Annotated in this window: 92 protein-coding genes and 1 tRNA gene (2 of these 93 only partly in view); 39 read left to right on the top strand and 54 right to left on the bottom strand. The window is 71.8% G+C overall.

Features of this window, described 5'->3' with window-relative positions:
- Both ACFYUV_RS07205 and ACFYUV_RS07200 read left to right on the top strand, forming a co-directional pair.
- Positions 1–125, top strand: partial view of a DUF305 domain-containing protein gene (locus tag ACFYUV_RS07205; RefSeq protein ID WP_387665961.1) — the end only. It extends 529 nt beyond the left edge of the window; 125 of the gene's 654 nt are visible here — the last part of the coding sequence; the start codon falls outside the window, past its left edge; it ends in the stop codon at positions 123–125.
- A gap of 58 nt (positions 126–183) precedes the next feature.
- Positions 184–1,605 carry a phytoene desaturase family protein gene (locus ACFYUV_RS07200; RefSeq protein WP_387665958.1) on the top strand — a complete coding sequence of 474 codons (1,422 nt, stop codon included), beginning with the start codon at positions 184–186 and terminating at the stop codon, positions 1,603–1,605.
- 7 nt (positions 1,606–1,612) lie between these two features.
- Here ACFYUV_RS07200 and ACFYUV_RS07195 read toward each other — a convergent pair whose 3' ends face one another.
- The 6 genes from ACFYUV_RS07195 to ACFYUV_RS07170 all read right to left on the bottom strand — a co-directional run bounded on the left by ACFYUV_RS07195 (position 1,613) and on the right by ACFYUV_RS07170 (position 9,339).
- Positions 1,613–2,662 (bottom strand): low specificity L-threonine aldolase, encoded by a 1,050-nt coding sequence (locus tag ACFYUV_RS07195; RefSeq protein WP_352353523.1) that lies wholly within the window; start codon positions 2,660–2,662, stop codon positions 1,613–1,615.
- Positions 2,659–3,288 carry an SDR family NAD(P)-dependent oxidoreductase gene (locus ACFYUV_RS07190; RefSeq protein ID WP_357986948.1) on the bottom strand — a complete coding sequence of 210 codons (630 nt, stop codon included), beginning with the start codon at positions 3,286–3,288 and terminating at the stop codon, positions 2,659–2,661. The genes ACFYUV_RS07195 and ACFYUV_RS07190 overlap by 4 nt, the downstream gene beginning before the upstream one ends.
- Positions 3,285–5,348 carry a DUF6421 family protein gene (locus ACFYUV_RS07185; RefSeq protein ID WP_387665953.1) on the bottom strand — a complete coding sequence of 688 codons (2,064 nt, stop codon included), beginning with the start codon at positions 5,346–5,348 and terminating at the stop codon, positions 3,285–3,287. The genes ACFYUV_RS07190 and ACFYUV_RS07185 overlap by 4 nt, the downstream gene beginning before the upstream one ends.
- 70 nt (positions 5,349–5,418) lie before the next feature.
- On the bottom strand, positions 5,419–6,075 hold the full coding sequence (locus tag ACFYUV_RS07180; RefSeq protein WP_125630960.1) for a response regulator transcription factor: 657 nt from the start codon (positions 6,073–6,075) through the stop codon (positions 5,419–5,421).
- Positions 6,076–6,145: 70 nt separating this feature from the next.
- Positions 6,146–7,864 carry a serine/threonine protein kinase gene (locus ACFYUV_RS07175; protein WP_387667461.1) on the bottom strand — a complete coding sequence of 573 codons (1,719 nt, stop codon included), beginning with the start codon at positions 7,862–7,864 and terminating at the stop codon, positions 6,146–6,148.
- Positions 7,864–9,339 carry a hypothetical protein gene (locus tag ACFYUV_RS07170; protein ID WP_387665950.1) on the bottom strand — a complete coding sequence of 492 codons (1,476 nt, stop codon included), beginning with the start codon at positions 9,337–9,339 and terminating at the stop codon, positions 7,864–7,866. The genes ACFYUV_RS07175 and ACFYUV_RS07170 overlap by 1 nt, the downstream gene beginning before the upstream one ends.
- 102 nt (positions 9,340–9,441) lie before the next feature.
- Between ACFYUV_RS07170 and ACFYUV_RS07165 the strand changes: the two genes are divergently transcribed.
- Both ACFYUV_RS07165 and ACFYUV_RS07160 read left to right on the top strand, forming a co-directional pair.
- Entirely contained in the window at positions 9,442–11,451 is a 2,010-nt protein-coding gene (locus tag ACFYUV_RS07165) for a hydantoinase/oxoprolinase family protein (protein ID WP_387665948.1), read from the top strand.
- Positions 11,448–13,148: a hydantoinase B/oxoprolinase family protein gene (locus ACFYUV_RS07160; RefSeq protein ID WP_387665945.1), complete on the top strand. Its 1,701-nt coding sequence runs from the start codon at positions 11,448–11,450 to the stop codon at positions 13,146–13,148. The genes ACFYUV_RS07165 and ACFYUV_RS07160 overlap by 4 nt, the downstream gene beginning before the upstream one ends.
- Here ACFYUV_RS07160 and ACFYUV_RS07155 read toward each other — a convergent pair.
- From ACFYUV_RS07155 to ACFYUV_RS07110, 10 genes are all read right to left on the bottom strand, one after another.
- The gene (locus ACFYUV_RS07155) at positions 13,091–13,723 is read right to left on the bottom strand and encodes a Uma2 family endonuclease (RefSeq protein WP_387665943.1); all 633 of its coding nucleotides are present in this window, start codon (positions 13,721–13,723) and stop codon (positions 13,091–13,093) included. The two genes, ACFYUV_RS07160 and ACFYUV_RS07155, sit on opposite strands and share 58 nt — an antisense overlap.
- A 21-nt stretch (positions 13,724–13,744) precedes the next feature.
- The gene (locus tag ACFYUV_RS07150; RefSeq protein WP_364332063.1) at positions 13,745–14,383 is read right to left on the bottom strand and encodes an adenosylcobinamide amidohydrolase; all 639 of its coding nucleotides are present in this window, start codon (positions 14,381–14,383) and stop codon (positions 13,745–13,747) included.
- The gene (locus tag ACFYUV_RS07145; RefSeq protein WP_387665940.1) at positions 14,380–15,156 is read right to left on the bottom strand and encodes an ABC transporter ATP-binding protein; all 777 of its coding nucleotides are present in this window, start codon (positions 15,154–15,156) and stop codon (positions 14,380–14,382) included. Before ACFYUV_RS07145 ends, ACFYUV_RS07150 begins: the two co-directional genes overlap by 4 nt.
- Complete coding sequence (locus tag ACFYUV_RS07140; protein WP_387665937.1) at positions 15,153–16,226, bottom strand: FecCD family ABC transporter permease; 1,074 nt, start codon at positions 16,224–16,226, stop codon at positions 15,153–15,155. The genes ACFYUV_RS07145 and ACFYUV_RS07140 overlap by 4 nt, the downstream gene beginning before the upstream one ends.
- A 2-nt stretch (positions 16,227–16,228) precedes the next feature.
- On the bottom strand, positions 16,229–17,206 hold the full coding sequence (locus ACFYUV_RS07135; RefSeq protein WP_387665934.1) for an ABC transporter substrate-binding protein: 978 nt from the start codon (positions 17,204–17,206) through the stop codon (positions 16,229–16,231).
- Positions 17,207–17,421: 215 nt separating this feature from the next.
- Positions 17,422–18,279, bottom strand: a complete 858-nt coding sequence (locus tag ACFYUV_RS07130) for a Gfo/Idh/MocA family protein (protein ID WP_387665931.1) — start codon at positions 18,277–18,279, stop codon at positions 17,422–17,424.
- A gap of 72 nt (positions 18,280–18,351) precedes the next feature.
- Positions 18,352–19,164 (bottom strand): SDR family NAD(P)-dependent oxidoreductase, encoded by an 813-nt coding sequence (locus ACFYUV_RS07125; protein WP_387665929.1) that lies wholly within the window; start codon positions 19,162–19,164, stop codon positions 18,352–18,354.
- A complete protein-coding gene (locus tag ACFYUV_RS07120; RefSeq protein WP_387665926.1) occupies positions 19,161–20,378 on the bottom strand; it encodes a cytochrome P450 in 1,218 nt (405 codons plus the stop codon). The genes ACFYUV_RS07125 and ACFYUV_RS07120 overlap by 4 nt, the downstream gene beginning before the upstream one ends.
- Entirely contained in the window at positions 20,375–21,331 is a 957-nt protein-coding gene (locus ACFYUV_RS07115) for a phosphotriesterase-related protein (protein WP_358302417.1), read from the bottom strand. Before ACFYUV_RS07115 ends, ACFYUV_RS07120 begins: the two co-directional genes overlap by 4 nt.
- Complete coding sequence (locus tag ACFYUV_RS07110) at positions 21,316–22,083, bottom strand: phytanoyl-CoA dioxygenase family protein (protein WP_387665923.1); 768 nt, start codon at positions 22,081–22,083, stop codon at positions 21,316–21,318. The genes ACFYUV_RS07115 and ACFYUV_RS07110 overlap by 16 nt, the downstream gene beginning before the upstream one ends.
- Before the next feature lie 59 nt (positions 22,084–22,142).
- On the opposite strand from ACFYUV_RS07110, the gene ACFYUV_RS07105 reads away from it, so the two are divergent.
- Complete coding sequence (locus ACFYUV_RS07105; protein WP_387665920.1) at positions 22,143–23,069, top strand: TIGR03621 family F420-dependent LLM class oxidoreductase; 927 nt, start codon at positions 22,143–22,145, stop codon at positions 23,067–23,069.
- A complete protein-coding gene (locus ACFYUV_RS07100; protein WP_352323671.1) occupies positions 23,062–23,646 on the top strand; it encodes a histidine phosphatase family protein in 585 nt (194 codons plus the stop codon). Before ACFYUV_RS07105 ends, ACFYUV_RS07100 begins: the two co-directional genes overlap by 8 nt.
- 35 nt (positions 23,647–23,681) lie before the next feature.
- Here ACFYUV_RS07100 and ACFYUV_RS07095 read toward each other — a convergent pair whose 3' ends face one another.
- The 5 genes from ACFYUV_RS07095 to ACFYUV_RS07075 all read right to left on the bottom strand — a co-directional run bounded on the left by ACFYUV_RS07095 (position 23,682) and on the right by ACFYUV_RS07075 (position 26,645).
- The gene (locus tag ACFYUV_RS07095; protein WP_387665917.1) at positions 23,682–24,425 is read right to left on the bottom strand and encodes a maleylpyruvate isomerase family mycothiol-dependent enzyme; all 744 of its coding nucleotides are present in this window, start codon (positions 24,423–24,425) and stop codon (positions 23,682–23,684) included.
- Between the two features lie 20 nt (positions 24,426–24,445).
- Positions 24,446–25,204 carry a hypothetical protein gene (locus ACFYUV_RS07090; RefSeq protein WP_387665915.1) on the bottom strand — a complete coding sequence of 253 codons (759 nt, stop codon included), beginning with the start codon at positions 25,202–25,204 and terminating at the stop codon, positions 24,446–24,448.
- A gap of 43 nt (positions 25,205–25,247) precedes the next feature.
- Positions 25,248–25,499 carry a hypothetical protein gene (locus tag ACFYUV_RS07085; protein ID WP_358302432.1) on the bottom strand — a complete coding sequence of 84 codons (252 nt, stop codon included), beginning with the start codon at positions 25,497–25,499 and terminating at the stop codon, positions 25,248–25,250.
- Between the two features lie 87 nt (positions 25,500–25,586).
- Positions 25,587–25,823, bottom strand: a complete 237-nt coding sequence (locus tag ACFYUV_RS07080; RefSeq protein WP_352323675.1) for a DUF397 domain-containing protein — start codon at positions 25,821–25,823, stop codon at positions 25,587–25,589.
- The gene (locus ACFYUV_RS07075) at positions 25,824–26,645 is read right to left on the bottom strand and encodes a helix-turn-helix transcriptional regulator (RefSeq protein ID WP_352323686.1); all 822 of its coding nucleotides are present in this window, start codon (positions 26,643–26,645) and stop codon (positions 25,824–25,826) included.
- Positions 26,646–26,877: 232 nt separating this feature from the next.
- Here ACFYUV_RS07075 and ACFYUV_RS07070 point away from each other — a divergent pair, with 232 nt between their 5' ends.
- Both ACFYUV_RS07070 and ACFYUV_RS07065 read left to right on the top strand, forming a co-directional pair.
- The gene (locus tag ACFYUV_RS07070) at positions 26,878–27,372 is read left to right on the top strand and encodes an ATP-binding protein (RefSeq protein ID WP_387665912.1); all 495 of its coding nucleotides are present in this window, start codon (positions 26,878–26,880) and stop codon (positions 27,370–27,372) included.
- A gap of 77 nt (positions 27,373–27,449) precedes the next feature.
- On the top strand, positions 27,450–29,867 hold the full coding sequence (locus ACFYUV_RS07065) for a helicase-associated domain-containing protein (RefSeq protein ID WP_387665909.1): 2,418 nt from the start codon (positions 27,450–27,452) through the stop codon (positions 29,865–29,867).
- Here ACFYUV_RS07065 and ACFYUV_RS07060 read toward each other — a convergent pair.
- Entirely contained in the window at positions 29,861–30,874 is a 1,014-nt protein-coding gene (locus ACFYUV_RS07060) for an ABC transporter substrate-binding protein (RefSeq protein ID WP_387665907.1), read from the bottom strand. The two genes, ACFYUV_RS07065 and ACFYUV_RS07060, sit on opposite strands and share 7 nt — an antisense overlap.
- A gap of 223 nt (positions 30,875–31,097) precedes the next feature.
- On the opposite strand from ACFYUV_RS07060, the gene ACFYUV_RS07055 reads away from it, so the two are divergent.
- Genes ACFYUV_RS07055 through ACFYUV_RS07045 form a run of 3 tightly spaced genes read left to right on the top strand, consistent with a single transcriptional unit; the run spans position 31,098 to position 33,885 of the window.
- The gene (locus ACFYUV_RS07055) at positions 31,098–32,078 is read left to right on the top strand and encodes a FecCD family ABC transporter permease (RefSeq protein WP_387665904.1); all 981 of its coding nucleotides are present in this window, start codon (positions 31,098–31,100) and stop codon (positions 32,076–32,078) included.
- Positions 32,075–33,082, top strand: a complete 1,008-nt coding sequence (locus tag ACFYUV_RS07050; RefSeq protein WP_387665902.1) for a FecCD family ABC transporter permease — start codon at positions 32,075–32,077, stop codon at positions 33,080–33,082. Before ACFYUV_RS07055 ends, ACFYUV_RS07050 begins: the two co-directional genes overlap by 4 nt.
- A complete protein-coding gene (locus ACFYUV_RS07045) occupies positions 33,082–33,885 on the top strand; it encodes an ABC transporter ATP-binding protein (protein WP_364332118.1) in 804 nt (267 codons plus the stop codon). Before ACFYUV_RS07050 ends, ACFYUV_RS07045 begins: the two co-directional genes overlap by 1 nt.
- Positions 33,886–33,900: 15 nt before the next feature.
- Here ACFYUV_RS07045 and ACFYUV_RS07040 read toward each other — a convergent pair whose 3' ends face one another.
- The gene (locus tag ACFYUV_RS07040; protein WP_387665899.1) at positions 33,901–34,539 is read right to left on the bottom strand and encodes a TetR/AcrR family transcriptional regulator; all 639 of its coding nucleotides are present in this window, start codon (positions 34,537–34,539) and stop codon (positions 33,901–33,903) included.
- Positions 34,540–34,576: 37 nt separating this feature from the next.
- On the opposite strand from ACFYUV_RS07040, the gene ACFYUV_RS07035 reads away from it, so the two are divergent.
- Positions 34,577–34,894 carry a rhodanese-like domain-containing protein gene (locus tag ACFYUV_RS07035; RefSeq protein WP_387665897.1) on the top strand — a complete coding sequence of 106 codons (318 nt, stop codon included), beginning with the start codon at positions 34,577–34,579 and terminating at the stop codon, positions 34,892–34,894.
- Between the two features lie 19 nt (positions 34,895–34,913).
- On the opposite strand, the gene ACFYUV_RS07030 is transcribed toward ACFYUV_RS07035, so the two are convergent.
- The gene (locus ACFYUV_RS07030; protein ID WP_387665895.1) at positions 34,914–36,167 is read right to left on the bottom strand and encodes an ArgE/DapE family deacylase; all 1,254 of its coding nucleotides are present in this window, start codon (positions 36,165–36,167) and stop codon (positions 34,914–34,916) included.
- A 76-nt stretch (positions 36,168–36,243) separates the two neighbouring features.
- Between ACFYUV_RS07030 and ACFYUV_RS07025 the strand changes: the two genes are divergently transcribed.
- Positions 36,244–37,155 (top strand): endonuclease/exonuclease/phosphatase family protein, encoded by a 912-nt coding sequence (locus ACFYUV_RS07025; RefSeq protein WP_387665893.1) that lies wholly within the window; start codon positions 36,244–36,246, stop codon positions 37,153–37,155.
- A 75-nt stretch (positions 37,156–37,230) separates the two neighbouring features.
- Complete coding sequence (locus tag ACFYUV_RS07020; RefSeq protein WP_357700902.1) at positions 37,231–37,551, top strand: co-chaperone GroES; 321 nt, start codon at positions 37,231–37,233, stop codon at positions 37,549–37,551.
- Here ACFYUV_RS07020 and ACFYUV_RS07015 read toward each other — a convergent pair.
- Both ACFYUV_RS07015 and ACFYUV_RS07010 read right to left on the bottom strand, forming a co-directional pair.
- Positions 37,546–38,475, bottom strand: coding sequence for a hypothetical protein (locus tag ACFYUV_RS07015; protein WP_387665890.1), 930 nt, complete (start codon positions 38,473–38,475; stop codon positions 37,546–37,548). The genes ACFYUV_RS07020 and ACFYUV_RS07015 overlap by 6 nt on opposite strands.
- 72 nt (positions 38,476–38,547) lie before the next feature.
- On the bottom strand, positions 38,548–39,003 hold the full coding sequence (locus tag ACFYUV_RS07010; RefSeq protein WP_352327238.1) for a TIGR02611 family protein: 456 nt from the start codon (positions 39,001–39,003) through the stop codon (positions 38,548–38,550).
- Between the two features lie 149 nt (positions 39,004–39,152).
- On the opposite strand from ACFYUV_RS07010, the gene ACFYUV_RS07005 reads away from it, so the two are divergent.
- The 3 genes from ACFYUV_RS07005 to ACFYUV_RS06995 all read left to right on the top strand — a co-directional run bounded on the left by ACFYUV_RS07005 (position 39,153) and on the right by ACFYUV_RS06995 (position 42,350).
- Positions 39,153–40,058, top strand: a complete 906-nt coding sequence (locus tag ACFYUV_RS07005; RefSeq protein ID WP_358302470.1) for an aryldialkylphosphatase — start codon at positions 39,153–39,155, stop codon at positions 40,056–40,058.
- A gap of 253 nt (positions 40,059–40,311) precedes the next feature.
- Entirely contained in the window at positions 40,312–41,583 is a 1,272-nt protein-coding gene (locus ACFYUV_RS07000) for a sensor histidine kinase (RefSeq protein ID WP_387665887.1), read from the top strand.
- Positions 41,584–41,699: 116 nt separating this feature from the next.
- A complete protein-coding gene (locus tag ACFYUV_RS06995; RefSeq protein ID WP_352353595.1) occupies positions 41,700–42,350 on the top strand; it encodes a response regulator transcription factor in 651 nt (216 codons plus the stop codon).
- 48 nt (positions 42,351–42,398) lie between these two features.
- Here ACFYUV_RS06995 and secY read toward each other — a convergent pair whose 3' ends face one another.
- The gene (secY, locus tag ACFYUV_RS06990) at positions 42,399–43,688 is read right to left on the bottom strand and encodes a preprotein translocase subunit SecY (RefSeq protein ID WP_352353596.1); all 1,290 of its coding nucleotides are present in this window, start codon (positions 43,686–43,688) and stop codon (positions 42,399–42,401) included.
- 85 nt (positions 43,689–43,773) lie between these two features.
- Here secY and ACFYUV_RS06985 point away from each other — a divergent pair, with 85 nt between their 5' ends.
- Complete coding sequence (locus tag ACFYUV_RS06985) at positions 43,774–44,418, top strand: AAA family ATPase (protein WP_387665883.1); 645 nt, start codon at positions 43,774–43,776, stop codon at positions 44,416–44,418.
- On the opposite strand, the gene ACFYUV_RS06980 is transcribed toward ACFYUV_RS06985, so the two are convergent.
- The gene (locus ACFYUV_RS06980; protein ID WP_387665880.1) at positions 44,343–44,963 is read right to left on the bottom strand and encodes a TetR/AcrR family transcriptional regulator; all 621 of its coding nucleotides are present in this window, start codon (positions 44,961–44,963) and stop codon (positions 44,343–44,345) included. The genes ACFYUV_RS06985 and ACFYUV_RS06980 overlap by 76 nt on opposite strands.
- Before the next feature lie 52 nt (positions 44,964–45,015).
- On the opposite strand from ACFYUV_RS06980, the gene ACFYUV_RS06975 reads away from it, so the two are divergent.
- On the top strand, positions 45,016–47,289 hold the full coding sequence (locus ACFYUV_RS06975) for an excinuclease ABC subunit UvrA (RefSeq protein ID WP_387665878.1): 2,274 nt from the start codon (positions 45,016–45,018) through the stop codon (positions 47,287–47,289).
- Here ACFYUV_RS06975 and ACFYUV_RS06970 read toward each other — a convergent pair.
- On the bottom strand, positions 47,198–47,977 hold the full coding sequence (locus ACFYUV_RS06970; protein WP_387665876.1) for a putative hydro-lyase: 780 nt from the start codon (positions 47,975–47,977) through the stop codon (positions 47,198–47,200). The genes ACFYUV_RS06975 and ACFYUV_RS06970 overlap by 92 nt on opposite strands.
- A gap of 143 nt (positions 47,978–48,120) precedes the next feature.
- On the opposite strand from ACFYUV_RS06970, the gene ACFYUV_RS06965 reads away from it, so the two are divergent.
- Both ACFYUV_RS06965 and ACFYUV_RS06960 read left to right on the top strand, forming a co-directional pair.
- Entirely contained in the window at positions 48,121–49,752 is a 1,632-nt protein-coding gene (locus ACFYUV_RS06965) for a sodium:solute symporter family protein (protein ID WP_387665873.1), read from the top strand.
- On the top strand, positions 49,749–49,916 hold the full coding sequence (locus ACFYUV_RS06960; RefSeq protein ID WP_352353608.1) for a hypothetical protein: 168 nt from the start codon (positions 49,749–49,751) through the stop codon (positions 49,914–49,916). The genes ACFYUV_RS06965 and ACFYUV_RS06960 overlap by 4 nt, the downstream gene beginning before the upstream one ends.
- A 103-nt stretch (positions 49,917–50,019) precedes the next feature.
- On the opposite strand, the gene ACFYUV_RS06955 is transcribed toward ACFYUV_RS06960, so the two are convergent.
- Entirely contained in the window at positions 50,020–50,259 is a 240-nt protein-coding gene (locus ACFYUV_RS06955) for a hypothetical protein (RefSeq protein WP_387665871.1), read from the bottom strand.
- Positions 50,259–50,474 (bottom strand): DUF6158 family protein, encoded by a 216-nt coding sequence (locus ACFYUV_RS06950; RefSeq protein WP_260477503.1) that lies wholly within the window; start codon positions 50,472–50,474, stop codon positions 50,259–50,261. Before ACFYUV_RS06950 ends, ACFYUV_RS06955 begins: the two co-directional genes overlap by 1 nt.
- Positions 50,475–50,579: 105 nt before the next feature.
- Between ACFYUV_RS06950 and ACFYUV_RS06945 the strand changes: the two genes are divergently transcribed.
- Complete coding sequence (locus ACFYUV_RS06945; RefSeq protein ID WP_352327067.1) at positions 50,580–51,512, top strand: LysR family transcriptional regulator; 933 nt, start codon at positions 50,580–50,582, stop codon at positions 51,510–51,512.
- 206 nt (positions 51,513–51,718) lie between these two features.
- Here the strand turns inward: ACFYUV_RS06945 and ACFYUV_RS06940 are convergent, their stop codons facing one another.
- Positions 51,719–52,246 carry a histidine phosphatase family protein gene (locus tag ACFYUV_RS06940; protein ID WP_387665868.1) on the bottom strand — a complete coding sequence of 176 codons (528 nt, stop codon included), beginning with the start codon at positions 52,244–52,246 and terminating at the stop codon, positions 51,719–51,721.
- 239 nt (positions 52,247–52,485) lie between these two features.
- Between ACFYUV_RS06940 and ACFYUV_RS06935 the strand changes: the two genes are divergently transcribed.
- Positions 52,486–52,559, top strand: a tRNA-Ile gene (locus tag ACFYUV_RS06935).
- A gap of 423 nt (positions 52,560–52,982) precedes the next feature.
- Here the strand turns inward: ACFYUV_RS06935 and xerC are convergent.
- The 3 genes from xerC to ACFYUV_RS06920 all read right to left on the bottom strand — a co-directional run bounded on the left by xerC (position 52,983) and on the right by ACFYUV_RS06920 (position 56,633).
- The gene (xerC, locus tag ACFYUV_RS06930) at positions 52,983–54,602 is read right to left on the bottom strand and encodes a tyrosine recombinase XerC (RefSeq protein ID WP_387665865.1); all 1,620 of its coding nucleotides are present in this window, start codon (positions 54,600–54,602) and stop codon (positions 52,983–52,985) included.
- A 765-nt stretch (positions 54,603–55,367) separates the two neighbouring features.
- A complete protein-coding gene (locus ACFYUV_RS06925; RefSeq protein WP_387665862.1) occupies positions 55,368–55,715 on the bottom strand; it encodes a hypothetical protein in 348 nt (115 codons plus the stop codon).
- Positions 55,716–56,633, bottom strand: a complete 918-nt coding sequence (locus tag ACFYUV_RS06920) for a LysR family transcriptional regulator (RefSeq protein ID WP_387665860.1) — start codon at positions 56,631–56,633, stop codon at positions 55,716–55,718. It abuts the gene before it with no gap.
- Positions 56,634–56,728: 95 nt separating this feature from the next.
- On the opposite strand from ACFYUV_RS06920, the gene ACFYUV_RS06915 reads away from it, so the two are divergent.
- From ACFYUV_RS06915 to ACFYUV_RS06905, 3 genes are all read left to right on the top strand, one after another.
- Positions 56,729–57,481: an alpha/beta fold hydrolase gene (locus tag ACFYUV_RS06915; RefSeq protein ID WP_387665857.1), complete on the top strand. Its 753-nt coding sequence runs from the start codon at positions 56,729–56,731 to the stop codon at positions 57,479–57,481.
- 70 nt (positions 57,482–57,551) lie between these two features.
- Positions 57,552–58,424 (top strand): oxidoreductase, encoded by an 873-nt coding sequence (locus tag ACFYUV_RS06910; RefSeq protein ID WP_387665855.1) that lies wholly within the window; start codon positions 57,552–57,554, stop codon positions 58,422–58,424.
- 534 nt (positions 58,425–58,958) lie between these two features.
- The gene (locus tag ACFYUV_RS06905) at positions 58,959–62,309 is read left to right on the top strand and encodes a S8 family serine peptidase (protein ID WP_387665852.1); all 3,351 of its coding nucleotides are present in this window, start codon (positions 58,959–58,961) and stop codon (positions 62,307–62,309) included.
- 68 nt (positions 62,310–62,377) lie between these two features.
- Here the strand turns inward: ACFYUV_RS06905 and ACFYUV_RS06900 are convergent, their stop codons facing one another.
- The 13 genes from ACFYUV_RS06900 to ACFYUV_RS06840 form a co-directional block, all read right to left on the bottom strand.
- Positions 62,378–67,729, bottom strand: coding sequence for an amino acid adenylation domain-containing protein (locus tag ACFYUV_RS06900; RefSeq protein WP_387665850.1), 5,352 nt, complete (start codon positions 67,727–67,729; stop codon positions 62,378–62,380).
- Positions 67,726–67,896, bottom strand: coding sequence for an MbtH family protein (locus tag ACFYUV_RS06895; RefSeq protein ID WP_387665847.1), 171 nt, complete (start codon positions 67,894–67,896; stop codon positions 67,726–67,728). The genes ACFYUV_RS06900 and ACFYUV_RS06895 overlap by 4 nt, the downstream gene beginning before the upstream one ends.
- The gene (locus ACFYUV_RS06890; RefSeq protein ID WP_387665844.1) at positions 67,893–74,291 is read right to left on the bottom strand and encodes an amino acid adenylation domain-containing protein; all 6,399 of its coding nucleotides are present in this window, start codon (positions 74,289–74,291) and stop codon (positions 67,893–67,895) included. The genes ACFYUV_RS06895 and ACFYUV_RS06890 overlap by 4 nt, the downstream gene beginning before the upstream one ends.
- Positions 74,281–75,870: a condensation domain-containing protein gene (locus tag ACFYUV_RS06885; protein ID WP_387665841.1), complete on the bottom strand. Its 1,590-nt coding sequence runs from the start codon at positions 75,868–75,870 to the stop codon at positions 74,281–74,283. The genes ACFYUV_RS06890 and ACFYUV_RS06885 overlap by 11 nt, the downstream gene beginning before the upstream one ends.
- Entirely contained in the window at positions 75,867–76,841 is a 975-nt protein-coding gene (locus ACFYUV_RS06880; protein ID WP_387665838.1) for a hypothetical protein, read from the bottom strand. Before ACFYUV_RS06880 ends, ACFYUV_RS06885 begins: the two co-directional genes overlap by 4 nt.
- Before the next feature lie 3 nt (positions 76,842–76,844).
- A complete protein-coding gene (locus ACFYUV_RS06875) occupies positions 76,845–79,913 on the bottom strand; it encodes an amino acid adenylation domain-containing protein (protein ID WP_387665836.1) in 3,069 nt (1,022 codons plus the stop codon).
- Positions 79,914–79,975: 62 nt separating this feature from the next.
- Positions 79,976–82,483, bottom strand: coding sequence for an AMP-binding protein (locus ACFYUV_RS06870; RefSeq protein WP_387665829.1), 2,508 nt, complete (start codon positions 82,481–82,483; stop codon positions 79,976–79,978).
- Between the two features lie 25 nt (positions 82,484–82,508).
- Positions 82,509–83,549, bottom strand: a complete 1,041-nt coding sequence (locus ACFYUV_RS06865) for a LacI family DNA-binding transcriptional regulator (RefSeq protein WP_026214586.1) — start codon at positions 83,547–83,549, stop codon at positions 82,509–82,511.
- Positions 83,543–85,114 (bottom strand): alpha-amylase family glycosyl hydrolase, encoded by a 1,572-nt coding sequence (locus ACFYUV_RS06860; RefSeq protein ID WP_020544419.1) that lies wholly within the window; start codon positions 85,112–85,114, stop codon positions 83,543–83,545. The genes ACFYUV_RS06865 and ACFYUV_RS06860 overlap by 7 nt, the downstream gene beginning before the upstream one ends.
- A 55-nt stretch (positions 85,115–85,169) precedes the next feature.
- Positions 85,170–86,036: a sugar ABC transporter permease gene (locus ACFYUV_RS06855; protein WP_020544420.1), complete on the bottom strand. Its 867-nt coding sequence runs from the start codon at positions 86,034–86,036 to the stop codon at positions 85,170–85,172.
- Positions 86,033–87,013 (bottom strand): carbohydrate ABC transporter permease, encoded by a 981-nt coding sequence (locus tag ACFYUV_RS06850; RefSeq protein WP_246649785.1) that lies wholly within the window; start codon positions 87,011–87,013, stop codon positions 86,033–86,035. The genes ACFYUV_RS06855 and ACFYUV_RS06850 overlap by 4 nt, the downstream gene beginning before the upstream one ends.
- Before the next feature lie 23 nt (positions 87,014–87,036).
- Positions 87,037–88,332 (bottom strand): extracellular solute-binding protein, encoded by a 1,296-nt coding sequence (locus ACFYUV_RS06845; protein WP_026214588.1) that lies wholly within the window; start codon positions 88,330–88,332, stop codon positions 87,037–87,039.
- A 338-nt stretch (positions 88,333–88,670) separates the two neighbouring features.
- Positions 88,671–89,696, bottom strand: coding sequence for a LacI family DNA-binding transcriptional regulator (locus ACFYUV_RS06840; RefSeq protein WP_387665823.1), 1,026 nt, complete (start codon positions 89,694–89,696; stop codon positions 88,671–88,673).
- Between the two features lie 389 nt (positions 89,697–90,085).
- On the opposite strand from ACFYUV_RS06840, the gene ACFYUV_RS06835 reads away from it, so the two are divergent.
- From ACFYUV_RS06835 to ACFYUV_RS06785, 11 genes are all read left to right on the top strand, one after another.
- Positions 90,086–93,424 carry an alpha-amylase family glycosyl hydrolase gene (locus ACFYUV_RS06835; RefSeq protein ID WP_387665821.1) on the top strand — a complete coding sequence of 1,113 codons (3,339 nt, stop codon included), beginning with the start codon at positions 90,086–90,088 and terminating at the stop codon, positions 93,422–93,424.
- A 404-nt stretch (positions 93,425–93,828) separates the two neighbouring features.
- Complete coding sequence (locus tag ACFYUV_RS06830) at positions 93,829–94,548, top strand: hypothetical protein (RefSeq protein ID WP_387665819.1); 720 nt, start codon at positions 93,829–93,831, stop codon at positions 94,546–94,548.
- Positions 94,549–94,606: 58 nt separating this feature from the next.
- Positions 94,607–95,395, top strand: coding sequence for a glycosyltransferase family 2 protein (locus ACFYUV_RS06825; protein WP_387665816.1), 789 nt, complete (start codon positions 94,607–94,609; stop codon positions 95,393–95,395).
- Positions 95,392–96,657: a 2-phospho-L-lactate transferase CofD family protein gene (locus ACFYUV_RS06820; RefSeq protein WP_387665813.1), complete on the top strand. Its 1,266-nt coding sequence runs from the start codon at positions 95,392–95,394 to the stop codon at positions 96,655–96,657. Before ACFYUV_RS06825 ends, ACFYUV_RS06820 begins: the two co-directional genes overlap by 4 nt.
- Complete coding sequence (locus tag ACFYUV_RS06815; protein ID WP_387665811.1) at positions 96,654–97,355, top strand: HAD family hydrolase; 702 nt, start codon at positions 96,654–96,656, stop codon at positions 97,353–97,355. Before ACFYUV_RS06820 ends, ACFYUV_RS06815 begins: the two co-directional genes overlap by 4 nt.
- A complete protein-coding gene (locus tag ACFYUV_RS06810) occupies positions 97,348–98,124 on the top strand; it encodes an NTP transferase domain-containing protein (RefSeq protein WP_387665809.1) in 777 nt (258 codons plus the stop codon). Before ACFYUV_RS06815 ends, ACFYUV_RS06810 begins: the two co-directional genes overlap by 8 nt.
- A complete protein-coding gene (locus ACFYUV_RS06805) occupies positions 98,124–99,386 on the top strand; it encodes a glycosyltransferase family 4 protein (RefSeq protein WP_387665806.1) in 1,263 nt (420 codons plus the stop codon). Before ACFYUV_RS06810 ends, ACFYUV_RS06805 begins: the two co-directional genes overlap by 1 nt.
- Entirely contained in the window at positions 99,383–100,687 is a 1,305-nt protein-coding gene (locus ACFYUV_RS06800) for a lipopolysaccharide biosynthesis protein (RefSeq protein WP_387665803.1), read from the top strand. The genes ACFYUV_RS06805 and ACFYUV_RS06800 overlap by 4 nt, the downstream gene beginning before the upstream one ends.
- Positions 100,684–101,934 (top strand): glycosyltransferase family 4 protein, encoded by a 1,251-nt coding sequence (locus tag ACFYUV_RS06795; RefSeq protein WP_387665800.1) that lies wholly within the window; start codon positions 100,684–100,686, stop codon positions 101,932–101,934. Before ACFYUV_RS06800 ends, ACFYUV_RS06795 begins: the two co-directional genes overlap by 4 nt.
- A 639-nt stretch (positions 101,935–102,573) precedes the next feature.
- Positions 102,574–104,571 (top strand): carbohydrate binding domain-containing protein, encoded by a 1,998-nt coding sequence (locus ACFYUV_RS06790; protein WP_387665798.1) that lies wholly within the window; start codon positions 102,574–102,576, stop codon positions 104,569–104,571.
- A 128-nt stretch (positions 104,572–104,699) separates the two neighbouring features.
- Positions 104,700–107,594 (top strand): carbohydrate binding domain-containing protein, encoded by a 2,895-nt coding sequence (locus ACFYUV_RS06785; RefSeq protein WP_387665795.1) that lies wholly within the window; start codon positions 104,700–104,702, stop codon positions 107,592–107,594.
- Here the strand turns inward: ACFYUV_RS06785 and ACFYUV_RS06780 are convergent.
- Genes ACFYUV_RS06780 through ACFYUV_RS06765 form a run of 4 tightly spaced genes read right to left on the bottom strand, consistent with a single transcriptional unit; the run spans position 107,587 to position 112,002 of the window.
- Complete coding sequence (locus ACFYUV_RS06780; RefSeq protein WP_387665793.1) at positions 107,587–108,285, bottom strand: TetR family transcriptional regulator; 699 nt, start codon at positions 108,283–108,285, stop codon at positions 107,587–107,589. The genes ACFYUV_RS06785 and ACFYUV_RS06780 overlap by 8 nt on opposite strands.
- Complete coding sequence (locus ACFYUV_RS06775) at positions 108,282–110,552, bottom strand: xanthine dehydrogenase family protein molybdopterin-binding subunit (protein ID WP_387665791.1); 2,271 nt, start codon at positions 110,550–110,552, stop codon at positions 108,282–108,284. Before ACFYUV_RS06775 ends, ACFYUV_RS06780 begins: the two co-directional genes overlap by 4 nt.
- Entirely contained in the window at positions 110,549–111,538 is a 990-nt protein-coding gene (locus tag ACFYUV_RS06770) for an FAD binding domain-containing protein (protein ID WP_387665789.1), read from the bottom strand. Before ACFYUV_RS06770 ends, ACFYUV_RS06775 begins: the two co-directional genes overlap by 4 nt.
- Positions 111,535–112,002, bottom strand: a complete 468-nt coding sequence (locus tag ACFYUV_RS06765) for a (2Fe-2S)-binding protein (RefSeq protein ID WP_387667458.1) — start codon at positions 112,000–112,002, stop codon at positions 111,535–111,537. Before ACFYUV_RS06765 ends, ACFYUV_RS06770 begins: the two co-directional genes overlap by 4 nt.
- 110 nt (positions 112,003–112,112) lie before the next feature.
- On the opposite strand from ACFYUV_RS06765, the gene ACFYUV_RS06760 reads away from it, so the two are divergent.
- Complete coding sequence (locus ACFYUV_RS06760) at positions 112,113–112,934, top strand: TetR/AcrR family transcriptional regulator (RefSeq protein WP_387665786.1); 822 nt, start codon at positions 112,113–112,115, stop codon at positions 112,932–112,934.
- A gap of 31 nt (positions 112,935–112,965) precedes the next feature.
- Positions 112,966–114,168, top strand: coding sequence for a cytochrome P450 (locus ACFYUV_RS06755; protein WP_387665784.1), 1,203 nt, complete (start codon positions 112,966–112,968; stop codon positions 114,166–114,168).
- 277 nt (positions 114,169–114,445) lie between these two features.
- Here ACFYUV_RS06755 and ACFYUV_RS06750 read toward each other — a convergent pair whose 3' ends face one another.
- Positions 114,446–114,661, bottom strand: a complete 216-nt coding sequence (locus ACFYUV_RS06750; protein ID WP_033411412.1) for a DUF397 domain-containing protein — start codon at positions 114,659–114,661, stop codon at positions 114,446–114,448.
- A protein-coding gene (locus tag ACFYUV_RS06745) for a helix-turn-helix domain-containing protein (protein ID WP_387665781.1) crosses the window boundary here: on the bottom strand, positions 114,649–115,343 show its 3' portion. It continues 136 nt past the right edge of the window; 695 of the gene's 831 nt are visible here — the last part of the coding sequence; the start codon falls outside the window, past its right edge — the gene reads right to left on this strand; it ends in the stop codon at positions 114,649–114,651. The genes ACFYUV_RS06750 and ACFYUV_RS06745 overlap by 13 nt, the downstream gene beginning before the upstream one ends.

Genomic DNA, 115,343 nt, shown 5'->3' with positions numbered 1-115,343 from the left:
AGCGGGACGAGGTGGCCGGCATGGCCCAGAAGATCGTCCAGGGGCAGAGCGGTGAGATCAAGCTGATGACCGACCTGCTCAAGCAGCGGGGCGCGCAGCCGTACCCGTCGATCCTGGCCTCCTGAACCCCCGCCCGGGGCGGCGTGAGAGGCTGGAGCCCCGGAGCGCGGAAGGGCGGGCGCCATGGTCACGGCAAGGGCTGAGACGGTCGTCGTGGGGTCGGGCCCCAACGGGCTGATCGCCGCGGTCATGCTGGCCCGCGCCGGGCGCGAGGTGCTGCTGCTGGAGGCGGCCGACCGGTTCGGCGGCGGGCTGCGCTCCGGCGAGCTGACGCTGCCCGGCCGGGTGCACGACCTGGGCGCCACCGTGATGGCTATGGCGCTGGCCTCGCCGGCGATGCGGGCGCTCGGCCTCAAGGGGGTCGAGTTCGCCCATCCGCCGGTGGCCGCGGCCCATCCGCTCGACGACCGTCCGGCCGTGCTGCTGCACCGCGACGCGGCCCGTACGGCCGAAGGTCTCGGCAGGGACGGCCGGGTCTGGCAGGCGACCGCGGGGGCGGCGGCGCGGGCCGGGTTCCCGCTCATGGAGGTGCTGCTCAGCCCGCTCGGGCCGTGGCGGGCCGGGCCGCGCACGTTCGCGCGGGCGGCCGGGTTCGGGGCCGCGGCCGCGCTGCCGGCCACGACGTTCGGCCGAGGGGCGCTGCGCACCGTCGAGGGGCGGGCGCTGCTGGCCGGGCTGGCCGCGCACTCCATGCTGGACCTGCGCTCCCCGGTCAGCGCCGGTTACGGGCTGGTGCTCGGGGCGCTGGCCCACCTGGTGGGCTGGCCGGTCGTGCGCGGCGGCTCGCAGGTGCTGGCCGACGCGCTGGTGGCCGAGCTGCGGTCGCTGGGCGGCGAGGCGGTGACCGGCCACCGGGTCGAGCGGCTCGACGAGCTCGACGCCCGGACGGTGGTGCTCGACGTGACGCCCCGGCAGTTCCTCGCGATGGCCGACCTGCCCGCCGGTTACCGCCGCGGCCTGCGCCGCTACCGGTACGGGCCCGGCGTCTTCAAGCTGGACTGGGCGCTCGACGGCCCGGTGCCCTGGCGTGACCCGGAGGTCGCGCGGGCCGGGACCGTGCACCTGGGCGGGACGCTGGAGGAGATCGCGCTCGCCGAGGCGGAGGTCGCCGCCGGACGGCACTCGCCCCGCCCGTACGTGCTGGTCGTGCAGCCGTACGCGGCCGATCCGACCAGGGGCGGGCACACGCTGTGGGCCTACTGCCACGTCCCCAACGGCTCGGCGGCGGACATGACGGACGCCGTCGAGGCCCAGGTCGAGCGGTACGCGCCCGGCTTCCGCGACCGGGTGCTGGCCAGGCACGCGACCGGCCCCGCCGCCCTGGAGGCGGGCAACCCCAACCTGGTCGGCGGCGACATCGGCGGCGGGCTGAACGACCTGGTCCAGCTCGTGCGGCGGCCGGTCTGGTCGGCCGCGCCGTGGCGCACCCCGCTGCCGGGGGTGTTCCTCTGCTCGTCCTCGACGCCGCCGGGTCCCGGCGTGCACGGGATGGGCGGCTGGCAGGCCGCCCGCCTGGCCACGCAGGCGGAGCGGCACGCCTCCTGACCGCCGGTCAGGCCCGCATCTCCTCGGCGACCGCCGCCGCGAACGCGTCGACGTCCGCCTCGGTGGTGTCGAAGGCGCACATCCAGCGCACCTCGCCGGTCGCCTCGTTCCAGGTGTAGAACCGGAAGCGCTTCTGCAGCCGCTCGGTGACGTCCGCCGGCAGGATCGCGAAGACAGCGTTGGCCTCCACGGGCCGGGGCAGCGTGACGCCCGGGATGCGCCCCACGGCCTCGGCCAGCCGCCGCCCCATGGCGTTGGCCTGCCGCGCGTTGCGCAGCCACAGGTCGCCCGAGAGCAGCGCCTCGAACTGCGCCGAGACGAACCGCATCTTGGACGACAGCTGCATGAACGTCTTGCGGATGTAGTCGACGCCGGTGGCCGCCGACGGGTTGAGCACCACGACGGCCTCGCCGTACAGCAGGCCGATCTTGGTGCCGCCGAAGGAGAGCACGTCCACGCCCGCGTCGGTGGTCAGGGCCCGCATCGGCACGTCGAGCGCGGCGGCGGCGTTGGTCAGCCGCGAGCCGTCGAGGTGGACGAGCAGGCCGAGCTCGTGCGCGTGGGCGCAGATCGCGGCGATCTCCTCGGGCGTGTAGACGGTGCCCCACTCGGTGGTGTTGGAGATGGACACCACCTTGGGCTGGGCCCGGTGCACGTCGCCGAAGCCCCACGCCTGGCGGTCGATCAGCTCGGGGGTGAGCTTGCCGTCGGGCGTGGGCACGGTGAGCAGCTTGATGCCGCCCGCCACCTCGGGTGCGCCGCCCTCGTCGGTGTGGATGTGGGCGCTCTCGGCGCAGATGACCGCCTCCCAGTGGGCGGTCATCGCGCGCAGCGAGACCACGTTGGCCGCCGTGCCGTTGAAGACCGGCCAGGCCCGCGCCCCGTCGCCGAAGTGCCGCTGGAAGACCTGCTGCAGCGCCTCGGTGTAGACGTCGTCGCCGTAGGCGATCTGGTGACCGCCGTTGGCCTGGACGATGGCCTGGAGGATCTCCGGGTGCACGCCGGCGTAGTTGTCGCTGGCGAACGCCTTGAGCTGGGGGTCGTGCCGGGGGATCAAGAAGTGAGGTCCAATCGGGTGCCGTTGATGTCTGCGGCGGGGCGGTCGTAGAGGCCGGCGATCGCCTCCGCCAGGTCGCCGACGTCGGTGAAGCCGGGGAACTTCGCCTCCGGCTTCGCGGCCCTCATCGCGTCGTTGACCAGGGCCTTCACCACCAGTATGACCGCTGCCGCGTTCGTGCCGGACAGCGCGTCGGCCAGGGAGAGCGTCCACGCCTCCGAGGCCGCCTTGGCCGCCGCGTAGGCCGCGCCGCCCGCCGTGGGGCGCTGGGCGGCCTTGGCGGAGATGATCACGAACCGGCCGTTGTCGCTCTTGCGCAGCAGCGGCTCGAAGGCCAGCGACACGTGCTGGAGCGTGCGGATCAGCAGGTCGTGCAGGGCGTCCCAGTCCTCCAGGCGGGTGTCGGCGAACGTGCGCGAGCCGCGCCAGCCGCCGACCAGGTGGACCACGCCGTCGACCCGGCCGTGCTCGGCGTCGATCCGGGCGGCGAGGTCCTGGACGGCCGCGCGGTCGAGCAGGTCGACGTCGTCCTTGTCGACCCCGATCACGGTGTGCCCCTGCTTGCGGAAGTGCTCGGAAACGGCTTCCCCGGTGGGGCCGCCGGCCCCCGTCACCAGGATGATCATGCGCGGATCCCCTTAGTCGACTCGACCACGTCTGTCAGCTTACGGCGCAGGGCCTCGTAGAACATGCTGAGCGGGAACTCGTCCGGCAGCACCGCGTCCACCTTGGCCTTCTGCTCCTCGGGCAGGGCCTGGACGCCCTTGGCCCACACCGAGCCGGGGGCCGGCGGCACGTACGCGCTGACCAGCTCGTGCGCGGCCAGCCAGTGGGCCAGCTTGGACCGGTCGATGCTGTCGCGGTACAACTTCTCGACCTCGCCTCGCAGGTCGGCCACGCCGTCCGCGACCCGCTCCCAGTCGATCGTGAGCCGGTTGTCGGTCCAGCGGACGATGTCGTTGCGGTGCAGGTACGCGAAGAGCAGCTGGCCGCCGAGCCCGTCGTAGTTGCGCACCCGGTCACCGGTGACCGGGAACCTGAACAGCCGGTCGAACAGGATGGCGAGCTGCACGTACCGGGCGTGCGGCACGCCCTTGCCCTCCAGCTCCACGGCCTCGCCGAACGCCGTCAGGTCGCAGCGCAGCTCCTCCAGCGAGTACAGCCAGTACGGCATCCGCTGCTTGATCATGAACGGGTCGAACGGCAGGTCGCCGTGGCTGTGCGTGCGGTCGTGGATCAGGTCCCACAGCACGAACGTGTCCTGGGCGAGCTGCTGGGAGTCCAGCAGGCGGGCGGCGTCCGGCGGCAGGTCGAGCCGGAGCGTGGCGGCGGCCGCCGCCGAGACCCGGCGGAACCGGGCGGACTCGCGGTCGGCGAAGATGCCGCCCCAGGTGAAGCGGGCCGGGGCCTGGCGCACCGCGACCGTCTCGGGGAACAGCACGGCCGAGTGGGTGTCGTAGCCGGAGGTGAAGTCCTCGAAGGCGATCGGCACGAACATCGGGTTGTCGTAGCCGCCGGCCTCCAGCCGGGCCAGCCAGTCGGGCCAGATGGTGCGGATCCAGACGGCTTCGAGGTTGCGGCTGAGGTTGCCGTTCTGGGTGTACATGGGGAACACCACGACGTGCTCCAGGCCGTCCACGCGCTGGGTGTCGGGGTGGAAGAGGTCCAGGGCGCGCAGGAAGTCGGGCACGCCGAGGTCCTGCTCGGCCCAGGCGGCCAGGTCGTCCTGGACGGCCTGGAGGTACGCGGCGTCATGGGGGAAATAAGGCGAGATTTCGCCCACGCGGCGGCCGATCTCGGCGACCAGCGCCTTGGCCCGCTCCTTCTCCTCCGGCACCGAGCCGTCCTTGACCTGCAGCGGGCGCAGCTCCTCCACGGCCTCCTTGAGCCGGGTGAACAGCGCGGCCTTGGCCTCGTCCCGGGATCCGGCGGCCTCGTCGCCGCCGGGGACGCGGGCGGCCCAGGTGATCACGTTGCCCCAGAGCCTGCGGTGGTCGTAGTCCTCGATCGAGTCGTCGCCGAACAGGTCGGAGTCGGCGAACACGACGACGCGGCCCTTGCCGTGCCGCAGGGCGACGGCCAGCGGCGCGCCCGCCGGGTCGGCGGTGGCCGAGGTGGCGAACAGCACCGTGGCCCCCTCGGGGGCGGTCAGGACGCCCGAGCGGTAGAAGCAGGCCCGCTGGACGCCGGCCAGCACGCCGTCGCCCGTGGCGCGCTCGGCGAGCACCCAGGTGGCGACCTCGCGGTGGGCGTTCCTCGGGTCGCGCACGGTCGTGTGACCGACGCCGACGCCGAAGCGGCCGAGCAGCTCGGCGACGTTGTTGCCGTACTTGTCCTGCTCCTCCTCGGCCAGCACCACGAGCCCGCCGCCCTCGGCCACGAACGACTCGACGGCGTCCAGCTCGTCGGCGGCGAAGACGGGGCTGCCGTGGCCGGTGGTGCGCTCCCACCGGTCGCCGGACGGGTGGGCGATCACCAGGACGTCCTGGCCGGACAGCGCCCCGGCCGTCAGGGCGCCCTCGGTGTGGGCGAGCACGTCGTGCCCCAGATGGCGCAGCGCGGCTGCCGCGCGCGCGTAGCTGTTGTCGTCGGGATGGGCGGGATTGATGGTCTCGGCGACCTCGCGGCGGATGGTCCACGACTCGCTGTGGGCCTCGTCGAACAGCACCCGGGGGAACGATGGCATGAAATATCTCCTGTTGCTACCGCCTTCTCACGGAAAATATACACATACGTACCCCCCTGTCCGTCAAACCTCAGGCCGCACCAGGGCGCACAACCCCTGATTCGTAGGCGAAGACGACCGCCTGGGCCCGGTCCCGCAGGCACAGTTTCATCAGCACCCTGGCCACGTGCGTCTTGACCGTGGCCTCGCCGACGTACAGGTCCCTGGCGATCTCGGCGTTCGTCAGCCCCCTGGCCAGCAGCCGCAGCACCTCCAGCTCGCGCGGCGTCAGCTCGGCCAGCATCGGCGAGGGCGTGGGGTCGGCGCGCCCGGCGAAGGTGGCGATGACCCGGCTGGTCACGGCCGGGTCGAGCAGCGCGTCGCCGGCGTGCACCACCCTGATCGCCTCCAGCAGCTGCTCGGGCGGCGACACCTTGAGCAGGAACCCGCTGGTGCCGGCGCGCAGCGCGGCGTACAGGTTCTCGTCGGTGTCGAACGTCGTGAGCGTGATGACCTTGGGCGGCGAGGGCGTGTCCAGCAGCTCCTTGGCCGCGGCCAGCCCGTCGAGCCGGGGCATGGAGATGTCCATCAGGACGATGTCGGGTCTGGTGCGGCGGGCCACCGCGATGGCCTCGCGTCCGTCGCCGGCCTCACCGACGACCTCCATGCCGGGGTCGCTCTCGACGACCATGCGCAACCCGGCCCTGACCATCGCCTGGTCGTCGGCGATGACGATTCGTATGCCCACAGGCGGAGGGTAGACGGCCGATGCCCGGCTTGGACACCCAGGTCAAGCCGGGCACAAGTCAGTTACAAGTCTACGAAGGGCGCACGCTCTGCCTGATGCGCGTCTGGACGGCGTCGTCGCAGGTGTTCTTGGCGCAGAAGTACATCACGAGCATGGTCTTGGGCTGACGGTCGATGACGTAGCTGACGAATCCCAGCCGGGTGCCGCCGGCCGGGTCGTGCAGGACGCCGTCGAAGCGGGTGGCCGGGCTGCTGCCCGCCTGGTCCTGGACCGGCTTGCCGAGGTCCACCTGGCCGGGCAGCAGGTTGTCCATCTTGCTCTTCATCTGCTCGGAGTCGCCGCCCGCGTCGAGGGTGTCGGAGACCTGGACGTACACGCCCACGGCGCTGTCGGGGTCGTCGGCGACGATCTGGGAGATCGCCGACCAGTCGGCGCCCGGACCGGCCACGAACAGCGACTCGAACTCGGTGGCGTGCGGCGAGGCCACGGCGAACAGGTCCTGGTGGGTGCGCGCGGTCCAGTCGCCGGGGTACTCGAAGGCCAGCGGCGCGGCGGCGCTGGCGGCGTAGCGCGACCAGGTGTCGCCGCGGTGGTTGAAGATGATCATTGCGACCAGCGTCAGCGCGGCCACGGCGGCCACCAGGGTGACCGCCACGATCGGCAGCCGCCCCGGCCGCCTGGCCGGAGCGGTGGGATGGGTGGGGGCCGCCCGCCGGGAATGGTCCTCATGCGGCCCCGAGGGCTGCCCCAGGCCGTGCGGGCCCGTGCCGGGCACCGCGTACGGGCTCTGCTGCGGTCCTGTCTGTGGGACGGCCTGAGGCCCCGTACGAGGGCCTGTCTGTGGACCCGCCGCCGCTCCCGGGACCGGAGCCGCGTGCGGGCCGGTGCGCGGGACGGCGTGCGGGACCGGATGAGGCCCCGACGGGTGCCGGCCGCCCGGCTCGGCCTCCTGGCCGCTGATCGCGTCGCGCAGCGCGGTCACGAACTCGACGCAGGTGGCGTAGCGCTGCTCGGGCGCCTTGGCCAGCGCGCGCGCCATCACGACGTCCACCTGCGGCGGCAGCTCGGGACGCAGCTGCGACAGCGGCGCGGGCTGCTCGGCCAGGTGCGCCCACAGCAGCGCGATGTCGTTCTCCCGCTGGAACGGCAGCCGCGCGCTCAGCGCCTCGTAGACCACGCAGGCCAGCGCGTACTGGTCGCACCGGCCGTCGATGTGCTCCTTGTTGATCTGCTCGGGCGACATGTACCGGGGTGTGCCGATGAACTGGTCGGTCTGGGTCAGGCCGGAGATCGACGAACGGTGCTTGGTGATGCCGAAGTCGGTCAGGTAGACGTGGTCGCCGGCCAGCAGGATGTTGGCCGGTTTCACGTCGCGGTGGATCAGGTCGTGGGCGTGCGCGGCGTCGAGCGCGGCGGCCGTCTGGGCGAAGATCTGGCTGGCCTGGGCGAGCGGCAGCGGCCCCCGGTCGTAGATGAGCCGGCGCAGGTCGAGGCCGTCCACGTAGCGCATGGCGATGTAGAGCACGCCGTCGGCGTCGGCGTTGGCCTCGTAGATGGGGATGATGTTGGGGTGCTCGATGCTGGCGACCGTCCTGGACTCCAGGATGAAGCGCTGGCGGAACCTGTCGTCCACGGAGAGCACCGGGTTGAGGATCTTCAACGCCACGCGGCGGCTGAGCCGGGGGTCGAGCGCCAGGTAGACGACGGCCATGCCGCCCTTGCCGACGATGTCCTCGATGTAGTACCCGGCCACCTCCTGGCCGATGAGCGATCTGTCGTTCAATTGCATCACGTCTCGATGGGATGGCCGCAGTAGCCGCAGAAACGATGGGCCGGGCCGAGCCTCATGCCGCACGAGGTGCAGTACTTGACCGGCGGCGAGTCGGGGGCGGTCATCACCTGCTGCTGCTGCGGGACCGCCTGGAACGGCTGCGAGCGGCGCACGACGACGGTCTGGCTCGCGCCCTCGTCGAAGGGCGAGGGCGCCGGCAGGGTCTCCGGCAGCTCGACCGGTCTCTCCGGGGCCCGCCGCCGCCACAGCAGGAACACCAGGCCGGCCCCGGCGATGAGCAGCAGCCCGCCCGCCACCAGGAACGGCCACAGCGGCGTGGAGCGCGACGGGGGCGCCGCCGCCTGCTTGGTGCCCTGGTCCTCGGGACCGCCGCGCTTGGCCAGCGACGTCTTGAGCAGCGTGGCGGCCACCACGTTGCCGGGGTAGAGCTCCAGGACGCGCTGGAAGCCCGGCGCCGCCTCGGTGTAGTACCTGGTGTGGTAGCGGGTCAGCGCGGCCTCGAAGGCGGTGTCGATCGCGCCCCTGCGCGGCGCGACCTTGGCCGCGGCCAGGGTGGCGGTGATCTCCCTGACGCCCAGCATGCCGGCCGTCTTGCCGCCGCCGATGAGCATGCCGATGACGTGCCCGTCCTTGTCGCCGATCACCGGCGCACCGGCCAGGCCCTGGTCGACCAGGGCGCCCAGCTTGACCGGCTCGTCCACCTTCTTCTCCGGGTCGGCGAACGGCCTGCCGGACACGCCTGCCTGCCCGCCCTTGGCCAGGTGGGCGATCTGCACGGTCTCCTGGACGCCGGGCCCCGGCCGGCCGAGGAAGCCGGCCACGTTGGTCGGCGAGCCCTCCTGCTCGGGCACCTTGTCGGCGAGCGGCGCGGTCGGCATGCCGACGCTGCCGGCGGCGGGCGTGAGCGGGACCAGCACGGCGGGGGTGTCGGGGGTCTTGCCGGCCTTGATGCACTTGTACTTCAGGCCCTGGCCGGGCGGCGAGACGTTGGTGAACACCGTGATGTCGGTGGTCACGTCGATGATGCAGGTGGCGGTGCTGGTCTTGGGCGGGTAGCACTCCTGCAGGTGGTGGTCGAGCAGGTCGTCCTTGAGCTTGTGCTTCTGGTAGTCGAGCGGGATCTTGACCTTGTGGTGCTCGGCGAAGATCTTGTTGGCGGCGTAGACGGCGACGTCATCGGGGTTGACGGCGTTGCGCCTGAGCGTGACGACGTCGCCCTCGGGGTTGACGACGGTCCCCGTGCCCGAGGCGAACGGGATGTCGTAGGAGCGCTCCACGTGTTTCAGCTCGCCGATGTGGTCGAGCAGGGTGATCTCCACATGGGACACCGCCTCCACCCGCACCACGGCCGGCGTCACCAGATCGGTGATCCCGCTGGGATGGTTGTGGGCCGCGGCGGGGGGAGCGGCGGGGATCGCGAGCAGCACGAGCACCGCCGCCACGCCGCCCGCCAGAGCTGTGATGCGCGCCATCTTGGCTCCAAACACTGAATAGATCCAGGTTCCCAATCAGATGCCGTAAGTCAAGGGATCGATACATAGACAAGCGCTTGCTCGGGGAACTACCGTACCGGGATGGGGTTCGCGATCGGCGTCGACGTCGGCGGCACCTTCACCGACGTGGTCCTGAGCGGCCCCGACGGGGTCACCGCCGTGGCCAAGTGTCTGAGCACCCACGACGACCCCATCGCGGGCATACTCACCGGCGTTACTCGCGCGCTCGGATCCGTGGACCCCGCCCGGGTCACCCGGGTCGTGCACGCCACCACGCTGGCGACCAACGCGGTGCTCGAACGCACCGGCGCGCGGGTGGCGTTCGTGACCACCCGGGGCTTCCGCGCCGCCGTCCCGCTCGGCCGTCACGCCCGCGTGGAGGAGGACCGGTACGACCTGCGCTTCACGCCGCCCCCTCCCCCGGTCGCGCCCGGCGACTGCTTCGAGGTGGACGAGCGCGTCTCGGCCCGCGGCGCCGTGCTCACCCCCCTTGACCCCGGCTCGGTACGGCGGGCCGCCGCGGAGATCGCCCGGCGCGGTATCACCTCGGCGGCCGTCTGCCTGCTGCACTCCTACGCCGAGCCCGCCCACGAACGGCGGGCCGCGGCGATCCTGCGCGAGCACGTGCCGCACGTGGTGGCCTCCTGCGAGATCTGGCCCGAGATCCGCGAGTACGAGCGCGCCACCACCACCATCATGTCCGCCTACATCGGCCCGCTGATGACCTCCTACCTCTCGCGCCTGCGCGAGCGCCTGGCCGCGATCGGGATCGACGCGCCCGTGCACGTCATGGAGTCCGGCGGCGGGGTCGTCTCGGCCGAGCTGGCGGCCCGGCGCGCGGTGTCCACCATCGAGTCGGGCCCGGCCGCCGGGGTGCTGGCGGCGGCCGCCACCGGGCTGCCGGACGTGATCTCGTTCGACATGGGCGGCACGACGGCCAAGGCGTGCGTGGTGCGCGGGGGACGTCCGGAGATCACCCACGAGTTCCACGTGGGCGGCAAGGGCAGCTTCGGCGGGCGGCGGGCGGGCACCGGCGTGCCGATCAAGACGCCGGCCATCGACCTGGCCGAGGTCGGCGCGGGCGGGGGCAGCATCGCGTGGCTGGACCCGGCTGGCGCGCTGCGCGTCGGGCCCCGGTCGGCGGGCTCCTCCCCCGGTCCCGCGTGCTACGGGCTCGGCGGCGGCGAGCCGACGGTCACCGACGCCGACCTCGTGCTCGGCTATCTCTCCTCGGCCTCGATGCCGCTGTCGGCGCCGCTCGCGGCCAAGGCCGTGGACCGGCTGGCCGGGCCGCTCGGGGTGTCCCGGGAGGAGGCCGCGCACGCCGTGCACGAGATCGTCAACGCCTCGATGGCCGCGGCCGTGCACGTGGTGACGGTCCAGCGCGGGATCGACCCGCGGGGGTTCGCGCTGGTGGCGTTCGGCGGCGCGGGGCCGATGCACGCGGCCGGGGTGGCGCGGCGGTTCGGGATCGCGACGGTGGTGGTGCCCGCGTACTGCGGGGTGGCCTCGGCGGCCGGGCTGCTGGCGGGGGCGCTCTCGACGGACCGGGTGCTGTCGCGGCTGGACGCGGGCGACCCGGCGGAGGTCTTCGCCGCGCTGGCCGCCGACGCCGCCGCCGACCTGGGCGTCGCCCGGGTGCGGGTGGCCCGGTCGGTGGACGTGCGGTTCAAGGGCCAGTCGCACGACCTGACCGTGGACTGGGCGGAGTCGCGGGAGGAGCTGGCGGCGCGGTTCTTCGCGAAATATGCGCAGGTGTATGGGATTGTCCAGCAAGGGGAGATCGAGCTGGTCAGCTACCGCGTCCGCGTCACCGACGCCGCCACGCCCACCACGCCCACCACGCCCGCCACGCCTGCCACTCCCGCCGCACCTGGGGCTGGTGGGGGTGCGGCGGGCCGCAGGAGGGCGTACTTCCCCGAGGCCGGCGGGTGGCTCGACGTCCCCGTGCACACCCGGCGGACGCTGGACCGGGTGCGCGGCCCGGCGATCGTCGAGGACGCCGAGTCCACGATCGTCGTCCCGCCCGGCTGGCGGGCGGCGGCCGGCCCGTCGGGCGCGGTGCTCCTGACCCTGGAGGGCGCCGCGTGAACGACGCCCTGACCGCCGAGGTGCTGAGGAACGCGCTGGTCGTGGCCGCCGAGGAGGCCAGCATCGTGGTGGTGCGGTCGGCGTACTCGACGTTCATCGTGGAGGGCTCCGACGCCTCGGCGGCGATCCTGGACGCCGGAGGCCGCCTGGTCGCGCAGTCCATGGCGACCACGCTGATGAACAGCATGGCGCTGAAGGTCGCGCTGCCCGAGCTGCTGAAGGACGTCCCGCCGCACACCATGCGGCCCGGCGAGGCGTACGCGCTCAACGACGCCTACCGGGGCGGCGTGCACACCAACGACCTGCTGGTCTACCGGCCGGTGTTCGCCGGCGGGGTCCCGGCGTACTTCACCGCCACCATGATCCACGTCTCCGACCTGGGCGGGCTGTCGGCCGGCGGGATGGCGCCGCTGGCCACCGACATCTTCCTCGAAGGGCTCCAGCTCCCGCCGGTCCGCCTGGCCACCCGGGACGGCCTCGAACCGGCCGTGGAGGCCGTCCTGCGGGCCAACAGCCGCACGCCCGACAAGGTCATGGGCGACGTGCGGGCGCTGGTGGCCGGGACGGCGGTGGCCGCCGCCCGCGTCGAGGCCCTGATGGCCGAGTACGGCGTGGCGGGCCTGGCCGCGGGCGTCGAGGACTACCTGGACCACACCGAGACCAGGACCCGCGCGGCGCTGGCGGAGCTACCCCGGGGGCGGTTCGAGGCGTCGTACCCGATCGACGACGACGGGGTGCGGCCGGGGGTGGCGCACCACGTACGGGTCGCCGTCACGCTCGGCGGGGACGCGGCCGTCCTCGACTTCACCGGCACCGGGCCGCAGGTGCCCGCCGCGATCAACGCCTCGGCGTCGCAGTCGCTGGCGGCGGCCGTCTTCGCGGTGCGCTGTTTCCTGGACCCGACGATCCCGATGAACGACGGCTGCCTGCGCGCGATCGAGGTCGTCCTGCCGGAGGGCTCCCTGCTGAACGCCCGTTCGCCGTATCCGTGCGGCGGCCGGTACGTCCCCATCTACGCCGCCATGGAAGCGGTGTTCCAGGCGATGTCGGACGCGATGCCGGACCGCGCGATCGCGGCCAGCGGGATCCTCCAGCCGTTCTCGATCGCGGCGGTGGGGGCGCCGTACTGGATCCACCTGTCCTACGACTTCGGCGGGGTGGGCGCCCGGCAGGGGCTGGACGGGCCGGACGCGACGGGCGTGCACTTCGGCATCGGCCGCAACTCGGTGCCGCAGGCCGAGCCGGTGGAGAGCCGCTGCCCGCTGATCGTGGAGTCGGTCGAGACGATCGCCGACTCCGGCGGCCCCGGCCGCTTCCGGGGCGGGCTCGGCTCGCGTACCGTCTACCGCTTCCTGGCCGACTGCCACGTCACCACCCGCGGCGACCGCCTGCGCCTCCCGCCCCCGGGCCGGGACGGCGGCCTGCCCGGCAGGGTGGGCGGCTTCCACAAGCGCCACCTGGACGGGCGGGTGGAACGCCTGGCCTCGAAGGTCAACAACGTGCGGTTCGCGGCGGGCGAGGCGTTCGTCGTGGAGACCACGGGCGGCGGCGGCCTCGGCCCCCCGTCGGAGAGGGACCCGGCGGCGATCCTGGCCGACCTGGAGTCCGGCCACATCACCCCCGAAGGCGCCGCGACCGACTACGGCTTCGAACCCCGCGGGGCGACCAGAACGGCCGGATCGAAGCTCACCGGATAGGGCGCCGAGAGACTGACAGTGGTGCCCGCCTCATACGCGACGGGCCCCTTGTAGGAGTCGTCGTCGAGCTCGTAGACATAGAGCGTCGGCCCTTCGTCGGGCTCCACGCGCCAGTAGACGGGGATTCCGGCTGCCGCGTAGGCCGCCGCCTTGGTGTTCCTGTCGAAGGCCCGGGTGCCGGGGCTGACCACCTCCACTGCCAGCAGCAGGTCGCTGGGGGCGAACATGAGCGGCACCGACTCACTCGCCTTCTCCGGCACGACGACGAGGTCGGGGATGTAGAAGTCCTTCTCTCCAGGACGGACGTTGACGGTCGACAAGGGCTCCAGCCCCGGAGGGGCCGCTTCGTCGAGGATGCACTGCAGCCGGAAGATCACTCGCTGGTGCAGGGGGGTGGGGGCAGGGCTCACTACTAGGCTTCCGTTGAAGAGCTCGTAACGGTTCCCGTCGTCGGGGAACCTGAGCAGGTCGTCGACTGTGAACGGCGCCGTGCCAGGAGAAACGGTGCGCCTCGTTGTCGGTTCGATCGCCAATGCGGTCACCCACTCAGTATCGGGAGTCACGCCCTTGTCCACATGCTACTTCCCCCAAAATCGTCACCTGTAGTCACCAGGCCGCCACGCCTCGGCGCCGCGGCGGACGGCGGTGTGGACGGCGCGGGCCGCGCGGGCGCCCCACTCCGAGCGGGGGCCGCCGAAGAGCTGCTCGGGGCCGTCCTGCGGCACCACCACGCAGACGGCGTCCGAGGCGGTGCCCGTGCAGGGGTAGCCGGCCTCGATCAGCGCCTGGGTCTTGGCCTCGGTGACCGTCATGACCAGGTTCACCAGGGCGGCGTCGGTCATGGCGACGGGCAGGACGGTGACGATGTTGACGGTGCCCGCCCGCATGGGGGCGAGCTCGGGGTCGGCGGCGCCCTCGGGGGCGGCGGCCCAGGTGGGGACGCGCAGCCCGACGGTGGCCACGGCCTCCGCTCCCCCGTCGGCGGCCCGCACGTACCGGTCGACGGAGGCGGCGGTCAGCATGCCGACGCCGGGGCCGGACGGGCCCAGCTCGACCAGGTGGTCCACCGGGTCCATCCGCGCGTAACCGGCCACGACCTGGGCGTTCAGCACCCATTCGCGGGGGCCGATGCCGCCGCCGAGCATGGCCGAGGAGATCATCCGGAAGCCGGGCCCGAACTCCCACAGCAGGGACCCCAGCCGGGTCCCCTCCTCCACGCGATAGGTCAGCTTCACGTCCCACCTCGCACCAGGTGCACCACGGGCCGCCCGTCGGGGCCCGGCTCGATCTTGACACGGGCGTCGAAGTGCCGTCCGATCAGCGCCTCGGTGAGCACCTGTTCGGGGCGGCCCGTGGCGGCGGCGTGGCCGTCGGCCAGCAGCATCAGGGAGTCGGCGTACAGGCCGGCGACGGTCAGGTCGTGCAGGGTGGTGACGACGGTCAGGCCGTCGGCGCGGCGCAGGCGGTCGACCAGTTCCAGCACCTGCTGCTGATGGCCGAGGTCGAGAGCGGTGGTGGGCTCGTCGAGCAGCAGCACGGGGGCCTGCTGGGCCAGCGCCCTGGCCAGCACGACGCGCTGGCGCTCGCCGCCGGACAGCTCGCCGACGCGGCGTCCGGCGAAGGAGGTCAGGTCCAGCCGGTCCAGCACGGACCCGGTCACCTCGCGGTCGTGCCGGCTCTCCCGTCCCAGGTAGGGGATGTACGGCGTGCGCCCCAGCAGGGCGTAGTCGAAGACTGTCATGTCGGGCGGCAGGGCGGGCGTCTGCGGGGCGTAGGCCAGCAGCCTGGCGCGCTCGCGGGGCTTGAGCGCGGCGAGCGGGCGCTCGTCGAGCACGATCTCTCCCTGGTGCGGGACGATCGCGCCCATGACGGTCTTGAGCAGCGTGGACTTGCCCGCGCCGTTGGGCCCGATGATCGCCAGCCACTCGCCGCGCCGCACGTGCGCGTCGACGCCGGTCAGCACGTCGCGCTCGCCCAGGCGCACCGACAGGGCCCGTACGCCGATCACGTGGCCACCCGCCTGGTCATGCGCAGGACGCCGACGAAGAACGGCGCCCCGACGAACATCGTGACGACCCCGATGGGCAGCTCGGCCGGCGCGATCACGGTACGGGCGATGAGGTCGGCCGCCACGAGGAAGGCCGCGCCGCCGATCAGCGACAGCGGCAGCACGATCCGGTACGAGCCGCCCGCCAGCCGCCGGACGACGTGCGGCACGACCACGCCGACGAACCCGATGAGCCCGCTGACCGCCACGGCCGACGCGGTGGCCAGCGAGGCGGCCACGAGGACGGTCAGGCGCACCCGCCCGGCCCGTACGCCGAGGCTGCCGGCCTCCTCGTCGCCGACGCTGAGCACGTCCAGCATCCGGCCGTGCAGCAGGAGCAGGACGGAGGAGACCGCGGCGTACGGCAGCACCAGCAGGAGCTGGTCCCATCCGCCGCCGACGTCGCCGAGGATCCAGGAGTAGATGCGCTCCAGCTCCTCGACCTTGAGCTGCTGGACGAACGTCTGGATCGCGGTCAGGAACGACGTGACCGCCACCCCGGCCAGCACCAATGTCGCAGTGCCGCCACCGGTGCCGCCACCGGTGCCGCCGCCGGAGCCGCCACCGGAGCGGCCGGCCGCGTTGCCCAGCGTGTACGCCAGGAACACCCCGCCCACCGCCCCGGCGAAGGCCGCGACGGGGATGCTCGCGCTCGAACCGGGCAGCAGCACGATGGCCAGCGTCGTGGCCAGCCCGGCGCCGGAGGCGGCCCCCAGCAGGTACGGGTCGGCCAGCGGGTTGCGGAACACGCCCTGGTACCCGGCGCCGGCCATGGCCAGCAGGCCGCCCACGACCGCGGCGACGAGCACCCTGGGCAGGCGCAGCTCGTACAGCAGGCCCTGCTCGACCGGCGCGAGGCCCGAGTCGGCCGAGACGAACGGCAACCAGTCCGCCACCTGGAGGACCACCTGCCACGGCGAGATGTCCGCCGCGCCGCCGAGCAGCCCGGCGACCATCGTGAGGGCCAGCACGGCGAGGGCGCCCGCCACCCAGACGGGACGCGCCCTCGACGGCTGCGCCTTGCCTGTCACGCTCAGCCCGCGCCGCCGGCCTTGGCCACGGCCGCGCCGATCGCCTGGGCCAGGTCCACGACGCGCGGGCCCCAGCGGGAGGCGAGGTCGTCGTCGAGCTGGATCACCTGGTCGTTCTTGACGGCCGAGAGGTTCTTCCAGCCGGGCCGCTTGACCAGCGTCTCCTTGCTCTGCTGGCAGCACTTGACGTCGGCCAGGAAGATCAGCGCGGGGTCGGCCTGGGCGACGAACTCGGCCGACAGCTTGGGGTAGCCGCCCGCCGCGTCCGGGGCCTGGTCGGCGATGTTGGTCAGCCCGAACATGCCGTAGACCTGGCCGATGAACGTCTTGGACGTGGCGGCGTACGGCGTCTGGTCCAGCTCGTGGTAGTAGGTGAGCTTCTTGTCCTTGGGGGCGTCGGCGGCCAGCTTGGCCATGGCCGCCTTCATGCCGGAGACGACCTCGTCGGCCTTGGCCTTGTTGCCGGTGGCCGCGCCGATCTCGCTGATCTCCTCGTACGCCTCCTCCAGCCCGGTGGCGGCCGGTTCGAGCAGGACGGGGACGTTCACCTTGGCCAGCTCGGCGACGATCTTGTCCTGGTCGTTGGAGAGGATGACCAGGTCGGGCTTCTTGGCGATGATCGCCTCGACGTTCGGCTTGAAGCCGGACAGGTCGCTCTTGGGCGCCTCCGGCGGGTAGTTCGACTGGTCGTCCACCGCGACGACCTGGGGGCCGGCGCCGACCGCGAACAGCGTCTCGGTGTGGGTGGCCGAGAGCGAGACGATGCGTTCGGGCTTCTTGGCGAGGGTGACCTTGCCGTTGCCCGCCTCGACGGTGACCGGGAAGTCCCCGGTGCTCGCCGCCGCGGTCGCGGCAGGGGGGCCGGTGGGGGAATCGGTGGGGGAGTTCGAGGGGGCGACATTGGCGCCGGTCTGGCCGCATCCGGCCAGGACGAGCGTTCCCAGCAGCGCGCCCGCGAAGGCCGTGCGTACGGGCCTCACGAGTAGTCCTTTCACACTGTCGGAACCGAGAGACCCGCGATGAGCGACGGATCACCCTTTTCCACGAGGGTTGATGACGTCGGCGCAGAGGCAGGCGACCTGGCTATGACAGTTGCGGGACAGCGCCGGAATCGCACCGGACTTCGCTGCAGCACTGCGCGTCGGACAAACGTTATCAATGCCCCAGACGTCCTCGACGTCAAGGGGTCTCGGGGTCAGGCGTCGAGTTGCGCCTCCGCGGCGGCGATGATCTCCTGCAGGCGCAGGCCGTGCGCCGCGTCCAGCGGGTGGCCGCCGCCGCGCCGGACGGTCTGGGCGAACTCCTCGGCCACGACCTCGAAGGGGTCCTCGTCGCCGGGCAGCAGGACGGCGTTGCCGGTCCTGCCGTACACCTCGAAGGTCGAGGGCGGCAGATCGCCGACGGCCGCCATGCACAGGGACGCCTCGCTGACCGCGCCGCCCTCGTGCTCCAGCAGCAGGCCGGTCCAGCCGAGCGGGTTGCCGTGCGCGCGCACGCCGACGACCCGGCCGAGCGCGGCGTCGAGCAGGTCGATCACGTGCGGGCCGACGTCCAGCAGGGCGCCGCGCTCCAGCCGCCACGGGGTGGCGAACGGGTTGCCGCCGAGCAGCGCGCCGGAGATGTTGGCGGCGTGCCCGCCGAACGGCTGGATCTCGGCGCAGCGGGCCAGGAACGTGCGGGTCGGGGTGGCGTAGCGCATGGTGAGCATCATCTGCGAGGGCACGCCCGTCTCCGCCACGGCCTCGGCCACCCGCATGGCCCCCTCGACGGAGTCGGCGAGCGGCTTCTCCAGCAGCAGCGCCTTGCCCGCGTGGGCGGCGCGGACGGCCAGCTCGGCCTGCACGCCGGGCGGCACGCAGAACGCCACGGCCTCGCAGGCGTCGAACAGCTCCTCGACCCGCTCGTACACGGGGGCGCCGAGCCTGGCGGCCTGCTCGGGGCGGCGGGCCCAGACGCCGGCGAGCCGGGTGTGGGGGCCTTTGGCCAGCATCGGCGCGTGCGCCATCTCCGCCCAGGGCCCTGCCCCGATCAGCCCGACCGCGACCGGCTCCATCCGTCCCCCTTAGTCCGCTTTTCTCCAGACCTTAGATCCTCTGTCCGGGCTCCCGCCCACCGGCCCCTGCGGTCAGGCGCGGGAGCGGTGGATGGCGTGTTCCGGGCGGTGGACGAGGGTGCCGCCGTCGAGGGCGATGGTCTGGCCGGTGATGCAGCGGGACTCGGCCGAGGCCAGGAAGCCGACCAGGTCGGCGACGTCCTCGGGGGCGCAGGGCCAGGGCAGGAGGCGTTCGGCGGCCTTGTCGGCGAGCTGCCCGGGGGTGAGGGCGCGCTCGGCGGCGGCGGTCATGACCAGGGCGGGGGCGACGGCGTTGCAGCGGATGCCGCGGGCGCCGTACATGGTGGCGACGTAGCGGGTGAAGCCGACCAGGGCCGCCTTCGAGGTGCCGTACGCGGCGTGGTCCACGTCGCCGGTCAGGCCCGACACCGAGGAGGTCAGGACGATCGCGCCGCCGTCGCGCATCACCGGGACGACGTGCTTGACCAGCAGCATCGCGCCACGCAGGTTGACCTCCATCGTGCGGTCCCAGACGGCGGCGTCCATGGCGGTCAGGTCGCGGTCGCGGCCGTAGACGTCGCGGTCGAGGCAGGCGGCGTTGGAGTGCAGCACGTCCACCCGGCCGAAGGCGGCCACCAGCGCGGCCACCGACTCCGCCACCTGCTTCTCGTCGGACACGTCGCAGGTCAGTGCCATGGCGGCGCCGCCCCGGGCGCGTACGGCGGCGGCGGTGGCCCGGGCCGGGGCGGCGCGCAGGTCGAGCACGCCCACCCGGGCGCCCTCGGCGGCCAGCCGGGCCGCGCACGCCGCGCCGATGCCGGACCCCGCCCCCGTCACCAGCGCCACCCGCCCGCCGAACCGCCCGTTCGGGGGATCCGCGGTCACCACTCCACCTCCAGCGCGCTCAGCCCCCGCCCCACCAGCGACCTGCGGTAGGCGACGGGCGCGTCCGGGGCGAGCCGCAGGCCGGGCAGGCGGCGCCCGAGGACGTCGAGCGCGGTGCGCAGCTGCAGGCGGCCGAGCGCCGCCCCGACGCAGAAGTGGATGCCGTACCCGAAGACCAGGTGGTCGGCGGCGTTGGGACGGTCGATCACGAACCGTTCCGGGTCGGGGAAGACGGTCTCGTCGTGCCCGGCGGAGTCGGTGGAGAGCAGGACGAGCGAGCCCGCCGGGATCGTCACGCCGTGCAGGACGACGTCCTGGACGGCGTGCCGGAAGGAGCCGAGGGAGGCGCCGTCGATCCGCATGCACTCCTCGACCGCCCCCGGGATCAGGGCCGGCGGCACCGGCCAGGCGTCCTCGCGCAGCAGCCGCAGGACGCTGTTGCCGAGCTGGTTGGGGACGGTGTCGTTGCCGCCGAGCAGGATCGTGGAGATCAGCTCGACGACCTCCCGATGGCTCAGCTCGTCGCCGATCAGCGAGGTCATCAGTGACGTGAAGTCGTCCTGCGGGTCCTTGGCGCGGGCGGCCACCAGGCGGTCGACGTAGTCGAGGTAGGCCAGGAAGCTGTCGGCCAGCTCAAGCTGGCGGGCCGGCGGCTGCGGCGACAGGAACAGCATGAACCAGTCCTTGACGTGCGCCTGCACGAACGCCTCGTCGGCCGCGGGCACGCCGATGAAGCGGGCGGTCAGCTTGACCGACGGCTCGTGCCCGATCTCGGCGACGAAGTCGGCCCGGCCCCTCGGCGCGACCCGGTCGAGGACGTCCTCGTTCAGCCGCCGGAAGCGCTCCTCCATGGCGGCGACGGCCCGCGGCGTGAAGGCCCGGGAGACCGAGCGGCGCAGGCGGGTGTGGTCGGGCGGGTCCACGTTGGCCACGAAGCTGGACAGGAACGAGCCGTGCTCGCCCAGCTTGGCGCGGGTCTGCGGGGTGAGGCTGCGGGAGATCGTCAGCGACCCCTCGGAGGAGAAGCGGGCCGGGTCGCCGTACGCGGCGCGCACGTCGGCGTGGCGGGTCAGCACGTACGCGCCCAGGTGCTCGCTGCGGAACACCGGCCGTCCGGCGCGCAGGCGGCGCAGGAAGTCGTACGGCGCGGCGACGTGCCAGTCGGCGGCGACGTCGAAGTCCTGCGCCGAGGCGGGGGTCGTCGCAGAGGTCATCGCAGGATCCTCCTGGGGTTGTCGACGAGCATCTGGTGGAGCTGGTCGCCGGTGACGCCGCGGCTGCGCAGTTCGGGCACGACGTCGCGGGAGATGTGCAGGAGGTGGTAGTTCGGGTGGCGACGCCGTACGACGTCGGGGTCGAACCGGTCATTGAAACAGTACGAATCATGACCTAGAACCATTTTTCCGGCGTGGCCGCGCTCGCACATCGCCGCCACCACCGCCACCCGGTCCTCGAACGAGCTGATCGTCTCGATGCCGAACCGGTCCATGCCCAGGTAGGAGCCGCCCGCCACCAGCTCCTCCAGGTACGCCAGGTCCGTCGAGTCGCCCGCGTGCCCGATCACCACCCGTTCCAGGTCCACGCCGAGCGAGCCGAGCAGCCGCTGCTGCTCCAGCCCGCCCCTGGAGGCGCTGTGCGAGTGCGTGGTGATCGGCGCGCCGGTGGCCAGGTGGGCCTCGGCCACGGCCCGGAACACCCGCTCGCACCCCTTGGTCATGCCGAGGTGGTCGGAGGCGCATTTCAGCATGGCCGCCTTCACCCCGGTCCGCCCGATCCCCTCGGCGAGGTCGCGGACGAAGAACTCGGCCAGCCGGTCCGGGCCGCCGAACAGCGACCCCGGCCCCCGGTTGCCGAAGTACGGCGGCAGCGCGTCGTAGGTGTAGAGCCCGGTGGCGGCCACGATGTTCACCGACGTCAGCTCGGCCACCCGCTGGACCGCCGGGACGTACCGGCCGAGCCCGACGACGGTCAGGTCGACGATCGTGTCGATGCCCTCGGCCTTGAGCGCGTCGAGCTTGGCCGCCGCCTCCCGCGCCCGCCGCTCCAGGTCCCAGCCCTCCGGGACGTCCGGCCAGTTCCACAGGATCTCCGGGCTGAGCCCGAACACGTGCTCGTGCATCAGCGTCGCCCCGAGGTCGGCGACCGGCCCCCTCACGGTCTCAGGCACGGGAACCTCTCGTGCTCGAAGGGCCGGTTGACCTCCAGGCCGAGCCCGTCGGTCTGCCGGTACGGCAGCCCGGTGTAGAGGGCGTCGGCGTCGAAGTAGGTGACGGTGAACGACAGGCGGGCGGCGTCGCGCCGGTTGGCGGGCGCGCCGTGCACGGTGAGCGCGTGGTGCACGGTGGCGTCCCCGGCCCGCAGGTCGAGCGGCGGCGACAGCTCCAGCTCGGCGAGCCAGGGATGCTGGCTGAGCTGGTCGTCCCCGGCGCGGGTGAAGCTGCGCCCGAGCAGGCCGCAGCGGTGGGAGCCGCTGTAGAAGCGCAGCGACCCCATGTCGGCGGGCACGTCGGCCAGCGCCAGCCACACGGTCAGCATGGCCGAGCGGTCCATGGGCATCCACGGGAAGTCCTGGTGGAACTCGGTGGCGCCGTGCTCGCCCGGCTCCTTGACCAGCAGGTTGGTGACCTGCACGCGCACGGCCCGCACCCCGCCCAGCAGCCGCACGGCGTTGCGGCCCATGGCCGGGCTGGTGCTCAGCGCGCCGAACAGCTCGTCCTCGGCGGCGACGTCGCGGGACTGCCCGAAGGCCCGGTCGACCGGCGTGTCCCCGGCCCGGCTGCGCGACCGCAGGCGCTCGCGGGCCCGTTCGCGCAGCTCGCCGACCGTGTCCGGGGCGACCAGCCGGTCCAGGCGGACCCAGCCGTGCTCGCCGAAGAACGCCACCTCGTCGTCCGTCGCCTGGCGTACCGGGATCTCCATGGCCACCAGTGTGCCACTCCAAGCAAGCGCTTGGTAAGATCCGGGTCGAGGAGGATGCCGTGCGACAGTTCAGGTTCGGTGCGGTGCTGCGCGGGGCGCGGTCCGGCAAGGAGTGGGCCGAGCGGGCCAGGCGGCTGGAGGCGTCCGGCTTCGACGTGCTGCTGGTGCCCGACCATCTGGTCGGCCCGCGCTTCGCGCCCGTCGCGGCGCTGACGGCGGCGGCCTGCGCCACCACCCGGCTGCGCGTCGGCACGCTGGTGTTCGCCAACGACTTCCGGCACCCGGCCGTGCTGGCCAAGGAGGCCGCCACCCTGGACCTGCTCTCCGGCGGACGCCTGGAGCTCGGCCTCGGCACCGGCTGGATGGCCGACGAGTACGACCGGGCCGGGCTGCGGCTGGACCCGCCCGGCGTGCGCCTCGACCGGCTGCGCGAGGCCCTGGAGGTGATCAAGGGCCTGTGGGACGGCGGCCCGCTGACGTACAAGGGCGCGCACTACCGCCTGGCCGGGCTGGAGCAGGAGCCGCGGCCGGTGCAGCGCCCGCGCCCGCCGATCCTGCTGGGCGGCGGCGGCCCCCGCATGCTGGCCCTGGCCTCCGAGCACGCCGACATCGTCAACCTCGGCACCCGCGTCAAGGCGGACGGCACCGGCCCCGACCCGCGCGACGCCGGACCGGAGGCGTTCCTCGCCAAGCTGGCGCTGCTGCGGCGGAGCCCCCGCCACCACCTGCTGGAGATCGGCACCAGCGTGATGCAGGTGGGCGAGCGCAAGCCGGAGGAGTCGTGGAGCGCCGCCGACAGCTCCCGGCTCGGCGACACGCCGCAGGTGCTGCTCGGCACCCGCCGCGACATCGCGGACAAGCTGCGCCACTGGCGCGACGCGCACGGCGTCACCTACTTCGTGCTGCACCACGAGCGTGACCTGGCCGCCTTCACCCCTGTCGTCGAGGAGCTGGCGGCTCTGCCGGATGATGGACCTCATGGATGAGATGTTGTTGCTGAGGCACGGAGCCACCGAATGGAGCACGGCCGGCCGGCACACCGGCCGTACCGACCTGCCCTTGACGCCCGAGGGGGAGGATCAGGCCAGGGCGCTGGCGCCGCTGGTCAAGGCGTCCGCGTTCGGGCTGGCGCTGGTCTCCCCCGCGCAGCGGGCCCGCCGTACGGCGGAGCTGGCCGGTTTGACGGACTACGAGGTCGACCCCGACCTGTGGGAGTGGGACTACGGCGGCTACGAGGGCATCACCACGCCGGACATCAGGAAGACCCGGCCCGGCTGGTACCTGTGGCGTGACGGCGTGATCCCCGGCGACGCCGAGCATCCCGGCGAGAGCGCCGCCGAGGTGGCCGCGCGCGCCGACCGGGTGATCGAGCGGGCCCGCGGGGCCGAGGGGCGGGTCGTGCTGGTGGCGCACGGCCATTTCCTGCGCGTGCTGGCCGCCCGCTGGCTCGGCCTCGACCCGGCGGACGGCCGTTTGCTGCGGCTCGACACCGGCACCTACTCCCGGCTCGGCTTCGAGCACGCCGAACCGGTGCTGCTGAGCTGGAACTCGCCGGTCGCCTGAGCCGGAACGCCGGGGTCGCGGCCCCTTGAGACCCGTCAGTCGCAGCCGAGGGTGGCGGCGGCGCGGATCAGGTCGCGGGTGAGCTCTTGGTCGCCCTCCGACGCGTGCGGGAAGGCCTCCGGGGGCCACCGGCCGGCCACCAGCCGGCAGAAGTCCACCGCGCCGGCCGAGATCAGCCCGGCGTCCCGGCCCGGGGTGCGCGAGAGCGGGACCGTCCACGTGCCGCCCCCTGGCCCGGTCAGCACGACGGTGACCGAGACGTCGCGGCGCGACCCCCGCAGCGCCCGGGGCAGCAGCGCCAGGCCGAACTCGGCGACCAGGCGCACGTGCCCGGCGTGCGGCGGCGCGGGCGGGCGGCCGGTCGCGGCCCTGATGTCGTCGGCGTGCGTCCAGGTCTCGAACGTGCGCTGGACCAGGGCCTGGCGCAGCGGCGCGCGGGCCGGGCGCACCCCCGCCAGCGCCACCTCCACCCCGAGCAGCACCTCCCCGGCCCTGGAGAGCCGTTCCAGCAGGGCCCCGGCCTGCTCCCGCCAGCGCCGGTGCTCCGAGGCCGCGCCCGCGCCGGGCAGGCCCATGAAGAAGGCCACGGTGGCGTCGTTGGCGGCCAGGTGCCGGACCAGGTCGCGGACCGTGCCGTGCCGGGCGATCGGCGCGTCCCACTGGGCCGGGCTCAGCTCGGCGAGCAGGTCGTCCATGAGCGCCACCTGCTCGGCGTACGGCACGGTCACGGACGCCACGCCCCCGGCCTCGCCCACGCCGTAGAGGTACGGGTCCGTCATGGCTGCCTCCGCAGCCGACGCTAGCCCGGCCGCGGTTCCCGCGCCAGACGGCTGCCGGGGAACGGCGCGAGCAGGGTCTCGCGCCAGGGGCCTTCGAGGTAGCCGCGGGCCCGCCTGCCCCAGTCGAGCAGCCGGGAATCGGGCGGGACCTCGTCGTCGAGCCCGAGCGCGGCGTCGCGGGCGCGCTGGGTGGCCAGGTGGTCGTCCAGCGAGACGGCCCACATGGTGACGGCCTCGGTGTCGCAGAACAGCACCTCGTACAGGCCGGTCAGGGTGTGGCCGTGCTCGGCCAGCAGCGGGGCGCGCTCGGTGCGGACGGCGTCCAGGTAGTCCAGCGCGACCCCGGGGCGGACGCGGGCGCTCTCGAAGAGGTAGAACTCGGCGGCGGGGGCGTCGGCGAGCGGCGGGCAGCCCGGCGCGGCCCCGAGCGGTCTGGAGAAGGCGGAGAAGCGCAGGTCGTCGATGTCGGACAGGAACAGGCGCTCGTCCACGCCCTGGTAGATGTCCATCATCTGGCGCCAGCCGCCGTCCCACCCGCCGTGGCAGTCCCACAGTGTGACGGCCTTGAACTGGGGGTGGCCGGTGATGCCCACGGCGTAGAAGGCGCCGACGAGGTCGATCTCGCGCGACCTGATGGACATGCCGGTGGTCAGGGCGGGCTCGGCGCGGCTCTCGTCCTCGCGTTTGTAGCGGGTCAGCCAGGTCAGGTACTCCAGCGGCCGCCTGGAGTTCATCGGCCGGAAGTCGACCTCTTCGAGCAGGTGGATCGCGCGCCGCACCACGCCTCCTCTACCAAGCATTTGCTTGGCACGAGGATAGCGATCAGGTCAGCGCCTGGGAAGGCCGCGGCCCCCTGCCGGTCAGCCACTCCAGCACCCGGCGGTGCCCGGAGGCGGCGTCCTCGAAGTGGCCCCAGTGCCAGTAGCGCGGCTGGTCGCGCAGGCCGGTCACCCAGGTGCGGTAGGAGATGGCGGCGCCCGCGGGCGCCACGCCGTACGTGCGGACCACGACCTTGCCGCCCGGCGCGAGCAGCACGTCGTCGGCGATCGGGTACAGGTTCATCCGGTCGAGCATGTCGCCATCCTGACCTGCGGAAATTCCCCGCCGGTTACGCCACCGGCGCGCCCCCGTTAAGGGAGCGCGCCGGAGGTGAACAGGCTGTTACACGAGGAGGCCGTCGAACTCGCCGTCCTTCGCGCCGAGCACCAGGGCCCGGATCTCGTCGCGGGTATAGATGAGAGCAGGACCGTCGGGGAAGCGCGAGTTGCGGACCGCGATCCCTCCGTCGGGAAGCTCCGCGAGCTCCACGCAGTTGCCCTGCGAGTTGCTGTAGCGGCTCTTGCGCCAGGCGACCTGGGTGAGGTCGGCCGCGGGCATGCCGTTGTAGGTGTGGTTCATCTACATCTTTCTGAGAAGACCGCCGATGAGCTCGACGGTGCCCCCTGGCGTGGTGCTTTCCACGCACAGTTGCTCCATGGCGGTGAGGTACGGGTCGATGTCCTCACGTTTGTCCAGGTACAGGGCACCCCAGAGCTGCTCGACGTAGACAACGTCCGACAAATCGGACTCGGGAAACCGCAAGATGCTGAACGCGCCCCCCTCGGCGGCGTGCTTGCCGAACCTGAAGGGCATCACCTGGAGGGTGATGTTGGGCAGGGCGGCGACTTCCAGCAGATGCTGGAGCTGCTCGGACATGACCTCTCGCCCGCCGATGGTCCGCTTGAGCGCCGCCTCGTCTATGACGGCCCACAGCTTGGGGCCGTCCTTCTGGGTGAAGCGCTCCTGGCGCTGCATGCGCATGTGCACGCGGCGCTCGATCTTGTCCGGACTCGCGTCGGGATTGCCGAGCTGGAAGACCGATCGCGCGTACGAGGCCGTCTGCAGCAGGCCGGGCACGAACTGCACCTCATAGGTACGGATCACGCTCGCGGCCTCCTCCAGGCCCACGTACGTCGTGAACCACGAGGGCAGCTCGGCGGAGTACTTGTGCCACCACCCGGGGGTGTTGGCCTCGCGGACCATCTCCAGCAGGGCACGGCGTTCGGCATCGTCGACGACGCCGTACAGGGTGAGCAGGTCCTCCACGTCACGTGTCTTGAACCCGACACGCCCGAGCTCCATGCGGCTGATCTTGGATTCGGACGCCCGGATGTGGAACCCGGCCTGGCCGCGGTCGAGCCCAGAGGCCTCGCGCAGGCGCCTGAGGCTCGCACCCAGCATGATGCGCCGAACGGTCGAGCCGGAGCCGGGCGGATCAATGGACACGTGCTGCTCCTTGTGTCGTTTCCTTGAAGACACAGTCTGTCACTTGGCGGCCGAAAGATCATGGGCCGCGGACAAGATCCCCTTTCCCCCATATTGACCATCTGAGGAGAACCGTAGCGGTTGCACGAGTTGTCTGCACGTGCATTCGCTCTTGCACCTGCACGAGAGATTGCCGCAGAATGATCACGTGCAATCCACCACGGCGTCCGGCCAGTGGACCACGTTCGACTGGTGGCCGCCCGTCGGCTGGTGGCCGGAGGCGGCTCGCGATCTCCTGGTGACCGGCCCGTCCGCGAGCGCCACGTACGTGCTCCCGCCCACCGCCTCCTCGGTCCACTCCGCGCGCAGCTTCACCACGGGGACCCTGTCCGGCTGGGGGCTCGGTGAGCTGGCCGAGAACATGGAACTGGTGGTCTCCGAGCTCGCCACCAACGCCCTGCGCCACGGTCTGCGTCTCGACGAGCCCCATTGCCAGCGCCCGGTCCACATGTCCCTGGTGCGCCGCGGCTCGCTCGTCACCAGCGCGTTCACCGATCCCGGCACCTCGGTGCCCGTGCTGCGATACCCTGGCCCCCTTGACACCGGCGGCCTGGGTCTCCACATCGTCGAATCACTCAGCCTCCGCTGGGGGTGGTCGGCACTCGCGCCCCACGGCAAGATCGTCTGGGCAGTCCTCTCCTGAGAGAGGGGTGCTCTGCACTACCGTGGATGGTCATGGCTCACGGTGAGTCCCACGCGACCCCATGAGAGTGCTGACAGATGGAAGATCACCTGCTCGGCTGGCTGCGCACACTAGACGAAAACCGGCTTGCCCGCATCCTGGCCAACAGGCCCGACGCCATCGCGCCGCCCTGGCCCCGCAGGCTCGACACGCTGGCCCAGCGCCTGGGCAACGGCTTCGCCGTCATGGAGGCCATGCGGGGGCTGCCGCTGCCCGCCCTGCAACTGGCCGAGGCGGGCCTGACCATGAGCCGGCCGACGCCCGAGGGGCTGGCCGCCTTCCTCGGCGTCCCGGGCCGGACGGTGGCCCCCTGGCTCGACCATCTGTACGACCACGCGCTGGCCTGGCCCGACGCCGACGGCGTGATCCATCTGGCCGAGGGCGTGGCGCGCTGGTGGGCGGCGCCGCTCGGCCTGGGCGAGCCCCTGGAGCACTACCTCAACTCCTGGACGATCAGCAACGACGCCCTGCGCGCTCTGGCCCGCGTGCTCGGCCTGCCCGCCCACGGCAACAAGCGGCGCACGATCGCCCGCGTCATCGAGCTGCTGTCCGACCCCGGCCGCCTCGACCGGCTGACGGCCACCGCCCCCGACGGCACCCTCGCGCTGCTCGGCCGCCTCGCCTGGGACGGCCCCGCCCGCGACGTCGACGGCGGCCGGTTCGTCACCCCCGGCACGCCGGAGAAGTGGTGCGCCGACCACGGCCTGCTGTTCCGCCCGAGCTGGCACGTCGCCGAGATCCCCCGCGAGGTGGCGCTGTGCCTGCGCGGCCCCGGCTACCATCCGCCGTTCCAGCCCGAGGCGCCCGAGGTGGCCTCGATCCCGGTCGACCCCGAGGAGGTCGACCACCTGATGACGCTGGCCGCCCCGCACGTGGTCGAGCGCTGCGCGGCCCTGCTCGACAACACCTCCAAGACCCCGCTGCCGCTGCTCAAGACCGGCGGCGTGGGCGTGCGCGAGGTCCGCAGGGTGGCCAAGGAGACCGGCTGCGACGAGGACGAGACCCGCCTGCTGCTGGAGGTCTGCGCGGTGGCCAGGCTGCTGGCCTGGGACGAGCAGTCGGGCGGCATGATCCCCACCGAGCGCTTCGACCGCTGGCGGCTCGACGAGGGCTCGGCCCGGCTGCGGGTGCTGCTGTCGGCGTGGTGGCGGATGGAACGCTCGTCCCTGCGCAAGGTCGACGGCAAGTACGCCACCGTGCTCGGCGACGACCCCTCGGGCAGCGCGGTGGCCAGGGTGCGCAGGGCCGTGCTGGCGGCGCTGGCCCATCTGCCGGCCGGCACCGCCTTCGCCGACCGCGACAGCCTCGTGCGCAACGTCCACTGGCACGCCCCGCTGCTCGACCAGGCGCTGCTGGCCGAGTGCGCGCCGGCCGTGCTGGAGGAGGCCACGCTGCTCGGCCTGCTGGCCAACGGCGCGCTCACCGACCTCGGCCGCGCCCTGGCCGGGCTGACCGCCGACCCCGGCGACGAGAACGACGACGCCGTCCCCCAGGTCGAGCACGATCCGGTGCTGGCCGAGGCGTCCACCAGGGCGCTGGCCAGCGTGCGCAGGAGCGCGCTGTTCGGCCCCGACCTCACCGCGGTGGTGACCGGGCCGCCGTCGGCAGAGCTGGCCGCGCTGCTCGACCGGGTGGCCGAGCGCGAGTCGCGCGGCGCGGCCTCGGTGTGGCGCTTCACCACCGAGAGCGTGCGCGGCGCGCTCGACCACGGCTACGACGCCGACGAGCTGCTCGACGAGCTGGCCACGGTCGGCACGATCCCGCAGCCCCTTGAGTACCTGGTGCGCGACACCGCGCGCCGGCACGGCGAGGTGACGGTCTCCACGGTCGGCTGCGTGGTGCAGGCGGGCGACACCGCGCTGCTCGCCGAGATCGCCGGGCACCGGCGGCTGGCCCGGCTGGGCCTGCGGCTGCTGGCTCCCACGGTGCTGATCAGCGCGGCCCCGGCCGAGCGCACGCTGGCCGCCCTGCGCGAGAACGGCTACTCCCCCGTGCCCGTCTCCGACACCGGGGAGATCACCATCCACCGGGCCAGGGCCGAGGAGCCGCACAACGGCAAGCTGATCCTGCTGCCCGGCGGGCAGGTGGCCGAGCTGTCGGAGTTCACGCCCGGCTCGCAGCCGCACGCGCCGTACGTGATCGCCGAGCCCGCCCCCGACCCGCACGAGCACGCCCGCCGCCTGGTCGCGGCCGGCCGGGACGACTCCGGCAAGCACGGCCGCACCTGGGCGGTCATCGGCAGGATGGCGACCAGGCTGCCGACCGCCCAGCAGTCGCTGCTCGGCTTCGTCGTCGACCGTGGGGTGCGGGCGGCCATCACGCTGGCCGACGGCCTCACGGCCACGATCAGCCACGGCGAGCTGCGCGCCGGGGCGCTCGACGCCTGGTGCGAGGAGGCCGGCGACTACCTGGAGTTCCCGCTCGCCGAGATCGTCGAGGTGCGCGGGGCCTACTGAAGCTTCTTGGCCTTCTTCAGGTTCGCCACCAGCTCCTCCAGGAACGTGGCGTAGCCCTGGTAGCTGAAGGGGGCCTCGGCCCGCCACGGGTAGAACTGGCCCGCCTTGACCGCCGGGAGCTTGGCGAAGGTGGGCTTCTTCAGCATCTCCTCGGGCTTGAGCGACTGGGTGCGGGTGTCGTAGAGGATCACGTCGGCGTCGTAGGTGTCGGCGTTCTCCCAGCTCAGGGTCTGGAAGAAGCCGCCGTCGTCCACCTTCGCGGGCTTGACGACGTCCAGGCCGTTCTCGGTGAGATGCACGATGTCGGGGTACTCGGGCGGGTTGACGACCCACATGGCGTCGGCGCCGCCGGACATCATGAGGATCTTGAGGTCCTTGAAGGCGGCCAGTTCCTTGGTCGCGGCCTCCATGCGGGCCTTGGCCTCGGGCACGCCCTGGAGGTCGGCGCCGAGTGACCTGGCCAGCTCCTCGTACTTGCCGATCACCTGGGTGGCGCTGCGGCCGGTGAGCATGACGCCGGCGGTGGGGGCGACCTGCTCGATGGTCTCCTTCGACTTCGCCGGCACGTACCAGAGGTCGCCCTTGACGTACATGCTGCTGACCAGCAGGTCGGGCTGGAGGGAGATGTACTTCTCGACGTTGAACTCGTCCCAGACGTTGCCCAGGCCCTCGACCTTGGCGATGTCGACGTTGCCGACCTGCGGGTCCCTGGATCCGTCGGCGAGCTTGTGCGGGCCGAAGACGGCGACCGGGCGCACGCCGAAGTCCCACAGCGCGGCGGCGGCGCCCACCTGGGCCACCACCCGGGACGGGCGCTTGGGCAGGTCCAGCTTCTTGTCGCGGTCGTCGGTGAACGTCCAGCCCTGCGCGGCGGGCGCGGCCGAGGCGGTGGCGCCGCCGTCGCCCGCCGCCCGGGTGCCGCCGCCGCAGGCCGACAGTGCCAGGGCCGCCGCGAGCCCTGCCGTGGCGGCCAGGAAGCCTCTGCGCGCGAATACCGGTCCCGACATGTCCAGCTCCTAAGGTTAGGCTTGCCTTCTTACGGAGACATTAGATTAGCCTTGCCTAAGTTTGACCGCTACGAGAGGGGGTCGGGTGCGCCCGGCTGAGGACACGGCTGAGGACACGGCTGAGCCCGCCGGCGGGCGTCCGGCGGGGACCGTGGAACACCGATCCGGTTCCGCGGCGGTGACCGGGGAGGGGCCGCGGCCGCGCCGGTCAGCGTCCGTGCTGGTGAGCGGGCTGGTCGTGACCGCGGGGGTGCTGGCGCTGGTGGCGATGGCGAGCGTGGCGCTCGGGGCGCGGTCGGTGCCGTTCTCGACGGTGATCGACGCGCTGCTCGCCCCCGACGGCTCCAGCGACCACGTCGTCATCCGCGAACTGCGCATCCCGCGCACGCTGCTCGGCATCGGCGTCGGCGCGACGCTGGGCCTGGCGGGGGCGCTCATCCAGAGCCTGACCCGCAACCCGCTGGCCGACCCGGGGCTGCTCGGCATCAACGAGGGCGCCGCGCTCGGCGTCACGCTCGCGCTCGGCCTGTTCGGCCTCTCCGACCCCGCCGTGTACGTTTGGTTCGCCTTCGGCGGCGCCGCGGTGGCCTCCGTCGTCGTCTACGCGCTGGCCGCGGCCGGCCGCTCCGGCGCCGGACCGGTACGCCTGGCGCTGGCCGGGGTCGCGCTCGGCATGGTGTTCACGGCCGTCGCCTCGGCGATCCTGCGCATGGACGCGCAGACCTTCGACCGGATGCGGTTCTGGCTGACCGGCTCGCTGGCCGGGCAGGACGCGGACACGCTGGTGCGGCTGGCCCCGTTCATGGTGGCGGGGCTGGCGCTCGGGCTGACGCTGGCCAGGCCGCTCAACATGCTCTCGCTCGGCGACGACGCCGGGCGCTCGCTGGGCGTCGCGGTCGGCAGGACGCGCGTCCTCACCGGCGTGGCCGTCACGCTGCTGTGCGGGGCCGCGACCGCCGCCGCCGGGCCGCTGTGGTTCGTCGGGCTGGTCGTGCCGCACGCCGTGCGCGCGCTGGTGGGCGGCGACCAGCGGTGGGTGCTGCCGTACTCGGCGCTGGCCGCGCCGGTGCTGCTGCTGGGCGCCGACGTCGTCGGGCGGCTGATCGCGCGTCCGGGAGAGGTGCAGGTGGGCATCGTGTGGGCGGTGATCGGCGCGCCGATCTTCATCCTGCTGGCCCGGCGCAGGCGGGTGGCGGCGCTGTGACCGTACGTCTCGGCCCCTGGTCCGTCCGGCTCGCGCCCCGGTCCCTGCTCGTCTGCGCCGCCCTCGTGGCGGTCGGCTGCGGGGTGGGCGTGGCGGCGATCGCCACCGGCGAGTTCACCGTCTCCGTGCCCGACATCCTGGACGCCCTGTTCGGCCAGGGCACGCCGGTCGCCGAGCTGATCGTGAGCAGGCTGCGGGCGCCGCGCGTGGTCACCGGGCTGCTGGTGGGGGCGGCGTTCGGGGCGGGCGGCGCGATCTTCCAGAGCCTGACCAAGAACCCGCTGGGCAGCCCCGACTTCATCGGCTTCACCGCCGGCGCCTCGACGGGCGGCATCCTCGCCGTCGTCGCGGGCGGCTCGGCCATGACGATCGCGGGCGGCGCGCTGGCCGGCTGCGTGGTCACCGCCGTCCTGGTCTACGCGCTGGCCTTCCGCCGCGGCGTGCAGGGCTACCGGCTGGTGCTGGTCGGCATCGGCGCCAACACGCTGCTGCTGGCGGTCAACAACTACCTGCTGACCAGGGCCAACATCAACGACGCGGCCACCGCGGGCGCGTGGCTGACCGGCAGCCTCGGCGGGCGCGGGTGGGACCACGCGATCCCGGTCGCGGTGGCGCTGGCCGTCCTGCTGCCGGTGTGCGCGCTGGTGGCGCGGCCGATGCGGATGATCGAGATGGGCGACGACGCGGCCCGGGCCATGGGCGTCAAGGTCGAGGCCGTACGGGCCGCGGCCATCACCGCCGGGGTGCTGCTGACCGGCGTGGCCACCGCGGCGGCCGGGCCCGTCGTCTTCGTCGCGCTGGCCGCGCCGCAGATCGCCCGCCGGCTGACCCGCTCACCCGGCGTCACGATGGGTGCCTCTGCGCTCATGGGCGCGGTGCTGCTGACCGCCTCCGACCTGGTCGCCCAGCGGCTGCTCGCGCCGACCCAGCTTCCCGTCGGGGTGGTCACCGCCGCCGTCGGCGGCACGTACCTCGCCCTGCTCCTGCGAAAGGACCGTCACTGATGGTTGACCACCGCCTGTCGGGCACCGGCCTCACCCTCGCCTACGACCAGCGCGTCGTGGCCACCGAGCTCAGCGTGGCCATCCCGGACGAGTCCTTCACCGTGATCATCGGCCCGAACGCGTGCGGCAAGTCCACGCTGCTGCGCGCGCTGGCCAGGATGCTCAGGCCCAGGAAGGGCGCCGTGCACCTGGACGGCAGCGTGATCACCGCGCTGCCGTCGAAGGAGGTGGCGCGGCGGCTGGGCCTGCTGCCGCAGAGCTCGATCGTGCCCGACGGGATCAGCGTGGCCGACCTGGTGGCCCGCGGCCGCTACCCGCACCAGCGGCTCATGCGCCAGTGGTCGAGGGCCGACGAGGCGGCCGTGGCCGAGGCCATGCGCGCGACCGACGTCGCCGGGCTCGCCGACCGGATCGTGGACGAGCTGTCCGGCGGGCAGCGGCAGCGGGTGTGGCTGGCCATGGCGCTGGCCCAGGAGACGCCGATCCTGCTGCTGGACGAGCCCACCACGTTCCTGGACATCTCCCATCAGATCGAGGTGCTCGACCTCTGCGCCGACCTGCACGAGGCCGGCCGGACCATGGTCGCCGTGCTGCACGACCTCAACCAGGCGTGCCGGTACGCCACCCACCTGATCGTCATGCGGGCCGGCGAGGTCGTGGCCGAGGGCGTGCCGGCCGAGATCGTCACGCCCGAGCTGGTCCACCGGGTGTTCGAGCTGCGGTGCGAGATCATCCAGGACCCGCAGTCGGGCACGCCGATGATCGTGCCCGAGGCGCGGCGGCGGGTGGCCGCCCCCGCCTGAGCCAGACCGCTTGAGCTAGACCGGCTGCGCGAGGGCGGCGGCCAGGGCCGTGATGCCCGCGGTCGCGCGCTCGCGGCCGTACTCCTCGCGCAGCACCCCGGCCGCCTCCGCGCCCATCGCGGCCAGCAGGGTGTGGGCGAGCACGTCGGCGTCGGCGCCGGGCCGGGCCTCGGCCAGCAGGATCGCGACGTGGCGGTGCCAGAAGCGGTAGGCGCCGATGCGGTAGCGGGCCCCCGGGCTGGCCGTCTCGGACATCCGCACCAGGTCCAGGTGGGCGTAGAGGTAGTCGAGGTAGGCGGCCGTGAAGGCGGTCAGGCGCTCGGCGGCCGGAGCGCCGGGGCCGACGGGCGGCGGCCCCGACAGCACGCGCTCTTGCAGGTCGCGTTCCCGGGCGTCCAGCAGCGCCACCGCCAGCCCCGACTTGTCGCCGAACCGGCGGAACAGCGTGCCCTTGCCGACGCCCGCCTCGGCGGCGACCGCGTCCATCGACACGGCCTCCACGCCCTTCTCGGCGAACAGCCGCGCGGCGGCCGCGAGCACCTTCTCCCTGTTGCGGGCCGCGTCCGCGCGTTCCCTGACCGGTTTGCCGGTCAGCAGCTCCAGCGGCTCGCTTGACGAACCGGACTGCGGTCCGTTAGGTTCCTGGCCATTCACACATCCGGACTCTAGTCCATTTCGCTCGGAGGCCACAATGACCATCGCCCGCGAGGAGCTGCACGCCCGTCTGGGCAGCGTGACCGTGCTCGACACGCTCGGCGGCTCCTACTACGCCCAGCAGCACCTGCCCGGGGCCGTCGCCCTGGTGGAGGGCGAGGTCGCCGAGCGCGCCGCCGAGCTGCTGCCCGACAAGGACGCCACCATCGTCACCTACTGCTCCAACCCCGCCTGCGGCAACAGCAAGGCCGTGGCCAACCGGCTGACCGCGCTCGGCTACACCGACGTGCGCCGGTACGTCGAGGGCATCGAGGACTGGGTCGGGGCCGGCCTGCCGGTCGAGTCGTCCCTGTGACCGTCGTACCGGGAACTGCTCACAGGACGCCGCAGCGGCGCACCGCGAGCAGCGCCAGCGCGCGGGTGACCTCGCGCAGCTCGGCCAGCTCGACCTGCTCCCTGGGCGCGTGCGCGAACCGGACGTCCCCCGGGCCGTAGTGCAGGGTCGGGACGCCGCCCGCCGCGTACAGGCGCAGGTCGCTCCCGTACGGCGCGGCGGCCTCGGCCGGACGGCGGCCCGCGACGTCGGCGACGGCCTGGTTGACCGCGCCGAGCAGCTCGTGCCCGGCGGGCAGCCGGCCGCTGGCGAACTGGCCGCCCGGCCAGGTCACCGCAGGCGGGTTGTCCCGCAGCCACGGATGGCCGGTGGAGGCGACGGCCTCCTCGAAGGCCGCCCGCGCCGCGGCCGGGTCCTCGTCCAGGCGCACGCCGAGGCGTCCCTCGGCGACCAGCAGGTCCGGCACGGTGCTCGCCCAGTCGCCCGCCCGCACGGTGCCGACCTCGATGGGGTACGGCATGGGGTTGGCGCCGAAGAGCTCCGGCACGTCCCGGTTGCGTTCGGCCTCCAGGTGCCTGATCGCCTCGAACACCGGCCAGAAGACCTCGATCGCGTTGACGCCCTCGTACCGCGTGGCGCCGTGCGCGGCGCGGCCGGCGATCTCCAGCCGGAAGGTCTGCGCGCCGGCGTTGGCGGTGATGACCGCGCCGCTGGTGGGCTCGGTGATCACCGCGGCCTCCGCCGTGTGGCCCCTGGCCAGGGTGGCGAACGCGCCGAGGCCGCCGTCCTCCTCGCTGATCACGCAGTGCACCGCGAGGGGCCTGGCCAGGCGCACCCCCGCCCGCTTCAGCGCCCGCACGACGGCCAGGTTGGCCACCAGGCCGGCCTTCATGTCGCAGGCGCCCCTGCCGTGCAGCACGTCGCCGGTGATCCGGGCGGCGAACGGGTCGCTGCCCTCCCACTTGGCCAGGTCGCCGGTCGGGACGACGTCCACGTGGCCCTGGAGGGCCAGCGCCGGCACGCCCTCGCCCTCCGTCACGGCGACGACGCCGTAGCCCTCCTGCCTGGGGGCCTCGGTGCCGGGGAAACCGGCGCGCGCGGTGAGGTCGGCGAGGTCGAGTTTCCAGACGTCCACGTCCAGGCCGGCCTCGGTGAGCAGGCGGGCGAAGCGGTGCTGGAGGTCGGACTCGGCGTCGGTGCCCGTGACGCTCGGGACGCGCACCGTCTCGGCCAGCAGGCCGACGGTCTCCGCCTCGTCGATGGCGTTCAGGACCCGGGCTTCCACGTCGCGCATGCAGCACACTTTCTCACGCCGTGAACGCCTTTCACGACATATGGCGATACAGAACGTGCGTAGCTGGACGAGTTGGATGAGCTGGATCGCGGTGACGCCGTTCGCCGTCTGGGCGGCGGTGCGCCTGAGCGGGTTCGAGCCGGACTGGCCGTGGGTGCCGGTGGTCGCGTTCACGCCGCACGCGGCGGTGGGGGCGGCACTGGGCCTGGTACTCGCCGGGCTGCTGCGGCGGTGGGCGGCGGGGGCGGTCGCGCTGGTCACGGTGCTGGCGCTGGGCGTCGCGGTGCTGCCCCGCGCGCTGCCCGACCCCGCGCCGGACGCCCGCGGCGCGCCGCTGCGCGTGCTGGCCGCCAACCTGCTGGTCGGCACGGCCGACGCGGCCGAGCTGACCGCGCAGGTCAGGTCGCTGCGGCCGGACGTGCTGACGTTGCAGGAGTTCACGCCCCTCGCCGAGCGGCGGCTGGCGGCGGCCGGGCTGCGCGAGCTGCTGCCGTACGCGGCGACGTGGCCCGCCAAGGGCGTGGGCGGCTCGGCCGTGTACGCCCGCCATCCCCTCACCGCCGGCGAGCTGATCGAGGAGGGCGGGTTCGGCCAGGCCACGGCCGTGCTGACGCACCCCGGCGGAGCCCGGGTGGAGATCGTCTCGGTGCATCCGTGCGCCCCCAAGCGGACGGGGAGGCAGCCGTGCTGGCTGGCGGGGCTGGAGCGCCTGCCGCGCGGCGGCGGACGGCTGCGCGTGCTGGCCGGCGACTTCAACGCCACCCTCGACCACCTCCCGCTCCGCGAGCTGCTGGCCGCCGGCTACCGCGACGCGGCCGACGCCATGGGCCGCGGCCTGTCCACGACGTGGGGCGGATGGGGGCCGCTGCCCGGCGTGACGATCGACCACGTGCTGGCCGGCGACCGCATGGCGGTGCGGGACTTCCGGGTGCTCGCGCCGGTCGGCAGCGACCACCGTCCGGTGTACGCCGAGCTCCTGCTGCCGTGACCCCATCCCCGGGGAAGGCGGGACCAGGGACGATCGCGGGATTGCGGAGCTGCGGCGGCTCGTAAACTGTGACCCGTGGAAGCGCCCAAGTTCGAGATTCAGATGCTGCACGACCGGGTGATGATCCGGCTGGAGCAGGAGGCCGAGGAGCGGCGCAGCGGCTCCGGGATCGTCATCCCCGCGACGGTCAAGATGGCCAACCGGCTGTCGTGGGGCGAGGTCTGCGGCGTCGGCACGAACGTGCGCGCGGTCAAGGTGGGCGACAAGGTGCTGTTCAACCCGGAAGACCAGTTCGAGGTCGAGGTGCACGCGCGGGTCTACCTCGTCATGCGCGAGCGCGACCTGCACGCGGTGGCCACCCAGGAGACCGACCACGGCACCGGCCTGTACCTATGACACCCGGGTCCTGGCGAAGTTGACCCACAGCTCGGCGGCCCAGGTGGCGGCGGGCACGTCCGCGAGCACCCGCGTCGTCCGGCCGGTCAGGTCGAGCACCGACAGGCGGCGGCCCTTCCCGGCCGTCGTGACGGCGATCAGATGGGTGTCGTCCCACCAGCCGAACAGGGCCGCCGGCTTGACGGCCACGCGCTGGGCGATCGTGCCGGTGGCCAGGTCGACCAGGCACACCTGCTCCTTGAACCGCGAGGGGCACCACGTCGTCAGGCGTTTGCCCGAGGGCGCGTAGGAGTCCTCGGGGCCGGTCGGCAGGCCCACGTCCGCGTACGTGCGCAGCACCGCGCCGTCCGTGGGGCGGTAGACGCGCAGGCCGGTGCCGTACATGCTGACGAGGTTGCCGTCGGGGCTCCACCAGAACCCGGCCTTCCGGGCCAGGCCCGCGACGCGGACCGTGCTCGCGGTGCCCGCGCGCACGTCCACCACCGTGAAGCCGAGCACCCGCCACGTCCCGCCGCTCTTCTGCTCGACGGTGAGCGCGAGCTTCCTGCCGTCCCTGGACCAGGAGGCGTAGGCGGCCGTCATGGGCTTCTTGACGGTACGGATCCGCGCGGTCTTGCCGGTGGCCCGGTCGGTGACGACCACGGAGTCGTAGCCCGCCCGGTAGGACGACGGCACCCCGGCCGTCAGGCGGCCGTCGGGCGAGACCGCCACCTCCGACAGACCCTTCTGCCGGGTGAAGGCGTCGCCGGTGGCGGCGCGCAGGTACGTGCGGCCGGTGCCGAGGCCGTACGCGCTGAGCCGTACCGGGTCGCCCGATTTCTCGTGATATTTCATGCCGCCGGTTTCCGGCAACGTCAGGTCGGCCCGAGCGGCGGCCGGGGCGAGGAACGTCAGCGACAGCGCGACGGCGAGGTGAGCGAGCACGCCCGCAGAATAGGCAGGGAAAGGCGGCGATTCCGGGAACGATAACGACCCGGTCTGAAAGCCCCCGCGGAACTAGACGAAACGCTGGGCGATCTCCAGCAGGTCGATGCCGAGCGTCAGCATGCCGAAATAGACGATCACCGCGGCGGCGGCCACGGTCACCAGCAGCACGAGGATGCGCACCGTCCAGCCCTGCCGCTTGTACCACTGCGTCCAGGCGTGCAGCGTCTGCTTGCCGAACTCCAGCACCCGGTGGGCCCAGTGGAACTCGGTGGCCAGCACCGCCAGCCCGGCGAACACCACGAGCCAGCCGGGCCCGGGGAACGGCACCATGATCAGGCCGCCGACCACCATCACCGCGCCGATGACGCCGACCACGATCTTCAGCGTGAGCGCGCCCGCGCGGGTGGACCGTATGCCGTCGAGCCGGCCCTTCAGACCGCCGCGGCGGGCGGGCATGGCGGAGCGGTCGGCGGCCTCGTCCTTCATCACGTCGGCGTCGCCCGTCTCGGAGTTCTGGATCGGCACGTCTCCCCCGTGTCGTCGGCTGCCTCTCAGGATACGGCCCACATTGGCAGGAACACTTGCAGACCACTAGCAGGCCGCCAAACAGGACGAAGAGTAAAATTTCCCGCCAGAAGTAAGGGGATTCCGGCAACTATCGGTTAATGTCGGCTATGCCCGAGGTCATCCTTCGCACCGTCACCGGCCCGATCCGCGCGGCAGCGGTGAACGGCGCCGTACTCCCCCACGAGCACCTGCGCAACGACATGCGCTGGGCGGTCGGCATCGACTCCGACCCCCACCGCTGGCTCGACGAGGAGACCACTGTCACCGCGGAGCTCCGCGAGCTGCGCCAGTCCGACGAGCTCAACCTGGTGGTCGAGCTCACCTGTCTCGGCATGGGCCGCGACGCCGCCGCCCTGGCCCGCATCGCGGCGGGCAGCCGGGTGCCGGTGATCGCCTCGACCGGCTTCTTCGCCCAGCCGTTCACCGACGTCGGCGACGAGGACGTCGAGCAGCTCACCCGGCGCCTGATGACCGAGATCTCCAGCGGCGTGGACGGCACGGGTGTCTTCCCCGGCGTGATCGGCGAGGTCGGCAGCTGGGGCGCCGAGCCCACCGCCCGCGAGGAGCGCTGCCTGCGCGCCGCCGCCCGCGCCTCCCGGCAGTCGCGCCTGCCCGTCGCCACCCACGGCCAGAACGCCCCGGCGCTGCTGGAGATCCTGCTCGGCGAGAACCTGCCCGGCTCCCGCGTGGCCGCCGGCTACTCCGGCGACCTGGGCGGCGCCCGCAAGATCGCCGAGGCGGGCGCGTACGTCAGCCTCAGCGTCCTGGCGCTCGGCCCCGACCAGGCGGCCAGGATCGCGCTCGGCCTCATCGAGGACGGCCACGCCGACCGCCTGCTCCTCAGCACCGGCCTGAGCCGCGTGGCCCAGGTCCAGCGGTACGGCGGCTGCGGCTACGCCCACCTGTTCCACAGCCTGCTCCCCCGCCTGCGCGAGGCCGGCACCGGCGAGGACGTCATCCGCCTGATCACCCACGACAACCCCCTACGCTGGCTCACCGACGGCATGCGCTGACCCGGGACCCCGCCCCGACACCGGCTGACCGACCGGACGCGCTGACTCCGACCGCCACCCCGGCAACGGCTGACCGGCCGGGTGCTGAGCCCGACCGGCGGGCAGTCCCTCGTCGAGGGGCGTGTGCAGGCCCGAGGGGCTGATCCGGGCCCTGTCGTCAAGATCGTCTCGGGGCGGCCGGGCGGGCGGTGATCGGACCGTGCCGCCCAGAACTCGCTAGGATCGGGGCGACACGAGCCTGGCCGGGTGGGGGATGGTGAGCGAGCACACGCAACGCGGCGGGCGCCTGCGCAGGTCGGTCGCGGCGCTGTCGCGCCTGAGCCGGGCGGGTGACGTCCCGGTCGTCGTCATGCTGGCCTGGGCCGGGTGGCTGGCCGTCCCGTGGTCGTTCAGCGGCCTCGCGCAGGCCAGGGCCGCGGCAGCGGCGGCCGCCGCCGACACCGAGCCCCCGCCCTCGTCCCACGCCTCCGACACCGCCCCACCGCAGTCCGCACTCGCCCCCCACAGCACGCCGCTGTCCGCGCTCGCCTCGCACACCGCGTCGTCGTCCGCGCTCGCTTCCCATTCCTCGTCGCCGTCCGCGTTCGTCCCGGGTGTGCCCGTTGGTGGGGGCGGGGCGCTGTGCGGTCTGGGGGCCGGGGAGGCGGCTTCGGGGCGCGGGGCCTGGCCGGTGGGTGCGGCGTGGGGGATCCCGGCGCCCGCGGTCGCCCATCCCGCCGCCACCGTTCGTCCCGCCCGGCCCGCCGCCGCCGACGATGCCTCGGCGACCGCCACCCCGCACACGCCGGACGCCGTCCCGCACACAGCGGAGACCGTCCGGCACACGGCGGGGGCCGTCCCGCACACGGCGGACGCCATCCCGCAGACCGTCCCGCACGCGGCGGAAATCGTGTTCGGGCAGGCGGACGCCGTGCTCGGGCGGTCGGGGGCCTTCCTCGGCAAGGCCGACGTGGTGGCGGCCGAGCGGGCGCGGATCGCCGGGGAGGTGCACGACGCCGCCGGTCACGGGCTCGCCGCCATCGCCATGCAGGCGGGGCTCGCGCTCGTCGTCCTCGACGACGACCCCGAGCAGGCACGGGCCTCGCTCCGGGCGATCAGGGAGACCAGCACCACCGCCCTGGCCCACCTGCGCGCCGCGCTCGACGGCATCGATCCGCCGGCCGCCGACCTGTCCGGCCTCATCGCCGGCGTACGCGCCGCGGGCCTGCCGGTCGACGTCGAGCCCGCCGATCCCGCCGTGCCCGCCCACCTCAAGGACGCCGTCTACCGGGTGGTCCGCGAATCCCTCACGAACGTGCTCCGGCACGCCGGCCCGACCAGGGCCTCGGTGCGCCTGGCCGACGGCCCGTGCGCGTTCGTCCTGGAGGTGGCCGACCGCGGCGCGGGCTGGAACGGCGCCGCCGAGGGCCGCGGGCTGGCCGGGATGCGCGCCCACGTCACCGAGGCGGGCGGCCGGCTCATCGCCGGGCCCCGCGAGGGCGGCGGCTTCCAGGTGACCGCCCGCTTCCCCCGGTACGAGGCATGACCGCCCCCGGCCCAGGCCCCCACCCCCCAGGCCCGGACACGCACACCCCCGTCCAGACAGGCCCGGACGCGCCCGCCCCCGGCACAGCCCTGCCCGGTACGGGCGCCGGGGGCCGCGTGATCAGGGTGGCGGTCGCCGACGATCAGGCCGTCGTGCGGATGGGGCTGCGGGCGCTGCTGGAGCGGGAGCCCGGCATGGAGTGCGTGGGCGAGGCGGCCGACGGCGCGGCGGCGCTCGACCTGATCCGCCGCACCCGTCCCGACGTGCTGCTGCTCGACATCCGCATGCCCGGCACCGACGGCCTGTCCGCGTTGCGCGCCGTGGCCGCCGATCCCACGCTGGCCGGCACCCGGATCGTCGTGGTGACCACGTTCGCCGTCGACGAGTACGTCTTCGCCGCCCTCCAGGCCGGGGCGAGCGGCTTCGTGCTCAAGGACAGCGCGCCCGACGAGCTGGTCAACGCCGTGCGCGTGGTGGCGGCGGGCGAGGCGCTGCTGTCGCCGTCCATCACCAGGAAGGTCATCGGGCTGTTCGGCCGCGGCGGCGCCGAGCCCGTCGAGGGTCTGGGCACGCTCACCCCGCGTGAGCGCGAGCTGGTGGCGTGGGTGGCGACGGGCCGGTCCAACGACGAGATCGCCAGGGAGCTGGTGATCAGCCCCGACACCGTGCGCACGCACGTCAGCCGGGCCATGGTCAAGCTGCGTGCCCGCGACCGGGCCCAGCTCGTGGTGTTCGCCATGCGGGCCGGGCTCGCGCCGCCGGTCTGAGCCGGGCACGCGGCCTGCCCGGGGAAGCCCTCGTGCCCGGCTCGCGGCCTACCGCAGGAAGCCCTCGTAGTTGCGCTGCTGGAGCTGGGCCTCGATCTGCTTGACCGTGTCCAGCCCGACGCCGACCATGATGAGCACGCTGGTCCCGCCGAACGGGAAGTTCTGCTGCGTGCCGGGGTCGCGCAGGATCGCGAACGCCACCAGCGGCAGCAGCGCCAGCACGCCGAGGTAGACGGCTCCCGGCGCGGTCAGCCGCGACAACACGTACGCCAGGTAGCGGGCCGTCGGCGCGCCCGGCCGGATCCCCGGCACGAACCCCCCGAACCGCCGCATGTTGTCGGCCACCTCGACGGGATTGAAGGTGATCGCGACGTAGAAGTAGGCGAAGGAGACGATCAGCAGCACGTACACGCTCATGTAGAGCGGATGGGTGCCGGCGGTCAGGTTGCGCGAGACCCAGGCGCCCGCCTCCGCGCCGAGCAGCGGCGCGGCCAGCGTCGGCACGTAGAGCAGCGACGAGGTGAAGATCACCGGTACGATCCCCGCCTGGTTGACCTTGAGCGGGATGTACGTGCTGCTCCCCCCGTACATGCGCCGCCCCACCATGCGCTTGGCGTACTGGACGGGCACCCGCCGCTGGGCCTGCTCGACGAACACCACCGCCGCCACCAGGCACAGCCCGGCCGCCAGCATCACCGCGAACCCGAACGGCGTGAGCACGAAGATCTTCGCCATGTACCCCGGGAACACCGCCACGACCTGCGTGAACATCAGGATCGACATGCCGTTGCCGATCCCCCGGTCGGTGATCAGCTCGCCCATCCACATGACCACGCAGGTGCCCGCGACCATCGTCGCCACGATCACCGACACCGCGAGCAGCCCCTGGTCGCGCAGCAGCGGACGGGCGCAGCCGGGCAGCAGGTTCCCCGAGCGGGCCAGGGTGACGACGGTCGTGGCGTTCAGGACGGCGAGGCCGACGGTCAGGTAACGGGTGTACTGGGTGATCCGCGCCTGCCCGTTGGACCCCTCCTTCCTGAGCGTGTCGAGCCGCGGCACCACGACGGCGGACAGCTGCAGGATGATGCTGGCCGTGATGTACGGCATGACGCCCAGCGCGAACACCGACAGCTGGAGCATCGCGCCGCCGCTGAGCATCTGCATCATGTCGAAGACGCCGCCGCTCGCCGAGCCCACGCACTGCCGCACGGCCACGACGTCCACGCCGGGCGCGGGCATGATCTGGCCGAGGCGGAACAGCACGATCAGCCCCAAGGTGAACAGCAGTTTCCTGCGCAGCTCCGGCACCCGGAACGCTCTGGCGAAGACGGTCAGCATGAGCAGGAAGTCTGTCCGCGGGCGCGCCGGACGTCGTCCGCCCAGGCGAGGCACCCGCGTACGCAGATCCGCGTAGGTTGGGCGCATGACGACCGTGTGGGTGATCAGCGGGCCGCCGGGGGCGGGCAAGTCCACCGTGGCGGCCGAGCTGCTGGCCCGCCTGTCGCCGGTGCCCGCCCTGCTCGACAAGGACACCGTCTACGGCGACCTCGTCGCGGAGGTCCTGCGGGCCCACGGCCGCGACCAGGGCGAGCGCGAGGGCCCCTGGTACGACCGGCACGTCAAGCAGCACGAGTACACCGGCCTGACCAGGATCGCCGCGCAGATCCGGGGTCACGGCTGCCCGGTGCTGCTCGACGGCCCGTTCACCGCGCAGGTGCACGACGCGGCGCGCTGGGCGCGGTGGGTGGCGGAGCTGGGCGGCCCGCCCGTGCGCCTGCTGTGGGTGCGTTCGGACGGGCCGACGCTGCGCGCCCGGCTGGAGGCGCGCGGCCTGGCCAGGGACGCGGGCAAGCTGGCGGCCTTCGCCGACTACCTGCGGAACATCCGGGTGGACGAGCCGCCCGTCGTGCCGCACCTGGAGATCGACAACCGGCGGGGCGCGCCGCCGGTCGGCGACCAGCTCACGGCTGCGGGTACACCGCCGCGGCCAGCTCACGGCGGCGGGTACACCGCCGCGAACACGGCCGGCAGCCGGGGGACGAGCCGGGTGAACCGCCCCTCCTCGTAGGAGGCGCCCGGCTCGTTGCTGAGCTGCTGGGACACGGGCCCGGCGATCAGGCTCGCGGCCAGGGCCAGCCCCTCCTCGCCCGCGGCGTCGGGATGCAGCTCACCGCGCCCGACGGCGGCCCTGATCAGCTCGGCGAAGTGCTCGTGGACGGCCAGCGCGGGCGCGTACGCCTCGGGCGAGGGCGTGAACCCCGGCACCGGCCGCCAGAACATCAACTGGGCCAGCACCTGGTTCTCCATGATCCACCGCGCTCCGGCCTCCAGGGACGGCCCCATGGCGGCCAGCCCCGGCTCATGCGGCTCGGCCCCCCGCCGCACGGCCGCCAGGTAGCCCTCCTGCCCGCGCCTGAACAGGGCGTCGTAGACCGCGTGCCGGGACGGGAAGTACTTGTACAGCGACGGCGGCTGGATGCCGAGCCGCCTGGCCACGGTCGCCAGGCTCAGCCCGGCGACGCCCTCCTCCGCCATCACGTCGAGGGCGATGCCGAGGATCTCGGCCTGCGTCTCGGCTCGCCGTCGTGCTCGCCGGTCGGGAATGTCAGCCACATGAATTAGCTTAGGCTATAGGTAGTAGCCAAAGCTATTGGGGGTGTGGCACGTGTCGCGCGACATCGAGCTGATCGGCCTGCGGCAGAACAATCTCAAGGACGTCTCGCTGCGGCTGCCCAAGGAGCGGCTGACGGTGTTCACCGGCGTGTCGGGGTCGGGCAAGTCCTCGATCGTGTTCGGCACCATCGCCACGGAGTCGCAGCGGCAGCTCAACGAGACCTTCAGCGCGTTCGTCAGGAACCGGCTGCCCAAGCACGAGCGCCCGCGCGCCGAGCGCATGTCCGGCCTGACCGCCGCCGTGATCGTGGACCAGAAGCCGGTCGGCGGCGGCGCCCGCTCGACCGTGGGCACCATGACCGAGGTGCACGCGATCCTGCGGGTGCTGTTCTCGCGGCGCGGCGAGCCGTCGGCGGGGCCCGCGACGGCGTACTCGTTCAACGACCCGCAGGGCATGTGCCCGGTCTGCGACGGTCTGGGGAAGAAGGTGGAGGCCGACGTCGGCAAGCTGCTCGACGAGGACCTCTCCCTGAACGAGGGCGCGATCCGCATGGCACCGCCCGGGTCGTACGTGTGGCAGCTCTACGCCAGGTCGGGGCTGTTCGACCCGGACAAGCCGTTGCGCGGCTTCACGCCGCAGGAGCGCGACCTGCTGCTGTACGGCGGCGGCTTCAAGGTCAGCCGCGGCGAGTACACCAACACCTACGAGGGGCTGGTCACCCGGTTCGAGCGGATCCACCTCAAGCGCGACCTCGACCAGCTCGACAAGGCGGCGGCGCCGTACGTGCGGCAGGCCACGTGCCCGGAGTGCGGCGGCCGGCGGCTCAACGCGGCCGCGCTGGCCTCGCGCATCGACGGGCGGTCCATCGCCGACCACTGCGCGATGGAGGTGACCGACCTCATCGGCGTGCTGGAGAGCCTGGGCGACCCGGTGGCGGAGGCGGCGGTGGAGTCCTTGCGCCGGATCGACGCCATCGGTCTCGGCTACCTCAGCCTCGACCGCGGGACGCCGACGTTGTCGGGCGGCGAGGCGCAGCGGCTCAAGACCGTGCGGAACCTGGGCAGCAGCCTCACCGGCATGACGTACATCTTCGACGAGCCCAGCGTGGGGCTGCACCCGCGTGACGTCCACCGGCTCGGCGACCTGCTGGTGGAGCTGCGCGACAAGGGCAACACGGTGCTGGTCGTCGAGCACGACCGCGACCTGATCGAGCTGGCCGACCACGTGGTGGACATGGGGCCGGGCGCGGGCGCGCGGGGCGGCCGGGTCGTGTTCGAGGGCACGGTGGCGGCGCTGACGTCCGGCGGCACGCTGACCGGCCGCATGCTGCGGCGGGTCACCGGGCTCAAGGACGCCGTGCGCGCCCCGGCCGGCTGGCTGACCGTCGAGGGCGCGAACGCCCACAACCTCAAGGACGTCACCGTACGCGTGCCGCTCGGCGTGCTCACCGCGGTCACCGGGGTGGCCGGGTCGGGCAAGAGCACGCTGATGCGCCAGGAGCTGGTCGCCCGGCACCCGCACGTGGTGCTCATCGACCAGTCGGCCATCGGCGGCTCGCCGCGCTCGACCCCGGCGACGTACCTCGACGCCATGGACCCGCTGCGCAAGCTGTTCGCCGACGCCAACGGGGTGCGGCCGGGGCTGTTCAGCTTCAACTCGGCGGGGGCGTGCCCGGTGTGCAAGGGGCGCGGCGAGATCAGAACGGACCTGGCGTTCATGGACCCGGTGACCCGGGTGTGCGACGCGTGCGGAGGCAGCCGGTACAGCCCGGAGGCGCTGTCGTACACGGTGGAGGGCCGCACGATCGCGGACGTGCTGGCGATGACGGCCGAGGAGGCCGCGGGCCTGTTCGACCTGCCGGGCATCGGCGGGCTCGGCGAGCTGGGGCTCGGCTACCTGACCCTCGGGCAGCCGCTCAGCACGTTGTCCGGCGGGGAGCGGCAGCGGCTCAAGCTGGCGCACCGGATGCGCGAGCGCGGCCAGGTGTACGTCTTCGACGAGCCGACGACCGGGCTGCACATGGCCGACGTGGACACGCTGCTGGCCCTGCTCGACCGGCTGGTGGACGGCGGCGACACGGTCATCGTCGTCGAGCACGACCTCGACGTGGTCAAGCACGCCGACTGGGTCATCGACCTCGGCCCCGAGGCCGGCCGGCACGGCGGCGAGGTGATCTTCGAAGGCACCCCGGCCGAACTGACCGAAGCATCCACCTATACCGCGAAATATCTGGTCAAGTCACTCGATAGTCGTCGTCCCGGACGTCCAGCACGGCCATGTGACCGGGCAGATGACCGATCGCGTACTCCACGCCGCTCGCCATGACCGCCGCCTGCGGCGTCACCCCGCAGGCCCAGAACAGCGGCACGTCCCCCGGCCGCAGCTCCACCGGGTCACCGAAGTCGGGGCGCCCCAGGTCGAGCACGCCGATCGCGGCCGGGTCGCCCACGTGCACCGGCGCGCCGTGCACCCGCGGATACCTGCCGCTCACCTCGACGGCCCGCCGCACCAGTTCCTCCGGGACCGGCCGCATCGAGACGACCAGCGGCCCCGACAGCGAGGCGGTGGACTCGCACGGCACGTTCGTGCGGTACATCGGCACGTTCCTGCCCTGCTCCAGGTGCCGTACCGGGACGCCGGCGGCCAGCAGCGCCGCCTCGAAGGTGAAGCTGCAGCCGATGAGGAACGGCACGAGGTCGGCCCGCCACTGCCCGGTCACCTCGTCCAGGTCGGCCACGGGCTCGCCGTCGCGGTAGAGGCGGTAGCCGGGCAGGTCGGTGCGCAGGTCGCCGGGGAACAGGGTGGTCGACCAGGCGCCCGGCTCGCCCACGTCGAGCACGGGGCACGCCCGGGGGTTGCGGTGGGCGAACAGCAGCAGCTCGTACCGCAGGGCGGCGGGCACGGCGATCAGGTTGGCCTGCGTCCAGCCGCGGCACCAGCCCGCGGTGGGCACCCGTTCGCCGACCCGGAAGCGGGCCCGCGCCTGCGCGGGGGTCAAGGTGGCGACGTCCACCTCTCGACACTATGGCGACCGCCGCACGCGGTCCACAACGCACCCCACCACAGCGACCACCGCACGCCGCCGTTCACCCCGGCAACCCTCGCACCCCACCCGCAGTGCGGCTATCGCGGTGTTTTCCGGGTAGCGGGCCGGTTGTGCGATTAGACGTCAACCTCCTCGACTACCTGCTCATCGCGGTCTACTTCGCCACCGTGCTCGCCATCGGGTTCGCCGCCCGCCGCCGGATCAGCTCCAGCCTCGACTTCTTCCTCGCGGGCCGCGGACTGCCCGCCTGGATCACCGGTCTGGCGTTCGTGTCGGCCAACCTGGGCGCCATCGAGATCCTCGGCATGGCGGCCAACGGCGCCCAGTACGGCGCGATGACCGTGCACTACTACTGGATCGGCGCCGTCCCCGCGATGGTGTTCCTCGGCATCGTGATGATGCCCTTCTACTACCGCTCGAAGGTGCGCAGCGTCCCGGAGTTCCTGCGCAGGCGCTTCAACGGCGCCACCCAGCTGCTGAACGCGCTCATGTTCGCGGTCGCGCAGATCCTCATCGCCGGGGTGAACCTGTACGCGCTCGCCCTGGTCATGGAGGCCCTGCTGGGCTGGCCGCTGCTGGTGTCGGTGGTGGTCTCGGCGCTCATCGTGCTCTCCTACATCACGCTCGGCGGCCTGTCCTCGGCCATCTACAACGAGGTGCTGCAGTTCTTCGTGATCCTCGCCGGGCTGATCCCGCTGACCGTGCTCGGCCTGGTCAAGGTCGGCGGCGTGGCCGGGCTGTCCGACAGGGTACGGCAGAGCGCGCTCGGCGAGGGCGGCCTGCACACCTGGGCCGGGACCGCCGGCTCCAACCCTATGCAGGCCCATTGGATCGGGATCGTCTTCGGGCTGGGGTTCGTGCTCTCCTTCGGCTACTGGACGACGAACTTCGCCGAGGTGCAGCGCGCCCTGTCGGCCAGGAACACCAACGCGGCCCGGATGACGCCGATCATCGCGGCCTTCCCCAAGCTGTTGATCCCGCTGGTCACGGTGCTGCCGGGGATGATCGCGCTGGTCCTCTTCGGCGACCTGGGCAAGGGCCAGGACTACAACGACGCGATCCCGCTGCTCATGCGCGACCTGCTGCCGAACGGCGTGCTCGGCGTCGCGGTGACCGGGCTGCTGGCCTCGTTCATGGCGGGCATGGCGGCCAACATCAGCGGGTTCAACACGGTGTTCACCAACGACATCTGGCAGGCGCACGTACGGCCCGACCGCCCGGACGGCCACTACCTGAACGTCGGACGCGTCGCCACCGTCGCCGGCGTGGCGCTCGGCGTGGGCACGGCGTTCATCGCGGCCGGCTACTCCAACATCATGAACTACCTGCAGGCGCTGTTCAGCTTCTTCAACGCGCCGCTGTTCGCGACGTTCGTCGTCGGGCTGTTCTGGCGGCGGATGACGCCGTGGGCCGGGTTCTGGGGGCTGCTGGCGGGGACGCTGAGCGCCTTCGCGTCGTACTTCGCCTACAAGGCCGGCGTGGTGGACTTCGGCACCGAGCTGAACGCCAGCTTCTGGGGCGCGGGCATCGCCTTCGCCGTGGACGTGCTGGTGTCGGTGATCGTCACGCTGGTCACCACGCCCAAGCCGGAGCGGGAGCTGCGCGGCCTGGTGTACGGCCTGAGCGCCGCGGACCTGGAGGACGACGCCCTCGCCGGCGACACACGCTGGTACCGCTCGCCGGTGCTGCTCGGCACCGGCGCCGTGATCCTGGCCGCCCTGTTGTACGGAGTGATCCTGTGAGCGACATCCGGATGGTGATCGGCGGGCTGTTCCTGCTGTACGGCGTGATCCTCGTCGTGGCCGGCCTGCTGGGGGACGCGGTGAACCTGTGGACGGGCCTGCCGATGGCCGTCTTCGGCGCCGCCTTCGTCCTGTGGGCCCGCCTCCGCCCCCTCAAGCCCTAGCGCACCGCCCTCGACCCGCCCTACGGCCCACAGGCCGTGCGCCCGGCCTGTGGGCTCCGCGCCGGCGCCGCTGCGGCGGCGGCGCGGAGCCGTCCGCGCCCGTTCAGTACTCGACCTCGAAGGTGTGGGGACCGAGGCCGTACCCGTCGCCCCGCGGGACGACGTACCCCTGGTTCACGAGGGCGGCCAGGCTGTCGCGCACCTCGTCGTCCTCCAGGCCGGTCGCCCGGATCACCGCCTCCAGGCCGGCCACGCCGCCGGACCCGACCGCCTGCGAGGCCACCGCCTCGTAGACGTGGATGTCGACGTCCGACAGCTCCTGCACGTCATGCCCCTCGGACATCAACGTTGCCTCGCCCCCTCCCTCAGCCTGGCCGGATCGACCTCGCGGTCGGGGAACCTGCGAAGGTATTCCGCCTCTAGCTCATTGGTACGGGAAGTGTGACGTGCCAGAGCATCGTCTGATCCATGGAAGAATGTGTCACTACGAGTGGCATGGAGTTGCCGCAGCTCGCGTACCACATCCTCGTCGCTGAGCTGGGCCGGATCTATTCCCATCGTCGTCATGGGTTCCCCCTACCCCAGACACCCCCGACAATATCTGTCACAATTCCTGACATATAGCCATTGTTTGGGAGCGATTCGTCGCCTTACCTTCCCGGTATGGACCTCGAGCTCAGGCACCTCAGGATCGTCCGCGCGGTAGCGGACGCGGGAAGTGTGAGCAAGGCCGCGTCCCTGCTCGGGCTGGCACAGCCGGCCCTCACCGCCCAGCTCAAACGGATCGAGAGGGTGCTCGGCGGCGCCCTGTTCGAACGTGACCGCCACGGGGCGCGGCCCACGCGACTCGGCGAGCTGGTGCTCGCCCGGGCGCGCGTGCTGCTCCCCGCGGCCAAGGAATTGCAGGACGAGGCCGTACGATTCGCCCACACCCCCTCCCCCGGCTTCCGCATCGGCGCCACCAACGGCCCGATACTCGGCGGCCTGGTCGACCGGCTGGCCGCGGAGCGCACGGTCACCACGTTCACGTCGTGGTCAACGCACGAGCTGATCAACATGGTCGAGCTCGGCCGCCTCGACTACGTGCTGACCGGCGCCTGCGGCGACTCCGGCACCCCCACAGGAACGCTCCTGTGGGAGACGATCAGCGTCGACCCGGTCTTCGCCCTCGTCGGCGAGGACCATCCGCTCGCCAAGGAGAAGGAGGTGGAGCTGGCCGACCTGGCCGGCGAACAATGGGCCGTCACCCCCGGCGACGGCTGCTTCGCCGACTGCTTCGCCATGGCGTGCGCCCGAGCCGGCTTCACCCCCGGAACGATCTACGAGACGGACGTCCCGACCTGCACCCACCTCGCCCAGGTGGGCCGCGCCGTGGTGCTCTGCCAGGCGACCCACCAGGCCCTGCCGGGGCTGGCCATGGTCCCGCTCTCCGGCGCGCCGCTGCGCTGGCGGCAGCTCCTCGGCCGCCACCCCACCGCCCCCGACGCCACCTGGGTGGTCGCCCAGGCCAAACAGGCGCACACCGAGGCCGTACGCCGCAGTCCGGTCTACTCCGATTGGCTCGCACGCAACCCGGCGTACGGCACCGCGCCATAACACCCTGATAGGAGTGAAGTAAGAACTCCTCGCCCCGTGGGCCCGCCGTTACCGTGACGGCACCCCCAGCGGCGGGAGACAACCCAGCTCCACCCGCCGGCGCTGATCGCGGACGCGATCGGCGCATCAGCCATGTCCGGCTCCCTGGGCCGCGACCATTCACGTCCAACCCCACCCTGAACCGGCCCCCGCCTCCGGGCAAGGCGCTACGCCACCTCGTACTCCCAGCCGGGCCGCCACTCGAACGGCGCGTCCACCAGGTCCTCAAGCGGAGTGCCGTCCAGCAGGTGCTGCAACGCCCACCGATTGGCCGAATGGGACACCACCAGCACCGTGGCCCCCTGCCACTCCTCCCGCAGGTCGTCGAGGAACGCGGCCGTCGCCGCCACGACCTGCCGATAGCTCTGCCCGCCCGGCCACGGCGTGTCGATGTGCCGCCTGCGCAGGGCCGCCACCTCGCTCACCGGCCGTCCGTTGTAGCTGCCGTAGTCGCACTCCCTGAGCCGCGCGTCGAGCCGGACCTCCTTCCCGCCCCCGAACGCCACCTCCACCGTCTCGACCGTTCTGCGCAGATCCGAGCAGTAGACGACGTCCACCCCCCGCCTCCGCACCCCGAGCTCGGCGGCCAGCTCCCGCCCCCGCTCGGACAACTCCCCGGGCAGCCACCCGGTGGCGACGCCGATCTCGTTGTCCACAGTGATGGAGTGGGTCTCGTACACCACCTTGATCGCCATATCGGCACCGTACCTCCCCTCCCAACCCCTCCCATTCCGCCCACAGCAAACACAACCCCCAACCGAGACCCGAATATGATCGACACGACTCCACCAACCTTGCCCGGCATGGAATGATGTCCGCGGGACCCCGTCCCCATCCGGCCGTGCGGCACACCCGGATCCGATGCTCTAGCCTTGACATGCGCGAGCCTCACCAAGATCCATACGCCGCACACCGCATGTCACAACTGAATCCAGGGGCGGTAGCTCAGCCGGTCAGAGCATCGGACTCATAATCCGTGGGTCGTGGGTTCAAGTCCCACCCGCCCTACTCACCAATACCGCGTTCGACCTGGGGTTTCTCCGTTTTCGCCACCCTCGGATCTTGCCGTTGATCATGGTCGGTTGCTCCATGGTTGCTCTTGTGTACGGACCGTGTACGGCGGTAGATCATTTAGTCCGCCATCGTCAGCTCAGACCTCGCCGACGACCAACAGAAGACCAAGCAAGAAGGCCCGTACGGCGTCCTCGGTCAGCGACGCCCTCGTGAGCGGTCAAGCCTTAGCCAAACTGCTTCGTTGTGCTCGCCAGGCGTTTCTGACCAGCAGATAAAAGATCCCCTGCTTCATGCGGAAGTCCGCTCGCCCCTTCGCAGCCGAAATTAGATACCGATCGGCTCCACAGTTCGACACCGTCATGGAGGGCAAACAAGCAGGCCCGCCGGGGAATCGGCGGGCCTGCTGGGTTCGGTAGCTCAGGTAGTGGCGTGGTCGATGTGGTTCGGCAGTGTGATCAACCGGGCAGTCTGCGCGCCGCTGGCTGCGGTGTTGATGAGGGCGGCGGCGGATTCGGCGGCGGCGCGGGCCACCTCGGGGTAGACGCTGGTGTAGGTGTCGCGCGTGAAGGTGGATGACACATGCCCCAATGTCTCCTGTACGACCTTCAGATCGACACCTGCGGCCAGCATGATCGAAGCCGCCCCATGCCGCAGGTCATGCAGCCGCACCGGCGGCAACCCCGTCTGGAAGGACAGCAGGTAGAACTGATCGCTGACCTGCTGCGGATGCAACGCCCGGCCGATCTCGTCGGTGAAGACGAACCCGCTGTCCGTCCACGCCTCCCCCGCCGCCAGCCGCTCAGCGGCTTGGCGCTTGCGGTGCGCGCGTAGCGCGGTGACGGTATCGGCGTCCAACGCGATGGTGCGGTCGCTGGCCTCGGTCTTCGGCCGGCCCTGCACCGGCTCCCACCCCAGCTGAGTGATCTGCCAATGCACCCCTGCCGTCCCGGCGGCCAGGTCGACATCCTTCCAGCGCAGCCCGACCGCCTCACCCCGGCGCAGCCCACGCAACGCGATCAGTCGGTACAGCGCGAACAGCCGATGGGTGGCCGCCTGGGCGAGGAAGGCGAAGGTGTGGGAGGGCGTCCACACCATCACCGGAGACGGCCGCGGCACGGACGCGTACACGTTGATCATGGCGGCGCGGCTCAGCCGCGCCCCGCACCGTCGCCGCTGCTCAACATCGAGCCGCTCCTGCAAGTCGCGGTTCCAGGCGGCCACCCGCTCCTCGGTCCACACCAGCGCCTTGGGAGATACGGCGTCGGGGAGTTCGACCACCGCCGCCGGGTTGAAGTCGATCAGCCGGTCCTGCTTGATCGCGATGTTCAGCGCGTGCCGGAGAGTCGCCCGGATGCGGTGCATGGTTGCCGGACCGACCGGCCGCCGATACCGCACCGTCGCCCGCTGCTCCGGATCGGCGCTGGCGCGGGCGGCGGTGATGACGTCGTTGAACTCCTCGATCGCATCGAACATCCCCGCCACATCCGACACCCGCAACCGGTCCAACCGGATGTCGCCGAGGTAGGGGGTGAAGTACAGGCGGATGTGCGCCTCGTACGAGCGACGGGTGGTGGCATCGATCTTCCGCTTACGCCGCAGAAACTCCTGCATCCATTCAGCGACGGTGACGGTGGGGTTGAGGTCCTGCCGTGTGCGGACCTTGCGCCGCACCTCCTCCACAGGCGGCAGCGTCTTGGTGTCCTTGAGCACCGACAGCATCAGCTCGGTGATCTTCCGCTGCACGTGTGGGTCCTCATCCAGCGCCAGCAGTGCACGGGCGTGCTCCAGTTCAGCCTCGGCCTCCTCCAGTGTGGCGAAGCCGCGCCGTCGCAGGGGGTTGCGCCGCCGCCCATCGGCGTGCGCGGGCAACTCGAGCTGGTAGGCCCAGCGGCCGTGGGTGCTGCTCCACCTCTCCCCTGCGCCGCCGGGGCGGCGCAGCTTGGCGCAGGCCTTGCCCAGTCTCTTGCCGGTCGCCTCGTCGCGGCAGGAACATGTCTTGAAGGTGGTTCCGTTCATCTGCGTCGTCGTGCCCTTCATGTCCTGATCGGCTGCTGACCGCGTCGTCGCTGCTCGACGACGCCTTTCCTTCGCACCCCTACGACCGGCTGGACACGCCATCGCCCCTGGGCGATGGGTCCCTGCACGACCCGACCGGCGGGGTTGCCCGCAGCGTCGCGCGGGACGCGGTCATGCCGTCAGGCACCCCACGCATGGGCAGCGGCGTCCAGGGCCCGGATTGCAGCCGTCCCATGGCACGCACACGGCCGGGGTGGCCGTTGTGGAACGCCCACGGCGGCCGCTGGTCGGGGGCGGTGGTATCGACGCCCACCTTCACCGCCCGCGTCAAGCGATATCCCCTGGTCACGTTCCCCGGGACACACATGATCCGGCCGGGCAAGCCGCCGGCGTGGCGTCCCGGGCAGCGGCTGGCCGCAGATTGTCCCGCTTGCACGCATAACCGCCTTCTGGCCGTAATGGCGGGAGAAGGCAGAAAAGCTCGACTGAACGAAAAGAATGTCCTGTCAGCATCATCGTCCCGATCCAGCGGGCGAGCATTGCCCGGTCACTATCCAAATACCGGCTCGAAGAGCCGAATTAGGACAGCGCGGTAGGCCAGACCTTGGTCAAATCGAAGTAAGCACCCGCTCCGATCGCCTCGAGCACCACACGCCACACGCGATCTCAGCGCCCCGGCCAGGAACAGCACATCATGCCCACGGCAGCACCAACATCAGGAAACGCCTGGCCATGGGGCGACGAGTCGGCAGGCGAACTCGGCGTATGCGTGTCGAATATTGGGCCTCATTCGCTCTGCGAGTACTCATGCGGGTCAGCCGCCGCCAAGAGCGCCCGTTCGACCTCGTCGAGAGCGAGCCGCACCGCCCCCAGGGCGACCGACCGGCTGCCGAGGGTGGAGGCCTCCACCCGGATGGGGAACAGGCACAGTTCGGCCAGCTCCTCGCGCAGTGGTGGCTTGGCGAGCAGTTTCGCGCGGCTCTGGGGCTCCTCCCGCTCTCCGATGACCTGGGAAACAGGTTCGGCGGCTTCCTCGCCGGTCTGCTGATCTCCACGATCACCGTGCTCGCCGGAGCCTCCGGTGCCGACACGGCGGTCCTTTCCGTCGTGGCATCGCGCCCGGGAACCCTCCACTCAGCGGGCGGGAGGGGCCGGAACACTGGTGATGGGACCGACCAGGAGGTCCTTCGCGGATCGTACGAACTCCGTGACGAGTGGGTTCGTGTCCGCGGTCCGTGCGGCCACGACGATCTGGCAAGGCTCGATCCCGTCGAGCGCGACGGTGACCAGGCCGGGGCGCAGGGTGTAGCGCCGGTCGCCGGCCGGGACGACGGCGATGGCGGTGCCGTCGGCGATGGCCTCGAGTTTGTCCTCGTAGGTCTCGGCCAAGGTAGGACCCACCGGGGCGGGTGCGGTGTCCGATCGGGGTTCGAGCCGCCAGAAGGCGGTCCATTCGACGCCCATCCCGGTACAGCCCACGAGTGGTTCCGCGGCGAGGTCGTCGGCCGTGACCGCCCCCTTCCCCGCGAGGCGGTGCGACGCGGGCACGAGCAGCACCCGGGCCTCGGAGTACAGGACCGTCACCTCCAGATCCTCGGCCGGGATCGGCAGCGGCGTACGGGTGACCAGGACATCGACCTGCCGCTCCAGCAGCATGGAGGCGTCCTGCGAACCGAGGTGACGAGTACGGACGTGGGCGTCGGGAAATCGATGGCGCAGGTCGCGCACGGCGGGTGTGATGACGAGATCGTCGACGTACCCGACGGTGACGGTGAGCGCCGGCGCCGCGGCCAGGGCGGTCTGGACCGCCTGGTGGGCGCCGTGCAGCAGTTGCTGTGCCTGGGGCAGGAAGGCCGCGCCCGCGGCGGTGAGGCGGCTGCCCTGGGTGGTGCGTTCCAGCAGACGCACGCCGAGAGTGTTCTCCAGGCGCTGGATCTGACGGCTCAGGGAAGGCTGGGCGACCCGCAGTTCCTCGGCCGCTCGGGCGAAGTTCAGCTGCTCGGCGACGACCGTGAAGTACCGGACCAGCCGCAGGTCCAGATCGGGAGGCATGCCGCAAGACTAGCCCTCCGTTATGCACTTCTTGCATCACGGGGTGCAACACAGGTCTTGGACGCCTGTGCCGGTCCGATGCTGTCATACCTGGCATGACCATTGTCTTTGTCCACGGCGTACCCGTGACCTCCGCAGTCTGGACCCCTCTGATCAGCGAGTTGCCCGCGTCCCAGCAGCAGGAGGTGGTCCGGCTCTCACCTCCGGGCTTCGGCGCCGCGCTTCCCGCAGGCTTCGGCGCCACGTTCCTGGACTACCGGGATTGGCTCGTCGACGAGCTGTCGCGGCTCAGGACCCCGGTGGACCTGGTCGGCCACGACTTCGGCGGCGGTTACGTGCTGGAGGTCGCGATGGCCCGTCCCGACCTGGTGCGCAGCTGGACCAGCGACACCATCGGCGGGTACGAACCGGACTTCACCTGGCATGAGATCGCCAAGATCTGGCAGACGCCGGGAGATGGGGAACGCCACGTCGAGGAGACCTTCTCGGGAGACGTCGCGGAACGTACGCGGCGCATGATCTCGTGGGGCATCCCGGAGCCGGCGGCCGGCGAGGTGGCGCTCGGGCAGGGCCCGGAGATGAGCAGGGCCATCCTGTCGCTGTACCGCTCAGTGCCCGAGAACACGCTGGCCGAACGCGGGCGCGATCTGCCGGCGGCAGCAACCCGGCCCGGTCTGGTTCCCGTGGCCGCCGACGACCTCACCGCCGGCAGCGTCGCCCTCCGCCACCGCGCCGCCCAGCGCGCCGGCGCCCGTGCCGTCGACCTCGACGGGCTCGGTCACTGGTGGATGCTTCAGGACCCGGCCCGGTCCGCCCGCATGCTGTCGGACTTCTGGGACGGCCTGTGAAGCGGCGCATCCGTAAGCCATCGATCTTGAACACCGCGCGACACGATCACGGAAAGACCGCCGTCACCTCATGACCATGCACATCCCCGACCAGACCGGCCGGACCGTCATCATCACCGGCGGCAGCAGCGGCATCGGCAAGGCCGCCGCCGCCGCACTGGCCGCCAAGGGCGCACGGGTCATCCTCGCCGTGCGCGACCAGACCCGCGGCCGCGCGGCCGCCGCCGAGATGGGCGGCCTCACCGAGTCACGCCCGCTCGACCTCGGGTCGCTGGCCTCCGTACGTGAGTTCGCCCGCACGGTGAACGGCCCCGTCGACTATCTGATCAACAACGCCGGCACCATGACCAACACCCTGCAGCACACCACCGACGGCTTCGAGAGCCAGCTCGGCGTCAACCATCTCGGACACTTCGCCTTGACGAATCTGCTCCTGAGCCGGATCGCCAGGCGGGTGATCACCGTGTCCTCCACCAATTACCGCAACGCCCACATCAACTTCGAGGACCTGCAGTGGCAACGACGGCCCTACCGGCCGTTCGGCGCCTACGGACAGACCAAACTGGCCAACCTGCTGTTCACCCGAGAACTGCAGCGCCGCCTGAACAGAGCCGGCTCACCGATCCTGGCCACGGCAGCGCATCCCGGCTGGGCGGCCACCGGATTCACCATGACCACCGGCCGGCCGATCCTTGACCACGCCCTCGCACTGGGAACGCGGCTACTGGCCCAAAGCCCCGAAGGCGGGGCCCGGCCGACCCTTCTGGCCACCATCGGCGACGTCCCCGGCGCCAGCTTCTCCGGCCCCAGCCGGTTCGGGGTACGCGGCCCCGCCGCCCTCGAAGAACTGTCCGGCGAAGCACTCGACGACGCCGCCGCGCAAAGGCTCTGGGAGGTCTCCGAACACCTCACACATGTCAAGTTTCCCCTGCCCACCGCCTAAGCAGTAGATCGCGCCCCGGCAGCCCCGCTCACGACCGCCTGCCCCGGGGGCCATTGCCGGGTGCAACGAAGCGGCTGACCAAGGCGGCTTCCCCGCCGACGACCCCCGCGGCGCCGGCTTTACGACCGGCGCTTCTCTTTGTCCGTCGGCGGCACCTTGCCCGCCGCCGTTGCTTGAGGACGGGCATGCGCAGGGCTTCCTGGAGAGACTTGCAGGAAATTTCTGGAAGCATTCAGGCGTCTTCAGCGCCCTGCTTGAGCGAAATATCCTGTTTTAAGCGCATACGTCCCGTCCGTCATCCCTGGCTATGCCGACCCTCCATACGGTTGGAGATCGCTGGGCTCTATATTCGATCTCGTCAGCGTCGAAATTTGCTGAAACCTTCCAAGCATCTCCCTGGTACTAGGAGAATCGATGCGTAGATCGTTAGCCGCGCTGCTCAGCCTTGCGCTTGCCGTAGCGCCGACCCCGGCGGTCGCCGCCGCCGCTCCACCACCTGCACTCCAAGCAGGGCCGAACTCCCAACGCATTACGTTGATCACCGGAGACGTCGTCACGGTGGCCGACGGTCGTGACGGCCTGCAGTTGCTGGCCTTCGAGCCGGGCTCCGGCCGCGAGGGGATCGGCTACCGAGTCACCAAGGGCCGCGACGGCGCCCTGTCGGTCGTCCCGGGTGACGCCCTCGACCTGCTCGCCAACGGGCGACTGGACCCGCGTCTGTTCGACCTTGACCGCCTGATCGACGATCACTATGGCGACGACAAGAGCAAGGCGTTGGCCGTACTCGTGCAGGGCCCCAAGGGGCGCTCGACCGCCGGAGCCCAGCAGGTGATGAAGGACGCCAGGCTCCGAAAGTCGCTGCCACGGCTCGGGATGAGCTCCTTCGCCGTGGACAAGACGAAGACCACCGCACAGTGGAAGGCGCTGGTGGGCGGCAAGCGCTCACCGCGCGCCTTCGTCGGTGAGGTGGGCAAGCTGTGGCTGGACGGCCGGGTCAAGGCCACGCTGACCGAGAGTGTGCCGCAGATCGGCGCTCCGCAGGTCTGGCAGTCGGGTCACACCGGTGAGGGTGTGAAGGTGGCGGTGCTCGACACCGGCTACGACACCGACCATCCGGATCTGGCGGGCAAGGTGATCGACTCGCAGGACTTCACCGGCCAGGGCGTGGAAGACGTGGCCGGACACGGCACGCACGTCGCCGCCACGATCGCCGGGACCGGGGCGACCACGAGCGGGGCGGGCAAGGGCGTGGCGCCAGGGGCCGACCTGGTCGTCGGCAAGGTGCTCGGCAACGACGGCTCCGGCGTCGAATCCGACATCATCGCGGGGATGGAGTGGGCCACGACGACCGCCGGCGCGAAGGTCGTCAACATGAGCCTCGGCGGGCCGGACACCGCGGGTGTCGACCCGATGGAGCAGGCGGTGAACGACCTGTCCGCGCAGACGGGCGCGTTGTTCGTCATCTCCGCGGGCAACGAGGGGCCTCGCTCGCAGACCATCGGCTCTCCTGGCTCGGCGGACGCCGCGATCACCGTGGGGGCGGTCGACAAGCAGAACGTGCTGGCCGATTTCTCCAGCAGCGGGCCGCGCGTGGGGGACCTCGCCGTCAAGCCCGACATCACCGCGCCGGGAGTGGACATCGTCGCCGCGAAAGCGGGCGGTGGCCTGCGCTCGGCGTCGGGGACGTCGATGGCGGCGCCGCACGTGGCCGGCTCGGCGGCGCTCTTGGCGGAGTTGCACCCGGATTGGCCGGCTACCCGGCTGAAGGCGGCTCTGACCAGCAGCGCCGTTCCCACCCCTGGGCTGACCGCCTTCCAGCAGGGCACCGGCCGGGTTGATGTGAACGCCGCAGCGACAGCAACAGTGATCGCTGAGGGAGCCCCGGTCTTCGGTCCGGTGTCCTCGATCGTGAACGCACCGGTCACGCGTACCGTCAGCTATCGCAACCTCAGCAGCACGCCTGTCACCCTGACCCTGGAGGTGAGTGCGGCCGGGGCTCCGGCCGGCCTGTTCACGGTGAGCGCGACCAACGTGACCGTTCCCGCCAGCGGGACCGCGGACGTCACCGTGACCGTCGACGGCCACGGCCAGCCGGTCGGCTCCTATTCCGGGCAGCTCACGGCCACCACCGGCAGCGAGGTCATTCGCACGGCCATCGGCGCCTACGTCCAGCCCGAGCAGCACACGCTGAACCTCGTCGTCAAGGACCGCCTGGGCGCACCCGCGAACACCACGGTGTGGGTCTTCTCCCGCCAGTCGGACACCGAGACGCCGGTCGCGATCGCCAACGGCAGTGGCACGATCGACCTGCCGGCAGGCTCCTACTACCTCGGCGCTCTCATCAAGACCGACGACACGTGGACGATGGCGGTCGTGCCCGCGAACATGTCGCAGGACCGGACGATCACCCTCGACTCGCAGCAGGCCAAGAAGGCCACGGTCACGGTGGGCGAGCCGACCGCCCGGCAGATCCTGCGCGAGACGTACGTGAACTTCCACTACGGCGTCGAGGACGGGCTCTACACCGGGTTCAGTATGGCGGATTACGTCCTCCCGGTCAGCGACCAAGGCATCACCTACACCGCCATCGCCTACTTCGACAAGGAAGGTTCCTCGGCGACCAGTCCCAGCCCGTACTTCTACCGCATCGTCGACCAGCGCAGCGGAGTGCCCAGCGAGCCGACCTTCCAGGGAACGCCGGCCAACCTGACGAAGGTCGACGTCACCTACCGCGGCACGGCGTCGTACGCGAGCTTGCTCGTCCAGCCCGAGTTCGACACGGGACTCAGCTCTCCGGCGGCCCTGATCTACTCGCCGGTCAAGATGCCGTCCGTGGTGACCGAGTACCGGACGCCGGGACGCTGGCGCGGCCTGCTCCGGTTCGACGGAAAGCAGGTCCTCTCCGATCCCCGGGAGTTCGGCTCCGGCCTGGACAACACGGAGACGTGGAACGGCGCGGTCATCGGGCCCGCCCTCCCCGCGAAGAATGGCTATTGGAGTGGTACGGCTTGGCGTGACAACAACGAGATGGTGTTCAACTACATCAAGCTCCACTCCGACTCCGAAGCCGGTCACAGCGGCGAGAACGCCAACATCGAGGGATCGATGCGGCTGTTCCGCGACGGCCAGCAGATCTGGTCCAACTTCGTGAAGCCGCGTACCTGGCTCGTCCCGGTGACGGTTCCGGAGGCCGGCTCGCAGTACAAGCTCACGGCTTCGGCCACCAACAGAAATGACGCCACGTCCACCCAGATCGATACGGAATGGACCTTCAGCTCCGATGCCACGGCGAACGGGCCGCTCCCGCTGATGGTGGTGCGGTACCGGCCGGACGGACTGGACGAGTTGAACCGCGCGGCGGCCGGAACGGTGACCCCCGTGGTCACAAGCGTCCAGCGGGAGCCGGGCCAGGCCGTCACGTCCCTGACCTCCTGCCTGATCGAGTCCTCCGTCGACGATGGCTCCACCTGGACGACGGTGGCCCAAGGGTCGACGTGCGGAACCCCGCAGATCACCAACCCGGCCGGCCCCGGCTACGTGTCCCTGCGCGCGACGCTGGCCGATCAGGCGGGCAACACCGCCAAGCAGACGATCATCCGGGCGTACCAGGTGAAGGAGGCGCCGGGGTCGACGCGCATCCGCGTGCAGAAGGACGCGGGGGCGGGCAACAGGATCACGATCCGCGGCAACGTCAGCCCGCTCACCTGGTCTGCCGGTCGTGACTGCGTGAAGGTCTCGACCGCTGTGTGGGACTGCTGGGTGCCGGGCATCCCGGCCGGCCAGGCGTTCGAGTACAAGCCGTTGATCAACGACTCTGTGTGGTCGATCGGGAGCAACTACCACGGTGTGGGAGGAACCACCCAGGAGATCACGCCCACCTTCTGACCGAGACCGGACCGGGCTTCCCGCGGGACGGGAAGCCCGGTCTTCTCAGCGTCGAGTGTCCCCACGCGTCAGGTTCGGCGGCGTGCCGCGACGGTCTCGTAGCCGATCAGGTCGTCGGGCACCGCGTCGGGGACGATCTCGTCGAATCTCGCCAGCACCCGGACCCGCATGGCGGCCAGCGCGATGACGGCGATCGCGGCGGCGAAGCAGACGTACATGAAGCCGATGCCGCGTCCGGCGCCGACGCCGATGACGGCGCCAACGGTGCCCGCAAGCGGTCCGCCTGGGGCCAGCAGCGGTTCGAACAGCGCCGCGCCGTACGGTGCCACCAGACCGAAGCCGATCGGGAGCGTGGACCAGGCGACCAGGGTGTTGAGCGCGATGACCCGGCCGTGGTACCGCTGCGGCACCTTGACCTGAATGATCGTGGTGTAGACCCCGTTGACGAGCGTGAGGCACAGCGACATGCCGAACGCGCCCACGGCGATCGTCTGCACGTTCCCCTGCAGCCCGGTGACCAGGCAGGCGAGCGACAGGGCGAGGGTGGCGAGCAGCACGCCGCGCAGCCGCCGCCGGCGAGGGCCGCCCCACACGGCCATCGCCAGGCCGCCCGCGAGCGTGCCGAGGCCCCCGGCGAACGACACCTGCGCCACGTCCGGCAGACCCGCGAACGCCAGCACCAGCGGCGAGATCATCAGGAAGAGCGGCGAGAGGAAGACGTTCAGCACCGCAAAGAAGCCGAGCATGCCGCGGAAACCCCGGTTGCCCCAGGAGTAACGCAGCCCATTCAGCATCTCGGTGACGATCGGTTCCCTGCGCGTGGCGGCCATCGTCCGGGGGAAACGCGTCACGATCACCGCGGCGATCGCCACGACGTAGCTCGCCACGTCGATGGCGAGGATGCCCTCGACGCCGATGGCGGCCATCAGCCCGGCCGCGACGAGGGGCACGACAAGCTGCGCCGAGCCCGTCGCCATCTGCACGACGCCGTTGGCGTGACCGAGGAAGCGTTTGGGCACGAGCTGCGGTATCGCCGACGTGTACGCCAGACGCTGGAACGTCAGGGCGACCGACAGGCAGGCCAGCAGCGGGTAGACGTGCCAGGTCGTCAGTCCCCCGGTCCAGAGCAGTGCACCGAAGATGAGCTGGGTGGACATCGCCGCCGCGTCGGCGGCGAGCAGCACCCTGCGCCGGTCGAAGCGGTCCACCACGGCCCCGGCGAGCGGCGCGATCAGGATGCCCGGCACGAGTCCGAGCACCGCGAGGAGCGCGAAGCTCACCAGGGATCCCGTCGTGGTGTAGATCCAGATGGGGATCGCGAACTCGGTCAGCGCAGCGCCGATCATCGACACGAGCTGACCTGCCGCGATGACGCCGAAGCGACGCATGCTCGGCCTCGGTCCGCGCTGCTCGGGCGGCGGGTCGGCCGCCGCGGACGCGCCCTGCAGCCACCAGGTGGAGGTCTCGGTGCGGCCGAGCCGGTCGGGCTCGCCCTCGGCAAGGGCGACGTGCGTCCGGGTGACGATCTCGGCGAGTTCGGCGGCGCGGTAGCGCAGGAAGAAGTGACCCGCCTCGTCCAGCACGGCCACGGCCGTAGTGGCACTCAGCAGGTGCCATTCGCGGAAGCGTTCCTGGTAGAACTCGGTCGCCGGGTCGCGCTCGCCCACGACCGAGATGATGGGGGCGCGTAGCGGCCGTCCGTCATGTTCGAACAGCCGGGTGAAGTAGCGCTCCGCCTCCCGGGTGCCCTTTCTGCGGTTGTCGATGACCAGTTTGAGCTGGTCGCGTCCCAGCTCGTCCACCTCCAGCCCGGCCGCCCGCAGCGCGTTGGCCCACAGCTGGTCGCTGCGCAGGCGTTCCAGCGCCTCGGTGACCCCCGTCCACCGGGTTCTCGCGAAGGGGAAGATGCCGCCCAGGTAGACGGCGTCCACCTCGCGTCCGGCCGCCTCCAGCCGGCGGGCGATCTCGACCGTCAGCATGACGCCGAGCCCGCAGTGGCCGTACAGGACGAGCGGGCCCGCCACCTTCGCCAGGATCTCCTCGGCACACGCGGCCGCGACCTCGTCGAGCGGCCTGGACTCCTCCCCCAGCTCGTGGCCGGGGACCGCGATCGAGTACAGGGCCCAGCCGGCGGGCAGCGCGTCGGCCAGCGGCTTGTAGATGACGGCGCTGCCGCCGCCGTACGGGGCGCACACGATGGTCCCGGTCGTCTGCCGGGCGGGGGTGAGCCGGTGCAGCAGCGCGCGTGGCCCGTCCTCGCCGCGTTCCAGGAGCCCGGCCAGTTCGCGGACGGTGGGATGACGGAACAGGTCCATGATGGTGACCAGCCGATCCGGGGCGACGGCGCGCAGCCGGGCGACGACCTGCATCGCGAGCAGGGAGTGCCCGCCGAGGTCGAAGAAGTCGTCGAGCGCGCCGACCTCGTCCACGCCGAGCACGGCCGACCAGACGGCGGCCACCGCCTGCTCCGTCGGCGTGGCGGCCGGTTCCCACTCGGTCTCGCGGTCGAGGCCGGGCTCGGGCAGCGCGTCCCGGTCGACCTTGCCGTGCGCCTTCAGCGGCAGGGTGTCCAGCCAGACGTACCGGCTGGGGATCATGTAGTCGGGCAGCAGCGCCCGCAGGGCCTCGCGGAGGTCCGCCGCGCCGGGCCGGAGACCGGCCTCCGGTCCGGCCAGGTAGGCGACGAGCCGGTCCGACCGGAGTTCCGTCACCGCCTGGGAGACGCCCGGCAGCGTGGTGAGCACCGACTCGATCTCGCCGAGCTCGACCCGGTAGCCGCGGATCTTCACCTGGTGGTCGGTCCTGCCGAGGAACTGCAGGTTTCCGTCGGGCAGCCAGCGGCCGAGGTCGCCGGTGCGGTACAGCCGCGCCCCCGGCGGGCCGTACGGGTCGGGGACGAACCGATCGGCGGTCAGGCCGGGCCTGCCGAGGTATCCGCGGGCCAGCCGGTCGCCGCCCAGGTGGATCTCGCCGGGGACGCCCACGCCGACGGGACGCAGGTGCTCGTCCAGGACGCGTACGACCGCCCCGGGCAGCGGCCTGCCGATCGGCAGGGTCGCGCCGCCATGGGCGCCGGCCGGGTCGACGGCAAAGGTGGTCATGCCCACGGTGGCCTCGGTGGGACCGTAGTGGTTGACGACCGCGCACCGTCCGGCCGCCACCACCTCGTCCGCGAGCGCCTGACCGGCCGCCTCTCCCCCGAGGATCAGCAGCCGCTTGGGCAGCAGCTCCGCAGCGGGTGCGTCGGCCAGCAGCGCCGCCAGGTGCGACGGGGTGATCTTCATGTAGTCCGGGCCGATGCCGGCGAGCCTCCTGGCCAGTTCGGGGGCCGAGGTGCGGGCGGGCACCAGGTGCAACGTCCCGCCCGTCGCCAGTGACAGGTAGAACACCGTCACGCCGAAGTCGAAGGCCAGCGACTGGAGCAGCACGAACACGCCCCCGGGCACGACGCCCAGCCGCTCGCGGACGCCGAGGAGGTAGGTGACGGCCTCGCGGTGCTGGACCGCGACCCCCTTGGGGGTGCCGGTGGTCCCGGAGGTGTAGATCACGTACGCGAGGTCCCCGGGCCGCACGTCCGCGTCCACCGGACCGTCCTCCTCGCCATCGGTGTCGTCCAGGGTGAACGTGGGCAGGCCGGGAGGCAGCCGGTCCCGCGTCTCCTCGGTGACGACGGCGGCCAGGGCGCCCGAGTCGGACACGGCGTGGGAGAGACGGGCGGCCGGGTGCTCGGGATCGAGCGGCACGTACGCGCCGCCCGCCTTGAGCACGCCGAGGACGGCGACCGCCACGTCGGCCGACTGCTCCATGCACACCGCCACCCGCGTGTCCCTGCCGACGCCGCGCCGTCGCAGGAACCGGGCCAGCCGGTTGGCCCTGCGGTCCAGCTCGGCGTACGTGAGGGTGACGTCTCCGCAGGCCACCGCCGTGGCGGACGGGTGGCCGCCGGTCAGCTCGTGGAGCAGCCGCCGCTCGGGCCGTGGGAGGGAGGGCGCGGTGCCGAACGCCAGCACCTCCGCCCGTTCGGCGGCGTCGAGCAGGTTCAGCTCGGAGATCCGGGTGGACGGCTCGGCGGCGACGGCACCGAGCAGGGTCACGAACCGGGCGGCCAGGCGCTCCATCGTCTCGGGCAGGAAGAGCGCCGTGTTGTAGACGATGTGGCCGTCCAGCCCGTCGCCGGTCTGCCGCAGGTAGAGGGTGAGGTCGAAGCGTGTGGTGGCGGCGTCCACGCGGTACTCGGCCATGCGCAGCCCGGTCTCCCACCGGGCGGGGGCCTGGAAGTTCTGCAGGGCGAACATGGCCTGGAACACCGGCGAGCGGCTGACGTCACGCTTCAGGTTCAGTTCGCCGACGAGCCGGTCGAAGGGCAACCCCTGGTGGGCGAAGTCGTCGAGCGTGGCGTCGCGCACCCGGTCGAGCAACTCGGTGAAGGGCGGGTCTCCGCTGAGGTCCGCCCGCATGGCCAGCGTGTTCACGAAGACGCCCACGGTGCGTTCCAGCTCCGGCGTCTCCCGGCCGCTGACGGGCGAGCCGACCGCGAAGTCCCGCTGGCCGGAGTGGCGGAACAGCAGCACCTGGAAGGCGGCCAGCAGGGTCATGTACAGGGACGCCCCTCGGCCGCGTGCCAGGTCGGCGACGCGTCCGGCTGTCTCCTGCCCGACCTTGAAGCGCAGCCCGGCGCCGGCGAACGTCTGCTCGGCCGGCCTGGGCCAGTCGGTGGGCAGGTCGAGTGCCGGCACGCCGGACAGCCGCCGCGTCCAGTACGCCGGCTCCTGCTGCCTTTCTTCCTGGGCCCGCTGCCAGAGGGCGTAGTCGCCGTACTGCACCGGGGGCTCCTCCAGCGGGGACGGCTCACCGGCCCGGAAGGCGTCGTGCAGGGTGAGCGCCTCGCTGAGCACCAGGTCGTACGACCAGCCGTCGATGACCGCGTGGTGGGCGGTCAGCAGCAGCACGTGCTCCTCCGGGCCGAGCCGGACGAGCAGGGCGCGCAGGAGCGGCCCCGACGCCAGGTCGAACGGCCGGGCGAGCTGGGCGGCGCACAGCTCCGCCGCGCCTGCCTCGTCGGACTCGGCGACGGTGAACTCCACCGCGGGCTCGTCCTCGATCACGACCGCGGGCCGCCCCTCGCCGTCGGTGACGAAGCGCGTGCGCAGGCTCTCGTGGCGGGCCGCGACCTCCCGCAGCGCTCGGGCCAGCGCCTCGGCGTCGAGGTCGCCGGAGAGCCTGGTGCCGAGCGGCACGGTGTAGGCGGCGGTCCCCGGCGCGTACTGCTCCATGAACCACAGGCGTTCCTGGGCGTGCGACAGCGGCGGCGTCCGGCCCTCAGGGCGCCTCGGGACGGACAAGGAGGCGGCGCGGCGGCGCAGCAGCCCGGACAGCACCGCCTGCTTGGCCGGGGACAGCCCGTCGTCGAGTGTGGTCATCGGGCGCTCAGCGGACGCATGTCCGTCCAGACCTGGTCGATGTGGGCCAGGCAGTCCTCCCTGCGGCCGGTGAAACCGGTCCGCCGCCAGCCCTCGGGGACCGTCCGGTCGCCGGGCCAGAGGGAGTACTGCTCCTCGTCGTTGATCACTACGTGGTACGTCGTCACTGATCCTCGTCTTTCTGGTCGAGCAGGCGCAGCGCCTCCTCGTCGGACAGCCCGGCGAGCGAGTCGAGGAGCAGTGCCTCGACCGCGCCGGCGAACTCCGCCACCGTGCGCCGGGTGAACAGCGTCCGGATCGGCACCTCGACGCCGATCACCGCCCTGAGCCTGGCCGCGATGCGGACGGCGAGCAGCGAGTGCCCGCCGAGGTGGAAGAAGTCGTCATACGCTCCGACGGCGGCGACGCCGAGCAGGTCCGCCCAGACCTTGGCGACCAGCGCCTCGGCGTCGGTGCGCGGCGCGACGAAGGAACGTTCCCTGGCGGGCTCGGGATCTGGCAGCGCCGCGCGGTCGACCTTGCCGTTCCCGGTGAGCGGAAGCCGGTCCAGGAGCACCCAAGCCCCCGGCACCAGGTGCGCGGGGAGCCGTTCTTCCGCGTGGCGGCGCAGTTCCTCCGCTGTGGCCCGGCCCACCACGTACGCGACCAGCAGGTCGCCGCGGGCGGCGACGGCGGCCTGCCCCACATCCGGATGGGCGAGCAGGCACGCCTCGACCTCGCCCGGTTCGATCCGGTAGCCGCGCACCTTGACCTGGGAGTCGAGCCGTCCGAGGAACTCCAGGGTGCCGTCGCGCCGCCACCTGGCCCGGTCGCCGGTGCGGTAGAGCCTTCCGCCGCCCGGTGCGAACGGGTCGGGCGTGAACGACGCCGCCGTCGTCGCGGGACGTCCCGCGTAGCCGCGCGCCACCCCCGCGCCACCTACGCACAGCTCGCCGGGGGCGCCCGGCGGCACCGGTTCGCCGCCCTCGCCGAGCAGCCACACCGTGGTCTCCCCCACCGGCCGGCCGATCGCCGGGCGCAGGCCGTCGTCCATCAGGTCGGCGGACGTGGCGATGACCGTCGCCTCGGTCGGGCCGTAGGTGTTGACCAGCCGGACGCCGGGGAAGCGGCGCTTCCACCGCGACACCGCGGGGGCGTCCGCCTGCTCCCCGCCGAGGATGACCAGGCGGAGCGACGGCGGCCAGTCCACCTCGTCCACGACGTCGACCAGGTGGTGCCAGTAGGCCGTGGGCAGGTCGAGCACGGTGACGTCCCTGCCCTCGGGGGAGGCGAGCAGGTCGGGCAGGGCGGCGCCGCCGTCCGGCAGGAGGAGCAGCGTGGCTCCCGAGACCAGCGTCGGGTACACCTCTTCGACGTGGGCGTCGAAGCCGAGCGAGGCGAACTGCACGACGACGTCGCCGGGTCCCAGCTCGTACGCGGCGGCCATCCAGCGGATGCGAGCCGCCAGCGCGGCGTGCTCGACCACCACGCCCTTGGGGAGGCCGGTCGAGCCGGAGGTGTAGATGACGTACGCGGCATCATGCGGGCGCGGCTCCGGCTGCACGAGCGCTTGCCCGGTCAGGGTCCGCAGGTCGCCAGGGGTGAGCACGGCCGTGGCGCCGCTGTCGGAGACCAGCCGCTCCCGCCTGGGGGCGGGGTCGGCGGGGTCGAGCGGCAGGTAGGCGGCGCCGGCCCGGAGCACGCCGAGCAGCGCGACGACGGCGTCCATGCCACGCGGCAGCGCCACTCCGACGACGTGCCCGCGGCCGACGCCGCTCCGGTGAAGGGTGGCGGCCAGCGCGTCGGCCCGCGTCACAAGCTGTCGGTAGGACAGCAGGTCGCCGCCGCACCGCAGGGCGACGGCGTCAGGAGTGTGCTCGGCGCTCCGGGCGACGAGCGCGGGCACCAGCCCTGCGGCGAGGACGGGTGCGGGACCGGCGGTGACGGGTGCGGGGCCTGTGGCCAGGGCGCGCAGCTCGGCGTCGTCGGCGGGCGTCAGCAGGGGCAGCGAGCTCATCCGGCGGCCGGGGTCGGCGACGATCCCCTGGCAGAGGGTGTGGAACCGCTCGGCCAGCCGCTCCACCGTCGTCGCGTCGAACAGATCGGCGTCGTAGGTGAGGACGAGCGACAGACCGCCGGGCTCGCGCCACACGTCGAGCGCCAGGTCGAGCTTGGCCTGGGCGTGGCCGTCCTCGAACAACTCCGCCTCCAGGCCGCCGAAGCGGGCGCCGGGCGCGTGCGGGCCGGTGTCCTGGCTGTGCAGGATCATCATCGTCTGGAACAGCGGTGTCCGGCCGAGGTCGCGCCCGATGCCGATCTCGTCGACGAGCAGCTCGTACGGCACCTCCCGGCCGGCCAGGTCCTCCATGACGGTCCGCCGGGCGGCGGCCAGGAGGTCGCGGAACGACGGGTCGCCCCGCAGGTCGGCGCGCAGGGCGACGGTGTGGGTGAGGTTGCCGAACACCGGCTCCAGCTCGACCCGGTCCCGTCCGGCGGTCACCGAGCCCACCACGACGTCGTCCTGACCGCAATGCCGCGCCAGCAGCACCTGGTACGCGATCAGCAGGACCATGAACAGGGTGGCGTCGTGCTCCCTTGCCACCCGTTCCAGCCCGGCCACCGTCTCCTCCGGCAGGTGGGCACGGACGCGGCCCCCACGCCGCATGCCGGCGGACGTCCGGGGCCGGTCGGTGGGCAGGTCGAGCACCGGCGGGTCGGCGAGCCTGCGCCGCCAGTACGCCAACGGCGCCGACAGGTCCCTGCCGCGCTGCCAGGCGGCCACGTCCCCGTGCTGCAGGACGGGCTCGGTGAGCTGGCGGCCCGCGTACAGCCCGGCCAGGTCGTCCATGAGGACGTTGAGCGACCAGCCGTCGCCCAGGATGTGGTGGACCACCCAGCACAGGACGTGGTCGTCGTCGGCGAGCCGGACGAGGGTGAGGCGGTGCGGCGGCGCGGCGGCCAGGTCGAACGGCGCGTTGACGCGGGCGGCCACAAGCCGGCGGGCCTCGTCCTCGTCACGGGCGGCGAGATCCTCCCACTCGTCCTTGTCGCGGGCGGCGAGGTCCGCCCATTCGTCCTCGTCGGAGGCGACGAGGTCCTCCCATTCCGGTCCCGCCGATGGGTGGACGACGGCGATCGGCACGCCGTCCGCCTCGGGGAAGCTGGTGCGCAGCGACTCGTGCCGCGCGCGGGCCCCCGCGACCGCGCGGGCGAGCGCCGCCCGATCGAGCGGCCCCCGCAACCGCCGGACCAGGTACATGTTGGCGGAGCCGTCGTCGGGATTGAGCCGCTGCAGGAACCAGAGCCGCTCCTGGGCTGCCGACAGCGGCGGCGGTGTGCCCGGCGGGCGCGGGACGACCCGTACGTCGCCTCCCGGCCGAGCCGCGGTGCCGTCCCCGGTGTCGAGCTCCGCGGCGAGCGCCGCGACCGTGGGGTGGTCGAACAGAGCCCGTACCGCCACCTCGGTCCCGAGCGCACGCGTGAGGCGGGCGGCGGCGCGGGAGGCGAGCAGCGAGTGGCCGCCCAAGTCGAAGAAGCCGTCGTCGGCGCCCACGGCGTCGAGGCCGAGCACCTCGGCGAAGACCTCCGCCACCAGGCGCTCGGCCGGCGTCGCGGGCGGCCGGTCACCGCGTACGACGTCCGGGTCGGGCAGCGCGGCCCGGTCCACCTTGCCGTTGGGGGTGAGCGGCAGCGCGGGCACCGGCACGAACGCGGCGGGCACCATGGACGCCGGCAGCATCGCACGGGCGTGCGCGGCCAGCGCCCGCGGAATCGCCTCGCCATGCCCCTCCGGTGCGGAGGACTCGCCGGAGCTGTCCGGCCCGGAGAGGGCGCCTGGCCTGTCCTGCCCCGAGAGCGCGCCGGACCCTTCCGGCGCGAAGGGTGTGCCGGAGCTGTCCGGAGGTGAGGGGGCGCTCGTGGGCACGACGTAGGCGACGAGCCGGTCGCCGCGCACCACGACCGCGGCCTGCGCGACCGAGGGGTGCTCCATCAGCCGCGCCTCCACCTCGCCCGGCTCGATGCGGTGGCCGCGCAGCTTCACCTGCTCGTCGGTCCTGCCCAGGCATTCGACCTCGTCACCGCGCCACCTGGCCAGATCGCCCGTGCGGTACATACGGGTGCCCGGCGGCCCGTAGGGGTCAGGGAGGAAGCGCTCGGCCGTGAGCCCCGGCCGGCCGGGGTATCCGCGGGCCAGGCCGTCACCGGCGATGAACAGTTCGCCGGTCGAGCCGTCGGGCACCGGCTCCAGCCGGCGGTCCAGCACGTACAGGCGGGTGTTGGCGATGGGACGGCCGACGCGGACGCCGCCGGTGACGCCGGCCGGCACCTCCCAGCAGGACGACCAGATGGTGGTCTCGGTGGGTCCGTACACGTTCCAGAGTCGCACGACGCGGGGGCGCAGTTCGGCGGCGAGCGGCGCCGGCAGCGCCTCCCCGCCCGTGAGCGCGACGGCGCCGGGCCGGTGGAAACCGGCGTCGAGCAGCATGCGCCATCCTGACGGCGTGGCCTGCAGATGAGTGACGCCGGAGGCCGCGGCCAGGGCCGCGAGCCGGGAGCCGTCGCGGATGTCCTCGTCGGAGGCGATCACGACGGTACCGCCGGTGATCAGCGGCAGGTACAGTTCCAGGGCCGAGATGTCGAACGACAGCGACGTGGAGGCCAGCCACACGTCGTCCGGGCCGGCTTCGAGCTGGTCGCGGAACGACAGCAGCAGGTTCGCCAGGGCTCCGTGGCTGATGGCGACGCCCTTGGGCCTGCCGGTGGAGCCGGAGGTGTAGATCACGTACGCGAGGTCGGAGGCGACAGCCGGTTCGCCGGGCTCGTCTTCCGGCTCCTCCCCGTACGGCTCGTCGAGGAGCAGCGACGGCAGTTCGCCCGGCAGGCGCGTGCTCAGGCCACGCTGCGTGAGCAGCAGCTGCGCGCCCGAGTCGGCCAGCACGTACGCCAGCCGCTCGGCAGGGTGTCCAGGGTCGAGCGGGAGGTAGGCGGCCCCGGCCCGGACCACCGCGAGGAGCCCGGTGAGCAGATCGATCGAGCGCGGCGCGCAGATCGCGACGAGTGTGCCCCGCCCGGCGCCGGCGGCGCGCAGCCGCCGGGCCAGCGCGCGGCTGCGGGCGTCGAGTTCGGCGTAGGTGACCCGCTCGTCCCCGCAGATCGCCGCGACCGCGCCGGGCTTGCCTCCGAGCAGGTCGGCGAGCGTGACGCCGGGGTAGGACGTCTCGGGACCGCCCGCCCTGGCGAGGATCGCCGCCCGCTCTCCGGGGGCGAGCAGGTCGAGCCGCGCCAGCGGGGTGTCGGGATGGGCGACGACCTGGCCGAGCAGCGCCTCGAACCGGACCGCCACGCGTTCGACGGTGCCGTGGTCGAACAGCCCGGCGTCGTAGACGAACCTCGCGGTCAGCCCGCCCGCCGACGGATGGACCTCCAGGGAGAGATCGGCCTGGGCGTGGGCCGTGTCCACGGTGAACGGTTCGGCCACGAGACCATGGAGGGCCGGCCGGACGGTGTTCTCGTGGTGCAGGCCGAACTGGGCGCGCAGCAGCGGGTTCCGGCCTCCGTGGCGGCCGGGGGCGACTTCCTCGGCCACGCGGGAGAACGGCACGTCCCGCCGGGACAGCGCTCCCAGCACGGCGCTCCTGGTACGGGTGAGAAGCTCGGCGAAGGACGGGTCACCGGTCAGATCGCCCCTGAGGACGACGGTGTTGATGAGCGGGCCGACGACCTCCTCCAGCTCCGGCCGGTCCCGCGTGGAAACGGCCGAGCCGACGCAGACGTCGTCCTGGCCGGTCTGCCGGGCCAGCAAGAGCTGGTAGGCGGCGAGCAACGCCATGAAGGGGGTGCATCGTCGGCTTCTGGCCAGCTCGGCGACACCGCGACTGAGCCCGGCGGGCAAGCACAGCACGACCGTGCCCGCACCGGACGCGGCGGACCCGCCGGACGCACGGGACGCGCCATCGCGGCGAGGGCGGTCGGTCGGCAGGTCCAGGACCGGGGCCCCCTTCAGCCGTTCGCGCCAGTAGGCGAGCGCGGCCACGTCCACGGCGCGTGCGCGCTCGTCCGCGGCGTGCAGGGCGTGGCCGCGCGGGGGCGGGAGGTCGGCGGGCACGCCGGTGACGAACTCCGTGTAGAGCGACGCCAGCTCCGAGGTGAGCAGTCCGATCGACCAGCCGTCGGCCGCGATGTGGTGCACGGCCAGGTGCAGCACGTGGTCGCGCTCCCCGAGCCGGATCAGCGCGGCCCGCAGGACCGGTCCCTCGGCCACGTCGAACGGCGTCCGGGTGCGCTCGGCCACAGCGTCGGCCGCCCGGCGCTCCCGCTCGCCCTCGGGGTGGGAGGTGAGGTCGAGGCGGTCCAGCGGGGGGATCGGTCCCGGCACCGCGACCGGTTCACCGTCGCGGGCCGGGTAGCGCGTACGCAGCGTCTCGTGTCGCGACACCAGCGCGGCCAGGGCCCGTTCCAGCGCGTCCGCGTCGAGTTGGCCGCGAAGCCTTTCGGAGATGAACAGGTTCGAGGAGGAGTCGGCGGGGTCGTACCGCTGCAGGAACCACAACCGTTCCTGAACGTAGGAGACGTCAGCCCGCATGGCGCACCGCGAGCGGAGGAAGGACATGACCGGGGCGGTCGGCGGCGGCGCGGGCGCACCGGAGGAAGGCGTCGGCCAGTTCGGCCGCGGTCTCGGGGTCATAGCCGTGGTGGTTGTAGACGACAGCGCAGTGCATGGAGCCGTCCCGCTGCTCCTCGACGATGAGCTCGGGGGCGCTCAGGTCCAGCCCGCCGGGGTTGGCCGACCATTCCAGCGCCTCCTGCTCGCGCGGGAACGGGAACGGCTCGGACGCCAGGCCGGGGAAGTGCGGCGCGCCGAAGCTCTCGTAGTGGATGCGCGACGGGAACGGCACGCGCAGCCGGGCGTCCTGGTACGCGTGGAGCTGGTGGGCCACGGCGCCCACGGCGACGTCCCGCACCCGGTCGAGCAGCTCGGCGTAGCCGGGGCGGCCGGAGACGTCGAAGCGCAGGATCAGCGACTGCACCAGGCAGCCGACCAGGGTCTCGTGCTCGGGCAGCGTCCTGCCTGGCACGGGCGACATCACGACGATGTCAGTACGGCCGGTCCACTCGGCCAGCAGCCACGTCCAGCAGGCGGCGACCGCCATGAACGTGGTGGCGCCGCGCTCGCGCGCGATCTCGGCCAGCCGGTCGCGCAGCGCGGGCTCGACCTCGAAGGCGTGCCGGCGCCGGGAGAACCGGCTCGTCTCCCTGCGCCCCGGGAACGGGCTCAGGTCCGTGGGAGCGCCCTCCAGCACCCGATCCCAGTACGACTGGTTGACCGGCCACTGCTCGCGGGCGAAGCGGCAGTAGTCGGTGTAGGTGATCGGCAGGGGCCGCAGCGGGTCGGGGTGTCCCGTGGACAGCGCGGAGTAGAGGAGGGCGAGCTCCCTCAGCAGCACGCCGAAGGAGAACCCGTCGAACGCGAAGTGGTGCACGGCCAGGACGAGGACGTGGTCGTCCGCGTCGTCGTCCTGGCCGATGTGGACGACGAGGGCTCGCACCAGCGGGCCGGCGATGACGTCGTCGAGGCGCATGCGCTCGTGCCACACGATGCGGACGGCCTCGGCCTCGTCCGCCGCCCGTGCCTCGGCGACCTGCGGCGGAAGGTCGGCGACGATCTCCACCGTCCCGTCGGGCCGGACCACGGTGCGCAGCGCCTCGTGGCGGGCCACGAGCGCGTTCAGCGCACGGGTGAGCAGCGGCACGTCCAGTTCGTCCCTGATCCTGATCGCGGTGCAGCAGGAGCCGATGTCGCGTACGTCCTGGGAGCCGTGCAGCCGGGGCTCGAACATCCAGTACAGGAAGTCCTCCTGCTGGGTGCTGAGCGGGACGGCCGACGGCGGGGCCTGCGGCAGCGGGGTGAGGGGTGCGTCACCGGCCCGCGCGCCGTCGATCCAGCGGGCCTGCCCGGCGAGTTCGGGCCGGTCGAAGGCGAGCGCGGCGGTGGCGGCCACGCCGAACCGCTCGCCGACCAGCGCGGCGAGCCTGGTGGCGCGGAAGGAGTCGCCGCCCAGGGCGAAGAAGTTGTCCTCAGGGGAGACACGCGAGAGGCGCAACACCTCGCGCCAGATCGCCCCGAGCGCGTCGAGCGTTGGCGGCGCGGCCGCTGCGGTCATCGCTTCCTCCAGTCGAGCAGGCTGGGGCCGTCGGCCTCCAGATCGCGCCGGGTCCTGCGGATCAGCTCCGCGCACTCCCCCAGCCCAGGCGCGGACATCAGCAGGTCGTAGGTGTCGGGGAACGTCCACAGCAGGTCTTCCAGCAGGTAGCGCCAGTAGGCGGGGCGCAGTTCGGGGTGGTCGCGCAGGATCCGCTTGTGGTGCCAGGTGTGGTGGAAGAGCCCGGCGTGCGGGGGGCCGTCCCACCGTTCCGCCTCGACGATCCAGAACCTGCCGGTCACGGGGCGCAGGTCGATGCCGAGCGCCCGCGCCACCGCCGGGGCGAGGCGCTGCTCGGCGAACGTCTGCCGGACGAGCGGGTCTACCTCCGACGGGGCGGCGTTGCCCGTCATGAACTCCATCGACGCGGCCGCGTACGCGGCCCGGTGCTCGTCGTTCAGGAACACCGAGATCGCCATGTTCGCGGCGGGGGTGTCGAAGACCCAGCGCGACAGGTCGGCGCCGCCCTGGTTGGGCACCTCGGCGACCGGCGGGTAGACGGCGTTGCCGGTCGACTCCCAGTGGGCGAAGACGAAGCCGCCGCGGTCCAGCCCTTCGATGGGACTGCGCAGGTAGAGATCGGTGTCGATGACGGCGAACGGGGCCCGGCGGAGCGTCGCCAGATGGCTCTTGCCCGCGGCGAAGTAGAACAGCGGGTCGATGTCGAGCTCGTCCAGGGCGTCGAGGGCGGTGTCGACGCGGTCGTAGAGCACGTCCAGGCCCTGCTCGGCGGCGTACTTGGCGCCCAGTGTGTCGGTCACCAGCTCGACCCCGCCGTGGAAGGCCCGCCACGACCGGATCCCGTGCACGCAGGTGAGGATCTCCTCGACGGGCATCGCGTAGGGCCCGTTCTCCAGCGCCCTGTCGCGGTGCCTGCGCAGCCCCGCCCGGTGGGGGCCCGTCCAGGCGACGTGCGCCGCGGTCAACGCCATCGGTCAGCCCTCCCCGCGCGACCGCTCGACGGCGGCGGCGATGCCCGCGATCGTGGGGTCGTCGTAGTAGAGGTGCAGCGGCAGGTCGGCGCCGAGCCGGGAGCGTACCCGCGCGGCGATCTGCGTGATCGTCAGCGAGTGGCCGCCCAGGTCGAACAGGTCGTCGTGCGGGCCGACCCGGTCCACGCCGAGCACGTCGCACCAGATCTCGTGCACCACGGCCGCGGCGCCGGTGAGCTGCGCGACGGGCGCGTCCGTCTCGGGCGGCGGCGCGTCCCTGGCCGGTGGCTCGGGGAGCGCGCCGCGGTCCACCTTGCCGTTGGGGGTGAGCGGCAGCGCGTCCAGCTCCACGAACTCGGCCGGCACCATGTACGGCGGGAGCGTCCTCGCGCAGTGCTCCCGCAGACCGGCGGGAAGGCCGGGCGTGCCGGTGGCAGGCACGGCGTAGGCGACGAGCCTGTCGCCGCGCACCGCCACCGCCACGTGCGCGATCGACGGGTGCTCGGCCAGCCTGGCCTCGATCTCTCCTGGCTCGATACGGTGGCCGCGCAGCTTGACCTGGTCGTCGAGGCGTCCGAGGAATTCCAGCATGCCGTCCTCGCGCCAACGCGCGAGGTCCCCGGTGCGGTACATGAGGCCCTTGCCGAAGGGGTCGGCGACGAACCGTTCGGCGGTCAGCTCCGGCCTGCCGCGGTAGCCGTCCGCGACGCCGTCGCCGGCGACGCACAGCTCGCCGGGCACGCCGACCGGCCGCAGCCGGAGCCGGTCGTCTAGGACGTACACCCGCGTGTTGGCCAGGGGCGTCCCGATGGGCACGCCCGCCCCCGCCTGAGTCACCTCGGCGCTGGTCGACCAGATCGTGGTCTCCGTCGGTCCGTACACGTTGATCAGCCGGCCGGTCCTGGCCAGCAGCTCGGCGGCCAGCGGGACGGTCAGCCGCTCGCCGCCCGCGAGCGCGGTCACCGCCGGGCGGTCGAACCCTCCGTCGAGCAGCATCCGCCACCCGGAGGGCGTGGCCTGGACGTGGGTGACGCCGTACGTGTCGGCCAGTGCGGCGAGCGCGCGCCCGTCCCTCGTCAGGGCGTCGGGCGCCAGGACGACGCTCCCTCCGGTGATCAGCGGCAGGTACAGCTCCAGGGCGGAGATGTCGAAGGCCAGGGACGTGGCGGCGAGCCAGACGTCGCCGCTCCTTGAGCCGAGGCGGTCGCGCATCGCCCACAGCAGGTTGGCCAGCGCCCGATGCGGGATCTCGACCCCCTTCGGGCGGCCGGTGGAGCCCGAGGTGTACATGACGTAGGCGAGGCTGTCGGGCTCCGGCCAGGGCCCCGCGTCTCCCGCGGCGGGCTCCAGGGTGTCGGAGAGGAGGACCGTCGTGGCACTGCCGCAGGGCAGCCGCTCGCGCAGAGCTTCGGAGACCACGACGACCTTGGCGCCGGAGTCGTCCAGGATGAAGGCGAGCCGGTCCGCCGGGTGCTCGGGATCGAGCGGCAGGTACGCGCCACCCGCCCTGAGCACGGCGAGCAGGACGGCCAGGGTACGCGGCGATCGTTCGGCGAGGACGGCCACGAGCGTGCCCGGTCCTACTCCGGCCTCGCGCAGCCGCACGGCCAGGCCCTCCACCTCGGCGGCCAGTTCCGCGTACGTCGTCGCGCCGGGTCCGTGGCGGACCGCCACCGCCTCGGGGGCGTGCCGCGCCTGCCGGACGACCAGCTCGGGCAGCGTGGCCGACGGATAGGCGACGGACGTGTCGATCCAGGTCCCGAGCAGCAGCTCGGTCTCGTCGGCGCCGAGCAGCTCCGCCTCCGACAGCCGCGTGTCGGGGTCAGCGGTCACCTCGGTGAGCAGGCGCAGCCAGTGGGCGGCGACCCGCTGCGCGCTCTCACGGCGCATCGTGGCGGGGTCGTACTGGAGGATGACGCCGCACTTGTCGGGCCCGTCCACGACGTGTACGCGCAGGGCGCCGCGCACGGTGTGGTTGAACAGCGCCCACGTGACGTCGGCGCGCACCCCTTCGAAGGAGGGCGCAGCCCCCCGCCTGCGGTAGCCGAGCGACACGGGGGCGAGCGCCACCCCGGGCCGCACGTCGCGCACGGCGCGTGACAGCGGCACCTCACGGACGCGGAACAGACCCGGCAGATCGGAGCGCAGCCCGTGGGCGAACCGCTGGTCCTGCAGGAACCTGCGGAAGCTCCACGAGCCGTCGAGCCGGGCGGTCACCGGTAACTCGTTGACGAAGGCGCCAATGTGTTGGCGGGTGTCAGCGGTGCGGGTGCCGAGGTCGACGGCGACGGTCGGCTCCGCGTTGCCGTACCGGTGAAGCAGGGCGTGCAGCGTGGCGAGCAGGATCTCGAACCGGCTCGCGCCGGTGTCCCGGCCCAGGCGGTCGAGCGCCGACGACAGCTCGCCGGTCAGCGTGAACTCCACGGACTCGCCGCTCGCCGCCGTCGCCGTTTCCCCGGTGAGGCCGGGCAGCACCGCCTCCGTCCGCTCCCGGTGGCGCGCCGCCCAGTAGTCGCGGGCCTGCGCCAGTGTGGCCGTGACGCGGGCGTCCTCCCTCTCCGCCAGCCCGTCGTACGGGACCTCGGGCAGGTCCGCCGCCCGGCCGGTGACCTCGGCGCGGTAGAGCTCGGCCAGGTCGTCGAGGAAGACGGAGGTGGACTCACCGTCGAAGACCAGGTGGTGGGCCACGACGAGGAACAGGGCCCGTTCCGGCCCTTCGACGAGGAGCGTCAGCCGTACCAGCGGGCCGGTGCGCAGGTCGAACGGGCGCAGGAGCTCGGCGCGAACGAGATCGTCCGGCTCGCGCCCGGCGGCCTCCACGACCGCGAGCCGGGGCGGCCGTCCCGCCTCGACGAGGTACGGTTCCCCTCTGTCCTCGGCGACGACGGCGGCCAGTAAGGGATGCCTGCGGACCAGCGCCGCGCAGGCGGCGTCGAGCGCCGCCACGTCGAGCGGCCCGGTGAAGCGGACCGAGAACGGCATGGAGTAGACGGTTCCGAGGCCGCCGAGGCGCTCGTTGAACCAGATGCCCTGCTGGGCGAGGGAGGCCCGGATGCGCGGATGATCGGTCATCGTGGGAATGGCCATCGCGGAGGTTCACTTCCGATCACGAGGTGCGGTGTTTCAGAGGGTGTTCACGAGAGGAGCAGGCCCAGGTGGTGGGTGAAGGACTCGGCCGCCCGCGCCGCCGAACGCCCTTCGCAGTGGCCGGACAGGCTCCCGTCGGGCTGCGCGGTCAAGGTGAGCCGGGGTGGTCCGTGCGGAGGCGTGGGCACGGGGAGCGGCAGCGGCTCGGTCCGCAGTCCGGGCAGGTCAGGCTCGGGCCGCAGTCCTTCGAAGGCGAACCGACCGGCGTACGCGGGCACGGGCCGGAACCTGTGAGCCTCGGCATCCTCGATTACCTGCTCAGGAAGGCCGGGGAAGTCCACGACCAAGGGACCGACCAGCCCTGCGGCGCCCGGGGCGGTACGGCCGGGCGAGCGGACGAGAACGCGCGCGGAGCCATGCTTGTCGACGAGCGCGGACGCCCACGCCACGAGCGCCAGGCTGCCCGGAGCAGTGCCCCTGGTTCGGGCGGCGCGCCGCAGCCTGCCGACCGTCCCGGCGGCGATCACCACGGGAACCCGCTCCGTCGGGCCGGGGTCGAAGGCCGGGCCCGGCCGGGTGACGGGCGTCGGAGCGCCCGACCGGGCGTGGGCGGCGGTGACGAAGCCGGCGTACGTCGTCTCCACCGGCGGCAGGCCGGCCGGCCTGCCGTGGTACGCGGCGCCGTACAGGATTCCGAGCTCCTGGACGAGCAGGTCGAGTGACCAGGCGTCGCACACCAGGGGATGCGCGGCGAGCCCGAGCAGGCGCCCGCCGTCCGGCGTCTCGGCGACCACGGCGCGCAGCAGCGGCCCGCGCCCTACGTCGAAGGCGGCTCGGAGCGCTCCGGTGAGGGCCGCCGTCCCTCCCTCCACCCGTTCCAGGTCAGGGGCGAGACCGTCGGCGATCTCGGCGACGCCCCCACCGGGGAACGTCATGCGCAAGGCGTCGTGCCGGGCGGCGAGATCGGCTAGCGCGCGGCGGAGCGCGGCCAGGTCGAGGGGATCGTGCACGCGCAGCGCCGACTCGTGCGGCGACGGGTCGCCGGCCAGGTCGGCGAGTTGCGCCGCCGTCAACGGCACCCGCGTGGAAGCGCCGGTGAACAGGGCGCGCACGGCCGGTTTGAGCACCTTGCCCGCCTCGTTGCGCGCGAAGTCGTCCACCACCGCGATCCTGGTCGGCAGCTCGTGCCTGGCCAGGCGCGTGGTGAGGAAGTCGCGCAGCTCCTCCAGCCGTACGTGCCCCCGAAGCCGTACGGCCGCCGACGGGACCTCGCCCATCACGGGATGGGGAACCCCGACGGCCGCCGCCTCCGCCACGAGCGGGTGCTCGTGCAGAGCGGCCTCGACACGCAGCGTCGAGACCTTGAGCGCGCCCGACTTGATGACGTCGCCCGCGCGGTCGGCGAGATAGAGGTATCCGGCGTCGTCCAGGTGGCCGACGTCCCCCATGCGCACCCAGCCGTCCCTGAACACGGCGGCGCTGCCGCCGGGGTCTGCGAAGTACGAGCGCGGCGGCGCCGGGCAGCGCAGCCAGACCTCGCCCACCTCGCCCGGCGGCAGGACACGCCCGCCGGAGTCGCGGATCACGAGGTCGCCCGGGTCGCTCGCCCTGCCCAGCGACCCCGGCCGCTCGGGGTCCAGGACCATCGTGGTCCCGGCCGGCATCGCCTCGGTGGAGGTGTAGGTGTTGACCAGGACGGCGCCGGGGAAGGCCGCGGCCAGGTCCTGCGCCAGAGCGGGCGGCAGGGCGGCGGCCGAGGAGCCGACGAGCACGACGCTCGACAGGTCCTGGCGTCGCCTGGCGGCCGAGCCGAGCAGCTCGATCGCCATGGACGGCACCAGGAACACGGTCCCCACCCGGTACGCCTCGACGAGCCGGCAGAACTCCGCGGCGTCGAACCGCGGCAGCGCCAGCGCCGCCGGGTACGCGGTGAGGGCGTCCATCAGCATCATCTGGGCCGCGTTCGTGCCGATGGGGAAGGCGTGCAGGAAGTGCCGGGAGTGCGCGTACGCGCGGCGGCGCGGCATCGGGTGGCGCCCGTACGTGAGGTTGGCGTGGCTGGCGGCCACGCCCTTGGGGTCTCCGGTCGTCCCCGACGTGTAGACGATCTGCGCGAGCCGGGAGGGACTGACCTCGATGCCGGGCGGCGTGTCGTCGGCGGACTCGACCTCCTCGATCGTGGCCGCCCATCGGCCCGGCCCGGCCGCACAGCCGGTGTCCTCCTGCAGCACGCCGACGGCGTCGCACCGGTCGAGGATGTCGTCCGTGACGCGTACGGGTTGCGCCGCGGCCAGGGGGACGGCGACTCCGCCCGCCTTCTGAACCCCGCAGTAGGCCACGGCGTAGTCGATCCACCGTGCTCCCCCGAAGCGCAGCCCCACCCGATCGCCGGGCCGCAGCCCCCGGTCCAGCAGGCCGTGCGCCACCGCGTTGGAGCGCGACGCCCATGCGCCGAAGGTCAGCTCGCCCCGGCCGTCCACGACGATGGCCGCTCTGTCCGGCTCGGCCTCGGCGCGGGCCTGTAACAGGCCGGGGATGGTCAGCTCGGCCTCCACACCCTCGCCTCCCTTCTTCCTTCGGTCAACGGATGATGTTGGGCCCTGAGCCGGTCGAGGAGCGGACGATGAGCTCCGGCCGGAACATCAGTTCCTGGTGCCGGTAGGGTCCACCGGCGACCAGTTCCAGGAGCGCGTCGACCGCCGCGGTCGCCATGACCTGCACCGGCTGGCGCATCGTCGTCAGGGGCGGGTCGGTGTAGGCGATGAGCGTGGAGTCGTCGTAGCCGACCACCGACACGTCGCGCGGCACGTCGAGCCCGCGCTCCTTGCAGGCCCTGATCGCACCGATCGCCATGAGGTCGCTCGCGCAGACCAGTCCTGTGCAGCCGCGGTCCAGGAGCTGGGACGCGGCCGCCTGCCCGCCTTCGACGGAGAAGAGCGAGTGGGCGATCAGCGACTCGTCGGCCCCGCCGAGTCCGAGTGTCGCCATGGCCTGCCGGTAGCCCTCGACCTTCCTGACCACGGGCACGAACCTGGCCTGGCCGACGGCCAGCCCGATCCGCACGTGCCCGAGGTCGTGCAGGTGCTGGACGGCGAGCCGGGCCGCTAATCGGTCGTCGGTGGACAGGAATGTCGCCTCGACGTCGGCGGCGTACCCGTTCAGCAGGACGATCGGCACGCTCTGCGCCACCAGCCTGGTGTAGCGGTCGGCACGCGCGGTCGTGTCCGCGTGCAGCCCCGACACGAAGATCATTCCGTTGACGCCGCATTCGAGGAGCAATTCGGTGAACTCGTCCTCGGGGGCGCCGCCGGGCAGCTGCGTGCACAGCACCGGCGTGTAACCGTGCTGGGTGAGCGCCTTCTCGATCGCCTGCCCGAAGGCCGGGAAGATCGGGTTGTCCAGCTCGGGCGTCACCAGGCCCACGAGCCCGCGGCTGCGCTGCTTGATCCGCGCCGGCCGCTCGTACCCCGCGAGGTCGAGCGCGGTCAGCACGGACCGCCGGGTCTGGTCCGACACTCCTGGCCGGCCGTTCAGCACCCGGCTGACCGTCGCCTCGCTCACCCCCGCGAGCGCGGCGATGTCGATGAGCCGGGGCGTCCCGTTCCCGGCCGCGGCTACCACGAGGGCCGCCTCCACCAGGCGGCCGAGTCGGGCGGGAGCGCGCCGTCGATCAGCGGGGCGCTGGCCAGCAGCAGCTCGCCCTCGACGCGTGGCTCCACCTCGTGGTCGTTGAGGTTGACGACGCAGGTGAATCCGTCGCCGCGGGTGAAGGCGAGCGTCCCGAACGGCGCGTCGAGCCAGGTGAGGTCGCCGTCACCGAGCTCGGCGCACTCGCGACGCAGCCGCAGCGCCGTCCGGTACAGCTCCAGGGTCGAGCCGGGGTCGTCCCGCTGGGCCTCGACGCTCAGCCCCGCCCACTCCTCCGGGATGGGCAGCCACGGGTCGTTCCAGCCGGACTCGCGCGTCCAGGGAACGGGCACGCGGCAACCGTCCCGGCCGCTGTCGGGGTCGCGCAGCCGCTGGGGGTCGCGCAGGCACTCCTCCGGCAGGTCGAGCACCTCGGGCAGGCCCAGCTCCTCCCCCTGGTAGACGTAGACGGAGCCAGGGAGCGCCAGCGCGAGCAGGGCCGCGGCGCGGGCCCGGCGCAGCCCCCGCTCGCCGCCGCCGTAGCGGGTGACGTGCCGCTTGACGTCGTGGTTGGACAGCACCCAGGTCGAGGGCGCGCCGACGAGCGCGGCGGTGTGCAGCGATTCGTCGATGACCGCGCGCAGCTGCGCGGCGTCCCAGGGGGTCTTCAGGAAGTGGAAGTTGAACGCCTGGTGCAGCTCGTCCGGGCGGACGTAGTCGGCCAGCCGCTCGGCGGTGGGGGCCCACGCCTCGGCCACGCCGATCCGCTCTCCCGGGTAGGAGTCGAGGACGCGCCGCCAGGCGCGGTGGATGTCGTGCACGCCGTCCTGGTCGAAGAACGGCACGACGGCGGTGCCGATCATCTCGACCTGGCCGGTACGGCCGACGTCCGGCAGCCCCGGCGCCTTGACCATGCCGTGGGCGACGTCGACGCGGAAGCCGTCGACCCCCAGGTCGAGCCAGAAGCGGAGCACGCCCTCGAACTCGGCGTGCACCTCCGGGTGCTCCCAGTTCAGGTCCGGCTGCTCGGGGGCGAACAGGTGAAGGTACCACTGGCCGTCCTCCACCCGGGTCCAGGCGGGACCGCCGAAGACGGACTCCCAGTCGTTGGGCGGCAGCTCGCCGTTCGCCCCCCGGCCGTCCCTGAAGATGTAGCGGTCGCGGTCGGGGCCGCCCCCGAGGGCCCGGGCGAACCAGGGATGCCGGTCGGAGGTGTGGTTCGGCACCACGTCGACGATGACGCGCAGGCCGTGCGCGTGCGCGTCGGCGATCAGCTCGCGGGCGTCGGCGAGCGTGCCGAACAGCGGGTCGACGTCCCGGTAGTCGGCGACGTCGTAGCCGAAGTCGGCCATGGGCGAGGGGTAGAACGGGGTCAGCCAGAGGGCGTCCACGCCCAGGTCCGCCAGGTAGGGCAGCCGGCTGCGCACGCCCGGCAGGTCGCCGACGCCGTCACCGTCGCTGTCGGCGAAGCTGCGTACGTACACCTGGTAGATCACCGCGTCCCGCCACCAGCGGGTGGCGGCGGCCGCCCGCGCGGCGTCCTCGGCCAGTTCGGTCATGTGTCTCCCCGATCGGTCGGATGCGGATGGCTGGAGGGAAGGGTCGCGGCCCGCCTCATGACTTGGTGGCGCCGCTGGTCAGGCCGGCCACCAGATGGCGCTGGACGACCAGGAAGACCGCCGCGGCGGGGACCGCGATGAGCACGGCGGAGGCGGTCAGCAGTCCCCAGTCGGACCAGTGCTGGCCGACGAACTGCTGCAGGCCGACGCCGAGGGTGCGCTTGTCCTCCTGCGACATGAAGACCGTCGCGTACGCCACCTCGCCCCACGCGGTCATGAAGCAGTAGAACGCGGTGACGGCCAGGCTCGGCCGGGCCAGCGGCAGGATCACCCGCCAGAACGTGCCGAACGGCGTCAGGCCATCGATCAGCCCGGCCTGGTCGATCTCCCGCGGGATGGAGTCGAAGTAGCTCTTCATCATCCAGGCGCAGAACGGCACCGCGATCGTCATGTACGCGACGATCAGCCCCGGAATCTGGTTGAGCAGCCCGAGCGCCGCCATCAGGTTGTACAGCGGGACGATGAGGATGGCGACGGGGAACATCTGGGTGATCAGCAGCAGCCACATGATCCCGCGCCGCCCCGGGAAGGAGAACCGGCTGAGCGCGTACCCGGTGGTCGAGGCGAGGAAGACGCCGAGCACGGTGGTCAGGCCCGCGGCCACCACCGAGTTGAGCAGCCAGACGGGGAACTCGGTCTCGCTGAACACCCGGGAGTAGTTCGTCAGCGACGGCTGGTTGAACAGCTCCAGCTCGGCCGACAGCCACCCGTCGCGCGGCTTCAGCGACGTCAGCACCAGCCAGACGACCGGGAACAGCGAGATGACGCTGGCCGCGATCAGGGTGGCGTGCAACAGCACGGACGCGAGAGGGCCGCGCCTGTCGCCTTGGCCGGCGACCGGGCGGGTGTTCACGGTGCTCACCAGACCTCCCCTTGCTTGCGCAGCGCGCGCCGGTAGACGCTGGCCAGCACGATGAGCAGAGCCAGGATGATCACGCCCCACGCGGCCGAGCCGGAGTAGTTGCGGACCCCCGTGAACGCCTCCCTGAAGGCGTAGGTGACGAGGATCTCCGTGTCACTGCCAGGGCCTCCTCTCGTGATGAGGAAGATCACGGGGAACATGTTGAACGTCCAGATCGTGCCGAGCAGGACGACCGTCGCCGACACCGGCCGCAGCATCGGCAGCGTGATGTGCCGGAAGCGCTGCCAGGGGGTCGCGCCGTCGACCGCCGCGGCTTCGTAGAGATCGGCCGGGATCGCCTGCAGGCCGCCCAGCAGGGCCACCATCATGAACGGCACGCCGACCCACACGTTGACCGCGATGACGGCCAGCTTGGCGGTGGTCGGGTCGTCCAGCCAGCCGACCGCGCCGAGGCCGGCGGCCTTCAGCATCGCGTTGATGACGCCGAAGTCGCTGTTGAACAGGTAGCGCCAGATGAAGGCGGCCACGAAGCCGGGGATCGCCCACGGCAGGATCAGCAACATGCGGTAGACCGAGCGGAAGCGCATCCGGCGGTGCAGCAGCATGGCCAGGCCGAGGCCCAGGCCGTAGTGCAGGCCGACGCAGGACACCGTCCAGATCACCGTCCAGGTGAGCTTGTCCCAGAACAGGCTGCTGGTCAGGATGTCGAGGTAGTTGTCCAGTCCGACGAACTCGTAGCTGGCCGGGATGACGTTGACGCCGATCGTCCGGCCGACGTTGGCCTCGGTGGCGTCGGTCAGGGACAGGTAGACGCCGCGCAGGAGTGGCCAGCCGATCAGTACGCCGATGACGACCAGCACCGGCGCGACCATGGCCCAGGCGTACCAGTGCCGCCCCAGGGCCCGCCGCAGCGGGCCCGGGGCGCGGCCGCCCCGGCGCCGGCCGTGATGGGCGCCGGCGCTGGGCGTGCTTCTCACACGTCCGGTCGAGACCGCCACGCTCAGCTCCAGGCCTTCATGACCTGCTGGAACTGCTGCTCGGTCTTGCTCAGCGTCTCCTCTGGCTTGGCTCCGCCGACGAGCCCCTGGAAGGCTTCGAGCAGAGGCTGGAAGAGCTGGCCGCCCTCGGGGATCCAGGGGCGCGGCACCGCCGTGTCCAGGATCGGCTTGAAGACCGCGACGTCCCGGTTGGCCTTGACCCTCGGGTCGTCGAAGCTCGACGAACGGGTCGGCAGCAGGCCCAGCTCACTGGAGACGGTGGCCAGCGAGGTGGAGGAGCTCATGAAGCGCAGGAACTCGTACGACGCCTCGATGTTCTTCGAACCGGCGTAGACGGCCAGGTTCCAGCCGCCGGTGGGGGCGCCGGCCTTGGCGGAGCCGGCGGGCACGGGGGCGATGCCGAGGTTCTCCTTGTCCTTGAACTCCTTGCCCTGGTAGACCTCCGACAGCGACCACGGGCCGTTGTAGATCATCGCGGTCTTGCCGTCCTTGAGCGCGGTCATCGCGTTGGCGTAGCTGTCCTGCAGCGCCGGCTTGGCCGCCGCGCCCGACGTGATGAGGTCCTGCAGCTCGGTCATCGCCTTGACGTTCTGCGGCGAGTTGACCACGACCTTCTTGTTCTGGACGTCCAGGAGGTCGCCGCCCTCGCCGTAGATGAACGGCAGGAGGAAGTAGCCGTCCACGTTCAGCGCCAGGCCGTTGGCGCCGGCCTTGGCCTTGACGTCCAAGGCGGTCTGCTTGAGCTCCGCCATCGTCTTGGGGGCCTCGTCGTGGCCGGCCTCCTTCAGCAGCCGCTTGTTGTACAGCAGCGCGAGCGTGTCGGTGACCTGCGGCACCGCCCACGTCTTGCCGTTGTACTTGGTGCTGCTCAGCGGGCCCGGCAGGTAGTCGGCCTCGTTGTCGACCGCCCGGGTGCCGTCCAGCGGTTGCAGGTAGCCCAGCTCGGCGAACTGCGACGTCCAGGCAACCTCGGAGCGGATCACGTCAGGAGCGCCCGTACCGGCCTGGGCCGCAGTCTGGAACTGGTTCTGCGCCTGGTCGGAGGGGACGTTGACGTACTTGACCTTGATCTTCGGGTACTTGGCCTCGAACTCCTTGATCAGCTTCTGGAAGGTCGGGCCCTCACTGTCGGGACGGACGGTGTCCCACCAGGTGATCTCACCGCTGATCTGGGTCGGGTCCGCGGGGGCCGCGCTGGACGGCGCCGCCGAGGACGTGGTGCCGCCGCCACCGCCGCACGCACTGACCGCGAGCGCGAGTGCCGCGACCATCGTCACGGCTGAAAGGGCTTGCCGCATCTCTGTCTCCTCGTTTCAGGCCGGGGTTGAGGACACGCCCCGCGGTACCTCGCCGCCGGGGTCCTGGGAAGTGAGGAGGACGTTACGCGGCTGCAAGAAAAATTGAAAGACCTTTCATACGGAGACGCTCTTTTCGTTATCTTTGCAGCAAGGCGTCAAATCATCACTCTGCGTAGTCGGGTGAGGCAGCTTTTCGGACATAGGACGCGCATCGGGAACATTCCGCTTGCGCCCGCCCAACCCAGTGGAGGAGCGCCCTTACGGAACGGTTGTTCGCGCTGGCTTCCGCCGCAAGAGGGCATGGCGAAAGCCGGGACCTCGCGGGGACCCGGCAGGGGTCAGCTGGTGGGAACGGCGGCGCGGACCGGAGCCGTCGAGCGGCGAACCACCAGCTCAGGGCGGTGCAACAGCTCCGCGCGAGGCGCGGGCATGCCCCGGATCTCGTCCAGCAGGCTCGCGACGGCCGCCAGGGCCATGTCGCGGACCGGTTGCCTGATGGTGGTCAGCGGCGGGTCAAGGTAGGCCGTCATCGGCGTGTCGTCGAAGCCGACGACCGAGACGTCCTCCGGCACGCGAAGCCCGAGGTTGCGGGCGCCCCTGATCGCGCCGATGGCCATGATGTCGCTGCCGCAGCAGATGGCCGTGCAGCCGCGCTCCAGCAGCTGCTGCGCCGCGGACTGGCCGCCCTCGACGGTGTAGAGGGTGTTGACGACCAGCTGGGAGACGTCGGTGACGCCGGCGTAGGCGGCCATACCGCGCTCGAATCCCTGCGTCTTGCGGATGGTCGGAACGAAACGCTCCTGCCCGACCGCGAGCCCGATCCGCCGGTGGCCCAGGGACACCAGGTGGTTGACCCCCATGTCGAGCGCGGCGACGTCGTCGTTGGAGATGAAGTGCGCGGGGATGTCGGGACGGAAGCCGTTGATGAGCACCATCGGCAGGCCCAGCTCGGCCAGCCGCACGTAGCGGGTGCGGTCGGAGCGCGAGTCGGCGTGCAGCCCGTTGACGAAGATGATTCCGGCGACGCCGCGCTCCAGCAGCAGGGTGGTGTAGTCGTCTTCGGTGACGCCGCCAGGAGTCTGCGTGCACAGCACGGCCGTGTAGCCCGACAACACCAGAGCACTCTCGATGACCTGCGCGAACGCCGGGAAGATGGGGTTGTTGAGCTCGGGCAGGATCAGGCCGATCAGCCCGGTCTGGTTCTGCCGCAGCTTCAACGGACGTTCGTAGCCCAGCACGTCAAGGGCGGTGAGGACGGCCTGCCTCGTGTCGGCCGCCACCCCCGGCCTGCCGTTGAGCACCCTGCTCACAGTCGCCTCACTCACGCCCGCTTGGGCGGCGATGTCGGCGAGGCGCATGGTCATGCCGGTGATTTTACCGTCTTCCCTTCCCACCATGACCCGCGCCTTTGCCCGCTTTACAAGCGGAAGCAGCACTCGGTGGCCTGCCGCGAGGAGCCGAACGCCTGACACGACGCCCTCCAGGGCATCCGTCAGCCAGTTCCGTCCTGCAACAGTCTTGCAAACTCTTGCAGAAGCTTCATCTCCTAGGTAGTTTCCGGGAACTAGTTGCGCACCCTGATCGCCCTCTGGAGGCCGCCGTGCCCCTGAACACCCCTTCTCACCGGTTACGCAAGCTCGGGCTGGCATCCGCCTTCCTCGCGCTCCCCTTGCTCCTCCCCCTCACGCCACCCGTTCCCGCCCAGGCAGCCGCTCGCCACCAGGCCGACACGGCGCCGTCCGCCCTTCAAGGGATGGGCGACCGCGAGCCGAGCGACCGGCAGCTGGCCGGACAACGCCGCGACCTCCCGCTGAGCCGCGAGCGGTTCTACTTCGCCATGACGGATCGCTTCGCCAACGGCGCTCCTGGCAACGACCGTGGCGGGCTGTCCGGCGACCGACTCGCCACCGGTTTCGACCCCACCGACACCGGTTTCTACCAGGGTGGAGATCTCGCGGGGCTGATGGCCAGGCTCGACTACATCAAGGGCCTCGGTACCACAGCTCTGTGGATCACACCGGCGTTCCGCAACCGTCCCGTGCAGGGGACGACGGCCGGCTACCACGGCTACTGGATCACCGACTTCACCTCCATCGACCCCCATCTCGGCACCAACGCCGACATGAAGAAGCTGGTCAAAGAGGCCCACCGGCGCGGGATGAAGGTCTTCTTCGACATCATCACCAACCACACCGCCGACGGCATCGACTACAAGGAGAAGCAGTACGGCTACCGGTCCAAGGCCGCCTATCCGTACGTCGACACGAAGGGCGAACCCTTCGACGACCGCGATCACGCCGACGGCTCGAAGCCGTTCCCGAAGGTGGACGAAGGGGCGTTCCCGTACACGCCCGTGCCCGTGGACGGCGTCGTCAAGAAGCCCGCGTGGCTGAACGACGTCACCATGTACCACAACAGGGGCGACTCCACCTTCGCCGGGGAGAGCTCGCAGCACGGTGACTTCTCCCAGCTCGACGACCTGTGGACCGAGCGGCCCGAGGTCGTCCAGGGGATGATCGACATCTATCGCACGTGGGTGCGGGAGACCGACATCGACGGCTTCCGCATCGACACCGCCAAGCACGTCAACATGGAGTTCTGGGAGCGCTTCTCCCCCGCGCTGCACGGCTACGCCGCCAAGCTCGGCAACGAGCGGTTCTTCATGTTCGGCGAGGTGTACTCCAGCGACCCGTCCGAGACCAGCCGCTACTCCACCCGCGGCGGCATGGACGCCACCTTGGACTTCCCGTTCCAGGAGGCCGCGCGGTCCTACGGCGGTGGCACCGCCGACGCGAGCCGCCTGTCACGCCTGTACGCCGCCGACGACTCCTACACGGACGCCGACTCCGACGCCTCCAGCCTGCCCACGTTCCTCGGCAACCACGACATGGGCCGCATCGGCCGCTTCCTGGCGCAGGACAATCCGAGCGCGAGCGACGAGGAGCTGCTGCGCCGGGACCTGCTCACGCACGAGCTGATGTACCTGACGCGCGGTCAGCCGGTCGTCTACTACGGTGACGAGCAGGGCTTCACCGGCAAGGGCGGCGACAGGGACGCGCGGCAGCCGATGTTCGCCTCGAAGGCGGCGTCCTACCTGTCGGACGATTTGATCGGCACCACGTCCACGCACGCGACGGACAACTACGACACCGGGCACCCGCTCTACAAGGGGATCGCCGCCCTGGCCCGGCTCCGCGACAGCCACCCGACCCTGGCCGACGGCGCGCAGATCGAGCGCCTGGCGCAGGGCGGCGTGTACGCCTTCTCCCGCATCGACGCCGGGCGGCGCGTCGAGTACGTCGTCGCGGTGAACAACGCCGAGCAGCCGGCCAAGGCCGCCATCCCCACCTACACGGCGGGCATGAGCTTCACCAGGCTGTACGGCACCGGTCCCGACGTTCTGCGCACCGACGCCGGGCGCGTCCTCACCACCACCGTGCCGCCGCTGTCGGCCGTCGTCTACAAGGCGGCGCGTCCGCTCGACGCCCCCGCCGCGCGCCCGTCCATCGCCCTCGAACTGCCGGGCGCCGAGATCCGCGGCGCTGACGGCGACGGCCGCGTCGAGATCAAGGCGACCGTTCCCGGCACCGGCTTCGACCGCGTCACCTTCGCCGCGAAGGCCGGCTCGGGACCGTGGCGGGTGCTCGGCACCGACACGGCGCCCAACGGGCGCACCTTCCGCGTCTTCCACGATCTGACAGGGCTGCGGGCGGGGACCCCCGTCATCTACAAGGCGGTCGTCGAGGACTCCGCGGGACGGCTGGCCTCGGCCAGGGCCTCCGCCGTGGTCGGCCCCGAGCCGCAGGCGCCGGAGCCCGGGGCGGCGCGACGCGACTGGCTGGTGGTGCACTACGCGCGGCCGGGAGGCGACTACGACGGCTGGGACCTGGAGGTCTCAGGCGACGTCGCGCAGCCGGGCGCCGCGCCGCTCACCGGCCAGGATGCGTTCGGCCGCTTCGCCTGGATCAAGCTCCGAGAGAACGCCGCGAACGTCACCCTGACCGTGCGCGGCGCGAACGGCGCCGACGGCGTCCCACGAACCGTCAATCCGACGCGGAACGGTGAGATCTGGCTCGTCCAGGGCAAACAGGACGTGCACGTCTCCCGGGCCGCCGCCCAGGGGTTCGTGACCATCCGTTACAACCGGCCGGACGCGGCCTACACCGGCTGGGGCCTGCATCTGTGGGGCGAGGGCCTGGCCGACGGCGCGGCCACGCAGTGGAGCGAGCCGCGCGTGCCCGACGGAACCGACGCGTTCGGGCTGTACTGGCGGGTCCCGGTGCGTGACGCGGATGTGCCGGTGAACTTCGTGATCCACCGCGGCGACGCCAAGGACCCCGGGGGCGACCAGTCGGTGACGCCCGGCCGTCAGGCGGAGGCGTACGTGAACTCGGGTTCCGAGCGGGTGCATCCTTCGGAGGCCGCGGCGCGTAACACCATGGTCCTGCACTACCGGCGACCCGGCGGCGACTACGACGGCTGGGGGCTGCACCTGTGGGGTGACGTCCGTCAGCCCACAGAGTGGTCGGCACCGCTGCGACCGGCCCGGTACGACGCGTTCGGCGCGGTCTTCGAGGTGCCGCTCACCGAAGGCGGCAAGAACGTGAGCTACATCCTGCACAAGGGCGACGAGAAAGACCTTCCCGACAACCAGTCGCTGGATGTGGCGGCCACCGGTCACGAAGTGTGGCGCCTGGCCGCTTCGCCGGGGGACGTCCTGCCCCAGCCGCCGGCCCGCGTCGCCGACGTGGACCTCGACAAGGCGGAGGCACACTGGATCGACCGCTCCACCATCGCGTGGAACGTCCGGCCCGGATCCGCGCGCCAGTACACCCTGGCGTTCGCCGCGGACGGCATCGGCCACGACAAGGGCGAGCTGACCGGCGACTACCGCATCATCCGCCTGGTGCCGGGCACGCTCACCGACGAGCAGCGGGCCGCCTGGCCCGAGCTGGCCTCCTACGCCGCTCTCCGCGTGGATCCGCGTGACGAGGACCTGATCGACCAGGCGCGCCGCGGCCAGGTCGTGGCCGTGGAGCGCGACGCGCAGGGGGCGCTGCTGACCGCCCGAGGCGTCAGCCTCGCCGGCTAGCCCGGACCCATCGCCACGGGCTGGGCGTCGACCGCCCAGCCCGTGGACGTGACCTCGTTCCATGGAACGGGGCTTCGGCAGGCAAGAAATGCGACAACATCCTGCGATTCACTCTGCGCCTTTTCGGAATCGCAGGCGCCACCCTTACTTCTGTCCCCGCTGTTGGCGACCTCTTCCCTTCGCCACCTTTCGCCGACCAAAGTTCAATCGTCCTTCCGCCCATTGCAAGATGCGGCACCAAGGGAAACTCATTTCAGCTCGTCAGCGTGATCTCCCTTTCCGACCTGCGGGAATTATTGCAAGAGTGTTGACAGTAAGGCGAAGTTGGCCACAGTCTTTCGCCCGTAGAACTCCCTTGCGCGCAGCACGTGCGCCTTTCCTTTATCTTCCCCGGAGGCCGGTCGATGACGGCGGACAGTGACGCCCCGCATTTAGTGAGTGAGAAGAATCCCTTGCCCGGCGACATCGTTCTCAGGTCACCGCGCGCCTGGGCTCCTCACCTTTGGTGGATCGCCCTGCTCGGAGGCGGGGGCGGAGCCGCGTTCGTCTGGCTGGCCACGCCGCACGGCCGGGAGATCCAGGCGGCGTGGCAACTCGGCCTCAAGCTGCTGGCGTTCGCCTGTCTGTGCTGCGGGATCGCGTTCTTCCCATGGGCATCGCGGCGCCTGTACTGGCTGCTGTACGTCCCGCTCGTCTTCTTCACCGGCTACGTGCTCCCCAGAATCAGCTACTTCTACTACGGCGACACCGCCCGCGTGCAGGGTGACGGCTTCTACACGCACCTCTACCTGCTGCTTTATCCCGGGATCGTGCTGAGCGTGGCCGCGGCCTACCGGCTGGGGGGCGGAAGCCCCGGAAACTGCCTCAAGATCGCGGTGAACGGCGTCCTCATCGTGTTCTCCGGCTTCCTCGACATCATGTGGCAGCTGGTGAACCCCATCCCGATCCCCGAACGTATCGACGCCCCCCACATCGCGGTGTTCACCGGCGGCCCCATCTCTTTCGGCGCGACGATCCTGTTCGCGCTGGCGCACGTCCCGATCGTCGTCGGGGTCGCGCTGCTCCCGCTGGATCGGTGGATCGATCGCCTGCTGGGAATCGCGTCCTCCGCCCGGGTGCGATGACCGGCCTCGTCGTCGGAACCAGCCCACCCGTTCACCCGAAGCCAGAGGAGGTGGAACCATGTTGACCTTTCCCCGCGGCCTCCCGACCTCTACCCGCACCATCGATGTCTCCGTGGCGGCGCCCGCCTACAACGAGGCGGACACCATCGCGGCCGTGGTCACCGAGTGGCGGGAGTACTTGGAGCGGCATCCGTCGGTCGGGGAGTGGGAGATCGTCGTCTGCGACGACGGCAGCGTCGACGCCACGAGCGCCGTCCTGGCCGGGTTGTCGGACGACTGCCCTCAGCTGGTGGTGGTCGCGTTCGAGCACAATCGCGGGGCGGGCGCCGCGATCGCCGCCGCCATCGCCCGCACCCGGTTCGACTGGGTCGTACTGCTCGACTCCGACGGGCAGTTTCCCATCGCGAACCTCGACCGCGTCCTGCCGAGGGTCCAGGCAGGGGAGGCCATGGCGTTCTCCGGTGCCCGGATCAGGAAGGCCGACGGCCTGGCGTACCAGTGGGGATCGGCAGCCAGCGGCGCGATCAGCAACCTGCTGCACGGCACGCGCTACCGCGATTTCAACTCGGTCTTCAAGGTGGTGCACGGCCCGCTGTTCCGGGCGCTGCCGCTGGAGGCGGGCGGGATGAACTGTTCGACCGAGATCACCGCGCGGGTCGCCGAGATCGGCCACCAGTGGGTCGAGGTCCCCATCGAGCATCGGGAGCGCGGCAGCGGCCGACGCGGCTGGCGGTTCTGGCGCGGCGCGTGCGACCGCGCCCTGTTCGTCGCCTATCTCGGCTACCGCCATTGGTTGCTGCGCCGAGGCGTCCTACGCACTGCCTCCGGCCCGGAGGAGGCGGGATGACCGTGGAACACCTCGAAGGAGCGGCCGCGGTGCTGTTCAGCGGCGGCCGCGGCGGGTCCAGCATCGCTCGTGGACTCGTACGAACGCCCGGGACGACCCTGTCGGTGGTGATCAACGGGTACGACAACGGCTCGTCCACCGGGATGCTCCGGCGCTACCTCCCCGGCATGCTGGGGCCGTCGGACTTCCGCAAGAACCTCCTGCTTCACCTCGACGCCGGCACACCGGCGCAGGCGGCCATGATCGCACTGCTGGAACACCGGCTACCCCCAGGGGCGACCTACCACGACCTCGCCGCCATCATCCGCGCGCTGGCGGCCCCGGAATCGGCGGAGGGTTCCCCGAGCGACGGCATCGGCGGTCATCAGGACCGGCGGATGTTCGCCGCGCTGCCGGCCCGGACGCGTGCCGAAGCGGTACGGGACCTGTCGTTCATGACGGGCCGGCTCGGCCGTGACCCCGAGGAGCTCGCCCTCGCCGGCTGCGCGCTGGGCAACCTGCTGTTCGCCGGGGCCTACCTGCGATTGGGCGAGGACTTCAACGCCGCGGTCCGCGCGTGCGCCGCGACCTTCCGGTCACCCGCCCGTCTGCTCAACGTGACGAACGGCGAGAACGCCTACCTGACCGCCCTCAAGCAGGACGGCCGCATCCTCACCGACGAGGCCGACATCGTCGCCCCTCAGTGCGACACCGCCATCACCGACCTGTACCTGCTGCGCGAGCCGGTCAGCCCGGAGCGCCGCGCCGAACTCCAGGCACTTCCCGCCGAACTCGTCCGGCCGGTTCTGGCCGGCGCGGCGGCCGAGGTGACGCTGAACCCCGAGGCGGACCGCGCGATCCGCGACGCGGACCTCATCGTGTACGGTCCCGGGACACCGCACTCCTCGCTGCTGCCCACGTATCTCACTCCCGGCGTCGCGGACGCCGTCTCCGACAGCCGGGCCGCCGCCAAGGTCTTCGTCGTCAACATCCATGACGACCACGACGTCCAGGGACTGGGCCCGCGTGCGCTGGTGCGGCGCACCCTGTCCTACCTGGGCGATCCGTACAACGAGCGGCGCACGGTGACTCACGTCCTGTGCCATCGGGCCACGTTCGTCGGCGCCGTGGACGGCGGCGGCTGGGAAGGGGCGCGCTGGGTCGTGACGGACCTGGAGGATCCCGAGCGCCCAGGCGTGCACTGCGGCCGGCGTACGCTCGCCGCCCTCGCGGGCATCGTGGGCACGACCGCCGGTGAGACGGCCCTGGTGAGGACCGTATGAGCGCGGCCCGCGTCCGGACGGACGCCCTGTCCGCCGACCTGGAGAGGCTGGTCGCCACCAGGCGAGTCTGGCTGTGCGACCTGGACGGCACGCTGGTGGACTCCTCCCCCGTCCACGAGGCGGCGTTCCGCGAGGCCATCGCCGAGATCGCGCCGGAACTGCTCCGCTCCTTCCGCTACGGCGACCACGCCGGGGCGAGCACCCGCGAGGTGGTGACCGCGCTGGGCGCCGCCCCCGCGGACGCCGCGCGGCTGATCCGGCGCAAGCAGGAGTTGTACCGCGAACGCGTCGAGGCCGGCATGGTGTCCCTCCTTCCCGGCGCCCGCCGGCTTCTGGAGCGCCTGACCCGCACCGGCCGCACGCTCTACCTGGTCACCAGCGGCAGCCGTGAGTCGGTGCGGCGGGTGTTGTCGGCCTGTGCCGTGACCGGCTGCTTCCGCGCGGTGCTGACCTCCGACGAGGTCGCTTGCGCCAAGCCCGACCCTCGGTTCTACCTGCACGCCTGCCGGCTGTGGTCCCTCGACCCGGCCGACTGCCTCGTGCTGGAGGACTCCGCCCACGGGGTGGCCTCCGCCCTCGGCGCCGGGCTGGTGACCCTCCAGGTCCACACGGCCCTGCCCGCCCAGGGGGCACTGCCGGTGCGGCACCTGGACCAGCTCGCCCACCTCATCGACGTGGAGACGGACGACAGTGAGTGACTTGCGTACCTGTGCGGTGATTCCCGCGGCCGGGCAGGGCAGCCGACTCGGCACGGGAATCCCCAAGATCATGCTGGAGATCGCCGACGGTGTGACCGTCTGGTCCCTGCTCCTGCGCCGCCTGCGGCCATGGGTCGAGCACATCCACGTCGTGCTCTCCCCCAGCGGAGAGGGCCCGTTCCGGCGGCTCGCGGCCGAGGAGATCGCCTGCGGGCGGGTCACCGTGAGCGTCCAGGCCACGCCCACCGGCATGGGCGACGCCGTCTTCGGCGCGGCCCCGTACTGGCTGGGGCACGACGCCATCCTGGTGGTCTGGGGCGACCAGGCGAACGTGTCAGCCGCCACGCTCGGACGGGTCGTGCGCGCTCATGCGCAGACGGCCTCGCCGGACCGGCCGGGACTCGTCCTCCCTCTGGTCCCGCTGCCCGACCCGTACGTCGAGTACGAGTACGACGCCGCGACCTCCACGCTGCCGCGCGTACGGATGTCCCGCGAGGGCGACCGGTGCCGTCCGGGCGGGCTCGGCGACGTCGGCGTCTTCTGCCTCGGCACCCGCGAGCTGACGGAGGCATGGGACCGTTTCCTGGCCGACGCCGTTCCCGGGGCGGTCACCGGCGAGATCAACTTCCTGCCGTTCCTCACCTATCTGTCCCGGCAGGGCCGGCCGGTGACCGCGGTGCCGGTCGGCGACCCGGACGAGGCGCGCGGCATCAACACCCCGGCCGATCTCGAGTTCGCCCGGACGGCCTACCTGCGGCGGGCGGACTGATGGACCGTCCGAGCCGGGTCTACGCCGTCTGCTCAGAGGTTCCCCCGGAGATCGTGGGAGGTCTCGGGCGGTACGCCGAGCGGATGATGGCCCCTCTCGGCGAATCCGGAATCCCGATCGAGGTGCTGGGGACGGCCGGACGACGCCGGGTCTCGCGGACGGAACGCTCCGGCGACCTCACGCTGCACAGGCTGGCATCGGCCGGCCTGGGCCTCGTCGGGAATCCCCGTCTTCCGCGGCCCCTGCGGCTGCTGGGCAGGACGGCCGGGCTACTCGTGTTCAACCTGCGCGCCGCCGCACGCGTCCTGCGCTCCGAGGCGGGCCGCTCCGGGCCAGGACGAGCCGGAGCGGTCGTCGCGGTGCACGACTGGATGAGCTGCCCGGCCGGAATCCTGTGCCAGGTGCTCGGCCGCCTGCCGGTCGTGTTCCACGTGCACACCCGCGAGCTCAACGCGGCTCCGGGACGGCGTCCCCGGCACGCCGTCGTGCTCGACGCGCTGGAGACGGCCCAGGCCCGGCTGGCGCGCCTCATCGTGGTGCCGAGCGCCGCGATGCGCGACGAGCTGACGGCGAGGGGCTGGCCGGCCGACCGGGTGCGCGTCGTGCCGCACGGTTTCGAGGATCCCGAGCTCCTGCGGCTGGCGGCCCTGCCCGAGGAGGAGCGCGACCGGATCCGCTCGGAGGTCCGGCGCCGCTACCTGCCCGGCGGCGAGGGCCGGCTCGTCGTCTTCGCCGGCCGCCTGTCGTCCCACAAGGGCGTCCACACCCTGGTACGTGCCGTACCCCGGCTCGTCGAGGAGCACGCCGGCACCCGGGTCGTGCTCGTCGGCGCCGAGCTCCCGCAGACCGACGACGCCGCCGTGCTGGCCCGGCTGATCGAGGAGACCGGCACCGCCGCCCACGTGGTCGCGGGGAACCGGTTCCTGCCGTCCGCCGAGGTGTTCGCGCACTTCCTCGCCGCCGACGTGTGCGTCTTCCCCTCCGTGTACGAGCCGTTCGGCCTGGTCGCCGTCGAGGCCATGGCGCTGGCCCGGCCTGTCGTCGTCGGTCCCGGCTACTCGCCGGAGGTCGTCGGCGACGGGGCGCTGCGCTGCGGCCACGACGATCCTGACGAGCTGGCCGCGCTCCTGCTGGGCTGCCTCGACGACCCCCAGGGCTCGGACCGGCTCGCCCGGCGCGGCGCGGCGTACGTGCGGGAGCACTACAGCTGGGCCCGGACTGCCGAGCGCACCCTGGAGGCGTACGGCGAGGCGACACGGTGACCCCGGCGCGGACGGCGACCGGCGTGCCCGCGCGGGTCGCCAGGCTCCTCGCCGTCCAGGGCCGTCCGGTGGGACCGGCTCTGGTGAACGCCTTCGCCAGCGGGATCTCGGCGGCGACCACACTGGCCGTGGCCTGGGGGCTCGGCGCCGCCGCCTTCGGCCGGTTCACGGTGGTCCTGTCGATCGGGTTGATCGTGGTCGTCCCCATGGTGATGGGCCTGCATTTCGTGATGTACCAGGAACTGCCGCGGGCCGAGCCCGCCGACCGCCCCGCCCTCGTGACCACGGCTCTGCTCTCCACGCTGGTGCTGGGGATCATCCTGTGCGGCGCGGGGCTGACGGCCGCTCCCGTCCTGACCGCCGTGTTCGGCGTCAACGTCCCCACGCTCTGCTTCGGGCTCGCCCTGGCGCTGTCCCTGACGGTCGCGTACCTGACCGAGAGCTTCCTGCGCGGGCTCGGAAGGTATGCACTCACCGCCGGCCTGAAGCTCGCCGTGGCCGTCGCCTACCTCGGCACGTCGGCGTACTGCCTGCTCGTCCCCGAGATCGGGGACGCCTACCTCTACCTCACCTGCCTCATCGCGTCGAACGTGCTCTTCGCCGTCGCCGCCACGGCGGGTTTCCGGGTCGTGCCGCGCCTCTGGTCGGCGGCGCTGGCGCGCACGCTGTACCGTCACGGCGCCTATCTGACCGCGCTCACCGCCCTCACCACCGTGCTGTTCGGAGTCGACGTGATCTTCCTGAACCACTGGGCGGCCCAGGCGGACGTCGGCGTCTACTCGATCTACAACAACTTCCCCAAGCGGCTGCTGGGGGTGCTGTTCACCGACGGCGTCGGCCTGGTGCTGCTCCCCACGCTGGCGACCATGCACAAGCCGACGGCCTTGCGGCGCATCGGCCGCCTGTCCCCGGCCGTCTTCGCCGTGACCGCGCTCGTCTCGTTCGCGGCCAGCGCCGTGTTCTTCCTGCTGCTGCGTGCCGACTACCCCTACTCGCCGGGGCTGATGGCGCTCTCGGCCGTGGGGATCGGCGTCCACACCGTCTTCAATCTGTACTCGCTCGCTCTGCTCATGGACGGGGTGCGAGGGGCCAGGGCCCTCATCGTCGCCCAGGTCGCGGGCACTCCCCTCGTGCTCGGCTGCCAGGCGGCGCTCATCGCCTGGCAGGGCCTGGCCGGCGGGCTGTGGGCGTTCGCGCTGTCCAACCTCGTCCTGGTCGCCCTCATCGTCGCCGTCTGCCGGCTGACGTACAGCCGGGCGGAGACCGTGGACGCCTGCCCCACCCCGGAGACGTCACCATGAGGATCGCCCAGATCATCACTCAGTTCCCGCCGAACATCACGGCCGGGCTCGGCCGCTACATCGAGGAGATCACCCCTCATCTGGCGGCCCGTCACCGGCTTGCCGTGTTCACGCTCAACGACGGCCGCCTCCCGGTGCACGAGCGGAACGGCGGGGTCACCGTGTATCGGCCCATGAGCCGCGTCCTCGGCGTGCTCGGCCGCCGCCGACGCCTCAACCGCACGCGCGGCACGGACGTCGTCCTGCTCGTGCTGACGGTCGTGACGAGCAACTGGCGGTACTTCCTGCGGCTGTGGCGCGCGGGGCGGGACGGGCGGCCCGACCTGGTCGCCGTCCACGACTCGACGAACTTCCTCGCCGGCCTGCTCTGCCACCATGTCCTGCGGCTCCCTGTGGTGCTCCACGTCCACACCACGGAGTACGGGGTGCACCGCGGGCGGAGCGACCTCGCGGGCGCGGTGTTCGCGGCGATCGAGCGGTGGCTGGCGCGCGTCGCCCGGCGCGTGATCGTCCCCACGCCCGAGGTCCGGGAGCAACTGGCCGCCTCCGGCTGGGATCGGGCGTCGATCGACGTCGTGTGCCTGGGTGGCACCTTCGAACGGCTTCTGGCCACCGGCGGCGCCCGGGACGGGCTTCGTGCAGGCGGCAAGGCCCTGCGCGCCAGGCTCGGGATCCCCGCCGGGGACCCCGTGCTGCTGTTCGTGGGCCGCCTCGAACGGCAGAAGGGCATCTACCAGATACTGGAGGCCATGCGGCCGATCGCCGCCGCCGTCCCGGGGCTGCGGCTGGTGATCGTCGGGGAGGGTGACCACTCCGGGGTCCGGCGGATCGTCGCTCAGAGCGGGCTGGACGGGCGGGTGCTCGACTCCGGCGGCTGGGTGGACCGCCAGGAGTTGCTGGAGTACTACGAGATGGCCGACGTCTGTGTCTTTCCCTCCCTCTTCGAACCGTTCGGCCTGGTGGCTACCGAGGCCATGGCGATGGCCAGACCGACGATCCTCGGCCATGGCTTCTCCAAGGTCTTCCTCGGCGACCGGGATCGGCCCGCCGTCCGGTTCGTACGCGCCGATGAGCCTGGCGACATCTCCCGTACGGTGATCGAGGTCATGACCGATCCGGACCTGCGCCGGGCACTGGCCGAGCGCGGCGAGCGGCTCGTCCGCGAGCGGCTGAGCTGGGCCCGCGCCGCCGACGAGACGCACGCGGTGTACAAGGCCGCCTTGCGGCCCGTCGTCTCGGACGGGTGAACCTCTCCCCCGAACAGAGCCATTGCAAGGACTTGCGACAGCAACGTTGCGGACCTCTCTGTGGTCACCGCAAGAGCTTTCCGCGCTCTTTGCAATGATCCACAATTACCTCTTCGGCTTCACGCGGACCGCTTCTTTCCCGTTACTTTTAGTCACCGACGCGCGCGGATGTCCGCGAAAAAACGGACACTTGATAGCAAGAGTGGCGAGATAGACCGAGAGGCATTCTGGAATTCTCTGCAAACTATTGCAATCCGGATGGCCACTGAGTAACTTCCAGGCAACACCTAGGAAACCTGAACATGGAGGCCCCTACGGTGTGCCCATCCCCCACCCCTCCGAGGGCGCCGCCCCCTCCCCCAACGCCCACGATGTCCGGGGCCGGGCGGCCAGTTCGTCTCCGTGTTCCGTTCTCAAGCACTCCGCAGCGGCGCGGAACGAGGACGACACAGCATCGTCACGGCGGCTCGTGTCGTCGAGCCGAAACAACCCGTACGCCTCTCGGCAGGCGTTTCGCATGGAAGCGGGCCAGGTGTTCGCCCACCCGGCCCGCCCTCACGGGATCCCGTCCTCAATCTGGAGACCCCCACCATGAGACTGTACAAAGCAATCGTTGCGGGCGCGTTAAGCGCGGCCGCGGTGGCGGCCACCGCAGTGGCGCTGCCGGTTCTCACCGAGGAGCCCGCCAACGCCGCCTCCGGCCCCGGCGTCACCGTCAACCTGTGGAACTGGAACTGGAAGTCGGTGGCCAAGGAGTGCACCGACGTCCTGGGCCCGGCCGGCTACGGATCGGTGCAAGTGTCCCCGCCGTCCGATTCCATGTCCAAGGGAGGCTCGGTCTGGTGGGACATCTACCAGCCCGCCCGGTACGACCTGACCAGCAAGTTCGGTGACCAGGACGCGTTCAGGAAGATGATCGACGCCTGCCACGCCGCGGGCGTGAAGGTCCAGGTGGACACGGTCATCAACCACATGACCGGGCAAGGCTCGACGAGCTACGGCGGCTACGGCTTCAGCAAGTACGACTACCCCGGCCTGTACTCCTCCCAGGACTTCCACCAGCCCCCCTGCGGCATCAACGATGCCGACTACGGCAACAACGCCTGGCGGGTGCAGAACTGCGAGCTCGTCGGCCTGTCGGACCTCAACACCGGTTCGGACCACGTGCGCGACCAGATCGCCGCGTACCTGAACAAGCTGATCGACCTGGGCGTCGACGGCTTCCGTATCGACGCCGCCAAGCACATGAGTCCCGACGACCTCGCGGCGATCAAGTCCAGGCTCAAGGGGTCGCCCTACATCCACCAGGAAGTCATCTACGGCCAGAACGAGGCGGTCCAGCCGAGCCAGTACACCGGCGTCGGCGACGTGGACGAGTTCGTCTACGGCCGCAAGCTCAAGGAGCAGTTCACCGGCCAGATCAAGTCGCTGCAGACCTTCGGCCAGAGCTGGGGCCTGTCGGTGGGCAGCGACAAGGCCATGGTCTTCGTGGACAACCACGACACCGAACGGGGCGACTCCACGCTCACGTACAAGTACGGCGCCACCTACAAGCTGGCCAACACGTTCATGCTGGCCTGGCCGTACGGCAAGCCCAACGTCTACTCCTCCTTCACCTGGAACGACAGGGAGGGCGGACCGCCGTCGGCCAACGGCGGGTTCGTCACCGACACCGACTGCTCCAACGGCCGCTGGACCTGCTTCGACCGCGAGATGTCCGGCATGGTGGGCTTCTACAACGCCGTCAGCGGCACCTCGGTCGGCAACTGGACCGACAACGGGAGCAACCTGATCGCCTTCAGCCGCGGCGACAGGGGCTGGGTGGCCATCAACAACGAGAACAGCGGCGTCACCCGCACCTTCACCACCGGCCTGCCCGCCGGGACGTACCCCAACGTCGCAGGCAGCGGCTCGGTCACCGTGAACGCCGGCGGCACGGCGACGGTCACTGTGCCTGCCAAGAGCGCCGTCGCCATCCGAGTCGGCACCTCGCCCTCGCCGACCGCGACCCCGACCGCGACTCCGACCCCGACGCCGACCCCGACGGGCGGCAGCACCGCGACCGTCTTCTACAAGACGAGCTGGAGCACCGCCAACATCCACTACGGCATCGGCGGCACCTGGACCACCGTCCCCGGCATCGCCATGGACACCGCCTGCACCGGCTGGAAAAAGAAGACCATCGACCTCGCCACCGCAACGACCTTCCAGGTCACCTTCAACAACAACAGCGGAACCTGGGACAACAACCACGGCAACAACTACACCCTCGGCACCGGCACCACCATCGTCAAGGACGGCGTCGCCACCGCCAACGCCACCGACCCCTGCCAGGGCACCAACCCCCAGAACACCGCCACCGTCTACTACTCCACCACCTGGAGCACCGCCAACATCCACTACGGCATCGGCGGCACCTGGACCACCGTCCCCGGCATCGCCATGGACACCGCCTGCACCGGCTGGAAAAAGAAGACCATCGACCTCGCCACCGCAACCACCTTCCAGGTCACGTTCAACAACAACAGCGGAACCTGGGACAACAACAGCGGCAAGAACTACGCCCTCGGCACCGGCACCACCACGGTGAAGAACGGCGTGGCCACCGCCAACGCCACCGACCCCTGCGGCAGCTAGACGACGCCGGGGCGTCTCGGCCTCGTCCGGGCCGGGACGACTCTCATCCCCCAACAGAAAGAACGGCAATGAAGCGCCTGTACTCAGCCGCGGCCGCGGCGATCATCGTGTTATCAACCCTGATACCGGTGACCGCAGCCCGTGCCGCGAACAGCGCCACCGTCTTCTACAAGACGAGCTGGAGCACCGCCAACATCCACTACGGCATCGGCGGCACCTGGACCACCGTCCCCGGCATCGCCATGGACACCGCCTGCACCGGCTGGAAAAAGAAGACCGTCGACCTCGCCACCGCAACCACCTTCCAGGTCACCTTCAACAACAACAGCGGAACCTGGGACAACAACCACGGCAACAACTACACCCTCGGCACCGGCACCACCATCGTCAAGGACGGCGTGGCCATCGCCAACGCCACGGATCCCTGCCAGGGCACCAACCCCCAGAACACCGCCACCGTCTACTACTCCACCACCTGGAGCACCGCCAACATCCACTACAGCATCGGCGGCACCTGGACCACCGTCCCCGGCATCGCCATGGACACCGCCTGCACCGGCTGGAAAAAGAAGACCGTCGACCTCGCCACCGCAACCACCTTCCAGGTCACCTTCAACAACAACAGCGGAACCTGGGACAACAACCACGGCAACAACTACACCCTCGGCACCGGCACCACCACCGTGAAGAGCGGCGTCGTAAGCGCGGGGGCGTCGGATCCCTGTGGGGCCGAGCCGCCGCCGGACACGACTCCGCCGACCGTGCCCACGGGCCTGACGGCGACCGCGTCGGGCACGAACGTCACGCTGACGTGGACGGCGTCGACCGACAAGGTGGGCGTCACCGGCTACGAGATCAGCCGGGCCAAGGGCGACGAGACGCCGGTCGTCCGATCCACGTCCGGCACGACGTACAAGGACTCCGGGCTGGACCCCCAGACGTCCTACACGTACAAGGTGCGAGCACTGGACGCCGCGGGCAACAAGTCCGCGTACACCGGTGCCGTCTCGGTGAAGACGGGCGACGGGCCGCCGCCGGCGTCCCCGGGGACTCCGCTCGGCGGCGATCCTCGCAAGGACTCCATCTACTTCGTCATGACGGCACGGTTCTATGACGGCGACACCTCGAACGACAGGGGCGGAAGCCAGAACATCAGGTCCGGTAACGCGACGAACAACGACCCGATGTTCCGCGGCGACTTCAAGGGCCTCGTCGACAAGCTCGACTACATCAAGGCCCTCGGCTTCTCCGCGATCTGGATCACCCCGGTCGTGCTGAACCGCTCCGACTACGACTACCACGGCTACCACGGCTGGGACTTCTACCGGGTGGACACGCGGCTGGAGACGCCCGGGAACACCTACCAGGACCTGATCAACAAGGCGCACGCCAAGGGCCTGAAGATCTACCAGGACGTGGTCTACAACCACAGCTCCCGTTGGGGCGCCAAGGGCCTGTTCGTCCCGCCCGTCTACGGCATCCGTGACGAGCAGTGGAAGTGGCTGTACAGCAAGAAGGTTCCGGGCCAGGAGTACGACCCGATGGTCGAGCACCAGGGCGACGACCCCGACATGACGGCCGCGCAGAACGAGATGGCCAAGGGACGGCCGTACAACGGCGACCTGTGGTCGACCGAGGAGCCCGCGGGCAACACCTGCAAGAACTGGGGGACCCCGACGCAGTGGTTCAGCCCCGAGGGCTACACCATCTACAACTGCCAGTGGCCGAGCCCGACCTCGGGCATGTTCCCGGCGAAGTACTACCACCAGTGCTGGATCGGCAACTGGGAGGGCGAGGACTCGCGCAGTTGCTGGCTGCACGATGACCTGGCCGACTTCAACACCGAGAACGCCGAAGTGCAGAAGTACCTCATCGACGCCTACAACCGGTACATCGACATGGGCGTCGACGGTTTCCGCATCGACACCGCCATCCACATCCCCCGCGTCACCTGGAACCGCCGCTTCCTGCCGGCGATCTATGACCGGGTGAAGGAGAAGTTCGGCGAGGAGAAGGCCAAGAACTTCTACGTGTTCGGCGAGGTGGCCGCCTTCGTCAACGACAAGTGGAACCGCGGTTCTGTCAACCACTCCGCGCAGTTCTACACGTGGAAGGAGCGCAAGGAGTACAGCGCCGACGACGAGAAGGCCGCGATCGAGCAGTACAACTACGAGGAGCAGCTCGGTACGGGCAACCAGCCCACCAGCACCAACGCCCGCCTGAACGGCAACGATTACCACGCTCCGGACCACTCGAAGTTCTCCGGCATGAACATCATCGACATGCGCATGCACATGAACTTCTCCGACGCGCAGAACGCCTTCAACAACGGCAAGGACTCCGACGACAGCACCAACGACGCCACCTACAACACCGTCTACGTCGACTCCCACGACTACGGACCCAACAAGTCGTCCAACCGCTACGCCGGCGGCACCGACGCCTGGGCCGAGAACATGAGCCTGATGTGGACCTTCCGCGGCATCCCCACGCTCTACTACGGATCGGAGATCGAGTTCCAGAAGGGCAAGCAGATCGACTGCGGGCCCACCTGCCCGCTCGCCACGACGGGCCGCGCCTACTACGGCGACAAGATCGAGGGCACCGTCAACGCGAGTGACTTCGGGGTGGTCTCCAGCGCGTCGGGACCCGTCGCGACCACCTTGAGCCAGCCGCTGGTCAAGCACCTGCAGCGGCTCAACCAGATCCGCCGGTCGATCCCGGCCCTGCAGATGGGGCAGTACTCGACCGAAGGCGTGACCGGGCAGATGGCCTACAAGCGCCGCTACACCAGCGGATCCACCGACAGCTTCGTCCTGGTCACCGTCTCCTCCGGCGCCACGTTCACCGGCATCCCCAACGGGAAGTACGTCGACGCGGTCACCGGGGACGTCAAGACCGTCACCGGCCAGACCCTGTCGATCGCCGCCAGCGGCAAGGGCAACGTCCGCGCCTATGTGCTCGACCAGGCCGGCAGCCCGGCTCCGGGCAAGATCGGAGCTGACGGGCCGTACCTCAAGTAGTTCCTTGAGAGATGGAGCGGGGAGCGCGCGGTAGTGCGCTCCCCGCTTTCGTCGGTCCCGGCCCGTTCAGCTGTGCGGCGGGCAGGGCTTCGGTCAGGTAGCGCTGCACGGTGGGGCCGGTGGCGGCCACCAGGTGGTCGGGCGGGGCGGAGGCGACGGGTTCGAGCTTGAGGACGTAGCGGATCACGGCCAGGCCGATGAGCTGGGTGGCGGCCAGGGCAGCCCGAGCAGGGGCCTCCTGTTCGTCGATGCCGAGGTGCTCGATCACCGGCCGTAGGACCTGAGTGGCGAGGAATTCGCGCAGGAGCCGTGCGATCCACTCGTTGTTCATGCTGGAGCTCAGCAACGCCGCGGCGGCGCTGCCGGCGGGAGAGCCCCAGATGTTCAGGACGGCCCGCACCAAGGCGGCGCCGAGCTCGGCGCGGGGTGCCGTCAGCACCTTCGGCATCAGGTCCGCCGGGTCGAACGGGGCGCTGACGCAGGCCAGGAAGAGCTTGTCCTTGGTGCCGAAATAGTGGTGAACCAGCGCCGGATCAACCTCGGCGCGGGTGGCGACGGCACGGATGGAGGCCCTGTCGTAACCCTTGTCGGCGAACAGGTGGCGGGCGGCGGCGAGGATCGCCTCCCGAGTGCCGGGGTTGCCGGGGCGGCGTCCGGCCCGGGGATGTGCCCCCGGGCTGTCGCGATTCACAGCAGTTTGTCGAGGGTGATGGGCAGGTCGAGGACACGCTTGCCGGTGGCGTGCCGTACGGCGTTGGCCACGGCGGCGGCGACGCCGGTGATGCCGACCTCGCCGATGCCGAGCAGGCCGAGCGGTGTGGTGGGGTCGGGCTCGTTCAGGTAGTGCACGTCGATGTGGGGGACGTCGGCGTGCACGGGCACGTGGTACTCCGACAGGCTCGGGTTCACGATCCGGCCGTCGCGGCCGTCGATCAGGGTCTGCTCCGACAGGGCCATGCCGATGCCCATCACGATGCCGCCGCGCAGCTGGCTGGTCGCCGTCTTGGCGTTGATCACGGTGCCGACGTCGAAGACGCCGAGCCAGCGCGAGACGCGTACCTCCATGGTGTCGGGGTCCACCCGGACCTCGCAGAACTGCGCGCCGGTGGCCGCCCGCACCTTCCGGCGTCGCTCCAGCACGGTGCGGGCGACGAAGCCGAGCATGCCCGCCTTGGACTCGGCTTCCAGGTGGTCGCGGCCGGCCGCGGTCAGGATCTCGGCGTAGGTCTGGCCGCCGCCGGCGTGGTGGAGGCCGCCGTCGCGGGCCACCAGGTCCTCCAGCTTTCGGCCGCGCAGGGGTGAGCCGGGGGCACGGCGGGCCAGGGCGAGTACGGACTTCTTCAGCTTGGCGCAGGCGTCGATCACGCCCGCCGCGGCGCTGGCGGTCTGCACCGAGCCGATCGCGCCGGGGCCGGGCGGCAGGTCGGAGTCGCCGTACTCCACGCGTACGGACTCCAGCGGGACGCCCATCTCGTCGGCGGCGATCTGGGCCTGCACGGTCGCGGTGCCCATGCCCATCTCGTGCATGCCGCTGCGCACGACGAGCGTGCCGTCGGCGCCCAGCCGGACGGTGACCTGCGCGGGCATGCGCATCGACGGATGGAAGGCGGTGGCCACGCCCATGCCGACCAGCCAGCGGCCGTCGCGCATGACGCCGGGGCGCGGGTCGCGCTCGCTCCAGCCGAACCGCTCGGCGCCCAGCGCGTACGCCTCCTTGAGCATGCGGTGGGTGAACCGCTGGCCGCCCACCGGGCCACGCTCGGGCTCGTTGCGCATGCGCAGTTCGATCGGGTCCATGCCCAGTTGCCAGGCGAGTTCGTCCATGGCCGATTCCACGGCGAAGGTGCCGATGGACTCGCCGGGGGCGCGCATGAAGGTGTTGGGCAGCAGGTCGAGCTGGACGACGTTCTGGGCCAGGTGGATGTTGGGGGCTGCGTACAGGTGGTGGGAGGCCGCGGTGATCGGCTCGGGCATGCCGCCGATCCTGGCGGTCCTGGAGACGCTGGTGTGGATCAGCGCGGTCAGCCGTCCTGTCGCGTCGGCGCCGAGCGCGACCCGCTGCGTGCTGGGGGTGCGGCCGCCGACGGTGTGGTAGACGCCCGCTCGGGTGAGCGCGAGCCGTACGGCGCGGCCGGTCGCCCGTGCGGCCAGCGCGGCCAGCAGGGTGCCGGCCCAGGCGCGTGACTTGCCGCCGAACGCGCCGCCGACGTACGGCGACAGGATCCGGACCGACGTCTCCGGCACCCCGAACCGCTGGGCCAGGTGTTTGCGCAGCCAGGGGATGTTCTGCGCGCCCTCGTGCAGGGTCAGGTGGTCGCCGTCCCACACTGCGGTCGTGGCGTGCGGCTCGATCGCGTTGTGGTTGTACGGCGGCGTGCTGAAGCGCAGGTCCACCGAGACGGGCGCGGCGGCCAGCGCGGCGCGCGCGTCTCCCTTGTCGGCTCCGCTCTCCATGATCGGGATGCCCCTTTCGGGGACGGCGTTCGGCTCTTCGGCGGCGAAGTCCACCGTGGCGGGCAGTTCCTGGTAGGACGGCCGTACCAGCGAGGCCGCGTACCGTGCCGTCTCGGGCGTCTCGGCGACCACGACCGCGATCGGCTGGCCGTTCCAATGCACCTCGTCGGTGGCCAGGTAGTTGACCGACGTGCCCGAGGCGATCGAGCTGAGGTCGAGGAAGCTCATCTTGGGCGCGGGCTTCATGGCCGGGGCGTTCTCGTGGGTGAGCACGTCGATCACGCCGCGCACCGCCCGTGCCGCCGCCGTGTCGAGGGCGGTGATGCGGCCGCGCGCGATCGTGGCGTGCACGAGCGCTGCGTAGGCCAGGTCCGGGTAGGGGAACTCGGCGGCGAAGCGGGCCTGGCCGGTCGTCTTGGCGGGGCCGTCGCGCCGGTCGACGCCCTGGCCGACGTACTTGGATGTACCGGTCGCGGGCTCTGTCTCGGCGTACTTGATGCTCATCGAGCTGCCTCCTCGTTCAGCTCGCGCAGCGTGGCCACGATGGTGGAGACGGCCAGGGTGGTCTTGAACGCGTTTCCCTGCCGTACGGCAGCAGCGGCCAGCTCGGCCTCGGCCGCCCGCCGGAAGGCCGCCTCGTCGGCGAGGCCGCCGAGCAGGATCCGCTCCGCCTCGCGGGCCCGCCAGGGTTTGGGGGCGACGCCGCCCAGCGCCAGCCGGACGTCCGTAACCGTGCCGTCGCGCACTTCCAGCGCCGCCGCCACCGAGACCAGGGCGAAGGCGTAGGAGGCGCGGTCGCGGACCTTGCGGTAGCGGGAACGGGCCGCGACGGGAACGGGCGGCAGCTCGACCGCCGTGATCAGGTCACCGGCCTCCAGCGACGTCTCGACCTGCGGAGTGTCGCCGGGCAGCCGGTGCAGGTCCGCCAGCGGGACGCGCCGCGTGCCGCCCACGCCATGCACCTCCACCACGGCGTCCAGCGCGGCCAGCGCCACGCACATGTCGGACGGGTGGGTGGCGATGCAGTGCTCGCTCACGCCCAGGATCGCGCAGCCGCGGTTGAACCCCTCCAGCGCGTCGCAGCCGCTGCCGGGCTCGCGCTTGTTGCAGGCCGAGGCGGTGTCGTAGAAGTAGGGGCAGCGGGTGCGTTGCAGCAGGTTGCCGCCCACGGTGGCCATGTTCCGCAGCTGGCCGGAGGCTCCCGACAGCAGCGCCTGCGACAGCACCGGGTAGCGGGTGCGCACCCGCCGGTCGGCGGCGAGGGTGCTGTTGCGCACCAGCGCGCCGATCCGCAGCCCGCCGCCGGGCAGCTCCTCCACCGTGTCGTACGGCAGGCCGGTGACGTCCACGAGGGTGTCGGGCCGCTCGATGCCCTCGCGCATCAGGTCGACCAGGTTGGTGCCGCCGCCGAGGAACTTCGCGCCCGGTTGGGCGGCGGCGTGGAGGGCGGCCTCGGTGTCGAGGGGTTTGAGGTAGGCGAACGGCCTCATCGGGTCTCCTGCGCAACGTCCATGATCGCGTCCACGATGCCGTTGTAGGCGCCGCAGCGGCACAGGTTGCCGCTCATCCGCTCCCTGACCTCGGCCTCGCTCAAGGCGCCGGAGTCGGCCACGGCGCTGGGCATCCCTGCGGCGTGCTCGGCCAGCATGCCGATCGCCGAGCAGATCTGGCCCGAGGTGCAGTAGCCGCACTGGAAGCCTTCATGGCGGATGAACGCCTCCTGCAGCGGATGCGCCACGCCCTCGATCGTGGTGATCTCGCGGCCGTCGTACTGGACCGCCAGCGCCAGGCAGGAGTTGATCCGCACGCCGTCGGCCAGCACCGTGCACGCGCCGCAGGCGCCCTGGTCGCAGCCCTTCTTCGGCCCTGTCACGCCGAGCCGCTCGCGCAGCGCGTCCAGCAGGCTGACCCACGGCTCCACCTCCAGCGAGGCGGCGGAGCCGTTCACCTTCATCCGTATCTCAGCCACGCGCTTCTCCTGCCGAGTCCAGCTTTGGAACTTCAGTTAATGTTATGATTATCAGTGTGTCACAGCGAGACGATGGCGGTCCAGAGGAGGCGAGGATGCCGGACACCGACGGCCGCGTTCCCGTCGACCTCGTGCAGGCCGCCCTGCGGGCCGCCGAACGGCTGGGCAAGGACGTGGCCGACGTGCCCGTCCTGGCGATCGCCCAGGAGGCCGGCGTCTCCCGCAGCACTCTGCTCCGCCGTGTCGGCGGCACCCGCCAGGCCCTCGACGCGGCGGTACGCGCCGCGGGGGTGGACCCCGGCGGGCAGCGCCCGGTCCGCGAACGCGCGATCGAGGCGGGCGCCCGCCTGATCGGCGAGCACGGCCTGGCCGCCCTCACCCTCGACGCGGTCGCCACCGCCGCCCGCTGCTCGCTGCCCAGCCTGTACGTCACCTTCGGCGGCCGGGACGAGCTACTGCGGGCCATCTTCGAACGCCACATGCCGCTCCTGAATATCGACGACGTGATCACCGGCACGCCCGCCGACCTGAGCGAGACCGTGAACCGGATCTACCTGCTGCTGGCCGAAGCGCTCACCCGCGAGCCCAGGGTGATGCCGGCCATGCTCGCCGAAGCGCTGGCCCGCCCGGGCGAGCCCGCCCTGCGGCGCCTGCTGGAGCACTTCACCCCCCGCAAGCTCGCCGGCCTCGGCGGATGGCTGGCCGACGAAATGGCCACCGGACGCATCCGCCCGTTACCGCTGCCGCTGCTCATCCAGCAACTGATCGCCCCGGCCGTGATGCACTTCGTGCTGCGCCCGGCCATCGACCAGGTCCCCGGCTTCGACCTGCCCAGCGTGGAGGAGACCTGCGCGGTCTTCTCCGAGGCGTTCCTGCGCGCCGTCGCCACCCCCGCAGCCGGGATCGAGCATACGTAGGCCCCACCCACCACCTCGCAAGGAGCAGACCATGACCGAAGCTCCACATCTGCCGATCCAGATGCGACGCGACGGGTTCGACCCCGTCGAGGAGCTGACCCGGATCCGCGACGGCGAAGGCGTCGTGCAGACGATGACACCGTTCGGCGTGCCCGCCTACCTGCTGTGCCGCTTCGACGACGTCCGCCAGATGCTGTCGGACCCGGTCCGGTTCAGCAGCAACAGGCCCGCCCCATTCACCCTGCGCGCCGGAAGTGAGGTCAGTCAGGAGGAGCAGGCCCGGCTGCGAGCCGGCAACCTGATCGGATTCGACCCGCCGGAGCACACCCGGCTACGCAAGATGCTCACCGCCGAGTTCACCATGCGCAGAATGCGCCGGCTCGAACCACGCATCACCGAGATCGTCGAAGCCGCCCTGGACGACCTGGAGCAAGCCGGCCAACCGGCCGACCTGGTCGCGCACTTCGCGCTGCCGGTGCCGTCCCTGGTGATCTGCGAACTGCTGGGCGTGCCCTACTCCGACCGCGGCGAGTTCCAGGCCCGCTCCGCCCGCATGCTGGACATGTCATCGCCGATGGAGGAGCGGCTCGCGGCATCGCAGGAGAACCGCGCGTACATGGCCGGCCTGGTCGCCAAAGCGCAGGCGCACCCCGGCGAGGACATGCTGGGCATGCTCGTCCGCGAACACGGCGACGACCTCAGCACCGACGAGCTCATCGGCATCTCAGGCCTGCTGCTGATCGCCGGGCACGAGACCACCGCCAACATGCTCGGCCTGGGCGTCCTGGCCCTGCTACGCCACCCCGACCAGCTCGCCCTGGTCCGCGACGATCCCGCCCGGATCGAACCGGCCGTGGAGGAGCTGCTGCGCTGGCTGTCCATCCTGCACACGATGCCGCCCCGCATCACCACGACCGACGTGGAGATCGCCGGGCAGACCATCCCCGCAGGCTCACTCGTGACCGCCTCCCTGCCCGCCGCCAACCGCGACCCCGCCTTCATCGACAACCCCGACCGCCTCGACATCACCCGCGGAGACCTCGGCCACCTCGCCTTCGGCCACGGAGTCCACCACTGCCTCGGCGCGCCGCTGGCCCGCGCGGAGATGCGCATCGCCTTCCCCGCCCTGTTCCGGCGCTTCCCCCGCCTCGCCCTGGCCGACCCGTTCGACCAGGTCGAGTACCGCACCTTCAACGCCATCTTCGGCCTGAAGTCACTGATGCTCACCTGGTGACATGGCAGGCGCGGGAGGAACTCTTTTCGCGTCTGAATCAACGGGCTGTGAGCAGGCGTTAAGAGAAGACGTGATGATCGGCGGGACGGCGTGTCGGCGAGGCCGCGTCCAGGGACGACGTCGGCGGTGGCACGTGCCGTGTCAGGTGGAGGGGATGCGGATCACACGGTCGTCGTCGGCGGCAGGCCGCCCGCAAGATGGCCACGATCGCGTGGAAGGCCGGAGGGTCTTCGGCTAGTACCGAAGAGCCTCCGGCCGTCTCCCGTGACGGCATGTACTAGAAGTCGAACTCACCCTTCTTCGCACCATCGACGAACGCTGCCCAGACCGACGGTGAGACCACATACGGAGCGAGATCGAGGCGCTCCGTGTCGCGCAAGCCCACCCGGCCGTCAGGCAGGGGCGCCACTTCCAAGCAGTCACCGCTATCGCCAGAGCGGGTGGCCTTCCGCCATGCAGCGTTCTTGAGAAGTTCTTCGGTCAGTTCGTCCATTTCTCTGCCATCTCCCTTATGAGCTGCAGCGAAGCTCGACGGGGCAGGGCTTCGTTGTGCAGCATCTCGTACTTCAGCCTGACCTCGCGGACGCGTTCGCTGTCGGCCGTGATCTGGCCTGTGATGATGGACTCGAGGTAGACCATATCTGGCATCCCTGGCCCGCCAGCGAGAATGAAAGCTCCTTGCAAGCCGGTGGTCAGCCAGGAGTTGTGCGGGAGCACGCGGATGTTGATGCGGGGGTGCTCATCCAGGGCGGCCAAGTGAGCCATCTGCTCGGCCATCACCGCCTCACTGCCGGTCGGTCGGGTCAGGACTCCTTCATCCAGTATCGCCCATAGGGTAGGCCCCCTGTCACGCTGAAGTACACGCTGGCGTTCCAAGCGTGCGGCGACATTGTGTTCGACCTCGTCAGAGGTGATGGCGGGTCTGCCGCTGAAGATGGCTCGTGCATACTCCGGAGTCTGGAGCAGGCCAGGAACGATCAGTGGCTGCCAGGTTTGCAGGGTGTCTGCCTGCTGTTCGATCTCCGCCAGTTGAGCCAACCAGATGGGCCATCGGGTGGCGTATTCGACGGTCTCGCGCCAACGGGCTAGCAGCCCGCCATCTGCTCCAAGTGCAGAGTCGGCGGCGCGGACGAAGTCTTCATGCGCTGGGCGCTCTCCACGCTCGACCATGCTGA

The organism is Nonomuraea sp. NPDC003560, assembly GCF_042878785.1.
Lineage (GTDB): Bacteria > Actinomycetota > Actinomycetes > Streptosporangiales > Streptosporangiaceae > Nonomuraea.
This window is presented reverse-complemented; position numbering and strand designations above follow the sequence as displayed.

Excerpts from the sequence above, each read along its gene's own strand:
- ACFYUV_RS07200 (WP_387665958.1), top strand. The coding sequence starts at position 184 with ATGGTCACGGCAAGGGCTGAGACGGTCGTCGTGGGGTCGGGCCCCAAC.
- ACFYUV_RS07190 (WP_357986948.1), bottom strand. The coding sequence starts at position 3,288 with ATGATCATCCTGGTGACGGGGGCCGGCGGCCCCACCGGGGAAGCCGTT.
- ACFYUV_RS07185 (WP_387665953.1), bottom strand. The coding sequence starts at position 5,348 with ATGCCATCGTTCCCCCGGGTGCTGTTCGACGAGGCCCACAGCGAGTCG.
- ACFYUV_RS07175 (WP_387667461.1), bottom strand. The coding sequence starts at position 7,864 with ATGCAATTGAACGACAGATCGCTCATCGGCCAGGAGGTGGCCGGGTAC.
- ACFYUV_RS07170 (WP_387665950.1), bottom strand. The coding sequence starts at position 9,339 with ATGGCGCGCATCACAGCTCTGGCGGGCGGCGTGGCGGCGGTGCTCGTG.
- ACFYUV_RS07165 (WP_387665948.1), top strand. The coding sequence starts at position 9,442 with ATGGGGTTCGCGATCGGCGTCGACGTCGGCGGCACCTTCACCGACGTG.
- ACFYUV_RS07130 (WP_387665931.1), bottom strand. The coding sequence starts at position 18,279 with ATGGAGCCGGTCGCGGTCGGGCTGATCGGGGCAGGGCCCTGGGCGGAG.
- ACFYUV_RS07120 (WP_387665926.1), bottom strand. The coding sequence starts at position 20,378 with ATGACCTCTGCGACGACCCCCGCCTCGGCGCAGGACTTCGACGTCGCC.
- ACFYUV_RS07110 (WP_387665923.1), bottom strand. The coding sequence starts at position 22,083 with ATGGAGATCCCGGTACGCCAGGCGACGGACGACGAGGTGGCGTTCTTC.
- ACFYUV_RS07100 (WP_352323671.1), top strand. The coding sequence starts at position 23,062 with ATGGATGAGATGTTGTTGCTGAGGCACGGAGCCACCGAATGGAGCACG.
- ACFYUV_RS07095 (WP_387665917.1), bottom strand. The coding sequence starts at position 24,425 with ATGACGGACCCGTACCTCTACGGCGTGGGCGAGGCCGGGGGCGTGGCG.
- ACFYUV_RS07085 (WP_358302432.1), bottom strand. The coding sequence starts at position 25,499 with ATGCTCGACCGGATGAACCTGTACCCGATCGCCGACGACGTGCTGCTC.
- ACFYUV_RS07080 (WP_352323675.1), bottom strand. The coding sequence starts at position 25,823 with ATGAACCACACCTACAACGGCATGCCCGCGGCCGACCTCACCCAGGTC.
- ACFYUV_RS07075 (WP_352323686.1), bottom strand. The coding sequence starts at position 26,645 with ATGCTGGGTGCGAGCCTCAGGCGCCTGCGCGAGGCCTCTGGGCTCGAC.
- ACFYUV_RS07065 (WP_387665909.1), top strand. The coding sequence starts at position 27,450 with ATGGAAGATCACCTGCTCGGCTGGCTGCGCACACTAGACGAAAACCGG.
- ACFYUV_RS07060 (WP_387665907.1), bottom strand. The coding sequence starts at position 30,874 with ATGTCGGGACCGGTATTCGCGCGCAGAGGCTTCCTGGCCGCCACGGCA.
- ACFYUV_RS07045 (WP_364332118.1), top strand. The coding sequence starts at position 33,082 with ATGGTTGACCACCGCCTGTCGGGCACCGGCCTCACCCTCGCCTACGAC.
- ACFYUV_RS07035 (WP_387665897.1), top strand. The coding sequence starts at position 34,577 with ATGACCATCGCCCGCGAGGAGCTGCACGCCCGTCTGGGCAGCGTGACC.
- ACFYUV_RS07030 (WP_387665895.1), bottom strand. The coding sequence starts at position 36,167 with ATGCGCGACGTGGAAGCCCGGGTCCTGAACGCCATCGACGAGGCGGAG.
- ACFYUV_RS07025 (WP_387665893.1), top strand. The coding sequence starts at position 36,244 with ATGAGCTGGATCGCGGTGACGCCGTTCGCCGTCTGGGCGGCGGTGCGC.
- ACFYUV_RS07005 (WP_358302470.1), top strand. The coding sequence starts at position 39,153 with ATGCCCGAGGTCATCCTTCGCACCGTCACCGGCCCGATCCGCGCGGCA.
- ACFYUV_RS07000 (WP_387665887.1), top strand. The coding sequence starts at position 40,312 with ATGGTGAGCGAGCACACGCAACGCGGCGGGCGCCTGCGCAGGTCGGTC.
- secY (WP_352353596.1), bottom strand. The coding sequence starts at position 43,688 with ATGCTGACCGTCTTCGCCAGAGCGTTCCGGGTGCCGGAGCTGCGCAGG.
- ACFYUV_RS06985 (WP_387665883.1), top strand. The coding sequence starts at position 43,774 with ATGACGACCGTGTGGGTGATCAGCGGGCCGCCGGGGGCGGGCAAGTCC.
- ACFYUV_RS06955 (WP_387665871.1), bottom strand. The coding sequence starts at position 50,259 with ATGTCCGAGGGGCATGACGTGCAGGAGCTGTCGGACGTCGACATCCAC.
- ACFYUV_RS06950 (WP_260477503.1), bottom strand. The coding sequence starts at position 50,474 with ATGGGAATAGATCCGGCCCAGCTCAGCGACGAGGATGTGGTACGCGAG.
- ACFYUV_RS06945 (WP_352327067.1), top strand. The coding sequence starts at position 50,580 with ATGGACCTCGAGCTCAGGCACCTCAGGATCGTCCGCGCGGTAGCGGAC.
- ACFYUV_RS06940 (WP_387665868.1), bottom strand. The coding sequence starts at position 52,246 with ATGGCGATCAAGGTGGTGTACGAGACCCACTCCATCACTGTGGACAAC.
- xerC (WP_387665865.1), bottom strand. The coding sequence starts at position 54,602 with ATGAAGGGCACGACGACGCAGATGAACGGAACCACCTTCAAGACATGT.
- ACFYUV_RS06920 (WP_387665860.1), bottom strand. The coding sequence starts at position 56,633 with ATGCCTCCCGATCTGGACCTGCGGCTGGTCCGGTACTTCACGGTCGTC.
- ACFYUV_RS06915 (WP_387665857.1), top strand. The coding sequence starts at position 56,729 with ATGACCATTGTCTTTGTCCACGGCGTACCCGTGACCTCCGCAGTCTGG.
- ACFYUV_RS06910 (WP_387665855.1), top strand. The coding sequence starts at position 57,552 with ATGACCATGCACATCCCCGACCAGACCGGCCGGACCGTCATCATCACC.
- ACFYUV_RS06900 (WP_387665850.1), bottom strand. The coding sequence starts at position 67,729 with ATGACCACACTCGACGACGGGCTGTCCCCGGCCAAGCAGGCGGTGCTG.
- ACFYUV_RS06890 (WP_387665844.1), bottom strand. The coding sequence starts at position 74,291 with ATGCGGGCTGACGTCTCCTACGTTCAGGAACGGTTGTGGTTCCTGCAG.
- ACFYUV_RS06885 (WP_387665841.1), bottom strand. The coding sequence starts at position 75,870 with ATGACCGCAGCGGCCGCGCCGCCAACGCTCGACGCGCTCGGGGCGATC.
- ACFYUV_RS06880 (WP_387665838.1), bottom strand. The coding sequence starts at position 76,841 with ATGGCGTTGACCGCGGCGCACGTCGCCTGGACGGGCCCCCACCGGGCG.
- ACFYUV_RS06875 (WP_387665836.1), bottom strand. The coding sequence starts at position 79,913 with ATGACCGATCATCCGCGCATCCGGGCCTCCCTCGCCCAGCAGGGCATC.
- ACFYUV_RS06860 (WP_020544419.1), bottom strand. The coding sequence starts at position 85,114 with ATGACCGAACTGGCCGAGGACGCCGCGCGGGCGGCCGCCGCCACCCGC.
- ACFYUV_RS06845 (WP_026214588.1), bottom strand. The coding sequence starts at position 88,332 with ATGCGGCAAGCCCTTTCAGCCGTGACGATGGTCGCGGCACTCGCGCTC.
- ACFYUV_RS06840 (WP_387665823.1), bottom strand. The coding sequence starts at position 89,696 with ATGACCATGCGCCTCGCCGACATCGCCGCCCAAGCGGGCGTGAGTGAG.
- ACFYUV_RS06835 (WP_387665821.1), top strand. The coding sequence starts at position 90,086 with ATGGGCGACCGCGAGCCGAGCGACCGGCAGCTGGCCGGACAACGCCGC.
- ACFYUV_RS06830 (WP_387665819.1), top strand. The coding sequence starts at position 93,829 with ATGACGGCGGACAGTGACGCCCCGCATTTAGTGAGTGAGAAGAATCCC.
- ACFYUV_RS06825 (WP_387665816.1), top strand. The coding sequence starts at position 94,607 with ATGTTGACCTTTCCCCGCGGCCTCCCGACCTCTACCCGCACCATCGAT.
- ACFYUV_RS06820 (WP_387665813.1), top strand. The coding sequence starts at position 95,392 with ATGACCGTGGAACACCTCGAAGGAGCGGCCGCGGTGCTGTTCAGCGGC.
- ACFYUV_RS06815 (WP_387665811.1), top strand. The coding sequence starts at position 96,654 with ATGAGCGCGGCCCGCGTCCGGACGGACGCCCTGTCCGCCGACCTGGAG.
- ACFYUV_RS06805 (WP_387665806.1), top strand. The coding sequence starts at position 98,124 with ATGGACCGTCCGAGCCGGGTCTACGCCGTCTGCTCAGAGGTTCCCCCG.
- ACFYUV_RS06795 (WP_387665800.1), top strand. The coding sequence starts at position 100,684 with ATGAGGATCGCCCAGATCATCACTCAGTTCCCGCCGAACATCACGGCC.
- ACFYUV_RS06775 (WP_387665791.1), bottom strand. The coding sequence starts at position 110,552 with ATGAGCATCAAGTACGCCGAGACAGAGCCCGCGACCGGTACATCCAAG.
- ACFYUV_RS06770 (WP_387665789.1), bottom strand. The coding sequence starts at position 111,538 with ATGAGGCCGTTCGCCTACCTCAAACCCCTCGACACCGAGGCCGCCCTC.
- ACFYUV_RS06765 (WP_387667458.1), bottom strand. The coding sequence starts at position 112,002 with ATGAAGGTGAACGGCTCCGCCGCCTCGCTGGAGGTGGAGCCGTGGGTC.
- ACFYUV_RS06760 (WP_387665786.1), top strand. The coding sequence starts at position 112,113 with ATGCCGGACACCGACGGCCGCGTTCCCGTCGACCTCGTGCAGGCCGCC.
- ACFYUV_RS06755 (WP_387665784.1), top strand. The coding sequence starts at position 112,966 with ATGACCGAAGCTCCACATCTGCCGATCCAGATGCGACGCGACGGGTTC.
- ACFYUV_RS06750 (WP_033411412.1), bottom strand. The coding sequence starts at position 114,661 with ATGGACGAACTGACCGAAGAACTTCTCAAGAACGCTGCATGGCGGAAG.